This is a genomic window from Salegentibacter sp. BDJ18 (genome assembly GCF_017579965.1).
Lineage (GTDB): Bacteria > Bacteroidota > Bacteroidia > Flavobacteriales > Flavobacteriaceae > Salegentibacter.
The window spans coordinates 57672-173014 of record NZ_JAFLQX010000013.1 but is presented as its reverse complement, the minus strand read 5'-3'; the positions used below and the strand labels follow the sequence as shown (position 1 = coordinate 173014).

107 protein-coding genes, 6 tRNA genes and 1 pseudogene (2 of these 114 cut by a window edge) are annotated in these 115343 nt (G+C 36.1%); 42 read left to right on the top strand and 72 right to left on the bottom strand.

Annotated elements, in window-relative coordinates; all coding sequences use genetic code 11:
* Both J0871_RS07980 and mqo read left to right on the top strand, forming a co-directional pair.
* On the top strand, positions 1-384 hold the final stretch of the coding sequence (locus J0871_RS07980) for an OFA family MFS transporter (RefSeq protein ID WP_208224723.1). Its footprint begins 891 nt before the window's first position; only the last 384 of its 1275 coding nucleotides appear in the window; the start codon falls outside the window, past its left edge; its stop codon occupies positions 382-384.
* Between the two features lie 94 nt (positions 385-478).
* Complete coding sequence (gene mqo, locus J0871_RS07975; protein ID WP_208224721.1) at positions 479-1981, top strand: malate dehydrogenase (quinone); 1503 nt, start codon at positions 479-481, stop codon at positions 1979-1981.
* A 194-nt stretch (positions 1982-2175) separates the two neighbouring features.
* Here mqo and J0871_RS07970 read toward each other — a convergent pair.
* The 6 genes from J0871_RS07970 to J0871_RS07945 form a co-directional block, all read right to left on the bottom strand.
* Positions 2176-2249, bottom strand: a tRNA-Thr gene (locus J0871_RS07970).
* Positions 2250-2260: 11 nt separating this feature from the next.
* A complete protein-coding gene (locus J0871_RS07965) occupies positions 2261-2524 on the bottom strand; it encodes a hypothetical protein (RefSeq protein ID WP_075326012.1) in 264 nt (87 codons plus the stop codon).
* Between the two features lie 63 nt (positions 2525-2587).
* Positions 2588-3046, bottom strand: a complete 459-nt coding sequence (locus J0871_RS07960; RefSeq protein ID WP_208224719.1) for a peroxiredoxin — start codon at positions 3044-3046, stop codon at positions 2588-2590.
* The gene (locus J0871_RS07955; RefSeq protein ID WP_208224717.1) at positions 3047-3457 is read right to left on the bottom strand and encodes a 6-carboxytetrahydropterin synthase; all 411 of its coding nucleotides are present in this window, start codon (positions 3455-3457) and stop codon (positions 3047-3049) included.
* Complete coding sequence (gene idi, locus J0871_RS07950) at positions 3454-3972, bottom strand: isopentenyl-diphosphate Delta-isomerase (RefSeq protein WP_075326009.1); 519 nt, start codon at positions 3970-3972, stop codon at positions 3454-3456. Before idi ends, J0871_RS07955 begins: the two co-directional genes overlap by 4 nt.
* Before the next feature lie 95 nt (positions 3973-4067).
* On the bottom strand, positions 4068-5666 hold the full coding sequence (locus tag J0871_RS07945; RefSeq protein WP_208224715.1) for an OmpA family protein: 1599 nt from the start codon (positions 5664-5666) through the stop codon (positions 4068-4070).
* A 146-nt stretch (positions 5667-5812) separates the two neighbouring features.
* Between J0871_RS07945 and J0871_RS07940 the strand changes: the two genes are divergently transcribed.
* Together J0871_RS07940 and J0871_RS07935 are read left to right on the top strand one after the other, a co-directional pair.
* On the top strand, positions 5813-7402 hold the full coding sequence (locus tag J0871_RS07940) for a peptide chain release factor 3 (RefSeq protein WP_075326007.1): 1590 nt from the start codon (positions 5813-5815) through the stop codon (positions 7400-7402).
* Positions 7403-7504: 102 nt separating this feature from the next.
* The gene (locus tag J0871_RS07935; protein ID WP_208224713.1) at positions 7505-8875 is read left to right on the top strand and encodes an alanine/glycine:cation symporter family protein; all 1371 of its coding nucleotides are present in this window, start codon (positions 7505-7507) and stop codon (positions 8873-8875) included.
* A gap of 6 nt (positions 8876-8881) precedes the next feature.
* Here J0871_RS07935 and J0871_RS07930 read toward each other — a convergent pair whose 3' ends face one another.
* From J0871_RS07930 to J0871_RS07810, 25 genes are all read right to left on the bottom strand, one after another.
* Positions 8882-10477, bottom strand: a complete 1596-nt coding sequence (locus tag J0871_RS07930) for a Ppx/GppA phosphatase family protein (RefSeq protein ID WP_208224711.1) — start codon at positions 10475-10477, stop codon at positions 8882-8884.
* 152 nt (positions 10478-10629) lie between these two features.
* Positions 10630-10947, bottom strand: a complete 318-nt coding sequence (locus J0871_RS07925) for a DUF3467 domain-containing protein (protein ID WP_057482047.1) — start codon at positions 10945-10947, stop codon at positions 10630-10632.
* A gap of 154 nt (positions 10948-11101) precedes the next feature.
* Positions 11102-15403, bottom strand: a complete 4302-nt coding sequence (gene rpoC, locus J0871_RS07920) for a DNA-directed RNA polymerase subunit beta' (RefSeq protein ID WP_093303793.1) — start codon at positions 15401-15403, stop codon at positions 11102-11104.
* Between the two features lie 73 nt (positions 15404-15476).
* Positions 15477-19289, bottom strand: a complete 3813-nt coding sequence (gene rpoB / locus J0871_RS07915) for a DNA-directed RNA polymerase subunit beta (RefSeq protein ID WP_075326002.1) — start codon at positions 19287-19289, stop codon at positions 15477-15479.
* Between the two features lie 130 nt (positions 19290-19419).
* Positions 19420-19797 carry a 50S ribosomal protein L7/L12 gene (gene rplL, locus J0871_RS07910; RefSeq protein WP_075326001.1) on the bottom strand — a complete coding sequence of 126 codons (378 nt, stop codon included), beginning with the start codon at positions 19795-19797 and terminating at the stop codon, positions 19420-19422.
* Positions 19798-19854: 57 nt separating this feature from the next.
* Complete coding sequence (gene rplJ / locus J0871_RS07905) at positions 19855-20376, bottom strand: 50S ribosomal protein L10 (RefSeq protein WP_075326000.1); 522 nt, start codon at positions 20374-20376, stop codon at positions 19855-19857.
* Positions 20377-20387: 11 nt separating this feature from the next.
* Positions 20388-21086 carry a 50S ribosomal protein L1 gene (gene rplA / locus J0871_RS07900; RefSeq protein WP_075325999.1) on the bottom strand — a complete coding sequence of 233 codons (699 nt, stop codon included), beginning with the start codon at positions 21084-21086 and terminating at the stop codon, positions 20388-20390.
* 18 nt (positions 21087-21104) lie between these two features.
* Entirely contained in the window at positions 21105-21542 is a 438-nt protein-coding gene (gene rplK, locus J0871_RS07895) for a 50S ribosomal protein L11 (protein ID WP_057482053.1), read from the bottom strand.
* Between the two features lie 76 nt (positions 21543-21618).
* Positions 21619-22170, bottom strand: coding sequence for a transcription termination/antitermination protein NusG (nusG, locus tag J0871_RS07890; RefSeq protein ID WP_075325998.1), 552 nt, complete (start codon positions 22168-22170; stop codon positions 21619-21621).
* Between the two features lie 10 nt (positions 22171-22180).
* The gene (secE, locus tag J0871_RS07885; RefSeq protein WP_075325997.1) at positions 22181-22378 is read right to left on the bottom strand and encodes a preprotein translocase subunit SecE; all 198 of its coding nucleotides are present in this window, start codon (positions 22376-22378) and stop codon (positions 22181-22183) included.
* 19 nt (positions 22379-22397) lie between these two features.
* Positions 22398-22470, bottom strand: a tRNA-Trp gene (locus J0871_RS07880).
* A gap of 62 nt (positions 22471-22532) precedes the next feature.
* Positions 22533-23720: an elongation factor Tu gene (tuf, locus tag J0871_RS07875; protein WP_075325996.1), complete on the bottom strand. Its 1188-nt coding sequence runs from the start codon at positions 23718-23720 to the stop codon at positions 22533-22535.
* A 56-nt stretch (positions 23721-23776) separates the two neighbouring features.
* Positions 23777-23848 (bottom strand) — tRNA-Thr (locus J0871_RS07870).
* A 145-nt stretch (positions 23849-23993) separates the two neighbouring features.
* Positions 23994-24066 (bottom strand) — tRNA-Gly (locus J0871_RS07865).
* Between the two features lie 77 nt (positions 24067-24143).
* A tRNA-Tyr gene (locus J0871_RS07860) sits at positions 24144-24226 on the bottom strand.
* A gap of 199 nt (positions 24227-24425) precedes the next feature.
* Positions 24426-24499 (bottom strand) — tRNA-Thr (locus tag J0871_RS07855).
* Between the two features lie 101 nt (positions 24500-24600).
* On the bottom strand, positions 24601-24903 hold the full coding sequence (gene raiA, locus J0871_RS07850; RefSeq protein ID WP_075325995.1) for a ribosome-associated translation inhibitor RaiA: 303 nt from the start codon (positions 24901-24903) through the stop codon (positions 24601-24603).
* Between the two features lie 28 nt (positions 24904-24931).
* A complete protein-coding gene (locus tag J0871_RS07845; RefSeq protein ID WP_208224709.1) occupies positions 24932-25825 on the bottom strand; it encodes a tyrosine-type recombinase/integrase in 894 nt (297 codons plus the stop codon).
* 98 nt (positions 25826-25923) lie between these two features.
* Positions 25924-26118, bottom strand: coding sequence for a 30S ribosomal protein S21 (gene rpsU, locus J0871_RS07840; RefSeq protein WP_037316435.1), 195 nt, complete (start codon positions 26116-26118; stop codon positions 25924-25926).
* Positions 26119-26294: 176 nt separating this feature from the next.
* On the bottom strand, positions 26295-27464 hold the full coding sequence (locus J0871_RS07835; protein WP_208224707.1) for an acyl-CoA dehydrogenase family protein: 1170 nt from the start codon (positions 27462-27464) through the stop codon (positions 26295-26297).
* Between the two features lie 131 nt (positions 27465-27595).
* The gene (locus J0871_RS07830) at positions 27596-28462 is read right to left on the bottom strand and encodes a helix-hairpin-helix domain-containing protein (RefSeq protein WP_208224705.1); all 867 of its coding nucleotides are present in this window, start codon (positions 28460-28462) and stop codon (positions 27596-27598) included.
* Positions 28463-28474: 12 nt separating this feature from the next.
* Entirely contained in the window at positions 28475-30553 is a 2079-nt protein-coding gene (locus J0871_RS07825) for an amino acid carrier protein (RefSeq protein ID WP_208224703.1), read from the bottom strand.
* Between the two features lie 170 nt (positions 30554-30723).
* Positions 30724-30954 carry a PspC family transcriptional regulator gene (locus tag J0871_RS07820; protein ID WP_075325989.1) on the bottom strand — a complete coding sequence of 77 codons (231 nt, stop codon included), beginning with the start codon at positions 30952-30954 and terminating at the stop codon, positions 30724-30726.
* An 18-nt stretch (positions 30955-30972) separates the two neighbouring features.
* Positions 30973-32253, bottom strand: a complete 1281-nt coding sequence (locus J0871_RS07815; protein WP_208224701.1) for a DUF2851 family protein — start codon at positions 32251-32253, stop codon at positions 30973-30975.
* 43 nt (positions 32254-32296) lie between these two features.
* Positions 32297-33001 carry an SGNH/GDSL hydrolase family protein gene (locus J0871_RS07810; protein ID WP_208224699.1) on the bottom strand — a complete coding sequence of 235 codons (705 nt, stop codon included), beginning with the start codon at positions 32999-33001 and terminating at the stop codon, positions 32297-32299.
* A 68-nt stretch (positions 33002-33069) separates the two neighbouring features.
* Here J0871_RS07810 and J0871_RS07805 point away from each other — a divergent pair, with 68 nt between their 5' ends.
* The 3 genes from J0871_RS07805 (at position 33070) to J0871_RS07795 (ending at position 34262) form a co-directional block, all read left to right on the top strand.
* On the top strand, positions 33070-33624 hold the full coding sequence (locus J0871_RS07805; protein ID WP_208224697.1) for a hypothetical protein: 555 nt from the start codon (positions 33070-33072) through the stop codon (positions 33622-33624).
* 114 nt (positions 33625-33738) lie between these two features.
* Complete coding sequence (locus J0871_RS07800; protein WP_208224695.1) at positions 33739-33918, top strand: hypothetical protein; 180 nt, start codon at positions 33739-33741, stop codon at positions 33916-33918.
* 119 nt (positions 33919-34037) lie between these two features.
* Positions 34038-34262: a hypothetical protein gene (locus tag J0871_RS07795; protein ID WP_208224693.1), complete on the top strand. Its 225-nt coding sequence runs from the start codon at positions 34038-34040 to the stop codon at positions 34260-34262.
* Between the two features lie 107 nt (positions 34263-34369).
* Here the strand turns inward: J0871_RS07795 and J0871_RS07790 are convergent.
* The 3 genes and pseudogenes from J0871_RS07790 to J0871_RS07780 all read right to left on the bottom strand — a co-directional run bounded on the left by J0871_RS07790 (position 34370) and on the right by J0871_RS07780 (position 38909).
* A pseudogene (locus J0871_RS07790) lies at positions 34370-36436 on the bottom strand (alanine/glycine:cation symporter family protein).
* 179 nt (positions 36437-36615) lie between these two features.
* Positions 36616-37596 (bottom strand): cysteine synthase family protein, encoded by a 981-nt coding sequence (locus J0871_RS07785; protein WP_093303811.1) that lies wholly within the window; start codon positions 37594-37596, stop codon positions 36616-36618.
* A gap of 80 nt (positions 37597-37676) precedes the next feature.
* Complete coding sequence (locus J0871_RS07780; protein WP_208224691.1) at positions 37677-38909, bottom strand: FtsX-like permease family protein; 1233 nt, start codon at positions 38907-38909, stop codon at positions 37677-37679.
* Positions 38910-38918: 9 nt separating this feature from the next.
* Here J0871_RS07780 and J0871_RS07775 point away from each other — a divergent pair, with 9 nt between their 5' ends.
* Positions 38919-40151: a DUF1343 domain-containing protein gene (locus J0871_RS07775; protein ID WP_208224689.1), complete on the top strand. Its 1233-nt coding sequence runs from the start codon at positions 38919-38921 to the stop codon at positions 40149-40151.
* On the opposite strand, the gene J0871_RS07770 is transcribed toward J0871_RS07775, so the two are convergent.
* Together J0871_RS07770 and J0871_RS07765 are read right to left on the bottom strand one after the other, a co-directional pair.
* On the bottom strand, positions 40140-40994 hold the full coding sequence (locus J0871_RS07770; RefSeq protein ID WP_208224687.1) for a thioredoxin family protein: 855 nt from the start codon (positions 40992-40994) through the stop codon (positions 40140-40142). The two genes, J0871_RS07775 and J0871_RS07770, sit on opposite strands and share 12 nt — an antisense overlap.
* An 86-nt stretch (positions 40995-41080) precedes the next feature.
* The gene (locus J0871_RS07765) at positions 41081-41575 is read right to left on the bottom strand and encodes a YkgJ family cysteine cluster protein (RefSeq protein ID WP_208224685.1); all 495 of its coding nucleotides are present in this window, start codon (positions 41573-41575) and stop codon (positions 41081-41083) included.
* On the opposite strand from J0871_RS07765, the gene J0871_RS07760 reads away from it, so the two are divergent.
* Positions 41575-42345 (top strand): class I SAM-dependent methyltransferase, encoded by a 771-nt coding sequence (locus J0871_RS07760; RefSeq protein WP_346014337.1) that lies wholly within the window; start codon positions 41575-41577, stop codon positions 42343-42345. The genes J0871_RS07765 and J0871_RS07760 overlap by 1 nt on opposite strands.
* 30 nt (positions 42346-42375) lie before the next feature.
* Positions 42376-43158, top strand: coding sequence for a hypothetical protein (locus J0871_RS07755; protein ID WP_208224683.1), 783 nt, complete (start codon positions 42376-42378; stop codon positions 43156-43158).
* A gap of 178 nt (positions 43159-43336) precedes the next feature.
* On the opposite strand, the gene recQ is transcribed toward J0871_RS07755, so the two are convergent.
* Positions 43337-45535, bottom strand: a complete 2199-nt coding sequence (gene recQ / locus J0871_RS07750; RefSeq protein WP_208224681.1) for a DNA helicase RecQ — start codon at positions 45533-45535, stop codon at positions 43337-43339.
* An 84-nt stretch (positions 45536-45619) separates the two neighbouring features.
* Between recQ and J0871_RS07745 the strand changes: the two genes are divergently transcribed.
* From J0871_RS07745 to lptB, 4 genes are read left to right on the top strand one after another with little or no spacing between them, the layout of a single operon-like run.
* Positions 45620-46585 carry a KpsF/GutQ family sugar-phosphate isomerase gene (locus J0871_RS07745; RefSeq protein ID WP_208224679.1) on the top strand — a complete coding sequence of 322 codons (966 nt, stop codon included), beginning with the start codon at positions 45620-45622 and terminating at the stop codon, positions 46583-46585.
* Entirely contained in the window at positions 46585-47412 is an 828-nt protein-coding gene (tatC, locus tag J0871_RS07740) for a twin-arginine translocase subunit TatC (RefSeq protein ID WP_075325975.1), read from the top strand. Before J0871_RS07745 ends, tatC begins: the two co-directional genes overlap by 1 nt.
* Positions 47413-47414: 2 nt before the next feature.
* Positions 47415-47765, top strand: a complete 351-nt coding sequence (locus tag J0871_RS07735; protein WP_208224677.1) for a carboxymuconolactone decarboxylase family protein — start codon at positions 47415-47417, stop codon at positions 47763-47765.
* Positions 47766-47810: 45 nt separating this feature from the next.
* Positions 47811-48551 carry an LPS export ABC transporter ATP-binding protein gene (gene lptB, locus J0871_RS07730; protein ID WP_075325973.1) on the top strand — a complete coding sequence of 247 codons (741 nt, stop codon included), beginning with the start codon at positions 47811-47813 and terminating at the stop codon, positions 48549-48551.
* Positions 48552-48756: 205 nt separating this feature from the next.
* Here the strand turns inward: lptB and J0871_RS07725 are convergent, their stop codons facing one another.
* The gene (locus J0871_RS07725) at positions 48757-49521 is read right to left on the bottom strand and encodes a CDP-alcohol phosphatidyltransferase family protein (RefSeq protein WP_208224675.1); all 765 of its coding nucleotides are present in this window, start codon (positions 49519-49521) and stop codon (positions 48757-48759) included.
* A 160-nt stretch (positions 49522-49681) separates the two neighbouring features.
* Here J0871_RS07725 and lnt point away from each other — a divergent pair, with 160 nt between their 5' ends.
* Positions 49682-51274, top strand: coding sequence for an apolipoprotein N-acyltransferase (gene lnt, locus J0871_RS07720; RefSeq protein ID WP_208224673.1), 1593 nt, complete (start codon positions 49682-49684; stop codon positions 51272-51274).
* Positions 51275-51323: 49 nt separating this feature from the next.
* Here lnt and J0871_RS07715 read toward each other — a convergent pair whose 3' ends face one another.
* The 15 genes from J0871_RS07715 to J0871_RS07645 form a co-directional block, all read right to left on the bottom strand.
* The gene (locus J0871_RS07715; protein ID WP_208224671.1) at positions 51324-52718 is read right to left on the bottom strand and encodes an exopolysaccharide biosynthesis polyprenyl glycosylphosphotransferase; all 1395 of its coding nucleotides are present in this window, start codon (positions 52716-52718) and stop codon (positions 51324-51326) included.
* 359 nt (positions 52719-53077) lie between these two features.
* Positions 53078-54100 carry a glycosyltransferase family 4 protein gene (locus J0871_RS07710; protein ID WP_208224666.1) on the bottom strand — a complete coding sequence of 341 codons (1023 nt, stop codon included), beginning with the start codon at positions 54098-54100 and terminating at the stop codon, positions 53078-53080.
* 96 nt (positions 54101-54196) lie between these two features.
* Entirely contained in the window at positions 54197-55213 is a 1017-nt protein-coding gene (locus J0871_RS07705) for a glycosyltransferase family 4 protein (protein ID WP_208224665.1), read from the bottom strand.
* Positions 55170-56360 carry an O-antigen ligase family protein gene (locus J0871_RS07700; RefSeq protein WP_243870432.1) on the bottom strand — a complete coding sequence of 397 codons (1191 nt, stop codon included), beginning with the start codon at positions 56358-56360 and terminating at the stop codon, positions 55170-55172. Before J0871_RS07700 ends, J0871_RS07705 begins: the two co-directional genes overlap by 44 nt.
* Before the next feature lie 277 nt (positions 56361-56637).
* On the bottom strand, positions 56638-57705 hold the full coding sequence (locus J0871_RS07695; protein WP_208224662.1) for a glycosyltransferase: 1068 nt from the start codon (positions 57703-57705) through the stop codon (positions 56638-56640).
* A gap of 70 nt (positions 57706-57775) precedes the next feature.
* The gene (locus J0871_RS07690) at positions 57776-59050 is read right to left on the bottom strand and encodes a glycosyltransferase (protein WP_243870431.1); all 1275 of its coding nucleotides are present in this window, start codon (positions 59048-59050) and stop codon (positions 57776-57778) included.
* 12 nt (positions 59051-59062) lie between these two features.
* Positions 59063-60058, bottom strand: a complete 996-nt coding sequence (locus tag J0871_RS07685) for a glycosyltransferase (RefSeq protein WP_208224660.1) — start codon at positions 60056-60058, stop codon at positions 59063-59065.
* Between the two features lie 27 nt (positions 60059-60085).
* Positions 60086-60964, bottom strand: coding sequence for a hypothetical protein (locus tag J0871_RS07680; protein ID WP_208224658.1), 879 nt, complete (start codon positions 60962-60964; stop codon positions 60086-60088).
* A 122-nt stretch (positions 60965-61086) separates the two neighbouring features.
* Positions 61087-61854, bottom strand: a complete 768-nt coding sequence (locus J0871_RS07675) for an FkbM family methyltransferase (protein ID WP_208224656.1) — start codon at positions 61852-61854, stop codon at positions 61087-61089.
* Positions 61854-62840 carry a glycosyltransferase gene (locus tag J0871_RS07670; RefSeq protein ID WP_208224654.1) on the bottom strand — a complete coding sequence of 329 codons (987 nt, stop codon included), beginning with the start codon at positions 62838-62840 and terminating at the stop codon, positions 61854-61856. Before J0871_RS07670 ends, J0871_RS07675 begins: the two co-directional genes overlap by 1 nt.
* Positions 62841-62849: 9 nt before the next feature.
* Positions 62850-64382: a glycosyltransferase gene (locus J0871_RS07665; protein ID WP_208224652.1), complete on the bottom strand. Its 1533-nt coding sequence runs from the start codon at positions 64380-64382 to the stop codon at positions 62850-62852.
* A gap of 12 nt (positions 64383-64394) precedes the next feature.
* Positions 64395-65543: a glycosyltransferase family 4 protein gene (locus J0871_RS07660; RefSeq protein ID WP_208224650.1), complete on the bottom strand. Its 1149-nt coding sequence runs from the start codon at positions 65541-65543 to the stop codon at positions 64395-64397.
* 3 nt (positions 65544-65546) lie between these two features.
* A complete protein-coding gene (locus tag J0871_RS07655) occupies positions 65547-66530 on the bottom strand; it encodes a class I SAM-dependent methyltransferase (protein ID WP_208224648.1) in 984 nt (327 codons plus the stop codon).
* Positions 66527-67615 carry a glycosyltransferase family 4 protein gene (locus J0871_RS07650; protein WP_243870429.1) on the bottom strand — a complete coding sequence of 363 codons (1089 nt, stop codon included), beginning with the start codon at positions 67613-67615 and terminating at the stop codon, positions 66527-66529. The genes J0871_RS07655 and J0871_RS07650 overlap by 4 nt, the downstream gene beginning before the upstream one ends.
* Positions 67612-69033 (bottom strand): hypothetical protein, encoded by a 1422-nt coding sequence (locus J0871_RS07645; RefSeq protein ID WP_208224646.1) that lies wholly within the window; start codon positions 69031-69033, stop codon positions 67612-67614. The genes J0871_RS07650 and J0871_RS07645 overlap by 4 nt, the downstream gene beginning before the upstream one ends.
* Before the next feature lie 155 nt (positions 69034-69188).
* Between J0871_RS07645 and J0871_RS07640 the strand changes: the two genes are divergently transcribed.
* From J0871_RS07640 to J0871_RS07565, 16 genes are all read left to right on the top strand, one after another.
* A complete protein-coding gene (locus tag J0871_RS07640) occupies positions 69189-69881 on the top strand; it encodes a class I SAM-dependent methyltransferase (RefSeq protein ID WP_208224644.1) in 693 nt (230 codons plus the stop codon).
* 35 nt (positions 69882-69916) lie between these two features.
* Positions 69917-70774: a class I SAM-dependent methyltransferase gene (locus J0871_RS07635; RefSeq protein WP_208224642.1), complete on the top strand. Its 858-nt coding sequence runs from the start codon at positions 69917-69919 to the stop codon at positions 70772-70774.
* 64 nt (positions 70775-70838) lie between these two features.
* Positions 70839-71525 (top strand): class I SAM-dependent methyltransferase, encoded by a 687-nt coding sequence (locus J0871_RS07630; RefSeq protein ID WP_208224640.1) that lies wholly within the window; start codon positions 70839-70841, stop codon positions 71523-71525.
* Between the two features lie 10 nt (positions 71526-71535).
* Positions 71536-72420 carry a glycosyltransferase family 2 protein gene (locus J0871_RS07625; RefSeq protein WP_208224638.1) on the top strand — a complete coding sequence of 295 codons (885 nt, stop codon included), beginning with the start codon at positions 71536-71538 and terminating at the stop codon, positions 72418-72420.
* Between the two features lie 129 nt (positions 72421-72549).
* Positions 72550-73827, top strand: coding sequence for an ABC transporter ATP-binding protein (locus tag J0871_RS07620; RefSeq protein ID WP_208224636.1), 1278 nt, complete (start codon positions 72550-72552; stop codon positions 73825-73827).
* 109 nt (positions 73828-73936) lie between these two features.
* A complete protein-coding gene (locus J0871_RS07615; protein WP_208224634.1) occupies positions 73937-74728 on the top strand; it encodes an FkbM family methyltransferase in 792 nt (263 codons plus the stop codon).
* A gap of 2 nt (positions 74729-74730) precedes the next feature.
* Positions 74731-75960: a glycosyltransferase gene (locus J0871_RS07610; protein ID WP_208224633.1), complete on the top strand. Its 1230-nt coding sequence runs from the start codon at positions 74731-74733 to the stop codon at positions 75958-75960.
* 106 nt (positions 75961-76066) lie between these two features.
* On the top strand, positions 76067-77062 hold the full coding sequence (locus tag J0871_RS07605; protein ID WP_346014336.1) for a glycosyltransferase family 2 protein: 996 nt from the start codon (positions 76067-76069) through the stop codon (positions 77060-77062).
* A 259-nt stretch (positions 77063-77321) separates the two neighbouring features.
* On the top strand, positions 77322-78215 hold the full coding sequence (locus J0871_RS07600; protein WP_208224628.1) for a glycosyltransferase: 894 nt from the start codon (positions 77322-77324) through the stop codon (positions 78213-78215).
* Positions 78216-78248: 33 nt separating this feature from the next.
* On the top strand, positions 78249-79415 hold the full coding sequence (locus J0871_RS07595) for a glycosyltransferase (RefSeq protein ID WP_208224626.1): 1167 nt from the start codon (positions 78249-78251) through the stop codon (positions 79413-79415).
* Position 79416: 1 nt separating this feature from the next.
* Positions 79417-80367, top strand: a complete 951-nt coding sequence (locus J0871_RS07590; protein ID WP_208224623.1) for a glycosyltransferase family 2 protein — start codon at positions 79417-79419, stop codon at positions 80365-80367.
* Positions 80364-81263 carry a glycosyltransferase family 2 protein gene (locus tag J0871_RS07585; RefSeq protein WP_208224621.1) on the top strand — a complete coding sequence of 300 codons (900 nt, stop codon included), beginning with the start codon at positions 80364-80366 and terminating at the stop codon, positions 81261-81263. The genes J0871_RS07590 and J0871_RS07585 overlap by 4 nt, the downstream gene beginning before the upstream one ends.
* A gap of 24 nt (positions 81264-81287) precedes the next feature.
* The gene (locus tag J0871_RS07580; protein ID WP_208224619.1) at positions 81288-82307 is read left to right on the top strand and encodes a glycosyltransferase; all 1020 of its coding nucleotides are present in this window, start codon (positions 81288-81290) and stop codon (positions 82305-82307) included.
* Between the two features lie 2 nt (positions 82308-82309).
* A complete protein-coding gene (locus tag J0871_RS07575) occupies positions 82310-83230 on the top strand; it encodes a glycosyltransferase family A protein (RefSeq protein WP_208224617.1) in 921 nt (306 codons plus the stop codon).
* A gap of 31 nt (positions 83231-83261) precedes the next feature.
* On the top strand, positions 83262-84128 hold the full coding sequence (locus J0871_RS07570) for an FkbM family methyltransferase (protein WP_208224615.1): 867 nt from the start codon (positions 83262-83264) through the stop codon (positions 84126-84128).
* Entirely contained in the window at positions 84121-84921 is an 801-nt protein-coding gene (locus J0871_RS07565) for a hypothetical protein (protein ID WP_208224613.1), read from the top strand. The genes J0871_RS07570 and J0871_RS07565 overlap by 8 nt, the downstream gene beginning before the upstream one ends.
* A gap of 183 nt (positions 84922-85104) precedes the next feature.
* On the opposite strand, the gene J0871_RS07560 is transcribed toward J0871_RS07565, so the two are convergent.
* Positions 85105-85965, bottom strand: coding sequence for an ABC transporter permease (locus tag J0871_RS07560; RefSeq protein WP_208224611.1), 861 nt, complete (start codon positions 85963-85965; stop codon positions 85105-85107).
* 233 nt (positions 85966-86198) lie between these two features.
* On the opposite strand from J0871_RS07560, the gene J0871_RS07555 reads away from it, so the two are divergent.
* From J0871_RS07555 to asnB, 4 genes are all read left to right on the top strand, one after another.
* Positions 86199-87194: an N-acetylneuraminate synthase family protein gene (locus tag J0871_RS07555; protein WP_208224609.1), complete on the top strand. Its 996-nt coding sequence runs from the start codon at positions 86199-86201 to the stop codon at positions 87192-87194.
* 542 nt (positions 87195-87736) lie between these two features.
* Positions 87737-88894 carry a UDP-N-acetylglucosamine 2-epimerase gene (gene neuC / locus J0871_RS07550; protein WP_208224607.1) on the top strand — a complete coding sequence of 386 codons (1158 nt, stop codon included), beginning with the start codon at positions 87737-87739 and terminating at the stop codon, positions 88892-88894.
* Positions 88895-88908: 14 nt separating this feature from the next.
* Entirely contained in the window at positions 88909-89601 is a 693-nt protein-coding gene (locus J0871_RS07545) for an acylneuraminate cytidylyltransferase family protein (protein WP_208224605.1), read from the top strand.
* Positions 89602-89773: 172 nt separating this feature from the next.
* Positions 89774-91486, top strand: coding sequence for an asparagine synthase (glutamine-hydrolyzing) (gene asnB / locus J0871_RS07540; protein WP_208224603.1), 1713 nt, complete (start codon positions 89774-89776; stop codon positions 91484-91486).
* Between the two features lie 325 nt (positions 91487-91811).
* On the opposite strand, the gene J0871_RS07535 is transcribed toward asnB, so the two are convergent.
* Together J0871_RS07535 and J0871_RS07530 are read right to left on the bottom strand one after the other, a co-directional pair.
* Positions 91812-94283: a tyrosine-protein kinase gene (locus J0871_RS07535; protein WP_208224601.1), complete on the bottom strand. Its 2472-nt coding sequence runs from the start codon at positions 94281-94283 to the stop codon at positions 91812-91814.
* Positions 94284-95081 carry a polysaccharide biosynthesis/export family protein gene (locus tag J0871_RS07530; protein WP_243870428.1) on the bottom strand — a complete coding sequence of 266 codons (798 nt, stop codon included), beginning with the start codon at positions 95079-95081 and terminating at the stop codon, positions 94284-94286.
* A 165-nt stretch (positions 95082-95246) separates the two neighbouring features.
* Here J0871_RS07530 and J0871_RS07525 point away from each other — a divergent pair, with 165 nt between their 5' ends.
* From J0871_RS07525 to J0871_RS07510, 4 genes are all read left to right on the top strand, one after another.
* Entirely contained in the window at positions 95247-97112 is a 1866-nt protein-coding gene (locus J0871_RS07525) for an ABC-F family ATP-binding cassette domain-containing protein (protein WP_208224600.1), read from the top strand.
* Between the two features lie 81 nt (positions 97113-97193).
* Positions 97194-97556, top strand: coding sequence for a four helix bundle protein (locus tag J0871_RS07520; RefSeq protein WP_208224598.1), 363 nt, complete (start codon positions 97194-97196; stop codon positions 97554-97556).
* Positions 97557-97663: 107 nt separating this feature from the next.
* Positions 97664-98461, top strand: a complete 798-nt coding sequence (locus J0871_RS07515) for a class I SAM-dependent methyltransferase (protein ID WP_243870427.1) — start codon at positions 97664-97666, stop codon at positions 98459-98461.
* Between the two features lie 45 nt (positions 98462-98506).
* Positions 98507-99205 carry an ABC transporter ATP-binding protein gene (locus J0871_RS07510; protein WP_093303858.1) on the top strand — a complete coding sequence of 233 codons (699 nt, stop codon included), beginning with the start codon at positions 98507-98509 and terminating at the stop codon, positions 99203-99205.
* Between the two features lie 48 nt (positions 99206-99253).
* Here the strand turns inward: J0871_RS07510 and J0871_RS07505 are convergent, their stop codons facing one another.
* The gene (locus J0871_RS07505; protein ID WP_208224593.1) at positions 99254-99421 is read right to left on the bottom strand and encodes a hypothetical protein; all 168 of its coding nucleotides are present in this window, start codon (positions 99419-99421) and stop codon (positions 99254-99256) included.
* On the opposite strand from J0871_RS07505, the gene J0871_RS07500 reads away from it, so the two are divergent.
* Positions 99413-101461, top strand: a complete 2049-nt coding sequence (locus tag J0871_RS07500) for a dihydrofolate reductase (protein ID WP_208224592.1) — start codon at positions 99413-99415, stop codon at positions 101459-101461. The genes J0871_RS07505 and J0871_RS07500 overlap by 9 nt on opposite strands.
* Positions 101462-101620: 159 nt before the next feature.
* Here the strand turns inward: J0871_RS07500 and J0871_RS07495 are convergent, their stop codons facing one another.
* The 10 genes from J0871_RS07495 to ruvC all read right to left on the bottom strand — a co-directional run bounded on the left by J0871_RS07495 (position 101621) and on the right by ruvC (position 111566).
* Positions 101621-102202 (bottom strand): alkylphosphonate utilization protein, encoded by a 582-nt coding sequence (locus tag J0871_RS07495; protein ID WP_208224590.1) that lies wholly within the window; start codon positions 102200-102202, stop codon positions 101621-101623.
* Positions 102203-102289: 87 nt separating this feature from the next.
* Positions 102290-104005, bottom strand: coding sequence for a DUF885 domain-containing protein (locus tag J0871_RS07490; RefSeq protein ID WP_208224587.1), 1716 nt, complete (start codon positions 104003-104005; stop codon positions 102290-102292).
* A 446-nt stretch (positions 104006-104451) separates the two neighbouring features.
* A complete protein-coding gene (locus J0871_RS07485) occupies positions 104452-105459 on the bottom strand; it encodes a metal-dependent hydrolase (RefSeq protein WP_208224585.1) in 1008 nt (335 codons plus the stop codon).
* 74 nt (positions 105460-105533) lie between these two features.
* Positions 105534-107312, bottom strand: coding sequence for a DNA mismatch repair protein MutS (locus J0871_RS07480; RefSeq protein ID WP_208224583.1), 1779 nt, complete (start codon positions 107310-107312; stop codon positions 105534-105536).
* A complete protein-coding gene (locus J0871_RS07475) occupies positions 107305-107670 on the bottom strand; it encodes an MmcQ/YjbR family DNA-binding protein (RefSeq protein ID WP_208224817.1) in 366 nt (121 codons plus the stop codon). Before J0871_RS07475 ends, J0871_RS07480 begins: the two co-directional genes overlap by 8 nt.
* A gap of 131 nt (positions 107671-107801) precedes the next feature.
* Positions 107802-108416 carry a DUF4230 domain-containing protein gene (locus J0871_RS07470; RefSeq protein WP_208224581.1) on the bottom strand — a complete coding sequence of 205 codons (615 nt, stop codon included), beginning with the start codon at positions 108414-108416 and terminating at the stop codon, positions 107802-107804.
* Position 108417: 1 nt separating this feature from the next.
* Positions 108418-108768 (bottom strand): DUF4260 domain-containing protein, encoded by a 351-nt coding sequence (locus J0871_RS07465; RefSeq protein ID WP_208224580.1) that lies wholly within the window; start codon positions 108766-108768, stop codon positions 108418-108420.
* Positions 108765-109511, bottom strand: coding sequence for a cyclase family protein (locus tag J0871_RS07460; protein WP_208224577.1), 747 nt, complete (start codon positions 109509-109511; stop codon positions 108765-108767). The genes J0871_RS07465 and J0871_RS07460 overlap by 4 nt, the downstream gene beginning before the upstream one ends.
* Before the next feature lie 211 nt (positions 109512-109722).
* Complete coding sequence (gene hemW, locus J0871_RS07455; protein WP_346014338.1) at positions 109723-110889, bottom strand: radical SAM family heme chaperone HemW; 1167 nt, start codon at positions 110887-110889, stop codon at positions 109723-109725.
* 77 nt (positions 110890-110966) lie between these two features.
* Positions 110967-111566 carry a crossover junction endodeoxyribonuclease RuvC gene (gene ruvC / locus J0871_RS07450; protein WP_208224572.1) on the bottom strand — a complete coding sequence of 200 codons (600 nt, stop codon included), beginning with the start codon at positions 111564-111566 and terminating at the stop codon, positions 110967-110969.
* Between the two features lie 187 nt (positions 111567-111753).
* On the opposite strand from ruvC, the gene J0871_RS07445 reads away from it, so the two are divergent.
* Both J0871_RS07445 and J0871_RS07440 read left to right on the top strand, forming a co-directional pair.
* On the top strand, positions 111754-112902 hold the full coding sequence (locus J0871_RS07445) for a glycosyltransferase (RefSeq protein WP_208224571.1): 1149 nt from the start codon (positions 111754-111756) through the stop codon (positions 112900-112902).
* Between the two features lie 2 nt (positions 112903-112904).
* Entirely contained in the window at positions 112905-113180 is a 276-nt protein-coding gene (locus J0871_RS07440) for a YciI-like protein (RefSeq protein WP_208224570.1), read from the top strand.
* On the opposite strand, the gene J0871_RS07435 is transcribed toward J0871_RS07440, so the two are convergent.
* The 5 genes from J0871_RS07435 to J0871_RS07415 form a co-directional block, all read right to left on the bottom strand.
* Positions 113177-113581, bottom strand: a complete 405-nt coding sequence (locus tag J0871_RS07435; RefSeq protein ID WP_208224569.1) for a type II toxin-antitoxin system HicB family antitoxin — start codon at positions 113579-113581, stop codon at positions 113177-113179. The genes J0871_RS07440 and J0871_RS07435 overlap by 4 nt on opposite strands.
* A 6-nt stretch (positions 113582-113587) precedes the next feature.
* A complete protein-coding gene (locus tag J0871_RS17290; protein WP_208224568.1) occupies positions 113588-113770 on the bottom strand; it encodes a type II toxin-antitoxin system HicA family toxin in 183 nt (60 codons plus the stop codon).
* A gap of 53 nt (positions 113771-113823) precedes the next feature.
* On the bottom strand, positions 113824-114393 hold the full coding sequence (locus J0871_RS07425; protein WP_243870425.1) for a hypothetical protein: 570 nt from the start codon (positions 114391-114393) through the stop codon (positions 113824-113826).
* A gap of 69 nt (positions 114394-114462) precedes the next feature.
* On the bottom strand, positions 114463-114861 hold the full coding sequence (locus tag J0871_RS07420; RefSeq protein ID WP_208224567.1) for a hypothetical protein: 399 nt from the start codon (positions 114859-114861) through the stop codon (positions 114463-114465).
* Between the two features lie 47 nt (positions 114862-114908).
* Positions 114909-115343 carry the 3' portion of a tetratricopeptide repeat protein gene (locus J0871_RS07415; RefSeq protein WP_208224565.1) on the bottom strand. 681 nt of this gene lie beyond the right edge of the window, so the window shows 435 of its 1116 coding nt (coding positions 682-1116); the start codon falls outside the window, past its right edge; its stop codon occupies positions 114909-114911.

The following is a 115343-nucleotide window of genomic DNA, read 5'->3' as shown; positions in this document are numbered from 1 at the left end:
TTCTTTATAATTCAGCTCGTGGCTTTTATCACCCTGCCAATTATTACAAGTGCTCTTATTTTTCAAATATTTATTTTTCTTGTAGTAAGTTGTTATGGTGGCGGATTTTCTAATCTCCCGGCCTTTATTGGCGATCTTTTTGGCACGAAAGAACTTGGAGCAATTCACGGTTATTTATTAACTACCTGGTCTTTGGGCGGACTTATTGGTCCCACCCTGGTCTCGCAAATCTATACCCGTACCGGAAGTTACATTCCCGTTTTCTATGTTTTTACTGCTTTAATCATCGTGGCATTAATTATTAGTTTAGTGCTAGACAGAAGTGTAAAAAAAGTTAGAACCGAGCATAAAGAACTCGAGTATAAAACCTCAACATCTGAGTGAAATATTACCATAGATTAATTAAATCTCCCGAGCTTTAATATTTTTTTGGGTAAGATTGGTTTGGTATTTTTCTAAGTTTGAGAAAAACCAGGCTATGAATCAAAAAGTACTCAAAGAGAATAACTACGATCTTATTTGTGTAGGTGGCGGTATAATGAGCGCTACACTCGCTTTAATGTTGAAGTTAATAGATCCTAAAATCAAAATAATTATTTTTGAAAAGCTGGGCGAAGTATCTAAAGAAAGTTCTGGCGCGTGGAATAATGCCGGCACCGGGCATTCGGCACTTTGTGAACTTAATTATACCCCAGAAAATGCTGATGGTAGCATAGATATTAGTAAAGCAATCGAAATTTTTAGTCAGTTTGAAACCAGCAAACAATTTTGGGCTTACCTGGTAGACCAAAAGCTTATAAAAGATCCTGAAAACTTTATTCATTCAGTTCCACATCATAGCTGGGTGCAGGGAGATGATAATATCAATTTTCTTAAAAAACGATTTGAAATTCTTTCCCAAACACCCATGTTTGAGAAAATGAAATTTTCTGAAGATTCAGAGAAATTAAAAGAATGGATTCCCTTAATTACGAAAGGCCGTGAGAATGAGAAAATGGCTGCAACGCGAATGGAAATTGGCACTGAAGTTAATTTTGAAACACTCTCACAACAATATTTTAAAGTTCTGGAAGAACAATTTGATGTACCGGTTTTAAGAAATACCGATGTTTTAGATGTAGATCCCGATGAAACCCTGGAATGGACGGTAGAAGCTCAAAATCTAGATTCAGGTAAAGTTACATATTATGATGCCGAACATGTTTTTATAGGGGCCGGCGGCGGCGCATTGCCACTACTACAAAAAGTAGAAATAGAGGAAAAAGACGGGTATGGTGGATTCCCTGTAGATGGCCAGTGGCTGGTTTGCAAAAACCGGGAAGTTATAGACCAACATTGGGCTAAGGTTTACAGTAAAGCAGGACCAGATGCTCCCCCAATGTCTACTCCTCACCTTGATACGAGATATATTAATGGAAAGAAGGAATTACTTTTTGGGCCCTTTGCCGGTTTCACAACTAAATTCTTAAAAGAAGGTTCTAAATTAGATCTTCCAAAAAGTATAAATAAAGAAAATATTCCTTCTATGTGGGGAGTTTTTTGGCATAATTTACCGCTTACAAAATACCTGATGAAACAAGTCACTATGGATCATTCAGACCGAATGGAAGATCTTAGGGTTTTTATAAAAGACGCCAGGCCGGAAGACTGGGAATTAAAAGTAGCAGGAAAACGGGTTCAAATTATTAAAAAAGATGAAGAACAGGGTGGAATTCTGGAATTTGGAACCGATGTAGTTCACAGCAAAGATGGTTCTATTACCGCTTTACTGGGCGCCTCGCCGGGAGCTTCAGTAGCGGTTTCTATAATGCTGAATGTAATTAATATTGCTTTTCCTGAAAAAATAAAATCTAAAGAATGGGAGGAAAAACTTTCAAAAATGATTCCTTTCTGGAATAAAGAAATTGAAGAAAATATAAAAGAATTTAAAAAAGTACAGGCAAATTCTTCTAAAAAACTGGAGTTGGATGTTTTACATTAGATAGCTACAACAAGTTTAACCAGAATTTTCCAGTATAAACCAAGCTATATTAAAAGCCTGGCCACACGTCAAGCTGAACTTGTTTCAGCTTCTAACTTGTTTTGATAGCTGCAACTTAGATTCTAAAAATAAATTCAGGATGACGTTTAAAGGATTCCATAAAAAAACCTCTCAAAAAATTGAGAGGTTTTTAGAGCCGATGGAGGGACTCGAACCCACGACCTGCTGATTACAAATCAGCTGCTCTAGCCAGCTGAGCTACATCGGCAACTTAAATTTCTATAAAGCGTTTATTTTCGCGATTAAAGCTTCAGCTTTTGCTTCCAGCTCTTTTGATATCGCTTTAAAATGTTGCTTTTTATTCTCTACATCTTTTTGGTTGATCTTAGTGATCAACTCATCAAAATCTGCAATGGCTTCGTCTACAATCGCTTCAGTTTTAGATGCGTCATCAGGGTTAGCCATTTGATGTATGTATGCTGCATCAATAATGTCTCCCATTACGTAATTCACATCTCTTTTTAATAATCTCTTACTTGCCATATCACTTAAATTTCGGCTGCGAATTTAGGCTATTTTTCAATACAAATTACAGCAAGACTAAAATTATTTTTCCTGAATTTTCTTTAATGAATTAAGTGCCTCGGGAATATGCTGTGAAGCTCCCATACTATTAAATCTATGGATCAATCTTTTATTCTTATCAAAAACAAAAGTTTCCCTACCCGGAAGCAAGCCCAATAAACCTGCTTTTACCCCAAACGACTGTCTCGCTCGCTTTTCCTTATCAGAAAGTAACACAAACGGAAGTTGATGTTTAGTAGCAAATTTTTTATGAGAGTTTTCATTATCTGTACTTATCCCAATTACTTCTGCTCCCAAATCCTGAAATTCTTCATAATGATCTCTAAAACTACAGGCTTCTTTGGTACAACCGGGAGTAAAATCTTTTGGATAGAAAAAGATTACCAAAGCTTTATCTTCTACCCTGGAAAAATGGTAGTTTTCCCCGTCCTGATCTTTTAAAGTTAACCTCGGTAATTTATCTCCAATTTTAAGTGCCATCTATTCTCCTTTATAGGTTACGTAATTTCTTGGAGTTTCGTATAAAGTGATCTCCAAATCGAGCTCAGGTTTTAATTTCTCCCTTATTTTATTCCAAATTACTACCGCAATATTTTCAGCCGTAGGATTTAGATTGTTAAAAGGTGGCACCTCCTCGTTTAAGTTCTTATGGTCAAAAGGTACTTCAACTTCTTCATAAATAAGATCCTTAAGTCGTTTTAGATCCATTACAAAACCGGTTTCCGGGTCTATTTCACCGGTAACCTTTACAATTAGATCATAATTGTGCCCGTGATAATGCGGGTTACTGCATTTCCCAAAAACCTGGAGGTTCTTTTCATCACTCCAATCTTTGCGATATAACCTATGCGCCGCATTAAAATGAGCTTTTCTATGTACGCTTAATCTCATTTTTGAATACTTGAATAATATTTGTCAAAAATAATCTTGAACCATTCGGTATAAACACCGGGATTTACTTCCATATCAGATTTTATAGCATCCAGGCTCATCCATTTCCAACTGGCCACTTCATCGGGATTAGGGTTGGGATCATCTTCATAATTCCCAATCAAAATATAATCGAATTCGTGCTCTGTAAGTCCGTTATCAAAAGGCGCTTTATAAATAAAAGACATAATCTCTTTTAAATCTGTGCTAAAGCCCATTTCTTCCTGAAGCCTTCTTTTTCCCGCAGCAACATTACTCTCCCCTTCTCTTTGGTGGCTACAACAAGTGTTAGTCCATAATCCTGGAGAATGATATTTAGCATGTGCGCGTTGCTGGATCATTAACTCACCCTTTTCATTAAAAACAAAGACTGAAAATGCCCGATGAAGTAAAGCTTTTTCGTGAGCTTCTATCTTCTCCATCACACCAATTTGCTCGTCGTTTTCGTTTACTAATATTACTTTATCTGTTCCCATTTTTTTCTTTGAGTGCCAAATGTACGAAATGAAGCGGGGGTTTTACAAGTCTACATTTCCTAAAATTATGTTGAATTATTTACAAGTAAAATCCTTTAAAATTCATTCTTTGCGTAAATATCACAATCTATAGCCAGAATAAATTCTGATCTTCTATTTTCTTCGTGTCCGGTTTCAGTACAATTACTGTTATTTCCACAATTATTTAAAAGCTCTGTTTCACCATATCCTCTCCCCGTAATTCGGTCTTTAGAAATTCCTTTTTCGGTTAAATACTTAAATGTGGCTTCAACCCTTCTTTCCGAAAGTTGCATATTATAGCTATCATTTGCCCGGCTATCGGTATGCGACCTAATATCAAGCAATAATTCTGGGTGAGTTTTCATAAATGTCGCAATACTATCCAGGGCCTGGGTATCACTTTTTCTAATTTCGGCTTTATCCAAATCAAAATGAATAGGTTTTAGGCGCAATATTCCCGCAAGATCATCGCCTACTTTAGCATCCAACACCGGCCTACCTTCCAAATTTCCGAATTCCAGTACATTCTTTCTTCGTTTAATCTCTGTGGCATAAAAACTCCAGTTAAAGAAAGCCCGCAATGCTGCAATATTTGAAGATTCTTTTCCATAAATACTATGCCCTGCCTGGTACATAACCAATCCATTTTCTGGGTTTCCAAAAGCAGGACCATAAGCTGTAACTACCGCGGTATCTTCAGCTATCTCAGGAATATCTGGCGCATCTTCATCTATTACAATTTTCTTTGTTTCTTTTCGCCATCTGTTAATTTTCTTCGGAAGAAAAATTCTTTCAGAACCATTAAGATGTGCAGCATCTGGGCTGCCAATGTATTGCGCAACAGGATCTGCCGGTAGTAAGTTTAGATAAGGGGGCGTGCCGTGTCTATGCTTTTTATAGGGAATTAAACCTGCACTTTGAGCTCCGGGAAACCCGGAACTCAAAAAATTTAACTGAATAAATTCTGTGCTATCACTCTCTTTCAGCTTAATATTTCCGGTAAGATTTTCTAAAATACTTACGGCGTGACAACCGGCCCATATTGCACCTTTATATTTACTATTCCAATTATAAAGATTTTTATGGGTTGAAAAAGCAGGATCGGCATGGGGCATTACAAAAATATCATCACAAACTCCAAGATCTTCCGGAGACTTCCAGTTTTTACTACTATTCCCACCATAAGCTTCTTCAGGAATTGCCGCCGCTTTAAAAAACGGTACAGCTATATAACCATTTTCTCTATCCAGTGTCCATCTTGGAGCGACCGATAGGCTGGTAAAAACTGGCATGCGAATAGCTTCTTCTGAATAAATTCCCACAATTCCTTTCTTTTCCCAGGCTGCAATTAAGTTTCTAATATCTTCTGTGATATAAGAAACCGGAATAATAAAAGCACTCCCTTTAAAATCAGTATCCTTATAAGTAAAATCTACCCCGTCTTTTTCTTTCTGGGGGTTAATGATCCATTTTACTTCAATTTTTTCATTTTTAAGCAAGTTATAGAGCAATCCATAAGCCTGCAAAGAATTCTCTTCGGTTTGGGGTTTTGAGCCCATATTTATCACATATGCACCAGGAGCTATTACCTGTTCAGTTCCCTGCCCAAAGCAATGGTAGCCCAGAAATAGCAAACTCAAAAAAACTATTAATCTTATAAAATACTGCCCCATAATTGTAAAATTACTGAATGTTTTTAAAGTCGTAAGTTTTTAATAGATTTTTACTGAAATGCTGAAGGCGCTTCCCCAAAGGAGTAGATAATTTATCCTTAAATTTCTTCAAAATAATAGTACTTTTGCTGCTCTAAATTTTATAGATGAAAAGTTTTCAAAAAGAACTAAAACGAAGAAGAACTTTTGGGATTATTTCTCACCCCGATGCCGGTAAAACCACGCTTACTGAGAAATTGCTACTTTTTGGTGGTGCTATCCAGGAAGCCGGGGCGGTAAAATCTAACAAGATTAAAAAAGGCGCTACAAGTGACTTTATGGAGATTGAACGCCAAAGGGGAATTTCGGTAGCGACTTCGGTTTTAGCTTTTGAATATAAAGATATTAAAATCAATATCCTGGATACTCCGGGCCACAAGGATTTTGCTGAAGATACTTTTAGAACCTTAACGGCTGTAGATAGCGTTATTGTGGTAATAGATGTTGCAAAAGGTGTAGAGGAACAAACTGAAAAACTGGTTGAAGTTTGTAGGATGCGAAACATCCCGATGATTGTTTTTATCAATAAAATGGACCGGGAAGGGAAAGATGCCTTTGAATTACTGGATGAAATTGAACAAAAATTAAATCTAACTGTAACTCCTTTAAGCTACCCAATTGGAATGGGTTACGACTTTAAAGGAATCTATAATATTTGGGAGAAAAATGTAAACTTGTTTACCGGTGATCCTAAAAAAGATATTGAAGATACTATTGAAATCTCTGATTTATCATCAAAAGAATTAGACGAACTTATAGGAAACAAAGCAGCCGATAATTTAAGAGAAGAACTGGAACTTGCCCAGGGTGTTTACCCTGAATTCGATAAAGAAGCTTATCTGGAAGGCCGATTACAACCCGTGTTTTTTGGTTCTGCTTTAAATAATTTTGGAGTTCGTGAATTGTTAGATTGCTTTATTAACATCGCTCCAACTCCAAGACCAAAAGAAAGTGAAGAACGCCTGGTAAAACCAGACGAAGATAAATTTACCGGTTTTGTGTTTAAGATTCACGCGAATATGGATCCTAAACACCGTGACAGGCTGGCTTTTGTAAAGATCGTTTCCGGAAAGTTTGAAAGAAATAAAGCTTATTTGCACGTAAGGCATAATAAAAATCTTAAGTTTTCCAGCCCAAACGCCTTTTTTGCTGAAAAGAAAGAAATTGTAGATGTTTCTTATCCCGGTGATATTGTAGGCTTACACGATACCGGAAATTTCAAAATTGGTGATACACTTACCGAAGGTGAAAATTTAAATTACCGCGGAATTCCAAGTTTCTCTCCAGAACATTTTAGATATATCAACAACGCCGACCCAATGAAATCCAAACAGCTCGCTAAAGGAGTTGACCAGTTGATGGATGAAGGTGTAGCGCAGCTTTTTACATTAGAACTCAACGGAAGAAAGATTATTGGAACAGTGGGAGCGCTTCAGTTTGAGGTTATTCAATATAGATTGGAACACGAGTATGGCGCCAAATGTACCTACGAAAATCTAAACGTTTACAAAGCAACCTGGGTTGAAGCCGAAGATGAAAAAAGCGAAGAATTTAAAGATTTTAAGCGTTTAAAAGCTAAATTCCTTGCGAAGGATAAAAAGGGACAATTGGTATTCTTAGCAGATTCCCAATTTTCATTACAAATGACGCAGGACAAGTATCGTTCAATTAAATTCCATTTTACTTCAGAATTTTAAGTTTCTGATTCTAAACCAGTAATGCTTAGATTGAAAGAAACCTATTAGTACGCTGTGTTTAATAGGACTTAATTTCATATATTTTCAGCATAATTAAGGTTTATGAATCAATTAGATGAATTTGTCTCCCAATTTGCTTCGGCGGTTTGGGGACTTCCTTTGGTAATTTTATTAATTGGCGGCGGACTTTATCTGCTTATTTTATCTAATTTTCTTCCCTTTCGATATTTAGGACATTCCTTAGACCTTTTACGGGGAAAATATAATAACCCTAATGATCCCGGGGAAATCAATCATTTCCAATCACTTTCAACTGCCCTCTCCTCTACCGTAGGAATGGGAAATATTGCCGGCGTAGCCGTGGCTATCGCTTTAGGTGGCCCAGGAGCTATTTTTTGGCTTTGGGTAAGTGCGGTTGTTGGTATGGCGACTAAATTTTTTACCAACACCCTGGCGGTTATGTACAGAGGTAAAGATACGCAGGGAAATATCCAGGGTGGCGTGATGTATTTTATTGAAGAAGGTCTTGGAAAGAAATGGAAGTTTATGGCCATCTTTTTTAGTGTTGCTGGCCTTATTGGAGCATTACCGGTTTTCAATGTAAACCAGCTTACGCAGGCTATTAATTTTATTCTTTTAGAACCTAATAATATTCCCACCGGTTTTGGTACAAACCTTATTATCGGGATTATTTTAGTCATCCTTACTTCAGTGGTAATTCTTGGTGGATTACAGCGAATTAGCAAAACTGTTTCAAGATTGGTACCTGCAATGGTAGCCCTCTATTTTGTTTCGGTAATTATTATATTAATCGTTAATTACGATGTTGTTCCCTATTATTTCTCTACTATTTTCACTGATGCTTTTGCTGCCGAAAATTATAAAGGGGAACCTATGCTTGGCGGCGTTCTTGGAGGCTTAATAATCCTTGGAGTAAGAAGAGGTGCTTTTTCTAATGAAGCAGGGATAGGAACCGCCACAATGGCTCACGGAGCGAGTAAAACCTCTGAACCTGTGCGAGAAGGATTAGTAGCAATGTTGGGGCCGGCAATTGATACGCTGGTGGTTTGTACACTTACTGCCCTATGTATCCTGGTAACGGGAATTTGGCAGACTACAGATGTAAATGGTGTAAGCCTTACCGCAGCCGCTTTTGAAGATTCTATTCCTTATGTGGGAGATTACCTGCTATTACTTTGTATAGCCGCTTTTAGTATTTCCTCTTTGTTCTCCTTCTCTTACTACGGAACAAAATGTCTTTCTTACCTGGCAGGGGCAGAAAACAAACATTATTACAACTATTTTTATATTATTAGTATCCTCTTAGGTGCAACTACTTCTTTAAGTATGATGATTAATTTAATTGATGGCTTTTTCGCTTTAATGGCAATACCAACGATGATCTCTACTTTAATCCTTGCGCCAAAAGTGATGAAAGCTGCGCGAATTTATTTTAAGAAATATAAAGATTAGGGTATACTACGCTAAATTATTTTTCTCATTTTCAACAACATGAAAAACTTCAAGTTTCTTATCGGTTAACTTTTCTAGTAAGTCGCCTTTTCTTAAAGTTCCCCATATTTCGAGTTCGGGATCACTATGTGTGGTGATAATTAATTGAATTTTGTTCTTCTTATTATTGATTTCCAGCTTTTCTACATTTTGATAATGGCTTCTATCCAAACCATCAGCAACTCTAAGTATTGCTGAAAGTTTCTTTACCCGCTTTCGAGTTTTTTTATTTAATTGTTTATAATGCTCGTGGCGCTTAGCTGGTGTTGATTTTCTATGATACCTGGCAACATTTGCCATAATATTTATCTCATCTTCTTTAAAACCCAGTAAATCTGAATACCGAATAAGATACAAAGCGTGTTTATGATGTTTCCTATAAGAAATATAATATCCAATATCGTGCATTAAACTCGCATACTCCAGCAATTCCCTGTCTGATTCTTTTAATTTTAATTCTTCTTTAAATTCATCAAAAAGCTGCAATGCAAAATTTGAAACATGCCGGGAATGCTTCTCAGGCCAGTTACATTTTCTTAATAGTTCGTAAATACTTCTGCGCCTCGGATCTTTAAAACTAGCTACAAGATCAAGGTTAAGTTGCTCCTTTTGATTGTTGATGTAGTTTAAGATCATACCTTCCCGAAGTGCACCTTCAGAAATTTTAATATTTTCGATCTTAAATTTATCTACCAGAAATTTCAATAAAACCATTCCGGGGTTTATAATATCCACCCTTTTTTCTTCCAGGCCTTTTTCTTTAAGACGATCTTTTTTATTCAGTTTAATAAAATCCTTATATAAATCTTTAAAGTCGGCTGCGCTAAATTCCAGTTCGTTAAGGCTTCTTTTGGCAGTAATAGAATTTCTATTTGCTACCATTTCGCCAATATTCTCCATAGTTCCCGAAGACCCAATAATAGTCTTTACTTTATGTTTTTTGGCCAATTTCAACACTTCAGCAAGTTCTTTGGCAAAATGCTTTTGTAGCTTTTTAACGTCTTTTTCTTCTATAGGATCTGAATCTACAAACGCAGCGGCCATTCTTGCCACACCCAGTTTTAAACTATTATAATAAATAAATTCTTTTTGGTTACCAATAATAAATTCAACGCTACCACCGCCAATATCGGCCATAAGCACCATTTCATCTTCTAAAACAATGCTATGTCTAATGGCCAGCCCAATCATTTCGGCTTCCATTTTTCCGGAAATTGCTCTCACTCTTATCCCTACATTTTCTCCCACTTCTTTAATAAAATCGCCTCCATTTTTTGCCTCCCGAATAGCACTGGTGGCAAAAGCGAGAATATTTTCAACTTTATGGCTATCGCATAAAAATTTTATTCGTTTAAGCGCTTCAAGGCCGCGGTCCATAGCCTCCCGGCTTAATTTATCTTCCAGGCCTTTTTCTGCAAGAATAACCATCTCCTTTAGTTTATTTACCGTACGAAAACTACCATCGGGATAAATATCTACCAATACAGCGTGGAATGAATTGGTACCAAGATCTATTGCCGCAATGCGTTTTTTGGGTTTGGAACTGGAAGCTTTTTTGGCCATTGTACGATATTTTAAACTGAAGAATTATTCTAAGTTGTTATACTTCTAAATTAGGCAATATTTATTAAAATTGTTTTTCCTGGTTTTTGTGTAAAAGAAAACCCACAGAATTTATAACTCTGTGGGTTCAAAAAAATATATTTTAGGCTGAATTATGCCTGACCGGTTGGACCAAAGTTTAATGGCATTGGTGCTTTTTCATAATCCCGAATTTCGCCGTGCGCTTTTTCAAAACGCTGAATATTATCGTTTAAAGCTTTCAATAATCGCTTTGCGTGCTGTGGCGTTAAAATAATTCTTGATTTCACTTTACTCTTAGGCCTTCCCGGCATAATATTCACAAAATCTACCACAAATTCTGAAACCGAATGATTAATAATAGCCAGGTTGGAATACGTTCCTTCAGCTACAGCTTCATCAAGTTCTATGTTTATTTGACCTTTTTTAGGTTTCTTTTTTTCTTCACTCATAATATAATTGAATTTTATTTAAAAGAGTCCGAAGCAATCTTCGGAACGCTCTATTTATCGCGTAATATAAAAGTACAAAAAATCCCGACTATAGGTCGGGATTCCTTATTTTATAAAAAGAAAAGAGTCGCGTTTGCGACTCTTTTTATAGGCATTAGTTATAATTAACTTCTTGCTTGTGTTCCATCATTTCGTCAAATTCTTCTTTAGAACCAACGATAATGCTATCGTACTTACGCATACCTGTACCTGCAGGAATTCTATGTCCTACAATTACATTTTCTTTCAATCCTTCAAGCTTATCGATCTTACCGCTTACGGCAGCCTCGTTTAATACTTTGGTAGTTTCCTGGAAGGAAGCCGCAGAGATAAACGATTTTGTTTGTAGCGATGCTCGAGTAATACCCTGAAGAACCGGTGTAGCGGTTGCCGCTGTTACGTCTCTTGCAGTTGCAAGGTTTTTGTCTTCACGTCTTAACAATGAATTCTCATCTCTAAGCTCTCTTGGTGAAACGATTTGTCCTGGTCTTAAATTTTCTGAATCTCCAGCATCTTCAACCACTTTCATTCCGAAAACTTTATCATTCTCCTCAATGAAATCTGATTTATGAACAAGTTGGTTTTCTAAGAAAATAGTATCTCCCGGATCCTGAATTCTAACCTTACGCATCATTTGTCTTACAACAACCTCAAAGTGCTTATCATTAATTTTCACACCCTGTAGTCGGTAAACTTCCTGAACTTCGTTAACAAGATACTGTTGTACCGCGTTTGGTCCTTTGATATTAAGAATATCTTCTGGAGTAACAGAACCATCAGAAAGTGGCATACCTGCACGAACATAATCGTTTTCCTGAACAAGAATCTGGTTAGATAACTTCACTAAGTATTTCTTAACCTCACCTAATTTAGACTCTACGATAATCTCGCGGTTACCTCTTTTGATTTTTCCGAAGGAAACAACACCATCAATCTCACTAACAACTGCTGGGTTAGATGGGTTACGAGCCTCAAACAACTCGGTTACCCTTGGAAGACCACCGGTAATATCCCCTGCTTTAGATGATTTACGCGGAATCTTAACCAAAATCTTACCAACACTTATCTTTTCTTCATTGTCTACCATAAGGTGGGCACCAACCGGAAGGTTATAAGAACGAATTACTTCGTCCTTTTTACCTAAAATATGTAAAGTTGGAATAAGCTTTTTGTTACGAGATTCAGAAATTACTTTTTCCTGGAATCCTGTTTGCTCATCTATCTCTACCTGGTAAGTTACACCCTGCTCAACGTTTTCATATTTAATTTTACCGGCAAATTCTGAAATAATAACTCCGTTATATGGATCCCACTGGCAAACTACATCGCCTTTAGAAACTTCAGCACCGTTATCTATAAAGATTTGAGAACCATAAGGAATGTTATTATTACTCAATACCACTCCGGTTTTCTTATCTTTTACTTTAAGCTCAGCAGTTCGTGAAATCACAATTTCAGACTGGCTACCATCTGGAGCTTCTCCTTTTACAACTTTAAGGTCTTCAATTTCGGCAATACCGTCAAATTTAACCTCTAGTTTATTATCTTCTGAAATGTTACCTGCAATACCTCCCACGTGGAATGTACGTAGTGTTAACTGTGTACCTGGCTCTCCAATAGATTGCGCAGCAACAACACCTACAGCTTCACCTCTTTGTACCAGTTTATTGGTAGAAAGGTTTCTTCCGTAACATTTTACACAAATTCCTTTTTTAGCTTCACAGGTTAATGGAGATCTTACTTCTACGCTTTCTATTGGAGCGTTTTCAATTTTTGTAACAATTTCTGAAGTAATTTCTTCGCCTGAGGCTACTAAAAGTTCATTATTAGAAGGATTAAGAACATCGTGAAGAGAAATACGTCCTAAAATACGTTCTCCAAGAGATTCTACAATTTCTTCGTTCTTTTTAAGTGGTCTAACTTCTACTCCTCTTAAAGTTCCGCAATCTTCTTCATTTACAATAACATCTTGCGAAACATCTACCAGTCTACGGGTTAAGTAACCAGCATCGGCAGTTTTAAGTGCGGTATCGGCAAGTCCTTTACGTGCACCGTGAGTAGAGATAAAGTATTCAAGAATTGAAAGACCTTCTTTAAAGTTAGAAAGAATTGGGTTTTCAATAATTTCACCTCCACCAGAGTTAGATTTCTTAGGCTTGGCCATAAGACCACGCATACCGGTTAACTGACGAATCTGTTCTTTAGATCCACGAGCACCAGAATCAAGCATCATAAACACAGAGTTGAAACCTTGCTTATCTTCACGAATACGTTTCATAGCCAATTCGGTTAGACCGGCATTGGTAGACGTCCAGATATCAATTACCTGGTTATAACGCTCGTTATTAGTAATAAGACCCATATTATAGTTTCCTACAATACCTTCAACCTGCTCGTTAGCTTCATCAATCATAGTTTGCTTCTCTTCAGGGATAATAATATCACCTAAACTGAAGGAAAGTCCACCACGGAAAGCGTATCCATAACCCATTTCCTTAATAGCATCAAGGAATTCACCTGTAGCAGGAACACTGGTTTTAGCTAATACATCACCAATAATATCCCTAAGGTTTTTCTTGGTTAATACTGTATTCACATATCCAACTTCTTCTGGTACAGCCTGGTTAAATAATACTCTACCAACTGTAGTTTCTATAATTTGGTAAGTTAACTCACCTACTTCATTAAAATCTTTAGCGCGAATCTTGATTTCGGCATTAAGATCTACTCTCTTCTGGTTGTAAGCGATTACCACTTCTTCATCTGAATAGAAAGTAAGTCCTTCTCCCTTAACCTTAACCTCGTCTGTAGATTTTCTAGACTTGGTCATATAATAAAGACCAAGAATCATATCCTGAGACGGTACTGTAATTGGCGAACCATTTGCAGGGTTAAGGATATTATGAGAAGCAAGCATTAATAACTGAGCTTCTAAAATAGCCTCTGGCCCAAGCGGTAAGTGAACCGCCATCTGGTCACCATCAAAGTCGGCGTTGAATGCCGTACAGGCTAATGGGTGTAATTGTATCGCTTTACCTTCAATAAGTTTTGGCTGGAAAGCCTGGATACCTAAACGGTGAAGCGTAGGAGCACGGTTAAGTAATACCGGGTGTCCTTTAAGAACGTTCTCAAGGATATCCCAAACTACCGGCTCTTTCTTATCTATTATTTTCTTGGCAGATTTTACTGTTTTTACAATCCCTCTTTCAATTAGTTTTCTAATTACGAAAGGCTTGTAAAGTTCAGCCGCCATATTCTTTGGAAGACCACACTCGTGCATCTTCAACTCAGGTCCTACAACAATTACCGAACGTGCTGAATAATCTACACGTTTACCAAGTAAGTTTTGACGGAAACGCCCCTGCTTACCTTTAAGGGAATCTGAAAGCGATTTTAACGGACGGTTAGAGTCAGTTTTTACCGCTGAAGATTTTCTTGTGTTGTCAAACAATGAATCTACAGATTCCTGAAGCATACGTTTTTCATTACGTAAAATCACTTCAGGAGCTTTGATCTCCATTAATCTTTTTAGACGGTTGTTACGAATAATAACCCTTCTATAAAGATCATTTAAATCTGAAGTCGCGAAACGTCCACCATCTAATGGCACAAGAGGTCGTAATTCTGGTGGAATTACAGGAACCACTTTCATAATCATCCATTCTGGAAGATTCTCGCGATTGTTATTGGCATCACGGAAGGCTTCTACAACCTGAAGACGCTTAAGCGCTTCAGTTTTACGTTGTTTTGAAGTTTCGTTATTTGCTTTGTGTCTTAACTCGTAAGACAGTTCGTTAAGATCTATCCTTCTAAGTATTTCAATAAGACATTCGGCTCCCATTTTAGCGATAAACTTATTTGGGTCGCTGTCCTCTAAATACATATTTTCCTGCGGAAGGCTATCTAAAACGTTTAGATATTCTTCTTCAGTAAGAAAATCCATTTTCTTTAATGGTTCACCTTCTTCGTTTTTAGCAATACCGGCTTGAATTACTACGTAACGCTCGTAGTAAATGATCATGTCTAATTTCTTAGATGGAAGACCAAGCAAGTATCCAATTTTATTAGGTAAAGAACGGAAATACCAGATATGTGCTACAGGAACTACCAAATTAATGTGCCCAACACGGTCTCTACGTACTTGTTTTTCGGTTACTTCTACCCCACAACGGTCACAAACAATTCCTTTGTAACGTATTCTTTTATATTTACCGCAGGCACATTCGTAATCCTTTACAGGACCAAAAATACGCTCACAAAACAAACCGTCACGTTCGGGTTTGTGCGTACGATAATTGATAGTTTCCGGTTTTAGAACTTCACCACGAGATTCTGCGAGGATAGATTCCGGGGAAGCCAAACCGATAGAGATTTTATCAAATCTCTTTACTGTATTCTTATCATTATTTCTAGCCATAATAACTCTGCTGCTATAATTATTGTGAAAAATCTGTTTTTGGGGCGCCGTAACGCCCCTTTAAAACAGTATTTTATTCTTCTAATTTAATATCCAAACCAAGACCTTTCAATTCGTGCATAAGTACGTTGAAAGATTCCGGCAGGCCGGGTTCTGGCATAGGCTCTCCTTTTACGATAGACTCGTAAGTTTTAGCCCTTCCTATCACATCATCTGACTTCACTGTTAAGATTTCACGCAGGGTGCTTGATGCTCCATAAGCCTCAAGTGCCCAAACCTCCATCTCACCAAAACGCTGTCCACCAAATTGTGCTTTACCACCAAGTGGTTGCTGTGTAATAAGCGAGTATGGTCCAATAGATCTGGCGTGCATCTTATCTTCAATCATATGTCCTAGTTTCAACATATAGATTACCCCTACAGTTGCAGGTTGGTCAAAACGATCTCCTGTTCCACCATCGTAAAGGTAGGTGTGCCCATATCTTGGAATTCCGGCTTCATCAGTAAGCTCATTAATCTGGTCTATGGTAGCTCCATCAAAAATTGGAGTTGCATATTTATTACCAAGCTTTTGTCCTGCCCATCCAAGTACAGTTTCGTAAATCTGACCAATGTTCATACGTGAAGGTACCCCAAGTGGGTTCAACACGATATCAACCGGTGTACCATCATCAAGGAATGGCATATCTTCCTGGCGAACTATTCTTGCAACAATACCTTTGTTACCGTGACGTCCAGCCATTTTATCACCTACCTTTAGTTTACGTTTCTTAGCGATGTAAACTTTAGCAAGTTTAAGGATACCAGAAGGAAGCTCATCTCCTACAGAAATTGTAAACTTCTCTCTTCTCAAGTTACCCTGAAGATCGTTTTCCTTAATCTTATAGTTGTGAATAAGATCTGCTACTAAAGTGTTCAAGTGATCATCTGTAGTCCAGGTACCGTGAGTTAAGTGAGTATAATCGTCTACTGCATTAAGCATTTTCAACGTATACTTCTTACCTTTTGGCATTACCTCTTCTCCAAGATCATTTTGAACTCCCTGTGCAGTTTTTCCGCCTATAATAGCGAATAACTTATCTACAAGTTCAGCTTTTAAATTGGCGAATTTAGCGTCGTACTTTTTCTCAAGCGCTGCAACATCTTCTTTATCCTGAGCTCTTTTACGCTTATCTTTAATAGCACGGGCAAAGAGTTTCTTCTCTATTACCACACCATTTAAAGATGGAGAAGCTTTAAGCGATGCATCTTTTACATCACCGGCTTTATCTCCAAAGATAGCACGAAGTAATTTTTCTTCTGGTGTTGGATCACTTTCTCCTTTTGGAGTAATTTTACCAATAAGAATATCGCCAGGTTTAACCTCTGCACCAATTCTAATCATTCCGTGTTCATCAAGGTCTTTAGTGGCCTCTTCTGAAACGTTAGGAATATCGTTGGTTAATTCTTCGTTACCTAATTTTGTATCACGAACTTCAAGTGAGTATTCATCAATATGGATAGAAGTAAAGATATCTTCTCTAACCACTTTTTCTGAAATTACAATCGCATCCTCAAAGTTGTAACCTTTCCAGGGCATAAAGGCAACCTTCATATTTCTACCTAAAGCAAGTTCCCCAGCTTCTGTAGCGTAACCCTGACATAAAACCTGACCTTTAGTTACTCTATCTCCTACCCTAACAATTGGCTTAAGGTTAATAGAAGAACCCTGGTTGGTTTTACGGAACTTAATAAGATCGTAAGACTTTGAATCGCTATCAAAGCTCACCATACGTTCTTCTTCAGTTCTATCGTATTTTATTATAATTTTCTTAGCGTCTACATATTCTACTTCACCTTCTCCTTCAGCATTAATCAATACACGAGAATCTGTAGCAACCTGGCGTTCCAATCCGGTTCCAACAATTGGAGAATCGGCTTGTAACAATGGTAATGCCTGGCGCATCATGTTAGATCCCATTAACGCACGGTTCGCATCATCATGTTCAAGGAACGGAATTAACGAAGCCGAGATAGAAGAAATCTGGTTTGGTGCAACATCGGTATAATGAACCTCTTTTGGGTCTACTACCGGGAAGTCACCTTCCATACGGGCAATTACTCTTTCAGAATCTATAGTTCCATCTTCTTTAAGTGGAATGTTAGCCTGGGCAATTTTCTTGTCCTCTTCCTCTTCTGCACTTAAATAAATAGGTTCTTCTGAAAAATCTAATTTTCCATTTTCAACTTTACGGTATGGCGTTTCAATGAAGCCCATTCCATTCACCTTAGCATATACTGAAAGTGAAGAAATAAGTCCAATGTTTGGACCTTCAGGAGTTTCAATTGGGCAAAGTCTTCCGTAGTGAGTATAGTGAACATCACGTACCTCAAACCCTGCTCTTTCTCTAGATAAACCACCTGGCCCTAATGCTGAAAGTCTACGCTTGTGCGTAATTTCTGCAAGCGGGTTGGTTTGATCCATAAATTGAGATAACTGGTTGGTACCAAAGAAAGAGTTGATCACAGAAGATAATGTCTTCGCATTAATCAAATCTATCGGGGTAAACACCTCGTTGTCACGAACGTTCATTCTTTCACGAATGGTACGTGCCATACGAGCAAGACCAACTCCAAACTGTTGAGATAATTGCTCACCTACAGTTCTAACACGACGGTTAGATAAGTGGTCAATATCATCAATCTCAGCTTTAGAATTAATAAGCTCGATTAAATATTTAATTATGGTAATAATGTCTTCTTTGGTAAGCACTTGCTTATCCATAGCAACATCAAGACCTAATTTTTTGTTCATTCTATATCGACCAACTTCTCCAAGGCTGTAACGCTGATCTGAGAAGAATAATTTATCGATAATTCCACGTGCAGTTTCCTCATCTGGCGGTTCTGCATTACGTAATTGACGATAAATATGTTCTACCGCTTCCTTTTCAGAGTTGGTAGGGTCTTTTTGTAATGTATTATGAATAATAGCATAATCTCCGGTAGAGTTATCTTCTTTGTGAAGAAGAATAGTTTTACTTCCGGTTTCAAGAATTTCTTCTATATGCTCTTTTTCAAGTTCTGTATCACGATCTAAAACGATCTCATTACGTTCTATTGAAACTACCTCTCCTGTATCTTCATCTACAAAATCTTCATACCAGGTATTCAATACACGGGCCGCAAGTTTACGACCTAATACTTTTTTAAGTCCTGTTTTTGAAACTTTTACCTCTTCTGCAAGGTCAAATATTTCTAAAATATCTTTATCGCGCTCAAAACCTATGGCACGGAAAAGTGTGGTAACAGGTAATTTTTTCTTTCTATCGATATACGCGTACATAACGCTGTTGATATCGGTAGCAAATTCTATCCATGATCCTTTAAAAGGAATTACACGGGCAGAATAAAGTTTTGTTCCATTTGCGTGGAACGATTGTCCAAAGAAAACTCCTGGTGAACGGTGAAGCTGAGAAACTACCACACGTTCTGCCCCGTTGATACAAAAAGTACCACTTGGAGTCATATAAGGTATAGTTCCTAAGTAAACGTCCTGTACGATGGTTTCAAAATCTTCGTGTTCAGGGTCGGTACAATATAGTTTTAATCTTGCTTTAAGAGGCACACTATATGTTAAACCACGCTCTATACACTCCTGAATGGAATATCTTGGCGGGTCCACAAAATAATCTAAAAATTCTAGTACAAATTGGTTACGGGTGTCCGTAATTGGGAAGTTTTCCAGGAAGGTATTATAGAGACCTTCATTTCCCCGCTCTTCTGATTTGGTTTCTAGTTGAAAGAAATCCTGAAAAGACTTGATCTGGATATCCAGGAAGTCCGGGTAATCAGGTCTGTTCTTTACAGAAGAGAAACTCACTCTTTCAGTTTGCTTTGCTAACATCAATGGACGGATTATAATTTATAAAAAAACGGGCGCGCAAGGAGTTAATCCCCTATATACGCAAAAGGGTTTAGACCTTCAGGAACGAATTCCTGAGGTCTAAACCTAAATAATATTGCTGCTGGCAAGCTTATTTAAGCTCAACCTCAGCTCCTGCTTCTTCTAGCTGTGCTTTAAGTGCTTCTGCTTCGTCTTTAGCTACTCCTTCTTTAACTGGAGCTGGTGCGCCATCTACTAATGCTTTAGCATCTTTAAGACCAAGACCTGTAAGTTCTTTTACAAGTTTAACAACTGCTAGTTTAGATCCACCTGGAGCCTTAAGAATTACGTCAAATTCAGACTGTTCTTCAGCTTCTTCACCACCACCAGCAGCACCGCCACCAGCAACAGCTACTGCAGCAGCTGCAGGCTCTATACCATATTCTTCTTTTAAAATATCAGCTAACTCGTTTACTTCTTTTACGGTTAAGTTAACCAATTGTTCTGCGAATTCTTTTAAATCTGCCATTTTCTATCGTTTTTAAAAAGTTCTTTAATTTATATTTGTTAAAAAGTGCGTACTAATTTATCCTTCCTTTTCTGAAAGTGTCTTAAGGATTCCAGAGATTTTACCGCCACCAGACTTCAGTGCTGAAATAACATTCTTAGCAGGTGATTGTAATAGTCCAACGATATCTCCAATAACCTCTTCTTTAGACTTGATATTTACAAGTGCGTCAAGGTATTCATCTCCTACATAAACAGCTTCTTCAACAAAAGCTCCTTTAAGAAGTGGTTTTTCGTTTTTCTTTCTGAATTCTTTAATTACTTTGGCCGGTGCATTACCGGTTTCAGAAAACATTATGGAAGTGTTGCCTTTTAATACTGAAGGAAGGTCTCCAAATTCTTTATCTGAAGCTTCCATAGCTTTAGCAAGCAACGTATTTTTAACTACAGCCAGCTTTACGTTAGCTTTAAAACAAGCTCTACGCAAGTTTGAAGTTGTTCCGGCATCAAGGCCAGATATATCTGCTAAATAAACCACAGAATTATCTGTTAACTGGGCAGTTAAATCTTCAATTACTATTGATTTTTCTTCTCTTGTCATAATCTATACTATTATTGCTCAGTGAACCTTTTAGTATCAACCTGAACGCTCGGGCTCATTGTAGAAGACATATGTATACTCTTAATATACACACCCTTAGATGCCTGAGGTTTCAACTTCACTAAAGTAGTTAATAATTCTCTCGCGTTTCCAGCAATTTTTTCAGCTTCAAAAGATGCTTTTCCAATCCCAGCGTGAACAATACCGGTTTTATCAACTTTAAAGTCAATTTTACCAGCTTTAACATCAGATACTGCTTTTGCAACATCCATAGTTACTGTTCCTGTTTTTGGGTTAGGCATTAATCCTCTTGGTCCAAGTACTCGTCCCAAAGGCCCTAATTTACCCATTACGCTAGGCATAGTGATAATTACATCAACATCTGTCCATCCACCTTTTATTTTGTCAAGATATTCATCAAGACCAACATAATCGGCTCCGGCTTCTTTAGCCTCTTCTTCCTTATCTGGAGTAACTAACGCAAGTACTTTTACATCTTTACCTGTACCGTGTGGAAGGGTAACAACACCTCTTACCATTTGGTTGGCTTTTCTTGGATCTACATTCAAACGAACCGCTAAATCCACAGATGCATCGAAGTTTTCGTTAGCAACTTCTTTAATTAAAGCTGAAGCTTCTGCAACCGAGTAAGCTTTATTGCTCTCGATCTTAGATTGGGCTTCCTTTTGCTTTTTAGTTAATTTTGCCATTTTTAATTTCTTTTTGGATTAAAACGGTGCATCACCTTTTACAGTTATTCCCATTGAACGAGCTGTTCCAGCAACCATTTTCATTGCAGATTCTACGGTGAAGGCATTTAAATCCTGCATCTTATCTTCTGCAATAGTTCTAACCTGATCCCAAGAAACACTTGCTATTTTCTTTCTGTTTGGTTCTCCTGAACCTTTTTTGTTCTTAGATGCTTCCAACAATTGTACTGCAGCTGGAGGAGTTTTAATCACAAAGTCAAAAGACTTATCTGAATAAACCGTAATCGCAACCGGCAATACTTTACCTTGTTTATCCTGGGTTCTACCATTGAATTGCTTACAGAATTCCATGATGTTTACCCCGGCAGCACCCAAAGCAGGTCCAACTGGTGGTGATGGGTTAGCAGCACCTCCGCGAACTTGTAGTTTTACAACTTTACTTACTTCTTTTGCCATTTTCTTAATTTTTAAGGTGATAGTTTGTTAGAGTGGAAGCTTTAAAAAACCATCAAAAAATATGTAACTAAAATCTTTATACTTTTTCTACTTGCATATAGCTTAATTCCAATGGTGTTTTTCTTCCGAAAATCTTAACCATTACCTCAAGCTTACGCTTTTCTTCATTTATCTTTTCTACTGTACCATTAAAGCCATTAAACGGACCGTCTATAACTTTTATGGTTTCTCCAATAGTAAAAGGTATTGCTACGTTATCGGTTTTTACTGAAAGTTCATCTACTTTACCAAGCATTCTGTTAACTTCAGATTTTCTAAGCGGAACAGGATCTCCTCCTTTTGTTTCGCCTAAAAACCCAATAACGCCATTAATATTTTTAATCACGTGTGGCATTTCACCTTCAAGACTAGCCTGAATCATTACATACCCAGGAAAATAAACACGTTCTTTGTTTACTTTCTTACCATTTCTAATTTGGATAACTTTTTCGGTAGGAACTAAAACCTGATCAAGATAATCTTCCATCCCAAGATGGTTAACCTCTTTCTCAATATAGTCTTTAACCTTGTTTTCCTGACCGCTAACGGCACGAACTACATACCACTTTTTTTCCTTTCCTTCTGCCATCCTACTATCTTTAAGATTTAATCCATTTGAAATATTCTTCGATAGCCGAACTAAATACGGTATCTACACCCCAAATAGCCAGTGAAAAAATAATAGAAAAAACGGCTACAAGGATGGTTAGCCTCTGTGCTTCGGGCCAGCTTGTCCAGGTAACGTGGTTTTTTAATTCGTTATAAGATTCTGATATATAATTGCCAATTCCTGCCATGTGATTCTTAAGGTATTTGCACGGGTTGAGAGGCTCGAACTCCCGACACCTGGTTTTGGAGACCAGTGCTCTACCAACTGAGCTAAACCCGTAAATATAATATAAATGAAGGTTTCCCGCCCGAGCGGGAAACCTTTTTATATTTAAACTGTAATTAGTCTAAAATTTCAGTAACCTGTCCAGCACCTACAGTTCTACCACCCTCACGGATAGCGAAACGTAGACCAACATTCATTGCAATAGTCTGGATAAGCTCTACAGTAATTGTAAGGTTATCACCAGGCATTACCATTTCAACTCCATCAGGAAGGTTAATTGTTCCTGTAACATCAGTTGTACGTACGTAGAACTGAGGACGGTAGTTGTTGTGGAATGGAGTGTGACGTCCACCTTCTTCTTTTTTAAGGATATAAACCTCTGCTTTAAACTTAGCGTGAGGAGTTACAGATCCAGGCTTGGTAATTACCATACCTCTTGAGATCTGAGACTTTTCAATACCTCTTAATAAGATACCAACGTTATCTCCAGCTTCACCTCTATCAAGAATCTTACGGAACATCTCAACACCAGTAATAGTAGAAGTAAGTTTTTCAGCTCCCATACCAATAATCTCTACAGGATCTCCAGTGTTTGCAACACCAGTCTCAATACGACCAGTTGCAACAGTACCACGACCTGTAATAGAGAATACATCTTCAATAGGCATCAAGAAAGGTTTATCTACATCACGCTCTGGCAATTCAATCCAGCTATCTACAGCTTCCATTAAATCAAGAACGGTTTTAGACCACTTCTCATCACCTTCAAGAGCTCCAAGTGCAGAACCTGAAATTACAGGACCGTTATCACCATCATACTCATAGAAAGAAAGAAGATCTCTAACTTCCATTTCTACTAATTCTAAAAGCTCCTCATCATCAACAAGGTCAACTTTATTTAAGAATACAACGATTCTTGGAATACCAACCTGGCGTCCAAGAAGGATGTGCTCACGAGTTTGTGGCATAGGCCCATCAGTTGCAGCAACTACAAGAATTGCACCGTCCATTTGAGCAGCACCAGTAACCATGTTCTTTACATAATCGGCGTGACCAGGACAGTCAACGTGTGCGTAGTGACGGTTAGCAGTTTGATACTCTACGTGAGAAGAGTTAATTGTAATACCTCTTTCTTTTTCTTCAGGAGCATTATCAATTTGATCAAAAGCACTAGCTTCTGAATATCCAGCATCAGCCATTACTTTAGTAATCGCTGCTGTTAAAGTCGTTTTTCCGTGATCTACGTGTCCAATTGTACCTATGTTAAGGTGCGGTTTGGAACGATCATAAGTTTCCTTTGCCATAATTAATACTTATTTAATCTTAGTTATATATTAGTGTTCAATTTAATACAATCTAGAGCCAACGACGAGAATTGAACTCGTGACCTCTTCCTTACCAAGGAAACGCTCTACCCCTGAGCTACGTCGGCAAGCCGAAAGTCTCCACTTTCAAGGTTCACCGGTTCAAACAAGAATAACCATAAACCAATACTGGTTTACGGATGTTTAACTTTACTTAAACCGGAAAAATAAATCTAGAAAACAAGAATATACTTTTCCTGTTTTCTAATTAAGAGCGGGAGACCGGGTTCGAACCGGCGACATTCAGCTTGGAAGGCTGACGCTCTACCAACTGAGCTACTCCCGCATTATCGATTCAGGGCTTATAAATTTAAAGTTCCCGGATTTTCACATCCCTGAATCTGGAACTTTAAACAATTGTTGTGGGGAGAGCAGGATTCGAACCTGCGAAGTCGAAAGACAGCAGATTTACAGTCTGCCCTCGTTGGCCGCTTGAGTATCTCCCCAAATTTATTTTTCCACTATTTCATAGAACCGTAGCCGGCTTGCCAGCTAAGCTTTATGACGGTTTGTTTTTTTAACGGCTGCAAATAAACATAATTTTACAGCACCGTCCAAAGCATTTTTTAAAATTTTTCGATATTTTTCTTACTCATTTAATCTCCAGGAGATTAAACTAAAAATACTTTATTTCAAAATTTCAAGAGCCGATGGAGGGACTCGAACCCACGACCTGCTGATTACAAATCAGCTGCTCTAGCCAGCTGAGCTACATCGGCCTTTACGCTACTTTTTCAGCATAAAAAAGTCCGCTATTTCTAACGGACTGCAAATGTATACAAATTATTCCTTTCACAAAACAATTCTGCAAAAAAAATATTTAAACGTGAGCACTTAATTTTTCCTTGCGTTTAATTAACTGTCTTTGTAGTGATGAAGCACATTCATCTACGCATTCTTCAAATTTCTTACAGGTTTTTTTTACCATAATATCTCCGCCGGGGATACTTAACAAAACCTCGGTAATCTTATTATCCTTTCCACTTGTATTCTGAACTTTTAAAAAGACATCAGCATAGATAATTTTATCGTAATAATTTTCAAGCCTATCCAATTTGCGCTGGATGAAATCAATTAATTTTTGATCGGCGTTGAAGTTAACAGACTGCACATTTACTTTCATCTTCGGTAGAATTTAATTAAACATTATTTTAATTGGTCTTTTTGTTCCTGGGATGCGCCATTTGATGAACTTTACTAAGTTCTGAAATACTATTATGGGTATATACCTGCGTGGCAGCAAGACTGGAATGCCCAAGTAATTCTTTTACCGCGTTTAGGTTGGCGCCCTGGTTCAATAAATGTGTAGCAAATGAGTGCCGCAATATATGCGGACTCCTTTTTATTTTGCCAGACACCTTACTAAAATAATTATTAATAATTCTATAAACAAGGCTTTCGTATAATTTTATACCTTTTTGAGTTACAAATAAATAGGATGTCTCCTGCCCTTTCACCAAATCTGCTCGTTTACTTATATAATTTTCTAAATTAGAAATCACGCCGGACAATAATGGTATAATTCTTTCCTTTTGTCTTTTACCAAGCACTTTAACGTACTTCCCTCTCAAATCTACATCCTGAAGTTTAATTTCAATGAGCTCAATACGCCTCATTCCCGTAGTATAAAAAAGCTCTACAATTAACCGGTCTCGCAAACCTTCAAAATCTGAAATATCAATTTGTTCCAAAACCTGGCTTATTTCGGCTTCAGAAAATGGAACCTGAATTTTAGAAGCAGTTTTTAAAGCTTTATGTTTTGCGAGGGGAGAAAATTCTATATCGCCGGTTTTTTGAAGAAAGCGGTAGTAAGCTTTTAAAGAAGAAATCTTTCGGTTTATACTTCTATTAGACACACCCTGATCTACCAATGAAACAATCCAGTTTCTAATTTGAGAATAATGAACATTTCTAAGATCTTTTTCTTCAAACTCGAATAAAATAAATTCTGAAAAAGATTCTAAATCGGTTTTATAGGCGGTTAGCGTATTGGGAGAATATTTTTTCTCCAACTGCAGGTAATCTAAAAACTGGGAAAAGGGCATAAAAAAACTGTTGATAGACAAAGTTAGCAAACTTTAATCTATCAACAGTTATATTTGTTTTTCCGAATAGCTTCGGAAAAATTCGATTATATCTTTTACTAGATATCTTCCTGATCTCTCAAATGCTGAATGTACTCGGCTTTTTGAACCTGAGCTCTCTTCGCAACAGAAGGTTTCGTGAAATGCTGGCGGCTTCTCAGCTGGCGCATTGTTCCGGTTTTATCGAATTTTCTCTTAAAACGCTTCAGCGCTCTATCAATATTTTCTCCGTCTTTTACTGGTATTATTAACATAGTGTCATCACCCCCTTTCTTTAGAAATAGGCTGCAAAGATAATTTAAATCTAAGAACCCACAACCAATATTTTAATTATTTTCAATGCTATTTCGCAGCTGGTTTGTATTCTTTTTTATCGATTACCATCTTTGCAATAAAAGTAGAATTTTCGCAAAAATGTCAATCTAAAAGATTACTTCGCCGCTGGCTTGTATTCTTTTTTATCGATCACCATTTTAGCGATAATCTCTCTAAGAATTTCTGAAGTTCCACCACCAATTGGGCCTAGACGGCTATCTCTAAACATTCTTGCCAATGGATAATCTTCCATATAACCATAACCTCCCAGCATCTGCAAACAGTCGTAAATAACCTTATCGGCCATTTTTGTTGAAAGTAATTTAGACATACTGGCTTCTTTCACCACATATTGCCCATCATTCAGGCGTTTGGCAATAGAATAATTGAATTCCTTATTCATTTCTACTTCGCTGGCCATATCTGCTACCGAATGTCTTAAAGCCTGGAATTTATCTATGGTTCTGCCAAATGCTTCTCTTTCCCCCATGTAGCCTAATGTATAATCCAGGGCATATTCAGCACGAGCGTGGGCGTTAATTCCCATAATTAAACGCTCTAAAGCAAAATGCTGCATGATATAGGAGAAACCTTTCCCTTCTTCACCCATTAGATTTTCAGCAGGAATCTCAACATCGTCAAAAGCAATTTCTGCAGTATCTGAAGCTCTCCAACCCAGTTTATCTAATTTTGAAGCAGAAATTCCGGGAGTTTCCCTATCTACAATAAAAATACTCATCCCCTTATTTCCCTTATCAGGATCGGTCTTGACAGCTACTACTAAATAATCTGAATAAACTCCGTTGGTAATAAAAGTCTTGGACCCGTTTAAAATATATTTATCGCCTTTTTTAATTGCGGTACTTCGCATTCCGGCAACATCAGAGCCGCCAAAAGGTTCAGTAATACATAGACAACCTATTTTATCTCCTTCAATACTTGGAGTAAGATATTTTTTCTTAATTGCATCGTCACCTTCTTTATTTACGTGCGTCATTGCCAAATAAGCGTGGGCCCACATTGCAGCAGCAAAACCACCGCTATTAATCTTTTGAAGTTCTTCCAGAAAGATTACGGTATAGAATATATCAAGATTCATTCCGCCATATTCTTCAGGTTGGTTAAGGCCAAAATAGCCCATCTCACCAAATTTCTTCCAGATAAAGCGCTCTATGGTGCCAGATTTCTCCCATTTATCAATATGCGGCACCACTTCTTTTTGCAAAAAGTCCTGAAAACTCTTTCTAAAAAGCTCGTGTTCCTCGGTAAAATACAATGCATTCATGCTATTTTCTTTTTTTCTTTTTTCTTTTATTTAGAAAGGAAGCAAACTTCCGGGCCACTAAAATAAAATCAATTTTTATTATAGTAATTAATCCACGGATAAATATTTAAGTAAGCTAAAATTCCGAATATTCAATTTAAGCTCAAATATAATTGAATTCTATCGATTTTATCTGAAGGAAAACTTTCTATTTTTGATAATTCTTCAAAAGAACTAATTTTTTCGTGTAGCTGGCGGTAATCTATAATCTCACGGGCAAGCTCATATTTGATGTAAGGAACATCTACCAGGTCCAGAACTTTCGCCTTATTAATATTTATTAAGCCGAATTCTTCATCTTTGAAAACCTTAAATTGCTGCTGCAACTTTTCTCGCGTTTCATAATTTAAACCATAAATATCTTTTAACTGAATCTCGCTCCTAAAACCACCAATTTTATTTCTATAATTTACAATCCTATTGGCCAGCACCTCACCTATTCCATTTATCTTTTGTAAATCTTCAGATTTTGCTGTATTTAAATTTGAAACTTTTATAGTAGGGATATTTCTATTATTCTCTTTTTTCTTTTCGGCCTCAGCAACCCACTCCGGGAATTTAAAATACGGAGAAATTGTAGCAAGTAAAGAATCTGAAACACCCGTAACTTTTTGAAAATCTTTTGCAGAATTAATCCATTTATTTTCTTCTCTAAATTGCTGAAGTTTATCGATTTCTTCTACACTCATTCCTAAAGTATAACCCTTAAAATCGGTTATATAATTTGGATTAAAAGGATAGATCTTAACCGAATCTGCTTCAGCCCGGGCTAGTTTTATAGAATCTATTTGTGTTTGAAAAGTTTCTATTTCTTGCTGGGATAAAGCTTCAGAATTACTTTCCGAAGAAAAATCAGCAAAAAAATAAATTGCCTGAAAAAGAATTATAATTATTACCAAAAGAAAAATCCCATTTTGTTGGCTCCTGTTGAACACAAAATGGGATTTTATCAATTTCATAATTTCACAAGGTTAGCTGGCTTTTGCCTCTCGTTGTTTCTTGAATAATTCTCCTGCTTTTAGCTTTCGGGAATATTCATTTAGATCTTTTCTTACTTCACTAGACATAATATAAAGTCCTATAATATTCGGGAAGGACATCGCAAGGATCATCATATCAGAGAAGTCTAATACGGCTCCTAAACTAATGGAAGCTCCTACCACAACAAATACAAGGAATAATATTTTATATGCCAATTCTGTTTTTTTGCTTTTTCCAAAGAGGTAAGTCCAGGAACGCATCCCATAATAAGACCAGGAAATCATTGTTGAAAATGCAAATAAGAAAACTGCCATTGCCAACACATAAGGGAACCAGGAAACTACACTTGCAAAAGCATCTGAGGTTAATTGAACCCCACCTACTCCTTCTACTTCGTGCATTCCGGTAAAGATTAATACTAAAGCAGTTAAAGTACAAACTACTACGGTATCAATAAAAGGCTCTAATAAAGCGACAAAACCTTCAGATGGTGGGTGATTTGTTTTTGCTGCCGAGTGAGCAATCGCTGCAGACCCAACACCAGCTTCGTTAGAGAAAGCTGCACGTTGAAAACCAACAATTAGCACCCCTATAATACCACCTTTCATCGCTGTAGCGTTAAAAGCTCCATCGTAAATTGCTCCAAATGCCGGAACAATATTTTCTATATTTATAAATATTACGGTTAAAGCACCAAGAACGTAAACTGCAGCCATAAATGGCACCACCTTACCGGTTACTTTAGCAATACTTTGAATACCTCCAATAATAACAATACCTACAAGCACTGCTACTCCAATTCCAAACCAAAATCCATTACCAATTAAGAAAGTAAACTGCCCGGAAAGGATTTCAAAAGATTGATTGGCCTGGAACATATTTCCACCACCAAATGAAGCACCAATACCTAAAATAGCGAAAAAGGCAGCAAGGAATTTACCTAAACCACGCATATTTCTTTTTTCAAGTCCGTAGCGCAAATAGTTCATTGGTCCTCCAAAGATTCTCCCTTCAGAGTTTATAAAACGATATTTTACACCAAGCGTACATTCTACGAATTTTGATGCCATACCCAGTAAACCGGCAATAATCATCCAGAAAGTTGCTCCTGCACCACCAAGGGAAATTGCAACGGCAACACCGGCAATATTACCCAGACCTACTGTAGCAGAAACTGCGGTTGCCAGCGCCTGAAAGTGAGTAATACTACCCGGCGCGTTAGGCTCGTCATATTTTCCTCTTGCAAGGTCTATAGAGTGTTTAAATCCTTTAAAGTTGATGAAGCCCATTTTTACGGTAAAGAATGCTGCACCAAAGATTAACCAAACCACAATAAAAGGAATATTATGCTTTTGTGGAGATCCGTTAGGATTGGTTAGAATTTGTGGTTCATCATATTGAATTTGAGCCAACATATGGGCGTTTGTTTCAATAAGGTCTGAACTATTTTGATAATCCCATATTGTTTCGCCTTCTCCTACCAGATATTCTACTGTTCCAGTAGCATTGGCCATAACCTCTAGATCACCGCTATTTTGAGATCCTACAATGGCAATAAGGTCACCTTCTTCTACGTGAGCTCCCTCTTCTACCTGCCATTCTTTTAAGATGAATTTATCTTCTGTATCAGCGCTCCAATCTGGAGTAGGAACAAAACTTCTTTCTGCATATACCTTTGGATCGTAGATTCCTACAGCGGTAAATGGATCCCAGAAAAGAATAGCCGTCATTCCTTCTACAATGGGAACAAAAGTACCGTTAAAATGTTCGGTAATAGCATCAGCCTTTATTTCAAAACTTTTTGTTACAGAATTACCTTCACTGTCGGTAACTGTTACTTCATAAGGAACTCCTTCGGTAAGACCTTCTGCTCTGGATGACTCTAAAGAAGTTTCGGGATCAGACCATTGGTATTTATAAGGAGGTACTCCTCCTTCAACCTCCAGATCAATAAACCCGTTATTAATAATATTGGAAGGATTGCCAACTTTGGCCTGGACATCCAGTTCTTGTGCATTAATCGCTAAAATTGAAAACAAAAAGAACATTGAAAGCAGATACTTTCTCATATAGTAAAAAGGTTGTTTAATTTAGATTGATAATTTCCGCGAAGCAAGATGCTAAAAAAATGGGCCTTTTCAAATTTTTGGGAGTTAAAATGTAAAGGTATTGTTAAATTTAGTTTGATTAAATTCTGAAGAAACCTAAAATTATTGATAAAAATGCAGTTAAATCCCGGTTATAGATCAAAAACTGAAGTTCTTTTAGTGTACACCAAATCTTTAAGTTTTAACCAAAATGCCAGGACCAAATACACCACAAACCAGGAGCCCAGTGTTACAAACGAGGCATAAATAAAAAACAAGCGTACACTTTTGGCGCGCATTCCCATTTTATCGGCCACTCGGGAAGACACATAAAAACCATGTCTTTCAAAAAAATAACGAATATTGTGCACCATTTTTGTCATCGTTACAAATATAAGATTTTAAGTCTTCCGTTGCAGTAATTTTACACCAATAGCACAATCAAGACATTTATTGGCGTCACAATAATTCTTTTTTAAGTGTACCATAGCCTGGGAATGTAAAGCGTTTTGCGTACTGCCATTTTTAATTTTATTAAAATTTTGAACAATCTTATTATTCTCGGCAGGTATTTTTTCTATTAGTTCTAGTAAAATTTCTATTTCATCATTCCCACGCGATTGGGAATAACAAAAACGAAGCGGAATAATAGTATTTATAAGCACCAGCTCTTTAAAAGCTGAACTTAGCCTTTTTTCCCTCTCTCTATGTTTCTTCGGAAATGAATAATGCTCCCGCCAAAATTCAGAAGTTTCTACATCTAAAATTTTATAAATAGGCTCTAAAGATTTTGAAGCAATTAATTCTGAAAATAAATTCTTCTGCTTAAAATAAAGCGAAGCTAACTGAGACAGCCTAATATTCGGAAAATTATCTGGCCGTAACCTGAAAAATTTTGGAGGAATCACGCCAGAATTTGAGAGTTTGTATTTATGTTTTAGATAGGCATATTCCTGTTGCAATTTTTTATAATAAGGGATATTTAATTGCTTACTAAGCAAGCCGGCCTGGCCAAAAAACAAAGCTTCAAGTTGTAAATTATTTTGAGAGGATTTCTGCACAACGGAAAAATCCAGACTTTGCGCCATACTTAGAAACGCATCTCCATTAAGATTAAGCCCAAAGTTTTTAGCTAACATCTGAAATAAAACCGCTTCCCAGTTATTCCCAGATTTCTCTAATAAATCTAAAATAAGTATAGATTTTTCTTCTAAACGTTCTAAATAAAGACGCTCCTGCCAGTGACGCAGAGTGAAATCATCTACTTCTTTAAAATTTTTCTCACAATTAATCCAGTTTTCAGGAGAAGCAAAAAGTTGGCGATACCCCATAAGTAAATCCTGATCTACAAGACTTTTTAAGCTTAAAGCGGGTATAGAGGTTTTATTATGCCTTTGTACCTCAACATCGTCTTCCCAAACTACGTGTAAAATAACATTATCGTAATTTGTGTCTTTTTCGTGTTGGTGAAAATACCAGTCTGATGCTTTGATATGCAACTCTACATTCCCGGCCCATAGCTGGTCTCCAATTTTTAAGCGCGCATTGAAGAAATCGGGGCCCGAATTAAAATTATGAGTTCCACTATCTATTAGAAGTATTTTTTCTCCCTGCGTGGTCTTTGCATTGGTGAAATCGAATTTCTTGTATTTCCAGAGATAATGTAAAAAATCTTCGCGCATCTTTTAAAATTAGAAAAATGCGCTTTAAGGCCAGTCTTTCAAGCTATTGGGGTAACATTTGGGGGATTTCATCTATAATTTCCTCCACCCAATAACGATACATCAATCCGCTGGGGTGTAAATTATCTTCGGCAATAAGAGCGGCATCTCTTTCAGCTTCACGTGAAATTGGCGTAATGTTATAAAAATCAACCTCAAATTCGGATGCAATTCTTCTAAAAACTGCATTAAACTCATCTATTTCCTCGCCAATAGTTTCTGCATTTTCTGCTCCAAAAGGCGTCACTCCATAATCTGGAATACTCAAAGCAAAAACGCCTTTTTCCCTACGTTTAGAATGATTAAGTGCCAACTTAAAAATCTCCCGAAGTTCTTCTTCATAATCTTCAATACTTTGCCCCTGGTACTGATTATTAACCCCAATTAAAATAGAAACTAAATCAAATTCTCGGGTATAATTCAATTCAGATCGCATTGCGGCCAATAAATTTCCAGAAGTCCAACCGGTTTTGGCAATAATTTTAGGTGGTGCTACTTTATACCCTCTTTCGTTAAGCTGAGCCACCAACTGTACCGGCCAGCGCTCTTTTTCGGGTACACTTTCACCAATGGTATAAGAATCACCCAGGGCAAGGTAACTATAATCCATAACTGAAGGATTATCGGTTTCTGTATTCTGGGTGACAGAATTAGTGGTGTTGCAACCAATTACTAAAAATGCTAAAATTATGAAGTAGAAATTTTTCATTCAGAATCTGTTTAAGGCTTTAAATAGTGTATTTTGCAGCAATTTAAAACATTTAGCCCATTTGTAATATGAAATTATACTTCATTTTATTCTTTTTAAGCAGCGCAGTCTTTGCCCAGGAAACACCGGCAAAAAGCTTTTGGAACCAACTTCAGCAACACTGCGGTAAATCTTATGAAGGCATTATAACCCAGGGAATGGGCAACGATGATTTTGATGGTAAGAAATTAATTATGCACGTGAGATCTTGTGAGGAAAATGAAATTAAAATCCCATTTTTTGTAGGAGAAAATAAATCCCGAACCTGGATTCTGCGATTAAATGATAATAAAATTGAACTGAAACATGATCACCGAAAACCCGATGGCAGCGAAGATGAAATAACGCAATACGGTGGCACGGCTTCTAACACCGGTTTAGCAAATATCCAGGTTTTTCCTGCTGATGACGAAACGGCCGAATTACTTCCCGCTGCGGCAACCAATGTTTGGTGGATAAGCTTAGATGATGAAATTTTTAGTTACAATCTTAAAAGAATTGGTGCTAAAACTAATTTTAGCGTAGAATTTGATCTTTCCAATCCAATAAAAACTCCTGATGCTCCCTGGGGATGGGAAGAATAATATTTTAAGATTATATTATAAGCAATACCTAAATTGTGGTTAAACCCTGCGGAAATAATTCCATTTTGAAATTTTTGTTTATCTTTTTTAGCAAAGTGAACCAGCAACTCAATTATGGAACCCAACCAAGAAAATAAAACCACTTCTAATATTACTTCAAAACCAACCCAGGAAAAAGAAGAACCCCAAACCGGAATTGGTCGTTTTTTTTCTAAAGTGGGGTATTCAATTTGGATAGCGGTAATGGTAGTTGGTGGTATAATTGCTTTCCTGGTTTCCCTCCTGGTATTATGAAAAGTCTAAAAACGTTCTTTTTTATATGCTGTTTTCTTTTTGCTCTTCTCCAAACTCTTTATTTTTTTGAGATCCCACTCCCCGATTTCATCAATTTTTATCTCGCAAATTTTCTTTGTATGCCTATTGTATTAAGCATTTGTCTCTATACGGTGCAATTCCTTAAGAAGGACAAAACTTTACGTTTAAACCTTTTTACCATACTTTCAGTATTTGTGATGTATGCCATTTATTTTGAAGTTATTCTACCACCACTCCACTGGAGATACACGGCCGATATTATTGATGTGCTTCTATATTTAATTGGAAGTTTTCTCTTTTATTTTCTTCAGAAATTACCTTAACCAAACAACCTCGAAGTAAGCTCACTCATTCAAAAAGAATAATATTTCTATTCCGAGCAAAGCATCGCGTAGCAATTCAATCTCGATTATAGAGCCAATTTACCTCCTTAAGCTGCTTTCCTGAATTTTTCACTGATGTAAATTTCTCCCGCTTTAAGTCGTTTCAGGTAAATTTTCATATCCTCCCGTACTTCAGAAGACATTATATATAAACCTATGATATTAGGAAAAGACATGGCTAAAATCATCATATCAGAGAAACTAAGTACGGCCCCCAGGCTTGTAGAAGCGCCAAGAACCACAAATAGAAGGAACATAATTTTATAAACGGTTTCAGATTTCACACTTTTCCCAAAAAGATAAGTCCAGGATCTCATTCCGTAATAAGACCAGGAGACCATAGTTGAAAATGCAAATAAGAAAACGGCAAAAGCCAGAACTGCGGGGAACCAAGAGATTACACTACCAAATGCATCTGAGGTTAACTCTACTCCTCCAAGCCCATTCACTTCGTGCATACCGGTAAAAATAAGTACAAGAGCCGTCATAGTACAAACCACCATAGTATCTATAAATGGTTCTACCAAAGAAGTAAAACCATCGGCTATAGGATTATTGGTTTTTGAAGCACTATGCGCAATTGCAGCCGAACCAACCCCGGCTTCACTGGAAAACGCTGCCCGCTGTAGACCAATAATTAACACTCCAATAAATCCACCTTTAAGTGCATCTGCAGAGAGAGCTCCATTAAAAATTGCAGAAAACGCCCCACCTATATTTTCTATATGGGTGCCAATTACAATAGCACATCCAAGAATATATACCATGGCCATAAAAGGAACCACTTTTCCGGTAACTTTAGCAATACTATTAATACCGCCAATTATTACCACCCCAACTAATATAGAGAAGCCTACACCAAACCAAAAACCGTGACCCTGTAGAAATGGTAATTGCTCAGAAACAATTTTAAATGCCTGGTTAGATTGTAGCATATTGCCCCCGCCAAATGAGGCCCCAACGCCAAGAACGGCAAAAAGGCCGGCAAGAAATTTACCAAGACCTCTCATATTTCTTTTTTCCAGGCCATATCTCAAGTAATTCATTGGTCCGCCAAAAATTCGGCCTTCACTATTTATAAATCGGTATTTTACCCCTAAAGTACACTCTACAAATTTTAAAGACATAGCAAAAAATCCTGCTAAAAACATCCAAAAGGTAGCACCGGCACCACCAAGGGAAATAGCTACTGCCACGCCCGCGATATTTCCTAAACCAACTGTTGCAGAAACAGCAGTTGCCATAGCCTGGAAGTGAGTAATAGTACCCGGTGCATTTGGGTCGTCATACTTCCCCCTGGCCAGGTCTATGGAATGCCTGAACCCACGGATATTTATAAACCCAAGCCTAATCGTAAAAAAGATACTTCCTATAATTAACCACATTACGATAAACGGAATCGCATTCATCTTCACATCTCCATTAGGATGCAACAAGGGTTGCGGCTCAGCGTAAACTACTTCTGCAAAAACGTGTGCATCCTGTTCTACAACATCACTGGTACTATTTGGATCAAAAATCACATGACCTTCTTTAACAAGGTAATTGAGTCTTCCTTTTACCGGCGAAAAAACTTCAATTTCTTCTCCTGTATTGGTTTGAATTATGGCAATTTTATCGCCTTCATTAACCTCGGCATTTTTTGTGATTAACCATTCTTTTAAAGTATAAGAATTGTTGCTTAAAGCATCCCATTCGGGAATAGGAATTTATTTGGTGGGAGTATACACCACGGGATCAAAAACGCCTAAAGAAGCAAATGGATCCCAAAATAAAATCCCGCCAAGAAAATCTACGGCGGGCTGTACATTACTATTAAAAATTTCGGTGATAGATTCGGCAGGAATTGTAAAGGATTTGGAAACAGATTTATTATTCGCATCTGTAACTTTAATAGTATGTTCCATTCCCTCAATTAAACCAGTAGATTTCCTGGCATCTAAGGCAGTAGATTGATTGGTCCATTTATACTGGTATGGCTTTTCTCCCCCGGTTACAATAACTTCGGCTATCCCGTCGTTAATTTCCCGTGAAGGGTTTGAAAGAGTTACTTCTACCTGTAAATCAGCATTATTTTGTGTGTTTTCCTGTGCCCCGGTAATGGCTGTTAACATTAAAAATATACTGGTAAAAAGCCATAAATTCCTCATAAACTAAATTTCTTTACTATTTATCTGATAAATATTAATTGCATAAAAAAAATGAAAGTATTAAAAATTTATAATAATATATATTTTTAATACTCTCAGCTAAATATAATTTCTGAACTTTTAATTCAGAATTCATATAAAAATTAATCGATGAACCCTTGTTTTTTCATCCACTCATCGTTAAATATTTTTCCTACATAACGGCTGCCATGGTCATGAAATAAAACAACCACAACATCATCTTTAGTAAAATGTTCTTTAAGTTGAAGCAATCCTTTCGCTGCAGCGCCGGCTGAATTTCCTAAAAAGAAACCTTCTTCTTCGGCCAATTTACGAGTGTAAACAGCGGCGTCTTTATCGGTTACTTTGGTAAATCCATCAATCACACTAAAATCTACATTTTTTGGTAGAATGTCTTCTCCAATTCCTTCGGTGATATATGGGTAAATCTCTTTTTCGTCAAATTCCCCGGTTTCATGGTATTTTTTAAAAACCGAACCATAGGTATCAATTCCCCAAACTTTAATATTCGGATTTTTTTCTTTTAAATATTTACCAACTCCCGAAATAGTTCCGCCGGTACCTACGCCTACTACAAAATGAGTCACTTTCCCATCGGTTTGTTCCCAAATTTCAGGACCGGTACTTTCGTAATGTGCTTTGGTATTTGCCAGGTTATCATATTGATTCACATACCAGGAATTTGGAGTTTCTTCAGCCATTCTTTTTGAGGTTGAATAATAAGATTGTGGATCTTCTGGGGCAACATCGGTGGGACAAACTACCACTTCGCAACCTACGGCTTTTAAAATATCTATTTTTTCTTTGCTCTGTTTATCAGAAAGTACACAAACCATTTTATAACCTTTCACAATGGCTGCAAGGGCAAGGCCCATTCCTGTATTTCCCGATGTTCCTTCAATAATAGTTCCGCCGGGTTTTAAAAGTCCGTTGGCTTCAGCTTCTTCTACCATTTTCACCGCCATACGATCTTTAACCGAATTTCCCGGGTTAAAAGTTTCATACTTTGCTAAAACCAAAGCGTCTATATCTTTAGTGATCTTATTCATTTTCACCATTGGCGTATTCCCAATAGTTCCCAATATATTTTCTACGTAATCCATTTCTTTATTTTTGAAGTTGCAAAGGTAAAAAATTGAATTTACTTCAATAGAATACCCAAAAGCACTCGATTTGTTATAATTTATTCAAATTTAATTGCTCTGGAAGGAGAAATCTTTGAAATTATTACTGAAGGAATTATCAACATTAGCATACATAAAATTAAGGTTCCCAGGTTTACCGCTAAAATATAGTCCCAACTTAGATAAACGGGAACTTCAGTTACATAATAGGTTTCAGGATTTAATGGTATAAGTTTAAAATATTTCTGCAGCAATAATATTCCGATTCCGATTAAATTTCCCCAGAAAAGTCCTTTAATAATAAGGTAACCGGCATTATAAAGAAAAATCTTTCTAATACTCCAGTCGTTACCGCCCAGGGCTTTTAAAATCCCTATCATTTGGGTGCGCTCAAGAATTAAAACCAGCAAAGCAGTAATCATATTAATGCCAGCCACCAGGATCATAATTCCAATTATAAGTGCAATATTAAAATCAAAAAGCGCCAGCCATTCAAAAATCGAATAATACTTTTGGTTTATGGTTTGCGTATCTAAAAACGATCCCGTGTTCTCATAAACTTCCTGGCCTTTTTTATCAATTTTATTAAAATCGTTTAGAAAAACTTCAAAATTGCCTACCTCATTTTCTTCCCAGCGATTAAGGCGTTGAATATGCCGAATATCGGCCAGCACATAGAGTTTATCAAAGTCCATAAACCCAGAATCATAAATACCGGTAACCACAAAACCACGGGTTAGCGGTCTATCGCTACCATCGCGCAGAAAATAAGTTGGAATTTTATCTCCTATATTTAATTGAAGCCTGTTCGCTAAATAAGCTGAAACTAAAACCTCATCATTCAGTTTATTATCAACATCTGGCAGTTTACCTTTAACCAGGAAATCTTCAAAATAACTCCAGTCATAATCGGTGCCCACACCTTTTACCACAACTCCTTCAAAATCTGTTTCAGTACGAATTATCCCAAATTTTGTTGCCACCGCCTGTACGTGGGCAATACCATCAACAGTATTAAATTCAGGATAAAAATCCTGGTCTTTATCAACCGGGGTAAGCGTAACCTGCGAGCTGTTATTATCGTAATTAGAAATATTAATATGCCCGTTAAAAGCAGCAATCTTATCCCTTATTTTTTCCTGCAAACCAAGCCCGGTAGCAAAAGAAACCAACATCATCACCACACCAATAGCAATTGCCGCAATCGCTATTTTTATAATAGGCGCAGAAATACTACTTTTATGGCTTTTACCGCCGATAAGGCGTTTAACAACAAAAAATTCGAAATTCAAACTATCACGATGCTTAAAAGGTTATTCAAAAGTACATTTTTATTCGCTTTTATAGGTATTCTTTCCTGCGGAAACCAAAATAAGAAAGAGCAATCTTCAGAAGAAATTGCAATAAATAATCAAGATAAAACGGCTGTTAAAGACATTATTCTCGCAGCCAATCGTACCGAAGCTTACCTTCCAATGCTGAAGGGAAAAAGAGTGGGGATTGTAGGAAACCAGACTTCAATTATGAAAAATGAAGCGGGAGAATTTAGCCACGTAGTAGATTCTTTGTTGGCCTTAGAAGTGAATCTGGTAAAGGGTTTTGCCCCAGAACACGGGTTTCGTGGCACGGCTGATGCCGGCGAAGCAGTAGATGATGGTAAAGATGCTCAAACCGGCTTACCGGTAATTTCGCTTTATGGCGATAACAAAAAGCCGAAAGCAGCACAGCTGAAAGATCTTGATGTTTTAATTTTTGACCTACAGGATGTAGGAACCCGTTTTTACACATATATTTCTTCCTTACATTATGTGATGGAAGCCTGCGCCGAAAATGATGTACAACTTATTGTTTTTGATCGCCCAAATCCTAACGGACATTATATAGACGGCCCCATCCTGGAAACCGAGTTTAAAAGTTTTGTAGGAATGCATCCAATCCCAACCGTTCACGGATTAACTATGGGAGAATATGCAAAAATGATTAATGGCGAAAAATGGTTAAAAGACGGGATTCAATGTGATCTTGAAGTAATAGAAATGGAAAATTACGACCACTCTAAAGCTTACGATCTTCCGGTGAAACCTTCACCAAATTTACCAAATGCACAGGCTATAAATTTATACCCAAGTCTATGCTTCTTTGAAGGCACCAATGTAAATGCCGGGCGTGGTACCGATAAACAATTCCAGGTATTCGGGTCGCCGTTTTTAGATAAAAATTATTTTGATTTCACCTATACCCCAGAATCTAAGCCTGGCGCAAAAAGCCCAAAACATCTCGGGAAAGAATGCTATGGTCGGGATCTTAGTGAAATAGCAAGAGTAGATCAAATAAATTTAGAATGGCTAATTGAAGCCTATCAAAACACCGCGAATAAAGATGAATTCTTCAATGCTTTTTTCACAAAACTGGCGGGAACCAAAGAATTACAAACTCAAATTGAAGCCGGTTTATCTGCTGAAGAAATAAGGGATAGTTGGCAGCAAGGTTTGGAAAATTTTGAAGTTAAAAGAAAACAATACTTAATTTACTAAACCGAAAAGCTCGTCTTTTCTTTTCATATAATCATTGGAAGCTGAGGAAGCCAAAATCTCAGCTTCCCATTTTTCCGTTAATTCTTCCTCTCCTTTTTGATAGGCCAAACAATAATTTAAAAAATTATAAAGATCTCGGTTTAATTCTTCAACTTCATTTTCTTCAATTTTCCCCAAACCTCTTTCTAATTTGCGGTATTGTTCGTTATACAAATCTGAAGTTAATTGCATCAATTCAATTTTCTGCGATATCATTTGATAATTAGATTGATTTTTATCCAGCAGATCTTCAGAATTATCTATATAAGCTTCAGCAACATTTAAAAAATCAGATCTAATCTCTTTACTCAAAAATAAACTAAAATCAAGATATTTTTGGGCAAGCCTCAAACCCGTGGCATAATTTTGATTTTGAAAATATTGAACATTTTCTCGCTGAAAAAAAGATGTATTTACACTATAAGCTTCCAATAAATCCTGTACGCTGTTTTTCCCGCTATATCCTCGCTCTTTATTTATTACATTCCCGTGACTATCTACCACAAATAAAAATGGAATTGCCCTAACCCCATATCTATTTCTTAAGTTTACCTCCCTATCAAAATCTAACCTTACCAGAACAAAATTATTCAGAACCTTTTTAATTTCAGGATCTGAAAAAGCTTCTCGCTCCATCTTTTTACACGGTCCACACCAATCTGCATAGAAATCAATAAAAATAAGTTTATTAGTCGCAATAGAGAGTTTCTGAGCATCTTCTAAAGAAGTAAGCCAGGGATTATTTTGGGCAAATCCTGAAGAAAGGCAGAAAATAAGTAATAGAAGCGTAGTAATTTTTCTCATAGATAAAGATTAGTAAGGCAATTTAATAAAATATTAAGAAAACCTAAATTTATTTTAAAAAGCTCTGTAAAAAAATTGAAGATTATCTATCCTTTTATCCTCTTCTTCATCTCTTCTACAATATTATATGCAGCGGGGCAAATAGCCGTATTTTTAATGGTAAGATTTGAAATTTTATGAAAATCTTTCCTGTCGGTATGCGGGAATTCCCGGCAGGCTTTTGGTCGCACATCATAAATTAGGCAGTAATTATCTGCAGCCAAAAAAGTACAGGGCACTTGTTGCAGCACATAATCATTGTCTTCATCTATTCGCAAATACTGCTCAATAAACTGTTGCGGCTTTAATTTTAAATGCTTGCTAATGCGCTCTATATCTTTATTGGTAAATAAAGGGCCGGTAGTTTTACAACAATTTGCACAATCCAGGCAGTTGGTGCGGGAAAATTCTTCCTCGTGCATTTCCTGCATCTGTCTATCCAAATCTTTTGGCGGCTTTTTTCTAAGCTTTGCAAAAAACTTTTTATTTTCCTTATGCTTATCTTTGGCCTTTTCAGGGAGATTTTTTAGAATTTCTTCCATTGGGCAAAGATATAAAACCAAGCTACACCTTATCAATGAATCAGCAAACTTCAGTAAAAGACATTTTTGGAAAAGCGATTTCAGCTTACTATCACGAAAAGGATACTACCGATATCCAGGTACATTCCCCAGACTTTGATGATGATGTAATTCCTGTTCCCTATTTGTTCCGAAATTATGCTGAAATGCCGCCCTTAGAGCAAAAAGCGTTGCAACTTGCAAAGGGAAAAGTTTTAGATGTTGGCTGCGGCGCAGGAAGCCATTCGCTTTATCTTCAGCAAGAAAAAAAACTTCAGGTGACTTCCATTGATACCTCTAAAGGCGCTATAGAAATTTCCCGTCTACGCGGAATTAAAGATGCTCGAAACATTGATTTTTTCGACTTGAAAGATGCAAAATTTGATACCATTTTAATGCTTATGAATGGTAGCGGAATAATTGGCAAGCTTAACCAGCTTGACAAATTCTTTAAAAAAACCAGGGAATTGCTAAATCCCAATGGTAAAGTTCTTTTAGATTCTTCAGATTTAAGTTATTTATTTGATCGCGACGAAGATGGTGGGATTTGGGTAGACTCTGAAGCTGCATATTACGGTGAACTGGAATTTAAAGTGAGTTATAAAGGGGAAAATTCTGCTTATTTTAATTGGCTCTATATAGATTTTCAAACTTTAAAATTTGCCGCTGAAACCAATAACTTTAGCTGTAAACGAATAAAAGAGGGAAAACACTACGATTATTTAGCTGAATTACAAGCTTTAAAACAATAAATTTATATTTTTACCAAAATTGCTTTTTCAATGTCTAAATACAAATACAGCCTTCTTCTTTTAATTATATTGTTTAGCTTTTCCTGTACTTCAGATTCAGGTGAAAATGATGATGATGGAGTGGTTGGAATAGATAAAACAGCAAATTTGCAAGGTTTGGGAGATTCAGCTTCCCACCTTTTAAGCGATGCTGAATTCACTTCTATGAATATAGAAATTGTTTATGTAAACGGCTATGCTCCTAACCAGGCAGCTCTTTCAAATTTTAAAAGTTTCCTTGAAGAACGAACTTTTAAACCCGATGGTATAAATATTAGTTTAAGAGCAGTTTCCTCATCTGGCAAAGCTCCTTTTTCTATAGAGGAAATTGTAGAAATAGAAAAAGAAACCCGTACTGTATACAATGCGGGAGATGAAATTGCGGTGTATATTTATTTTGCTGACGGAAAAAGTGAAAAAGACGAGGAAAATAAATTCACCCTGGGTTCAGCATTTAGAAATACATCTATGGTGATTTTCGGAAAAACTATTGAAGATTTTGCGGCAAGACCTAACGCTCCAATAGAAAGTGATATAGAAGCAGCAGTTTTAAACCACGAATTTGGGCATTTATTTGGCCTGGTAGATATTGGTACCGAACCGCAATCTGACCATAAAGATGATGATAACGAAGGTCATTGTAATGTGCCCGACTGCCTGATGCGCGCTTCTATAGAATTTGGAAGCGGAATTATAGATGAAATTGAAGGAGGGCGTATTCCTACACTAGGCTATCATTGTATTAGAGATCTTCAAGCTGCCGGGGGACGATAATTTTTTGAAGTAAGAGGTTTAAAGTACGAAGTCGCAATAATTGAAATCAGATCGGAAAAATCTATTGTTTCTATACTTCATCCTGAACTTGTTTCAGGATCTAATATATTACAAATTAGAAGCTGAAACCAGTTCAGCTTGACGAAAACCATAATTCTTCACCTCAAACTTCTAAAACTTAATTCGCTACTTCACTTATAAATTTAATTCGGTATAACCTAAGTTCTTCATCGTCATAATCACCGTCAAATTCCTGGATGGCTTCATCTATTTTATCGGTTTCAGCTTCCAGAAAATATTCGTGAATTTCTTCCTGCTGGTCTTCATCTAAAATATCGTCTATCCAGTAATTTATATTCAACTTGGTTCCGCTGTACACAATTGCTTCCATTTCTTTGATGAATTCCTTCATCTCCATACCCTTGGCCGAAGCAATATCATCTAAAGGTAATTTGCGGTCTACATTCTGAATTATATATAATTTTAAAGCTGAATTTGCTCCGGTAGATTTTACCACCAAATCGTCTGGACGAACAATCTCATTTTCATCTACATACCGCTGAATAAGTTCTACAAACTCTTTCCCAAACTTTTTGGCTTTGTTTTCGCCTACTCCAAAAATATTGGTAAGCTCTTCAATATTTACCGGATATTTTATAGCCATATCTTCCAGCGAAGGATCCTGAAAAACTACAAAAGGAGGCACCTCGTTTTTTACTGCTACTTTTTTCCGAAGATCTTTCAGCATTTTTACCAGGGTTTTATCTACCCCAGAACCTCCTGACTGACTTGCAGTGGGAACAGCCTCAGTAGTACTATCAAAAATATGATCATCGGTCATCATAAATGACGTTGGATTCTTTAAGAATTCTTCACCTTTAGATGTAAGTTTTATTACACCGTAGGTTTCAATATCTTTCTTTAATAAACCGGCAACAAGAGCCTGCCTAATTAAAGCCATCCAGTATTTTCCATCCCTGTCTTTTCCTTTTCCGAAAAGTGGGTGAGTGTCGGTTTTATGTGATAAAATAACCGCATTAGATTTTCCTATAAGTGTTTTTACAACTTCTTTAGATTTATATAATTGCTTTGTTTCTTTTATTGTTTTTAAAAGTAATTCTACCTCTTTGCCCGCTTCATGCTGCTTTTTTGGATACCTAACGTTATCGTCCATAGAGGCGCCTTCGCCGGTTTCGCTGTCAAACTCTTCCCCAAAATAATGCAAAATAAACTTTCGGCGGGAAATGGAAGTTTCTGCATAGGCAACTACCTCCTGAAGTAAAGCGTGACCAATTTCCTGTTCGGCCACTGGTTTTCCGCTCATAAATTTTTCGAGCTTTTCAATATCTTTATAAGAATAGAAAGCCAAACAATGGCCTTCGCCACCATCTCTTCCTGCCCGACCGGTTTCCTGGTAATAACTTTCTATACTTTTTGGAATATCGTGGTGAATCACAAACCGAACATCGGGTTTATCTATTCCCATCCCAAAGGCAATGGTAGCCACCACAACGTCAATTTCTTCCATAAGAAACTGGTCCTGGTGTTTACTTCGGGTTTTGGCGTCCAGCCCGGCGTGGTATGGCACGGCATTAATACCATTAACCTGAAGTGTTTGCGCAAGCTCTTCAACCTTTTTTCTACTTAAACAATAGATAATCCCAGATTTCCCGCGGTTTTGTTTTATAAAACGGATAATATCTGCATTTACATTTTTGGTTTTTGGCCGTACTTCATAATATAAATTAGGACGGTTAAAACTCGCTTTAAAAGTATTTGCATCTGGAATTCCCAGGTTCTTTAGAATATCTTCCTGTACTTTGGGAGTCGCGGTAGCTGTAAGGGCAATAATTGGAATATTATCTCCTATACGTTTAATAATGCTGCGCAAGTTTCGGTATTCCGGTCTAAAATCGTGACCCCATTCACTTATACAATGCGCCTCATCTATAGCCAGAAAAGAAATCTTTTGTTGTTTTAAAAACTCAACATGATCTTCTTTGGTAAGTGATTCAGGCGCTACATAAAGTAGCTTGGTAACACCGTTAGCGATGTCTTCTTTTACCTGTTTTACTTCGGTTTTATTCAAAGAGGAATTTAGCACATGCGCAACGCCGTGCTCTGCAGAAATACTACGTATAGCATCTACCTGGTTCTTCATTAAAGCGATAAGGGGCGAAACCACAATTGCCGTTCCTTCTTCAATCAACGCAGGGAGTTGGTAACATAGGGATTTCCCTCCTCCGGTAGGCATTACCACAAACGAATTATTTTTATTCACTATACTGGTAATCACCTCTTCCTGAAGGCCTTTGAATTGACTAAACCCAAAGTACTTCTTTAGCTGTTGGTGTAAATCAATTTCCGTCAAACTCATTCAATTGTGTTACAATTTTACATACATTTGCATAACTAAAGATACATATTTCTTTAAACTCACAATCCTTAATTTTATCTAAATTTGAAACTGAAGGAAAAAATCCTTATTGCTGCAAAAGAAACCATTTCCATTGAGGCCAAAGCAATTGCAAACCTGGAAAATTTTATTGATAGTGAGTTTGCCGAAGCCGTAGAAAAAATATATAAAGCTAAAGGAAGGGTAATTGTAACCGGCATAGGAAAAAGTGCCGTAATTGCCACAAAAATAGTAGCTACACTCAATTCTACCGGCACACCTGCAATTTTTATGCACGCTGCAGACGCTATTCACGGAGACCTGGGAACCATACAAAAAGACGATGTAGTAATTTGTATTTCTAAAAGCGGAAATAGCCCTGAAATAAAAGTACTGGTGCCTTATATTAAGGATTTCAACAATCTACTTATAGGGATTACTGCCGATAAAGAATCTTTTCTTGGAAGGGAATCTGACTATGTATTGAATTCTTATGTAGAAAAAGAAGCCTGCCCTAACAACCTTGCACCTACAACAAGTACAACGGCACAAATGGTTATGGGAGATGCTTTGGCAATCTGTCTTTTAAAATTGAAAGGATTTTCACGAAAAGATTTTGCAAAATACCATCCCGGTGGTTCGCTTGGTAAAAAGCTTTACCTGAGAGTAAGCGATATTACGGCGCAAAATATGAAACCCCAGGTTACACCAGAAACTTCAGTTACAGATGCAATTATAGAGATTTCAGAAAAAATGCTTGGAGTAACTGCGGTAATTGAAAACAATAAAATTATTGGTATAATCACCGATGGAGATATTAGGCGAATGCTTAAAAACAATACCGAATTCAAAAATCTTACAGCAAGAGATATTATGAGTCCCGCGCCAAAAACCATAGACCAGGATTCACTGGCGGTAGACGCTTTAGAAATGCTGGAAGAAAATAAAATATCCCAGTTACTTGCCCTGGATAACCTAACCTACGCGGGTGTAGTACATATACATAACCTAATTCGAGAAGGAATTTTATAATGAAGCAAATTGGCACCCCTGAACCAGAGATGTCCTTTTTGGACCATTTAGAAGATTTAAGATGGCATCTAATAAGATCTGTTGTAGCAATTGTTGTTGCAGGCTCTATAGCTTTTCTTTTAAAGGGATTTATCTTTGACGTATTACTTTTTGGCCCCAGTAGAGGCGATTTTTTCTCTTATGATATTCTTTGCCGAATTTCTACTTCTCTTGGATTAGATGCCGGTTTCTGTTTTGACGAGATGCCGTTTAGAATTCAAAGTAGAACCATGGGCGGGCAATTTTCAGCCCACGTCTGGACCTCTATAACCGCAGGGTTTATTATTGCTTTTCCCTATGTAATATACCAGTTTTGGTTATTTGTGGCCCCGGCAATGCACGATAATGAACGCAAACACGCCAAAGGATTTATATTTATTACTTCCCTGCTATTTTTTATAGGAGTAATTTTTGGTTACTATGTGGTTACGCCATTATCTATAAATTTCCTTGGAAAATATCAGGTAAGTGAAACAGTTTTCAACGATTTTGATTTGGGTAGTTATATAGGTTTGGTTAGAGCTTCAGTGTTAGCCAGCGGACTTATTTTTGAACTCCCTATTGTTATTTATTTCCTTACCAGGGTTGGAGTGGTAACGCCACAATTCCTAAAAAAATACCGAAAATATGCTTTGGTAATTGTACTGATTCTTTCAGCAATAATCACCCCTCCAGATATTGTTAGCCAGATAATTGTGGCTATTCCGGTATTGATACTTTATGAAGTAAGTATTATTATTTCAAAGGTAATCTACAAACAAGAACAAAGAAAATTTAATAAAAAATAGCTATGATTAATAAAGTTGACGAATTCAATGCTTACCGTCAGCAGATGAATGATAAAATCCTTGGTGAGAACAATAAAGTACTCAAAAGGATTTTTAATTTAGATACCAATGCTTTTACAGAAGGCGCGGTAGATAAAAAAACAAAAGAATTATTAGGCCTTGTGGCCTCCCTGGTTTTACGTTGCGACGATTGTGTAAAATACCATTTAGAATCCAGTTACAAAGAAGGTTTAACCCGAGAGCAGGTTATGGAAACCCTGAGTATTGGAACTTTAATTGGAGGTACAATTGTAATTCCTCATCTGCGTCGTGCCCACGAATACTGGGAAGCCTTAGAGGAATCTAAAGAATAACAGGCTGGCATAAAAAATGTAACTTAGCTCTAAAATGCTATTTGAATGAAATTACGAGCCGAGAATTTAGTTAAAGCCTACAAAGGAAAAGAAGTTGTAAAAGGAATCTCGCTGGAAGTGAACCAGGGAGAAATTGTAGGATTACTGGGGCCAAACGGTGCCGGTAAAACCACTTCTTTTTATATGATTGTGGGTCTTATTAAGCCAAATTCCGGAAAAATTGTTTTAGACCAGGTTAATATCACTAAATATCCAATGTACAAGAGAGCACAGCACGGGATTGGATATTTAGCCCAGGAAGCTTCGGTTTTCAGAAAACTTAGTATTGAAGACAATATTATGAGTGTATTGGAACTCACCGATCTTTCTAAAGAAGAGCGTCACCATAAAATGGAAACCCTAATTGAAGAATTCGGTTTAGGCCATATTCGAAAAAACCGCGGTGACCTTTTAAGTGGTGGAGAGCGCCGCCGTACAGAAATTGCCCGTGCCCTCGCAACCGATCCTAATTTTATTCTTCTTGACGAACCATTTGCGGGAGTAGATCCCGTTGCTGTAGAAGATATTCAAAGAATTGTAGCACAGTTAAAGGATAAAAATATCGGGATTCTTATTACCGATCATAACGTGCAGGAAACCCTGGCGATTACCGATAGAACTTACCTGATGTTTGAAGGAAGCATCTTAAAACACGGCCAACCCGAAGAACTCGCCGAAGACGAAATGGTGAGAAAAGTTTATCTGGGACAAAACTTCGAACTTAGAAAGAAGAAGTTATTTAAATAAAAATCGCACTACTCAAATTCTGTAATATATCAATTATAGCTTTCCAAAGGGACGCATCAAATTACGTCATGCTGAACTGGTTTCAGCATCTAATACTCAACAATTTAGACCCTGAAACCAGTTCAGGGTGACGATATATCCTGAAGAATAATTTCAGCTACACCATAAATCCTAAACCTCACAGGTTTAAAAACCTGTGAGATTTTTAATGTACTTTCTCTTCTTTCTTCGGAAAAACCACGGATAAAATCACATAACTCAAAATAATTAAGGGTACAGCTACAAACTGAAATACCAGGATTAACACCAAACATAATAAAAGAAAGAAGTATCGTACTTTATTATCAGCAAAACCCCAGTTTTTAAATTTAAGGGCAAAAAGTTTTATTTCGGCATTTAGGAGATAACAACTAAGAAGAGTAATAGCAATTAAAAACCATTCATTTAAAATTAAACCGGTTAAAAAACTATCGGGTTGATAAGTCAAAATAAGCGGAAAACTTAAAACCAGTAGTGCATTTGCCGGAGTGGGAACGCCTATAAATGAATCGGTTTGCCTATCATCAACATTAAATTTTGCTAACCTGTAAGCCGAAGCTAAAGAAATAAGCAATCCGGTTAAAGCAAGCGTATTAAAATTCCAATCCCACCAACCGGGATTCACTTCCCAACCCGTGTTTTCTACTCCAGAATTTCCCGGCAACGCGTTATCCAGCAATTGATACATCACAATTCCCGGTACTACTCCACTGGTAACAACATCGGCTAAAGAATCAAGTTGCAACCCAATATCACTGGAAACTTTTAAGCTTCTGGCTGCAAGCCCATCAAAAAAATCGAAGAAAATTCCGCCAGCTACAAAAATAGCGGCCATAATGAGACTTCCCTGTACAGCAAAAATAACCGCGATGGTCCCGCAAAGAAGATTTAAAAGCGTAATTAAATTCGGGATATGTCTTTTTATACTCATAGATTGGTTTTCTAAAATACTAAACTAAGCAATTGCCGCCTGTTTGTACAAGTTTTTTTAATTTCAGAAAGAACAATTACAAAAGCTTTAACTTCAAAGAAGCTACCGAATTCTCTTTAAAAAAGAATAGTTTGTTATTTTTGAAAAGAATTTCCTAAGTATGAAAAACCTTCTTTATGCAATTTCAAGCGGACTTTTATTAGCATTTGCGTGGCCAACTTATGGCTTTCCTTTGCTTTTATTTGTCGCGTTTGTACCGCTACTATATGCAGAATTTAAAGTAAGAAATTCTAAAAAGAAATATATTAAATGGAGGGTGCTTGGCCTGGCTTATTTAAGCTTTTTCCTCTGGAACCTCATTACAACATACTGGCTCTATTTTTCTACCGCATTTGGCGGCGCCTTTGCAGTTTTGGTCAATTCTCTATTAATGGCACTGGTATTTTTGCTCTATCATATTGTAGCAAAACGTACCGGATTTAGCGCTGCATCAGCCTTTTTGGTTAGCATTTGGATGGTTTTTGAAAAACTGCATCTCGTCTGGGAATTTTCCTGGCCCTGGTTAAACCTGGGAAATGCTTTTTCTGAATTTCAAAACTGGGTGCAGTGGTATGAATATACAGGAACCTTTGGCGGCACACTTTGGGTTTGGCTGGCCAATATCGCTTGCTTTAAAGCGGTATTACTCTACCAAGAATTCAAGGATAAAGATTTTATTTACCGCGGAATCTTCAAAATGGGATTACTGATTTTAATCCCCATTGGGATTTCCTATTTATTATTAAGCCAGGTTGAAGAAAAAGGAGAAACGATGGAAGTGGTTATCCTGCAGCCAAATATTAATCCGTATACCGAAAAATACAATACCACCGATACCCGGATTGGCGAGTTACTACTGAAGCTCAGTGAAGAAAAAGTGAGTGAGAACACTAAACTTATTTTAGCTCCAGAAACCGTTTTTGCCGATGGAACCGTGCTTCCTAATTTTGAACAATCTGAAGCAGCTTTTTTCTCCAGACAACTTATAAATAAATATCCTCAAACTAATTTTCTTAGTGGGATTTCTTTTTATGAAAGGTTCAGCGATCCGGCAAAAGTTAGGGAACAAAGCAATCAATTAGGACCAAACGACTGGTACGACGATTATAATTCGGCTTTTTTAATGAATTCGGAAGATGTTCCGCAGCTTTATCATAAATCTAAACTCGTAGTTGGCGTAGAGAACTTTCCTTATCAGGAAATTCTGAAACCTATTTTAGGTGATGTTATGATAGATCTGGGCGGCACCGTAGCGATGAAGACCACACAGGAAGACCGGGAAGTTTTCGCTTTAAATAATAATTCGGCTACAGGCCCCATTATTTGCTACGAATCTGTTTATGGAGAATATGTAACGGGATATGTAGAAAATGGCGCAGATTTTCTTAGCATTATTACGAACGATGCCTGGTGGGGCAATTCCCAGGGCCATAAGCAGCATCTTAGTTATGCTAAATTACGTGCTATAGAAACCCGTCGCGATGTAGTGCGCAGTGCAAATACTGGGATTTCAGCATTTATCAATCAAAAAGGAGAAATCACAAAAAGCCTGGGTTATGAGGAACAAGGAAGTATCAAAGCTGATATTCATCTTAATTCAGAAAAAACTTTCTACGTAGAATATGGAGATTATTTAGCGAGAGTAGCGCAATTCCTGGCTCTGTTTATTTTCTTATTTGCTGTGGTAAAGTATAAAAGAAACCGTCCCACCTAGATACTGTTTCCTGCAACTGCCTACTGAATACTGAAGACTGCCAGCTAAACTATTGTCCCCGGAAGAAAATTACCGTACTTAAGGTTTTCAGGATAATATTCAGGTCAAGAAAAATCCCACGGTGTTTAATATAGTAAAGATCGTATTGCAGTTTTACAAGACTATCGGCCTGGCCATTTCCATAATCGGCTTTTACTTGCGCCCAACCCGTTAGGCCGGGTTTTATGACATGGCGAGTTTCATAAAAAGGAATCACTTGAGATAATTCCTCAACAAAAACAGGTCTTTCGGGTCTTGGGCCTATCAAACTCATCTCCCCTTTTAAAACATTATAAAACTGCGGGATTTCATCTAGACGAGACCTTCTTAAAAACTTTCCAAAGCGAGTAGTGCGTAAATCGTTCTTTTGGGCATATTGAGGTCCATTGGGCTCCGCATCTTTTACCATAGTTCTTAATTTCAAAATCCTGAAAACTTCTCCGTATTTACCAATTCTTTCCTGCCGGTAAAAAAGGGACCCACGGTTGCCCAGAAAGTTGGCTATTAGAATAATTGGCAGCATCAGTATCAAAAAGGTTAGCCCTATTATCGCGATAATAATATCGAATATTCTAAAGAAAAATTGATAAAATTTATTCTGATTACTTCGGCTAAAAGGAAAATATCGGTAAAAATCTTTATCTACGTGCTGCACGGGAATGCGCTGGGTAATTTCTTCGTAAACCTGTGTATAATCTTTAATAGGAAAACCCGCCTTCAGCAAAACACTTAACTGGTTATACAATGGCAGCATCAAACCTTCTTTGTAGCCACTGGCCACCACAATTTCGTTTATATGATGCTCTTTAATAGCTTCTGTAAGGTCTTTTATTCCGAACCTAATTAATCTATCTTCATCTATTTCTGAAGAAATGCGATCTTCGGTTTTAATATAACCCACCACCACGTAATTGGGATCAGATTTCTGAAGATCGGAACTAATAAGGTTTATATCAAAAGAATTGCCAACCACCAGTACCCGCTTATAAAACCTTGGGGAAGAAATTAACCTAATGTAAACCAGTCGCCACAGTAACAGCGGAATCAAAATTGCGAGAAAGAAAAATAGAATTTGCAATCGATTTTCAGGCAAACTTGGCGTTAAAAAAGGCGTAAGCATATAGAATAAAACCGTTGCTCCAGAGCTTAACAATGAGTTCTGCAATACGCTATCAAAATTTGACGCTTTTTGGAGATCGTAGAGTTCAAAAATGCTGGCAAAAAGGTTAAAATAAAGGAGTAAAACGAGGGTCCAATACCAGTTTTGTGAATCTATTCTAAAATAATCGAATTCAAAGATAATTCCTATCAGGCTGAGACAGGTTAAAATACAAAGCGAGTCTAACAAACGCAGTAATACCTTGCGCTCAGAGATTTCAAAATGTACAAGTGGCCGTTGGGACATAGCTTACCTACTTACGGGCTAAAGATAGAATTTTTTTAATTTCTTCAACTTTTAATGAGGAAAATCGAGCATCAAAAATTTTAATATAAAACCATAAATGCAAGTACACCTAAATTAAAAGTATACTGACAAATAGTACTTAAATAGCAAGTAGACAGCAAGTAAGTAGGGAGTAGATAGGGAGAAGCCCCCAATGACCCCTTGTAAATAAAGGGCTGCAGTAGAAAACCGGGGTTTCAAAAGGTATATTAAGCACCTAAATGTAGCATTATAGGCCAAAAAGCACGCAAAAAGTATAAATAGGTATAAAAAAGTACCAAAAGGGTGAAATTAGGTTATTTTTAAGCTGAAAACCCAAACTAATACAATCTGCCAAGAAAAACATCTTTCCAATCCTTTTTTACAATTTCCCAATCGAATTTTTCTGCCTGCCGTCGAGCATTTCTGCAAAGTTTTTTGGATAAATCCTGGTTTATAAGTAATTCTTTAATGGCACTTAGCATAGCGGATTCACCATCGGACGGAACCAAAATTCCCGTTTCTTCGTTCCGAAGCAAATAAGGAATTCCGCCAACAGTGGTAGAAACAATTGGTAATCCGAGAGCCATCGCCTCTATTAAACTTACCGGGGTGTTATCTACATTAGTTGTATTAAGAAAAATATCATATCCTTCTGAAAGTGCGATCCATTCAGACTTGCTTAATTTTCCAGTGAATTTTACCGGTAATTTATTTTTTTTAGCATAATTCACGCATTCCTTATAAGAATCGTCTTTTTCTGGCCCCACCATACAAAGTTCGGCTGCAGGGAATTCTTTTAAAAGTTTTTCCAAAACCTGGAGTGCAAGTATCGGATTATAGATCTCAGCAAAAGCACGAACCCAAAGGAGTTTTGGTTTTAAGACTTTCCTCGGTTTAAATGGATAATCTTTTAAAAAAATAGAATTCGGAATGTATTTCAGATTTGCATATCCTGCTTTTTGAAATATGTCAAAAAGATAGCGTGAAGGCGCAATATTCATTTTTGCATTTTTAAATAAGGAAGCAGATAGTTGAGGATCCTTTTTTAATCTCAACGGAAGCTCACCACCGTGGAGAAGCAAAATATAATCAATCTGCAAATTCCTACAGAGTTGAGCTGTGAGCACGGCAAACCAGAAATTTCGTGTACTGTAGGTATCAATTAGCACATAATCTACCCAAGCTTTATTTTTAATAATAGAAGTTAACATGTCAGATAACCTCAGCACCTGATTTTTATGGGAAGATGAAGTCTTTACTTCAAAACCTTCATTTCTTAATAATGGAGATAATTTATCTATAGAAGTTGGCGCCCCGCCCCGGTTTTCTAGTTCATTGCCTATATAAAGCAGTTTTTTCATCTGTTTATATTTTTAACCCAAAGGTTGGAATTAGGAACAAATTTATAATTATACTTCGGCTTGTGGCCAATCTTTGGGTCCAGCATAGTGCTGGTTTCATGAGTTGAGCACCCTGTTCCAATCGGTTTTTACTTTTTCCCAGGCAAAATTTTCAACTTTCTTGCGGGCATTTTCGGTAAGAGATTGTGCTTTTTTCGGATTTTTTATAAGCCTATCAATTTCTGCAGCCATATCCTGGGCATTATTAACCGGCACCAGTAGGCCATCATCATTATTCTTAATGAGAACGGGCATTCCTCCAACATTTGTGGAAACCACTGCCAGCCCCAGGCTCATTGCTTCTATAACACTAATGGGAGTATTATCTATATTTGTGGTGTTGATAAAGAAATCGTAGTTTTTTGAAAGTTTTGCCCAGGCTTTTTTCTTCAATTTCCCTGTAAACTCAATGTCAAGTTGATTTTTGGCGGCAAACTTTTTACAGGTTTTCATCGTTCCGTCCTTATCTGGCCCTACCATACAAAGTTTGGCGTTCGGATAATCTTTTTTCAACAATAAAAGCACTTCTAAAGCCATTACCGGATTATAGCGTTTCTGAAATCGTCTTACCCATAATAATTTAGGAGCAAAATTTTCTCGCTTTTTAAACGGATAATTCTCCATTTGAATCGCATTGGGAATAATTTTGATATTATAAAAACCTTCAGCTTTAAAAATATCATATAAAAATTTAGAAGGAGCTATATTGATTTTGGCTTTTCCAAAGAGACTCTTACTGTATTTTTTGGAAGCGTGTAAGCGTTCCGGAAGGTTACCACCGTGTAAAATAGGTATATATTCTAAATTGTACGCCTGGCAGGTTTTAGCCACCAGATAGGCGTAGTAAAAGTTCATCGCCCCATAAGTATCGATCAGCACAACATCGGTAGTTTTATGATAGCGCACAATGAGTTCAAGCATTTCGATTAACCTCAGGCCTTTATTACTTCGGGTAGAAGCTGTCTTCACCTTATAACCTTCCTTCCGCAGCATTTTGCTAAAAAAAGAGATATAGGTTGCCGTAAAGCTGTTAATCTGTAAGTCGTTTCCTATGTACAGGATGCTTTTTGTCATCTACTATATATAATAAGGCCAATCCATACACAAAGCCCGGTAAGGCAATTCGCATTGCCGAATGATTAATGGTTAAAAACCAAAATGCTAAGAACGCCAAAAAATAATAATTGTTCTTAAACTTTGTCCAGAAAATTATAGGAACTAAGATAAGAATTAGAATAGCAACCAGTCCCAAAAGGCCATGTTCTGATAATAATCTGCTAATTTCATTATGGGAAGCAGTGGCAGTTCCGGTCATTTCGCTACGCATTCCTTTCCCTTTTCCAACGCCGATACCAATTACGGGATTATAATAAAATCCTTGAAGCTCGGTAATGATAAGTTCTGTTCTTCCTGTAGTGATATCATCTTCCAGTCTTCCAGCTGCATCTCTGTTAGTATATCTATTAACTATAAGACCTTCAGTCTTTATAGCTGTAAATATCCATAAAATGACGGCTATAACGCCAAATACTCCCATTTTAAAAACAATCTTGCTTTGCTCCTTACTATCCTGTTTATAAAAATACACAGCAATAAAGGCTATAATACAAATGAATGCAGTTAATACACCACCCCTGGAAAAAGTTATAATCGCCCGATAGCTCATCATGGACAGCAACCCAATATCTATAAAATTTATTGTTTTATTTTTGATAAGGAAAAAACGAGTAAAGAGTATTATGGCGCCCATTCCCATTACTGTAGAAATTTGATTAGGACCAAAACCGCCCGACGTAGCATAATTTGAATTAGTTCCGCTCATAAGAGCCTCACCAATACTGGGGGTATACAAAAACAGGTAAAACATATGGGCAACAAGCGGCAGCAAAAGCATCAGCATTACATAATCAAACTGGGTTTTAGTTATTTTTTTATAATAACAATATAATGCCGAAACTCCTAAAGTCACCGGGCCGCTGAGATTAAAAGCTATGGCTTTTCTAAAAACAACATCATAATCTAATGTAAACGAAGCGACGACCACACCAGGGAAAAGAATAAGTAGGTAAAACCAATACGAAACAGTTTTTACAGAAGTCCCTTTGTAAAACATTCCAATGAGCAGAAACAAAATAACGGAATATTTACCGGTTTCATAAAAAACCATAGAACCGGTCATTCGATAAAAAACCTCCGCCCCGGAAATATAGGCCGCAGCCATTAGGGCTTCATTATTTTTATTTTCTTTTAGAATGACATAAAATATCCAAAAGCCTAACGTACCGAATAATAAAAACTGGCCCGCCGGTCTATACATATATACCAACACTGCTATCAAAAGATGAAGCAATAGTAATTTTAGATAGTTTATGTATTCTAGCTTTTTAATAGGGTTTCCTTTTATATATAATCTCAGGATGAAATCATCGAATAAGTTTTAATATTCTAGAACCTGTTTATTTACTCACTTGTTTCAATAAGATTTCGCTTGTATAAACTTAAATTCTTTTGTAGAAATTAAGTAAATCTAATCTATAGGAATTTTCTCCAAATCGAGAACTTATTCTACTTTTTAGTTCTGCTCCTTTAAGTAAGCAAAGTTCATTATTTTCAGCAAGACTTAAAATTGCCTGAGCAAGTTCTTCGGAGTTGTTCCGATCCACCAAAATCCCGGCGTTTCCGACTACTTCTGGAATCTGCCCCACATTTGTGCATACAACCGGCAGAGCGGCCATTCCATATTCCAATAATGCCAAAGGCATACCTTCTGAACGAGAGGATAAAATTCCCAGGTTTGCCTGCTTTAATATTTTAGAGATATTCTTTTGGGTTCCGTAGAAAAAGATTCTATCAGCGGCTGCCGATGAAGAAATCTCTTCAAGCACAGCTTTAGAGTATGCAGTGTCAGGATCTTCCCCTATTAAATGTAAACTGATTATTCGGCTAGAAGCCGCCGCTAATTCGAAAGCCCTCAAGAGATTAAGATGATCTTTTTGTGGTCTTATATTCCCAACACATATAATCTTAAAACTGTCAATTTCTCCTTTTAATTTCGGAAATGGACTTCTTATTCCATTTTCAACAATAAAGTTATTTAAATGAATTACCCGTTCAGCCTTCAGTGTTTTTTCAGCCCATCTTTTCAAAACTATATTTACAGATATAATTCCATCGAAATACCCTGAAAGTGGCTTAAGCACTTTTATGTTTCTTGCTTCCAAATTTTCACTTTCCCCATAATGATCATGCCATACGAGTTTTACTTCATTCGATAACTTCATCAACACTCCCAAAAACCAAGAAGTGCCGTGGGCATGGATAATGTCAATTTTGTTATCAATTATATAATTTCTCAGTCTCAAAATCGCTTTAGGATCAAGACTGGATTTTTTATTTAAAAAAAGATATCCCACCTTCGTTTTTAACTCGGCTTTCAAAAAACCTTCCATCCTCGTACAACATAAAAAAGATCCATCCAAATGTGGTTCTAGAGCATTGGCTACATTTACCGCCATCCTTTCTGCACCACCCGGCCTTAAACTATCTATTAATTGCAGTACTCTCACTTTTTGATATTATATTCTATAAACGTCACCCTGATTATTTCAGAGACTGCTCCGTAATTTATTCGAAGGTCTAAGCTTTTTTCGGAACCAACAGTTTCTTAATTTCTGTTTCAAACCTCTCCAAAGTATATTGCTGACTCCATTCCTGGGCGGCAATGGACATTTGCTTCAGTTTTTCAGGATGTTTTAAAAGCTTAGTTAAACTTGCTAAGTCGTCTTTAAAAAACTCAGTTCTCGATACATCCCGACTCCCGTCGGAACACTCGAATTGACGATTTTTCTCAGATTCATCATTCAACAAAACACTTCTCTTCTCTTTTCTTTTATCTAAACTCTCTCCTCTCTTCTCTTTTTTCTCTTCTCTTTTTTCTACATCACAGATTAATATCCCACGGCTTCCATTCCCTAACATCCACGGCACACAGCTTACAGGAGTAGCGATGGGAACACAACCATACCACATTCCCTCTGCTATTGCCTTGGGCCAGCCCTCGCTTTTTGAGAGCAGAATAACAAAATGGGCGTCTTTATATGCTTCTTTTAATTCTTCCAGACTTTTTCGACCTTTTAGTTTAACGAACTCCTGCAACTCATTCCTTTGTATATAATCACTGAGCGAATTTTTTAAAATTCCATCTCCAAATATTTCAATTTCTGAAAACACTCCGTGATCATTAAGAGTTTCGATGAGTTTAATAGCCTCAAAAACTCCTTTTCCCTCCACCAGGTTTCCGGTATAGATAAACTTATAGCGTGGAGTAAAATCTTTTTCAATCACTTCTTTATCTTTTTTTGAAAAACTTGCGGTAAAGAAAGGAACTATATTCTTACCATTTCCTTGCCAGTCACCATAAACCAGCACCTGAATATTCTTACTTAAAAAAGTATTGCTTAGTATTTTCTGCTGGAGTTTATATGTCCAGGGCTGCTTAGCTTTAGGATCCCAATTCCCGGCATATTTTACTGTTTTCGGCTTATCTGGAAAAAAAATTTGAATTACCGAGGCTATTAATCCAATATTACCCGGACAACGTAGATGGATATGGCCAGTTTTAGCCATAGAATTATAGATCATATAAGTTATTAGCGGTAACTTTGAAAAAGAAGAAATAATATTTTTTGGAGATAAAAATTTTACTGACGGAATTGAAATGAATTTTAATTTTTCGTGTTCATATGGAATTTCAGCGAAACGATTTTTTTTTTTATTTAATGGAGCCACAACCTCTACCTCATCCACATGTTGCAGCCAAAGATTCATTTCCCTTATATAAGGGGCATAGGAAAAATACCTATCTTTTATAACTCTGTGATCGACATATGTATATATTGAAAAACGTCGCATAATTTGATTCTATTAACACCCTTCATCAAATTTTAAAAGATAACGTAAAACAGCTTCAGGATGAATGTGATCTTCAAAATATTTTCGGGCATTTCTTTCTAACAAAAGTCGGTATTCTTCATCTTCTATAAGAATTTGTATTGCTTTTTTTACATCATCTTTTTCCCCAGATGTATAATGAATATGCTCTCCATGAATTAAAGGTGCCTGCAACTCATTTATATGTTTTGTAGAAATTATAGCTTTTCCCAATGCCAAAAATTCCGCCAGTTTCCAGCCATGGCAATGTTCAACAGCTGGAGTATTAAAAACAACAATTGAATATTCTATTTTCTCAACGTAGTTTTCAAAACCTATTCTTTTATCTATAAGCTCTTCAAAGCCTGTTTTCTTTCTATCGGAACGAGGAGCAAAACCGCCCTCAAATTCTAACCCATTCAATTCTTTACAAGCTACGATAAAATTTGATCTACTTTGGTTTGTTGCTCTTTCCTTTTCCCATAAGGAACTAATAAAATAAACAAAGTTCCTGTTTGAATGCGTGCTTTGTTTGAAAGCTGAAAGAGGTAATCTTTTGTACTGCCTCCAATAATTTGCAAAGAATTTTTTTTTAGAAATTATCCTTTCCTTTGATTTCCAGTAATTTAGGATGGATAAATTTATAGTCCCTAATAAATCCCAGGTCCTAACTCCGAAATTAGGACTTATAGGAATTATTTTGTGTTGGCCTTGTGCCAATATATATTCTTTATGAAAGTTAACCTTGCCATAAATATCACACCATTTTAGAAGTTCAGGAGTTATCTTAGGAGTATCATTCGCATCAATAATTAAATTTATTTTATTCCCTCCAGATTCAATGATAGCCACCAATGATCTATCTGCAAATTGGGGAAATTCACCGTATGAAAATCTTACATTTTTCTTACCGTAAAGTGTATAAAAACCCTCTATATAAAAAGAGTAGTAGAAAACATCTAAAAAGGAATAAATAACTACCTGAGCCATAAAAAGATATATCGATTTGCATTCTGATCAGTCATCACGAAAGAAATTATAAATATCTAACAAATTAAATTTTAAAGTCCGTTTATATTGAAAAGCCTTTTCTCCATCTGTATTCCTATCGCCATCATATACCATATAATACCCTTTTTCATTTGACTGTACATCCAGGTGGTGCATCCCCCGATTAAACCAGGGAATTTCTGATTGAGGACCGAAATACATTTTGTGAGCTAAAGTTAACTCTAATTGTCCAGAATTGTTCCCCAGTTTATGTATTGAAATACCGGTCCCATATCCCAGTGTTCTGTTTTGAACAGGCAAATACCATTCTTCATCTACCTTAAAAAAGCGTCCTCCAGGTCTACTCTCATTCCCCCATCTCGATTTATAATTTGGATATTCTTCCCATTTTCCATTTAAAGAATCTGCGGTGAAGAAAAATTGTTCAAGATTATCATTTACCCCCACAATAAGGTTCAATTCTTCACTTAATAAAATAGAAGGATCTTTAATTCCAGTATTATGCAGTAAAGTATCTTCTACCTCCCATTCCAATGGAAACTTTCTTGCTTTATATAATAAAACACTCCCACTTCCCTTTGTTTCCGGAAGCATATAATATTCATGCTTATATTTAAAGACTTGCGGATAAGAAAGATGAAAATCTTCATCTAAAACTATTCCCTGATATTTGTAATCCAATCCATCTTCAGAAGTAAATAAGCTGATATCCGCATTACCTTTACTTTTCAATTCGGTAAACAAATAATAACCAGAACTATCAATAATAAAAAAAGGATCTGCTATATAATCAATACCTTCAGGAATTAAAGCATCGATTTCTTTGTAACTAAAAATGTTATTTTCGTCCAATTTTGGTGCGGGAAACAGGTTTTGGGATTGCATATAACCAACTGACCAATTTCCTACGGCCGGAGTTATAAAAGGATATCTATAATTAAAGATTAAAAGGATTATCAGAGTGAACAAAAAAAAACTAATAAACCATATTAAAATTTTTCTCATTTTCAATTTTCTATTCGAGGACCTGCATAGGTTATGATTTCCCCATCGTCAAAAAATACAGTTTTATACGGATAATTTATCTCCTTAAAAAACTCTTCAACTGATTTATAAGTTAATTCCCCCTCAACTAGATGATAGGTTGCAATACTTAAATTGGGTTTGAAATTCGAAAGCATTTTTTTTGCTCCCTTTAGGATATTTAGCTCTGCGCCTTCAACATCCATTTTAATAAAATCTATTTTTTTAATTTTATTTTCCGCAACAAAATCATCAAGACTTGTAACTTTAATTATATTCTCCTGAGAATCTTCAGCCTTATAAAATGATGACGAGGCGACACTGCCCGCTTCATAAAATTTAACTTCTCCCCTATAAGACCAAAGCCCTTCTTTAATAAGGTGAATATTTTTTGGGTTTCCATTTAAATTTAAGTTTTCTTCCAATCCTTGTAAATTCTTTTTATCGGGCTCAAATGAAAATACTTTACCAGATTTCGCTTTTTCAGCATATACCAAACTGAGGATTCCATTAAAAGCTCCAGCATCAATTACAGTGTCATCTCTACCAATCTTATAATATTTTTCATAACGCTCAATTTCCTTTGTAATAAAATATAAGGGAGTGGAAGAAAAAATAGACCAAGAAGCTGTTTCTGTCTTATAAGAATTGTTTTTAAGGCTAAACTTATATCCGGGTTGTTTTGTATTATAGTAAAGAACTTTAATTTGTTCCGTAATAAATTTGGGCAAAAATTTTATAACTTCTCTCATTAAACTGGTTTATTTATTAGCAAACTCCACCATCCTACTATTCGCCCCAGACTCTCAGTAAAAGCCTTTTTTCTTTCGGAAGTTGTAAGTACATTACTGAATCTAACTAAAGTTAATAAAAAAGCTGTAGCGTGCCATTTTATCCTCGAATTTAAACCTGGTGAAGTATATTTTACCCGCCAAACATACCAACCATTTCTAATCACCATTTTACCATATTTAAACTGATTGGGACGACCAGATTCATTGTGATGATGATAAAGTAGTGCTGCAGTATTAACATATAGCTGACCTAATTGTGAGGCTCTCAAGCAAAAATCCATATCTTCATAAAGGCCATAGCCTTCAAAGTAAGATGAAAACTTAATTTTATTAAAAAGATCTTTTCGATAGGAAGCCACACCTCCCATAAAACTTTCTACTTTATAGCTTTTTCCGGTAGGCGGTAAAAATCCGATGGCATAACCATTAGAAAAATCGGGCATGTAACCCGGTGGAACATCTGGCTGTAAGCCCAGTTTCTGTCTAAGAAGATGCCTGCTTCCCAACTTTCTTGAGAATCCATCATATTCAAAATCATCAAATTTTATAACCTCTTTATCCTTTTTCCATTCTACTTCATCTTTAATATATCCCCCAACTCCCACGGCATCCGGAAATTTGTGATAAGTATCTAAAAGGTTTTGGAAATATGTTGAAGTAAGCACAATATCATCGTCAAGAAAACAAACAATTTCAGAAGAAGTGGCTACTCTTTCTATACCAAAATTCCGCTGCTTTGTGAGTCCCCTATTATTTTCCCTCACCTTGAAGTATTCCAGGTTTTTAAAAGAATTCACTTCTAGTTCCTTTCGGGTTTCATCATTCTTAGAACCATCTATGATAAGAATTTGATTAGGAAAAAGTGATTGTTTTACTACTGATTTAAGTAATGTTAACAAAGGTCCGGGCCGCTGGTAGGTACAAACAATTAAGGTAAATTTCATTAAATTCTTTTAAAAGCGCTCCCCTCTTTTCAGAAGGTTTTGAGCATAAAACATCGCTTTATTGAACTGTAGGATTTTAAAAGGTAGATTAAGAAAACGCAACGGTGTTTTTTTAAAATCCTTCGAAAGGTACAAAAAGAGATAACGTTTTTTATATTCCTTCACTTGCTCAGGCTTAAAATGCTTTAAAATTCCATAAAGAATGGTAGGGCTTGGTACCGGTCTAATTTTACCTACTGGTTTATCTAACTCCCATGGCTGTCTTTTTCGTTTTTTCCCTAAAACTGAAGATTGAATTCCCCAAAATCTATATCCTCCTGAGGGTGGTTTAAGATGTAAGTTAACCGAATAAGGGTTAAACATTAATAGCATACCATTTTTTATAAGCCTGAAACCAAAGTCAGCATCTTCTCCGTAACCGCCATCAAAATTAATATCATTTCCTTTAATTTCTTCTACCCACTCCCTCTTCACGCAAGAATTCGCATTATTAAAGGTTTGAGCAGCCCCTGCCTTAAAGCGTTCTCTCCCTTTTCCTTTCAAAATTCTACGCAAATCATCTAAATCCTGACGATAATCTGAGGCTTGAATATCCAATCCGGTACAGCCATCAACCTTATAAGTTTGGAGAAACCTAAGATGATTTTCAGCAAAATCCGGGAGAATTCGTGTATCATCATCTGCAAAAATTATATAATCTGATCTACACAGTTCAATCGCCTCATTCCTGGCTTTACAACTTCCTTTAGATTTTTGCCACTTGATTATCAATTCAAAAGGATAATCTGATTTTTTATACAGATTTACATCCCTTTCTTCTTTTGGTGTAGCATCAACAACAATAACTCGTTGGGGTAAATAAGTTTGATTTTTATAATCCTCCAGCAATTGCAACGTATAATCCTGGCGAAACATAGTGGGAATAATTACATCTACAGTTGGCTTCCCAATCAATTTAGTGAGCGGCCTTGAAGGAAAACTAACAAGATTATGCTTTTTAAATTCTTTTCTTCTTGATTTATTAAAAGATCTAAATTCTCCTATTGGAGCAATTAGAGATTCTCTCAGATACATATACCAACTATGCCTCTTTTTAAAATTTTTTAGAAAAAATAAATAACGATCTTCTGCAGAAATAATAGGGTTATTTTTTTCGCTTGAAAAAAGTCCATCAACAAAGAGCGGAACGGCACCGCCAAATCTTAACATCCTATAACCAAGATCAAGGGCAGCAGTAGACGTTGAAAAATAATCCTTGCTAAAACCATTAAAAAATTCCCAGCATTTTTTTCTAATTACAAAACTATTGGGATTAATCCTCCAATTCACAGAACGATTCAGGTTAGGCAAATCGTTTAAATAAAACCAAAATACAGCTGTTTGATAAACCAGTTCAGGAAAAATATCGTGATAACCTTGTGTCAGCGAACTGTGCCATAGATCACCAGGCCCGGAAACCAGCTCTTCCAGAAGATTAAAATCAGGTTCTCCAGTATAGAGTAAATACTCTCCATCTTTCGTTTGATATTGTTTTAGTTCCATTTTATCAAACATTTATATTTTTTCATTTTCAACGACCTTCTTGTAAAATGCTAAATTTCTTTTAACCACTACTTGAGTTGAAAATTTCTTTTTCACTCTATCTCTAGCTGCCTTACCCATTTCAGCCGCCTCACAAGGATTATCTAACAAGTAAAGGATTTTTTCGGCGTAAGCTTTATGATCTTTAGGATCTTCAGTAAATCCAGTTACCCCGTTAAGCATTACTTCTTTTGCCCAACCAATGTTTGAGGTAACCAGTGGCTTTTCCATTGCCATGGCTTCCAGCCAGGTCATTGGCAGTGCTTCAGCAAGACTTGGTAACACCACCACCTCAGCAAGGGCTAGTTTTTGCTGCACTTGTTCATAGCGTAATTTAGATATCCATATCACCTGTGCGTTAGCTTTCTTAGTAAAAGTTGATTCTAATAACGTCTTAGTGGATGTTCCTGTAAAAATATCTATTACATCAGGGCCTACAAAAATTAACTTCGCATCTGGATGATGCTCCACAACAAGATTGAAGATTTCTGCTAATTCAAGTACTCCTTTCTTCCTGATAATTGATCCGAAATACAAAATAACATTGCGATCCGGCTTTTTTCCTGTTGGTTTAAATATATCAGTATCAATACCATTCGGAATTACTGCAATACTAGTCTTTAAATTGAAGATTTTAGAGGTTTGTTCCGCGTTAAATTTACTAACAGAAACAAAAGCATTTGCTCCTTTCAAGGCCAATTTTTCATACAAGTAGTTCTTTCTTTTTTGCTTGCGCCCCTCTAGTTTACAAAAATAGGCGTCGCTGCCATGAAACCTCAGTACAATTGGTGCTTTTAAATTCATAAAAGCTGTCAATCCAGTCCAATCTGGTGCTTCAACCAAATCAATATTGAATAAACTGATGAGATTATTCAGATATTTTTCGATTGATTTACGATATAGGAAGAAGCCAAGAGCAGGATATTTTTTTTGCTTGAGCGAGTGTATAGAAATGCCATTATCAGAAAAGACCTGAGACTTTTTCTGACCAACTACAACTACAATTACATGAACACCCTTAGCTATCAGTTCATAACTGAGATTCTTAATACTGGTACCCAAACCTCCCGACGTCCCAGTGTTTTCGTGTGGGTATTCTGGAGTAAGAAAAGCTATTGTCATTGTTCAATTTTTAATCCAAATCCCTGAAATATTCCTTCCGTTGAGCTGCCTTTCAGTGATATACATTTCTTCCATTTTTCTCAGCTCATCATCCAGATCATACTTCAATTTTCCATAAAACCCATATGATCTATGACTAATCAGGGAAAAATCATCCAGGTTCTCCTGTAAAAACCGGAGAGAAATTCCTTTATCCACAGTGTTATTCTTTGTTTCCACATGAATATCTGTTACACTCCAAATTTCGTCTGCAGACATTCTTTTCTTAATCACTTTTTCCTCTAGTAGTTGATCGTTAATTAGATCAATATAATTTTTTCTTCCAAGGAGACGATTTATTCTTGATTTAATTGATTTGGGTATATAAGCGGTAAAATCCTTATCTAATGATTTTAATTTCTGTTGCTCCTGCAATTCTTTGACTCTTTCCTTATATAACCTGTCATTAAGATAATCTCCGTTAGGATCCTGCAAATGGATAAAAATTCCTCCTGTTCTTAATTTCTCGGAAATCATTTTTAAAAATTTTTTAAGCTCGGGAATATGATGCAGAACTGAACAAATCAAGACTAAATCAAACTTACTTGAAATTTGATGTAACTCGGCATTAATAACTGAATATTTCACATCCCAATTCTTAGCCTTTTTTCCTGCCAACTCCAACATCTTTTTAGATGTATCCAGTAATGTTACATTTTCAATATAAGGCTCAATCCGAGAATTCAGAAGAAATTCTGTACTCATCCCGGTCCCACATCCAACATCTATTACTTTTAACTTTTTTTCTGAAAAGGAACAGTGATCAAACAGATCAGATATCAGTAAATTAATTTGCTCCTGAAGACTATTCTTCATATCAGCGTGCATCTGGTCATACTGCGCTGCCTCATGATCATGAAAAATAACGTTTACTCTCTCCTGAAATTTTTCGGCGGATAGCGTGCAACCTTTTTTTTTCATCAAAGGTATTAATGAATTATAGCTCATGTCTTTTGATCGTTATATTTCGGCAATAAATTTATATGATTTTTCACCATTTCATCGAGATTATAATTCTCTCTAACCAATCGACTCACATTTACATCTATTGCAATAGAACCACATAAAATATTCTGTAAAATAGCTGCTAAGGAATTAATGTGTTTAGGATAAAATAGAAATCCGTTTATTTTATCCTGTATAATTTCTGTATTCCCTCCAACAGTTGTTGTAACAACCGGTACATTGGCTGCCAAACTTTCCAGTATGGAAAGACTAAAACATTCCATATAGGTTGGCTGTAGCATATAAGAATAATTCTGGAACAAGTTTGAAAGATGTGGTGTACTACCTTTAAACCTTATTTGCTGCTGTAATTTATATTTTTCAACCTGTTTTTTCAAGATATTTTCATAAGGTCCTTCTCCAAAAACATCTATTTCTATCAATTCTTTATGATGCTTACTCAAAAGATAGACTGCTTCTATGAGATCCTGTAATCCTTTGGATTCCCGTAAATGAGACGCCACGACCATCTTGCCGAAATTCTCCTCTTTTCTTTGCTTATAACTTGATGTATCTATTCCGTTATAAACAAGTTTTGTCTTATTTTTTAAATGCCTCCCATAATCATTTAGAATAGCGTCTACAGTGTATTTTGACACTCCTACAAAACAGTTAATATACTTTGAATATAATTTTCCTTCAATTTTTTTTCTGATCCTCTTTTCAAAAGAAAAGCCATTTAATGGACGAGGATTATGGTCGACTGCTATTACATGTCCAACGCCTTTTTTCTTTATTTTTTTATAGAAAGGAGTACATAAGGATACAAAATGAGTAATTGCAACATCGAATTGTTCTTTATCAATTACCTCCAGAAAGAGCGCTTCCACTGTCTCTTCCTTTGCCAGAAACAAATTAAAATCTTCATAAAAATCAAAAGCAATACCTCCTGAAAAAAACCAGTTAACATCTTCTCCTTTCTTGAGTAGAGCTTCGTTATAAGCTTTAAAAAAACGATCCATTCCCCCAACTCTATTGGGATTAAGTTCATAATTACATATAACAGCTATGTTTTGATTTTTGATCAACTATTAACTAATTTTTTCAAAGTCTTTGCAATTCGCTCACTGGTTCTCTTTAGTGGTTTTCCTATTTGAAGTTCAAGTAACTTCTCTCTTTCTTGAGAGTCTGCCTTTGGATTATCAAGATAAAAATTAATTGCCTTAACCAACTCTTTTTTATTTTTGGCTATTCTCACAGCTCCACTTTCCACTACTTCTTTATAGTGAGCATAATTTAAAAATCTTTGATCATTGTAAAGGCCATTATGCTCATTGCCAAAAACAGGATTGATTACAGGTTTTTCAAAAAGCATAAAATCCAGGCTCATTGTTGAGCACATATTAATGTTTAAATCAGTGTATTCCAAAATAGCTCTCAGATCTGTAAGATCTTGCCTGGACGGCACTCTTTGGCTCCAGGCCTCGGGATGATTTTTTCTTGAGACTTTCCATTCAGGATAATTCCATTTAATAAATGGAAATTTATCTTTCAAAAACCTGAACCTATCCGGGTCTTCGGCTGGCGATGTCCGAACCAATAAATTGACAGGGTAAAAAATTTCTTTCTGCTCTATGGCTGTAGCTATTGATTCAATGTATAACTCATCATTTCTACTGGTTGAAATATCTCCACAGCTATAGTAGATAGTTTTTCTTCCATTCTCCAATTCGAACTTTGAGTAAAATTCCGTTCTGTTCATTGTATACTCTTCCATGACATACGGTTCAAATTGAGGGGTGCCCACTACTTCAACTTTATTTTTATTTACCTTTGGATAAAAATAAAGTAGATCTTTTTTCATTAAGCCACTCCATACCAGGTAAAAATCAAAAGTTGCCGCCATTCTCCCCTTAGAAGCCAGATTGTCCCAACTAAAAATAAAAGCTCCTGTTTTAATTCCTTTACTTTTCGCAGCTAAAAAAATTGGAAGAAGGTTTGGTGGACGCTGATGAGTAAAAAGCAGCAAATCTGGTGAAAATTTATCTAGGGAATCAAAACACCACTTGGTGACCCGGTTGCTCTCAATACTTCTATGCTGCATAGCTTCCAGGAATAGGATAAAATCTTCTTTGTGAAATTTATTCGTAATACCGTATATAAATCGTGTGGCTATTCCATGGGAAGAATTGCTTTTTATTTTATTAGCCTTTAAATTATCATTAATTCCAAAATTTTCTTTATGCGCCTGTAAATGAGCTACCTCTTTGGCTTTTCGCCAGAACCAGGATTTAAAAGGTTCAATGAAGATAGGAAGTTCTACCACCTCTATTCTGGAGTCCCTCTCCTGTTGATAAACATTTCGGGGCAAACCAGAAAAGATAACAATTCTATCAAATTGTTGTTTTGCCTGAGGAAGAAAATCACTTAAAACAAAATTCCGATAGCCAACTCCATCTGTAATTACAAGGCCCAGGGTTTTTTCATGTTTATGGCAATTTTGCATTCTGTTTAGGTTTGACAACAAAAATAGCAGAATAAACAAGCTTATATCCATAAAAATTCTTATTTCTAGAACATAAGAAATATTGAAATAATCTCTCGTCTTAATCTAATAATTCATATTTTCGGTTTTACAAATTTTCTCTCAAAATTGCAGTGATGAATAGAATTTCTTTGATCCAAAACCTTATCAACGAGAGAGAATATTCAGTTTATCTGGAAATTGGAACGTATAAAGGCGTTTCCTTCCTGCCTATAAAATGTGCAACTAAAATAGCTGTGGATCCCAAAATAAAAATCTCCTTGCTTAAAAAATTAAAGCTGCATTTCAGTAAAGAAAAGAATACAAAAAATTTCTATTTTGAAATGACTAGTGATAGTTTTTTCCAGAAGAGAAAAAAGTTCCTGGAGAAAATTGGGAAGCTGGATATCGTTCTGGTGGATGGTCTGCACACTTTTGAGGCAAGTTTAAAAGATGTTCTAAATTCATTAAAGCATCTTGACGACAATGGTGTGATAATCATGCACGATTGTTTCCCCCCTCACCAGGCTGCTGCTACTCCAGCATCATCCGGGGCTGAAGCAAAAAAAATGGGAGTAGAAGGATGGACCGGAACCTGGTGTGGAGACGTATGGAAAACAATTGTCTATCTACGAAAAAAATATCCTGATTCCCTTGAAGCCCAGGTTTTGAATACCGACTTTGGATTAGGAGTAATTAATCCTTTAAGAAAATGCAAAGACCTTAAGCTTGACATTAACCAGGATCTATTCCAAGAGGTAAATGCATTGGAATACGAGTATCTTATTTCAAATAATGGAAAAGCTATAGGACTCAAAGAAGTTTCCTAAATTATATCATCTATCACCGCACCTCATATATAGAAATGGATAAAAACCAGGCAAAAAATATCGTTCATTATAACAAGAAGTATAAAGACATTGCTATTGAAGAGACTTTGGAAAAGCTTAAGAACCTTGATAAATTTTTAAGCGATGCTACCCAAACGGATACAAGTTGGGTCGGCCTATATAAACAAGGTTTTAAGGATGCAATTAAAGGCAAAAAAGTACTGGAATTGGGATGTGGAGATTGTGTGAACGCGGCTATAATGGCTGGTCTTGGAGCAAAAGTGTATGCTAATGATATTGCCAGCGCCAGTGGAGAAATAGTTAAAAAACTGAATCAATCGTGCAATTTTAAAAATCCTATTGTATTTATTGAAGGAGATTTTTTAAAAGTACCCTTTGAAGAGAAAAATTTCGATTTTGTAGTTGGAAAAGCCTTTATCCATCATTTAAGCTTAGCCATTGAACAAGAATTTATTAAAAAAATAGTTCGACTTCTTAAAAGGGAGGGAGAAGCTCGTTTTTTTGAACCTGCAGTAAATAATAAGTTTCTTGATGAAATACGCTGGCACTTACCCGTACCTGGAAGGCCTTCAAAATTTAATAGAAAAGCTTTCACTAAATGGAAAGAAAATGACCCTCATCCTGAAAGGGATAATAGTTCAAAACATTTTAAAAACATAGGTTTAAAGTATTTTGAAGAGGCGGAGATAATTCCTTTAGGAAGCCTGGAAAGATTTCATAGGATCTTACCTAAAACAGCAAATCACCGGAAGTTTAGGAGAGAGGCTTTTGTTTACGAGGATATGTTACCGAAGAAAATAAATAGTCTATTTGCGAGGAGTCAGGTAATTATATATAAAAAGCCTAAGGCTCATTCTACGGCAATGGGATAAATTTGATATTCATTTTTTAGGTCTTAAATATCTCTCAAAAACTATAATCAACAAAATTTTCAAAATGACCAGAACGGAATTGCTTCAACAACTTATCGATAAAAATCGATATAAAAGTTATTTGGAAATAGGAACTTTTCAAGGTAAGTCTTTTCTGCCATTGAAAATCAATAAAAAAGTGGCAATCGATCCATCCTTTAAGATCAAAAAAAAAGAAAAGATTAAATGGCTACTGAAATATCCATTTAATTTACAGAACCGTTATTATGAAATGACAAGCAATGATTTTTTTGAGATTGAAATATTAAAGAAAAAAAAGAGTTATCAGTTCGATTTGATTTTTATTGATGGGTTACACACTTTCGAAGCTAGTTTGACAGACACTCTAAATTCTCTTAAACTATTAAACAAGCAAGGAACTATTGTGCTTCACGATTGTTTTCCACCTCATAAAGCTGCTTCCGTGCCGGCTAATTCCTATGAAGAGGCAAAAAAAATGAAATTAAATGGATGGACGAATGAATGGTGCGGAGATGTTTGGAAAACCATAGTATATTTAAAATCTTATCATTCAAATGCTCTCAGTATAAAAGTTTTAAATGACGATTATGGGTTGGGCATAATAGAGATTAAAAATCAAATTTTTGTTCCCCATAGCATCGATCCGGATAACTTTAAGGCTATTAATTCTCTTAATTATGAGGATTTGACTAATAACCCCGAAAAACTTATTTCTTTAGTAGATAATTAAAGTTTAAAAAATGAACTGTCTCAACATTTTAATTTTGAATTATAATTCCAGTTGGGAAACGGTTGAGCTTTTCAAAACTTTAGAAGCGTTTAATTTAAGAGATACCGAAATAACTGTTATCGACAACGCTTCTATACCAAAGGACAGAGCTTATTTAAAAGGTCAAATACCACAAGAAAATTTAATTTTGAACGAAGTCAATATAGGTTATGCAGGGGGAAATAATATAGGCATCCAATTAGCTATAGAAAGAAATTTTGAATTTGTCTTACTAATTAATCCAGATATCCGCTTAGATAAAGAATGTATTAGCAGTTTATTAAAGACTATCGAAAAAGACGAGAAAGTTGGGGTTATTGGGCCAAGAATTTGTTATAGAAAAGACCCTGATTTAATTTTTTCAGATGGAGGATTTGTACTGGAGAAAAAAGGGTATGCTGCGCCACATATAAATTATAATAAAAGGATAAACGAAACTACTAACCCTGGAGTTCATGAAGTTGATTATGTTAGTGGTAGTTGTTTCATGTTAAGCACTAAAGTTGTTGAAGCGGTGGGGAAACTTAGGGAAGATTTTTTCTTATATTATGAAGAAACAGAATGGTGTCTCAGAATTCGGAAGTATAATAAAAAATGTGTTGTAGATTCAAATGTTGTTGCTTTTCTATCACCGAGTATAAAAAATAATAACTATCATTTTTACATGACTCGAAACAGGCTCCTACTCTCAAGAATTGAAAGAAAAAATATTTTTTCTACACACAAAATATTATTAAATACCGTGTTGCAAGAAATTTTAAGAAAATTAGTAAAGGGTAAAAGGCCCTCTTCACCTACAATAGCCAAAGCAAAAGGAATTTTGTTCAGTTTTGTTATAAATATTAAAACAAGTTAATAAGATTAATGAGAACTACTGTTTCTAAATTGTATAACTAGCCTATTAGTTGAAATTTTTAGACTCTATCTTTCATGCTTATATTCACTGTAATATAAGTTTCAGAAAGCTTATTATAATACTAAATAAATGAGTATAATATTAAAAGCAGAAAATATTTCAAAACAATACCGTTTAGGTACTGTTGGAACCGGAACTATCAGCCACGATCTTAATCGTTGGTGGCATTTGGTACGGGGAAAAGAAGATCCTTATTTAAAAATAGGGGGAATAAATGACCGAAGGGCAAAAGCAACTGAGGATTATGTTTGGGCTTTACAGGATATAAATTTCGAAGTTAAACAAGGTGAGGTATTAGGTATTATTGGCAAAAACGGAGCAGGAAAATCTACATTATTAAAAATTCTTTCCAGAGTTACTGGCCCTACTACCGGCAGTATTAAAACCAAAGGGAGAATAGCCTCTCTGCTAGAAGTAGGAACAGGATTTCACGGGGAATTAACGGGGCGGGAAAATATTTATCTAAACGGCGCAATTCTGGGAATGACTAAACCCGAGATAAATTCAAAGCTGGAAGAAATTATAGATTTCTCAGGCTGTGAAATGTACATCGACACCCCGGTTAAACGTTATAGCAGTGGGATGACCGTAAGACTGGGTTTTGCCGTGGCTGCACATCTTGAACCAGAAATTTTAGTTGTAGATGAAGTATTAGCGGTAGGCGATGCAGAGTTTCAAAAAAAAGCTATAGGAAAAATGCAAGATTTATCCACTGGTGAAGGAAGAACAGTATTATTTGTAAGTCATAATATGGCGAGTGTGAAAGGGCTTTGCACTAGAGGAATTGTTCTGGAAAATGGTTTTAATGTTTATGAAGACACTGCAGATAAGGCAGTTTCTTATTACCTTAAAGAAGGTAAAAATGAATCAAACCAAGAATTAAGACTCAGAACAGATAGGATAGGAAATACCTCCATTTTTAAATTTGAAGAAATTACCATAGAAGATAGCCTAGGAAATAATGTATCATCTTTAATTTCCGGGCAATCATATAAATTTAGAATAAAATTCTCCAGAGCAGAAACTATTGATCTAAGAAAAGTTATGGTTACAATCGGAATAAAGGATAATCAGGATAATCTCATCTGTTTTTGGTCCTTTGATGAAATGGGTTTCACCTTTAATGAAAATAGTTGCTCAATCATTTTAAATATAACTAAATTTATGCTACGTGGAGGCAATTATAGAATTTGGCTATTTTCTTCTTACAGTAACACTGCTCCCGAAAACTTTTGTGATGTGATAGATTATGTTAAATCTATAAACGTAACACCTTCAGATTATTTTGGTTCTGGAAAACAGAATCGCTCGAATGCAATAGTTTTAATGGATGGTGAATTTGAATAGATTATATTATATAAGAAAGCTCGAGAATTTTTTTTTAAAAAAACATTTCTCCGGAAATAGGATTATTTTAAAAACTTTAAAATATTTGAAACCCCCACCTAAAAATGGTATGATAGTTAAAACCCTACATGGTTTTAACCTATTTATTAATCCCATTTTTGATAGAGGTATAGAACGAAGGATTTATAATTTTGGCACTTATGAAACAGGGACATTATGGTGTTTTGATTTTTTTATTCAGCCAGGGGATATAATAATTGATGCGGGAGCTAATATTGGTTTAACCTCAATTTATGTTAGTAAGCTCACTGGCTCAAAAGGTACTGTATACGCTTTTGAACCATTAAATTCAACTTTTGAAATATTATGTAAAAACATTCGTATTAATCGAATAAGAAATATAGTGCCATTGCAGAACGCTTTAAGTGACTATAACGGAAAAGGATATATATATCCTAATATCCATATTAATAGAGGTGCAGCTTCCCTAAATTCAAATAAAGTAAAACAAAGGCCAATTGAAATTGAAGTAAAAACTGTTAATTCGTGGATAAAAGAAAAGAATATTTTTAAAATAGATTTTATAAAAATTGATGTTGAAGGTTCAGAATTTAATTTATTAAAGGGAGCGAGCGAATTATTCCAACATAGTTTAAAACCAACTATTTGTTTGGAATTCAGTGAAGAAGTCTCAAGAGATAATAATATTATTGATTTGTTTTATTTTTTAAGAAATGAATTAGGATATAAGTTGTTTAAGAGTAAATTGGGAAAAGAGGAAATTTCTAAACTAATTGAAATAAAGACTAAAGAGCATTTACCTAAACACGATAACATTTATTGTATTGATCCTAAAAAACTAAAAAGCTTATCTAACATTTTATTTGAATCAACTAAATAATCATGAAAATCGCCCTAGTTTTAGGTGCTTTTCCTACCATTTCAGAAACTTTTATTGTCAATCAAATTACTGATTTAATTGACAAAGGTCACGAAGTTTCCATTTTTGCATTTCAAAAAAATAATTGTGAAGTGATTCATCAGGGAGTTCTGGAATATAACTTGTTGGAGAAAACAGTCTATTTTCAAGAAATTCAAATTTCAAAATTTGGCAGATATTTTGATTTTTTAAAATTTATAGTTTTAAACCGTAAACACATAAATTTCTTTAAAATCATCCAAATCTTCAACTTCCAAAGGCATGGAAAAAAAGCCATTAACCTAAGAAATTATACAAAATTTAAATGGATTTTAAATCATGCGTCCTTTGATATAATTCATGTTCATTTTGGGACAAATGCCACTTACATTGCTCAAATGAAAGCTCTAGGCTATTTTGCAAATACCCGATTTATAACATCATTTCATGGATATGATATTAGTCCACATTTAATGAATACTTACCCAAAAAAATATGAGCTCCTGCTTCAGGAAGTTGATCTAATTACGGCAAATACAAAGTACACAAAATCCTTAATTCAGAATTTAACCAATTCTCATAAAATAGAAATTTTACCGGTTGGCCTCGACACAGGCAAATTCAAAAAAAATAGGTTCAACAAAAATCAAGATTTCACAATGTTATTTATTGGAAGGTTAATTGAGTTAAAAGGACCTCATTTAACTGTCGAAATTTTAAATTCACTTGTAAAAAGAGGACATAAAAATATAAAACTTATAATAGTTGGCGAAGGAGAATTGAAAGATCTACTCGTAGAACTTATTGGAAATTATAATCTTCAGGAGAAAGTTAAATTAACCGGAGCTTTATCACAAGAGAGCATTATTGAGCTGATGGAAACCGCAGATGTATTTCTTTTGCCCGGTATTTACGATAAAAATGGACGTGCAGAAACTCAGGGTCTGGTAATTCAGGAAGCACAATCTATGGAATTACCTGTAATTATTTCAGATGTAGGTGGAATGAAATTTGGACTTATAGATCGAAAAACTGGGTTTGTGGTTAAGGAAAAGGATATTGAAGATTTTTCCAATAAAATTGAGCTCTTGATTGAAAATGAATCCTTAAGAACTGAAATGGGTCGGAAAGCCAGAAAATTTGTAGTTGCAAATTATGATTCAAAAATGCTTGGTGAAAGACTTGAAAAACTTTATTATCAAAAACATTTGTAGCTTTAAAGTGTGATTTTTTAATGAAAATCACCGGAATAGAAGCTAATTATTTCGCCACTTGTTTGTACTATGTTTCTTATCTTGCAATCCTAATGCAACCGACTACGTGCAACCACTCGTATCCATTATAATTCCTACTTATAACCGTTCTTCTCTTTTGGGTGAAACTTTAGATTCAGTATTAGCTCAGACTTATACCTATTGGGAATGTATAATAGTGGATGATGGTTCTACAGACTATACCGCAGAATTATTAAAATTTTACTTAAGAAATGACTCCAGAATAAGAGTTCTAAAACGCGAAGATGATCGCTTAAAAGGAGCGAATGCCTGCCGCAATATTGGCTTTGAAAACAGTCTCGGTAAGTTTTTAATTTTTCTTGATTCTGATGATGTTCTTGCTAAAAATTGTCTGGCAGAGAGGGTGAAGGTGGCAGAAAAAATCCCCCAATATTCCTTTTATGTTTTTAAAATGCAATCTTTCCTGTACCATATTGGTGATTTGGATAGAATAATTAATATAAATCGAGAAAATGATGAATCCTATATAGAAATGCTTCTTAAACATAAAATCCCCTGGCCGTTAACTGCCCTATTTATAAAAAGACCATCATTTATTTCTTTCGATGAGGATTTAAAAAGATTTCAGGATGTATTATTTTCATTAAAATTAACAATTTTTAATGATCAGTTTAAAATACTCGATATCCCTCCTGATTGTTTTTATAGAAACGATGCAAATAATAAATTAAAATATAAAAATCCTCAATTTCAAAAAATCATTTTTGAATCGTTTTTAAAATTTTTAAAAATATGTGAAAGGGATATTTTTAATGATTTAAAAGATCCTGTAATTATAAAGAAATACAAAAGTTGTTTAGTAAAAGCTTTTAAAGAATATTTAGTTAGTTATGCTTTTCTTCATAAAAGAGAACACAAAAATTTAATAAATGAAATATTTAAATTTCTGAATAAGAATAACTATTTAACTAATTCCGAAAGATTAAAGCTTTTTGTAGTTAATTTTATTTTTCTGAAAGAGCAGTATATAATAAAAGGAGTTGGCCTTTATCGGCTTTCTCAAATGCTTGCCAAGAAATAATTAAACAATGGTAATACTTATAACAACGCCTTTTTTTAATAACCTTGGAGGAAGTGAACTGGAAATTATTAACACGGCAAACCTGGTTTCTAAACAAAGAAGAGTAAAAAAAGTAATTATTTTTTCTCCTACGTCTGTTAATCTTAGTTTTACTCAAGATATTCATTTAAATAAAAAAATTATTTTTAAGTCTTATCCTAATTGGCTTCAGAAAATAAGATACCATAAAGCTTATAAAAAAGTGTTACGCGATTTTGGTTTGAAAACGGATATCTTAGCAATTCTTTTTTGGAAATGTTTTTTTTGCAAGACCATCCAAGGAATTTATATCCTATCAAAAAGTTCTTCAGATTATTTTCATCCTATTATTGAAACATATAAAAAAAAGAATAGGATAATAATAAAATATACAACAATTCTCTATGGACCCATTTCTGAGTATAGGAGGAATCTTCTAAAAAGCGTAAAGGTCAATGTTGTAACTTCACCAAAGCAGGCAAAACATTTTAAAGATATTCTAGATATTGAAAATGTGGAAACCCAGGAAATAATTATTCGTAAAGAGAATTATGCATTAGAAAACGTTCTAGTTTCGGAAAACTTTGATTTTGATTTTGGCATCATCTCCCGGTTGTCGAGGGAGAAGCAGATAGAACATGCACTTGATCTTATTATTCTATTAAACAGAAAAGGATTTAGAAAAAATTTATTTATTAAGGGAGAAGGGGACCTGGAGTATATTAATGAGTTAAATTCTAAAATCCTAACCAATAACCTGACTGAGCAGGTAGTAATAGAGCATATTCCTGTACACCCCGACAAGGTAATTCAAGAGTTTCCGAGGTTCCGTTGCTTTCTAATTACTTCAAAATTTGAAGGAGGGCCAAACATCGGCCTGGAATTAATGGCGGCTGGTAAGCCAATGATTTCTTATAAGGTAGGAGCCATGGAAGACAGATTAAAAAATTTTCCGCAATTATTAGCTTCTAACCTGGAGGAAATGGTCGAGAAATCTTTAAAAGTTTTAAATGCCCCACATAAGGAGTATATCACGATTTGCAAATCCCTCCAAGAAGAGTATAGTAATAATTACAGGAATATCTACAAAGAAAAAAATATTATCAAAAATTTAGGATTAGAGGATTTAAATTAAATAATGATTTACAAACTTGTCTAATTTTATGAAATGAATATTATTCAGAAAAAGGTAACAATCATTGGTCCTATTGCATATACAGGAGGAAGAGCTGTTGAGGCTCGAGAAATCTTTGAGGCTTTATGTCAATACTATAGAGTTTCAATTCTTTCCACCGAGTCCTATAATTCAGTTATCACCCCAAATTCTCCATTAATTGGAACTGATTATCAATTTCTCGATAAGATAATTCTTGATTCCAATAACAATATTAAATTTCTATCCTATTTATCCTGGATTAAAAATTTTTTTAAGGGTAGACCTGAGCAGTACCTTAATTCTAAAGTAAATAAAAAGTTAGCGGGTTTAATTAATAAGAGAAAATCTGTTATATCTCAAACCGTCGAGAATGCTGACATGATCTTTCTTTTAATGCAAATCAATTCGGAATATTTAAAGGAAATAATTAATTATAGTAAGGCAAACAACACCCCTATAATTTTTCGTCCTACTGGAAAAATCGCAGTAATTCCCGAAAAAATTAAATCTTCCCTACCTCACATAAATAAATTTATTTGTCACTCTCCAAAAAACACTATTCAACTTAAACCATTTAAAAAGAATTTTTCCATTATTGATCAAAATGCATTTCAAGAAGATAAATTGGTCCATTTACCTATAACAATAAACAAACCACTCACTTTTGGCTTCCTGGGAAGATTCTCTTCAGAAAAAGGTGGAATAGAATTAGCGGATTTCTTTTCTTCCCGAACAGAGAAATTTATTATGGCCGGAGATGGTCCGGATAAAGAAAAGATATTGAAAACGATTGAGAGTTCCAATAGCTGCGAATACTATGGAGCAATACTGGTTGATCAAATAGATGAATTTATGGAAAGGATTGATATATTAGTCATTCCGTCAAATGATAGGGAAACAGGACCTTATACTGGAATAGAAGCTATGGCTGCAGGGAAGATCATATTTTCAACCAAAGTAGGGGCTATGGAAGATCGACTTAAAGACACCGCTAATGATTTTTGGTTTGATGTGAATAATCTAAATTCCTTATCAAAATTAATTGAAAGAGTTAATCAATTTAGCAATGAAGAACTTTTAAATATAAGTAGAATAAATAGGGATAAATATTCCAAAAATTATAGAAGAGCAATAATAAGTAATTCTTATTTAGAAGAATGTAAAAAACTTTTAAAGTAAGATGAAAAGTAATCTTGATTTTTGTATTTCAGTTATCATCCCCGTTTATAATGCGGAACTGTATATTGAAAAAGCTATTGATTCGGCAGTAGCCCAGCCGGAAGTCAACGAAGTTATAATTGTGGAGGACGGAAGTAAGGATAATTCTTTAGAAATATGTAAGAAGATAGAATTATATAATAAAAAAGTGCAGGTCTGGCAGCATGAAGATAAAAAAAACCATGGTCGTTCAGCATCAAAAAATTTGGGAATTTCTAAAGCAAATTCACCTTTTATTGCTTTCCTAGATGCCGATGATTACTTCTTACCAAATAGATTTAAATGGGACATTATTAGATTTTTGGAAGATAGTAATACCGATGGGGTGTACAATGCAATAGGGGCTAAATTTTACCGGAAAGCAAATGTTGGAGAAGAAGAAAAGTTTAAACTTACAACCATAACAGCACCAATCCAACCCGAGCTTCTATTTAGGTTAATGTACCCCATTGGGCATTTGGGATACTTTTCAGGAATTGGATTAACAGTAAAAAAATCTTTGCTTCATAAGACAGGATATTTTAATGAGAGTTTAGTAGTAGCAGAAGATACCGAGTTATGGGTAAAAATGGCGTTAATGGGTAAGTTAGTTGCCGGACAAATTTTAGAGCCGGTTGCAATAAGAGGAATACATGATGATAATGTATCTTTTAAAAAAGAATCACTTTATAAGATATATAATCAAAAAATGTTTGAAAATCTGTTGACTTGGTCTTTCCTGAATCAAATTCCGGCTATTAAAAGAAAAATTTTGTGGGAAAGGTCCTGTAGAACCAAGAAAGCTATTTCTTCATCATCTGAGTTAACAGCCTTTATTCTAAAGAAGTTAATCAAATACCCGGAGTTGCTTTTATCAAAAGACACTTATCGCTATCTTCCGGTGCTAAGAAGGCTAAAAGAGTATATATCTTGAAAAAGAATTCACCCATAGTTAGTATAATAATCCCAGTATTTAACCAGGCAATACTCATAAAAAAAACTTTACAATCTATTGCTTCTCAATCGTATTTAGATTGGGAATGTATAATTGTTGATGACGGCTCAAATGACAAATCGGTGTTATTTATTCGGGAATTCTGCAAGAAGAATCCTCAGTTTAATTTTTTTCAACCACTTTTCAAAAATAAAAAAGGTGCTAATGCCTGCCGCAATTATGGATTCCAAAAATCAACAGGTAAATATATTCAATGGTTTGATGCCGATGATTTAATGCATCCCGATTTCTTAAAATTGAAACAGGAAAAGTTAGAGAATTCTAACATTGATTTTGTAGTTTGCGAAGGAGAATACTTTAAGGGCAGTATTAAAAATATTGTTGGAAAATGGGATAATCTTCAATCGACAAATCCCATTGTGGACCATGCCTTAGGAAAAATTAACTTTCAGACCAATGCTCCAATGTTTAAGCGAACCTTTTTAGAAGGCAAAAAGCTCTGGAATGAAAAATTGCTACGAAAACAAGATTATGAATTCTTTTCCAGATTACTCGCCAAAAAACCTACATATGAAGTAATAAATAAATCCTTGTTTTATTATAGAGTCCACGAAAAAAGTATTAACGGAAGAGCTGAAAACAAATCTCTTTCCTCATTAATAAAAGCAGATCTTTTAGTATTCAATAATGTGAAAGAAGAAGCGGAAAGATTACAAATCATTCAGCAAGTGAGACAACATTTTTTACGGAAGACGATTGCCAGGATAAAAAATGCAATGAAAAATTCAAATCCTAAAGCCGTGTTGCTCGGTATACTATCTTTAACTCAATTTATAGATCTTCCTTATTTAAAAAATTACTTCCGAGTAAATTAATAAAAGGATATTTAAAAATGCTATATGCGAAAAGGTTATAATCCTTATAAGGACACCCCTCTGGAGGAAACAAAATTTTCTCATCAGGTGGTGATTCCTGTATATATTCCACATCACCATGGATATTTTGAAGATGTTTTCAAATTATTAAAACTCTGTTTAAAATCCCTTTTCAAAACCTCTCACTCAAAAACTTTTATTTGTGTTGTTGATAACGGCAGTTGTAGAGAGGTAAACGATTACCTTCGGAACCTACTTCTCACCCAGCAAGTACAGGAATTAATTACAACAGAAAACATTGGTAAGTTAAACGCAATAATTAAAGGAGTTGGAGGTCATGATATTCCATTAGTTACAATAACAGATGCTGATATTCTATTTTTAAGTGGTTGGCAATCTGAGACAGTAAAAGTATTTAATTCTATTCCAAAAGCAGGGATTGTAGGACTTATTCCCCAATTTTTGACTTATCAGGATAAAAGTGAAAATGTACTTTATGAATTATTATGGGATGAGAATCTTCAATTCGTTGAAGTAAAAAATGCTAAAGCGCTGGCAGCTTTTTATAAAAGTATTGGCTGGAAGCCCAATTATCCGAAGGCCAGGTTAAAATATACCTTGGGGCTTAAAGCTCAAAATGGGCATACTACCAATGTAGGATCAGGACACGCAGTAGCTACTTACAGAAGAGAATTGTTTAACCTGAATTTCCCTTTATATAATGATTTTCAAATGGGTGGTGGAAGTGAGCAGATACTGGATAGCCTTGCAATAAAAAATGGCTGTTACCGTCTTACCACTTATGACAATTACGCATATCATTTGGGCAATGTTTACGAAGACTGGATGGAGAAAATCTTAATTTCTCAGGAACGAACGGAAGAAAACCCAACTTTAAATCTAGGAAATATCCAGGTAAGGCAGCCGGGTTTGTTTGCTCAATTCAAAGAAAAATTAATGAAGAAAGCTCTCAAGAGCCATAAAATAAGGATGCTATTTTTAAAACATAAAGGATTACCCAAAGAGGTGAGAAAATCTTTCTAGAAATGGTGTATTACGGAGACTTTTCAATTTTCATTACAACAAAAGATCGTTTGCCAGAGCTTAAATACACTCTTAATTTGCTGGAACCATATTTAAAAAAGGGGGTGCATTTAAGTGTCTGCGATGATGGTTCGGTAGATGGAACTTATGAATATCTTCAAAAATTTTATCCCTCGGCATCAATTTTCAGGAACGAAGTGAGTAAAGGCCTCATATTTTCTAGAAATGAACTACTAAAACAGGTTAATACTAAATATGCAATCTCTTTAGATGATGACCTAAATTTTTTAACCCAAGATCCTTTTCGTATTATTCAATCTCATTTTGAAAAAGAAAAAGCTTGTGCAGTAGCAAGTTTCAGGATTTTTTGGAGTGAGAACCAGCCCTCCACCACTATCTCTAAAGATAGACCTCATCGTGTTAGAAACTACGCAGGGGGTGCTCACGCAATACGAATGCAAGCGTGGAAGAAGATCCCGAATTATCCTGCTTGGTTTATCTTTTATGGGGAAGAAGAATTTGCTTCCTATCATTTTTTTAAGAAAGGCTGGGAAATTCATTACCTGCCTCAGGTACTTACTCATCATCGTGTAAACAATAAAGAGAGAAAGAAAAACAGGGATTATACCCTAAGACTAAGGCGTTCTCTACGTTCTGGGTGGTATTTATATTTCCTATTCTTACCCTGGAAAGAAATTCCAAAAAAACTTTCTTATTCAATTTGGATGCAACTTAAACTTAAAATAGCTGGTGGCGATTTACATTCTCTTGCAGCTATGTCTTTGGCACTAAAAGATGTTGTACAAAATTTTATTAAATTGCTTAAGAATAGAAGCGCTTTAACCCAGAAACAATTCAACCAATATCAACAATTACCTCCGGTAAAGCTCTATTGGAAACCTACAGATGAAATATCTAATTAAAAGAATATATAATTTGGTAATCCCTGTAGAGATGAAGAAAAAATTGTCATCAGCTATTGCCAGAAGAAAAAATAAAGCAAATCTAATAAAACTGAGAAAAAATATTCTCTCTTTTTATGATTCTCAACCAAATGTTACTGCAGAGCAATTAGAAATTGTGCAGTTTCTTAAAGTTAATCCGCTAAAAGTTTTCCCTTATCAATTTACAGAAAATTATGACAAGCAAAAAGTTCAGATTTATTACGACGAAGACCAGGATTTGAAATATGTAATTCACGAAAAGAAAAGACTTTATTTCAAAAGAAGAATGAGTGAAAACGGGATTAAATCGCTTTACAACGGTTTATTAATTGACCAGGATGATGCATCCCCCCATAAATATCTTAATTCAATATTTAGTGTAAATAAAAATGATGTAGTTGTTGATGCAGGAGCTGCTGAAGGGAATTTTTCCTTAAGTGTAATAGATAAAGTAGACAAAATCTATCTCTTCGAGTCAGATCCGGAATGGATTGAACCCTTAAAAGCCACTTTTGAACCCTGGAAGAACAAAGTGGAAATTATACAAAAACTCGTTTCTAATGAAAGCAAAGAAACAAGCATAGCATTGGACGACTTTTACTTGAATAACCCCTTCACTTTTGTGAAAGCAGACATTGAGGGAGACGAAAATAAACTTCTGGAAGGTCTTCAGAAAACTCTACAAAGCCCGTTTCATCTCAAGATTGCTGTCTGTACATATCATAAACAGGATGATTTTCAAGTGTTTTCAGAATTACTGAGAAACCATCAATATAAAATTAATACGCCGAACGGTTATATGATCTTTTATTATGATAAAAACATAAAAGCTCCGTTTTTAAGAAGAGGACTAATAAGAGCCTGGAAAGATGCCTGAAAAAAAGAATATTGCAATTTTAACAACCGTAGCTAATTTTGACCTTTACAAAAAGACATCTGTTTTATTTCCTAAAGACATTTCCCGCTTTGTAATTGATGGCACAAATGGAATGCATAGCCTTCATAGCATATTTTATATGTTTAAAAAGTTAAAAGGGAAAGAAATTGACTGGCTAATAATGGCAGATGAAGATGTTATTTTTGCAGATAATTCAAAAGTATTTGAACTAATTAATTATATGGCTCTGAATAAGTACTCTGTTTGTGGAGTGAGGGATGGAGGAATGATTTCTCATCGAAATCAAAATCCTCATTCAATTAACACATTTTTCTCAATCCTACATTTTTCTGAAATAGAAAAGGTTTTTAATCTCAAAGAAATTAAAACCAACCATTATATATCTGCAAAAGAATTTAAAGACGATCTAAAACACTTGAATTTTGGTCATGCAGTAGATAGCTTATATGAACCTTACTACGGCTTCTATTTTTGGTTAAGACGTAAAAATTTTAAGTTTCTTTTTTTAAAGGCTGAAATGCCATTTCAAGAAGATAACATTACAAATTCTGTGTTTATGCCTAACGGGGATTTACTGCTTTACCACACTTGGTATGCAAGGACCTACGGGAGTAACAAGAAACACACAGCCCGCATTGATAAGGTTTTGGAAAAGACAACTCAACAACAGAAAAATACTGTAGATCCCGTAATTTTTAAGGACAGGTTTTTTGCTTTAAAAGAGTACTGTAAAAAAACCATCAGAAAAATAAAAATAAAGCTAAAAAACTAATTGCACCAATACTTTAATTACACACTGGAAAGGAAGCTACAGTATAGCGCTTATTATAATGATGCAATAAAAGTGATAGATATGGTGATATTTTAAATTCCAAAGTGAACTCAAAAAAAGAAATTGAACTAATTCATCAACTTATTTGCTCAATTTTAAAGAATACAAACTTCATAAAAAGGATTAAACGGTATCAATAAAATTCTTTTCTGTACGGTTAAAAACTATTAGTCCAATCAAAAACAATATAACAGCTATAAACAAGGTATAGGAAAATCCAAACCAGGTAAAAGTACCGGTATTTAGGATCATATATCTAAAGCCTTCAATTATGTGAGTAAGAGGGTTATATTGCACTATCCAGGCAAAATCGGGCATTTTTTCTGAAACTTCGCTTAATGGATAGGGAACTGCTGAAATATACATTAACAAACTGGTGGCAAAACCAATTAGTACGGTTAAATCCCTATATTTTGTTGTAAAAGCAGAGATCGTCATTCCTGCACCCAAACCCAGTAAGGCCATCATTAATACATAAACCGGAAATAAAAAGATATTAGAATTAGGACTTAACTCAGCACCTTTAAATAAAAAATAGAAATAGAAAACAATTAATATTATCAGCTGAATTCCAAATTTAAACAAATTAGAAATTACAGTCTTTAAAGGCATAATTACTCTGGGAAAATAGACCTTTCCGAAAATTCCCGCATTTGAGGTAAAGGTGTTTGAAGTTCCTGTGAGACATTGGTTAAAATAGTTCCAGGCGGTGATCCCGGTAAGATTAAAAAGAAAGGCAGGTACATTTCCGGTGGGAATACTGGCTATATTATTAAACACCAGGGTAAAGATCACAGAAGTAAAGAGGGGTTGGATAAAATACCACAGTGGACCTAAAATGGTTTGCTTATATACGGTCACAATATCCCGCTTAACAAAGAGGATCAGCAAATCTCGATACCGCCATATCTCTTTAAAATTAAGATCAATAAGCTTACGCTTTGGGGTTATTTCGTAAAGCCAGTCCTCGTTTCCTTCTGTCACGATATAGTTTGCAATTTATAGTGGTTGCTAAAATACGAAGTTTGAAGAATTGTAGAATAAATGAAGGAAAAAGTTTTCGATTTCATTTTTTAGCTCTCAGTTTTGGTTGTTGAATGAAAGTGAAACGAATATTATTTCACTAAAATTGCTATTTTAGCTCGACTTATGGTTTTTCAGTTTTGAATTCTCAGATATAGCAACACAACAAACGGCAAACAACAAACAATGTAGATATGTTTATAATTGCAGAAATAGGTCAGGCCCATGAAGGTAGTTTGGGAATTGCTCATTCTTACATAGATGCTCTTGCAAAAACGGGTGTAGATGCTGTTAAATTCCAGATTCATATTGCAGAGGCTGAAAGCAGTGAATACGAACCTTTCAGGATTAAATTCTCTACTCAGGACAAAATCAGGTTTGAGTACTGGAAAAGGATGGAGTTTACTCCTGAACAATGGCAGGAACTTAAATTACACTGCGATGAAACTGGGATTGAATTTCTTGCTTCCCCTTTCAGTAATGCAGCGGTGGATCTTATGGAGAAACTGGAGGTTAAACGATATAAGATAGGATCGGGAGAAGTAAACAATTTCCTGATGCTGGAAAAAATCACCAGGACAGGTAAACCAGTGATTGTTTCTTCCGGAATGAGCTCTTTTGAAGAGCTGGACTGTACTGTAGAATTTCTAAAGAAGAAAGTAGTTGATTATTCTATTCTACAATGCACAACGGCTTACCCTACTCAGCCGCAAAATTATGGCCTGAATGTTATCGGCGAATTGAAAGAAAGATATAATGTTCCGGTTGGCTATTCAGATCATTCAGGAAAAATTGAAACCTGCATTGCTGCTACCGCTTTAGGAGCAGAAATTTTGGAGTTTCATGCTGTATTTAGTAGAGATATGTTTGGTCCCGACACTAGTTCCTCTCTGGAATTGAATGAAATAAAACAACTTGTTTCCGCAGTAAAAAAAATTCAGTTTGCACAAGTAAATCCAATTAACAAAAATGACAATTCCGCATTTAGTGAATTAAAAAGTATTTTTGAAAAATCACTTGCAACAAATAAAGCGCTGCCTGCAGGCCATGTTCTCACTTTCAATGACCTGGAAACAAAAAAACCAAAAGGGTATGGTATTGCAGCTTCGGAATTTGAGAAGGTATTGGGTAAAAAGTTAAAGAGGGATCTTGAAAAATGGGAGTTTTTAAAAGAGGAGGATATTAGATAAAAACTCGGTTTGCCAATTTTTGAGTTATGGGTTTTAGATTTTTCTGTTATCAGTTTATGTTTGTAGTTTTTTATGGTTCTAGCGTCTACCAACTATATACTATCAACTGATTTAAGAAAAAATCATCATTGCGAAGGATGACCGACTGAAGCAATCTTTCCAAATTATACAAAAAAACTTCATTCAAAAAATTACCGCGCTCCTTCGTCGCTCGTAATGACGAAGAGAAACAAGGCCAAGAATAAAGGCAAAATCCCCATCATTGCACTGGAGGAACGACTGAAGCAATTTGTTCAACCGAAAAACTTATAAAATAAGATTACCACGCTCCTGCGTCGCTCGTAATGACGAAAAGAAACAAGAATAAAGAGAAAATGTTGTTCATTCTTGGCTATTCAGTTTCCAGTGTGGCAACCCAGTGGTAAAAACAAAAACAATAAAACGGCATTTCACAACAGATTTGCTATTTTAGCGATACCAGCCTTCCAACCAAATGAAGGAGTTCTAGAAATTAACTGATAACCCACAACTGACAACCGAAAATGCCCAAAAGAAAAATATGTGTTGTTGTTACCGCCAGGCCTTCTTACAGCAGGGTAAAAACTGCACTCACGGCAATAAAGGAGCATCCAGAGCTGGAGCTTCAATTGGTAATTGCAGGATCAGCTTTATTAGATCGCTATGGAAACGCGGTAGATTTTATTGAAAGAGATGGTTTTGAAATCGCTGCAAAAGTATTTATGGTACTGGAAGGAGAAAACCCTACTACCATGGCTAAAACAACAGGGCTGGGAGTTATGGAACTTACCAATGTATTTTACAACCTAAAACCCGACGCCGTACTTACCATTGGTGATAGGTTTGAGACAATCGCAACTTCTATCGCCGCAGCCTATCAAAATATTCCCTTGGTGCATATCCAGGGAGGAGAGGTTACAGGAAGCATTGATGAAAAAGTAAGACATGCTAACACCAAATTAGCTGACCTCCATCTAGTAGCTTCAGAAGACGCCCGGGAACGTGTAATAAAACTGGGAGAAATCCCTGAAAAGGTAATCAACACCGGCTGCCCTTCAATAGATTTGGCTAAAGAAATATTGGAAAATCCCGAACTGGATTTTGATCCTATTGAAAAATACGGGGGTGTGGGTACTAAACTCAACTGGAAAACAGGTTATATTGTAGTTATGCAGCATCCGGTTACTACCGAATATCAACAGGCAAAATCACATATAACCGAAACTTTAAAGGCCATAAAAAAATTAGACCTACCAACTTTCTGGTTTTGGCCAAATGTAGATGCAGGATCTGATGGGACATCTAATGCAATACGATCTTTCCGGGAACTTGAAAAGCCGGAAAACATTCATTTTTTTAAAAATATGGAGCCAACAGATTTCTTAAGGCTCTTAAAGAATTCTAAAGTTTTAGTGGGCAATTCAAGTGCAGGGTTAAGGGAGTGTGCATATTTGGGAGTACCGGTGGTTAATATTGGAAACCGACAATTTCGCCGAAATCGAGCCAACAATGTCACCGATGTATACTATAATTTAGATGAAATTTTAGAAGCTACTGAAAGCGCAATCCAAACCGAACATTTTGTATCTTCTGGAATCTACGGAAATGGAGATTCAGGAAAAAAGATTGCTAATATTTTAGCCACTTCAGAATTAACATATAGTAAAACTATTACCTATTAAAAACCTGCTTCAGTATGAAAATTTTAGGTCTAATCCCAGCGCGCGGTGGCAGCAAAGGTATTCCGGGTAAAAACATTAAACTTTTGGGCGGAAAGCCATTATTGCAGTACACTGTGGGATCGGCAAAAAACTCAAAACTCTTAAATAAAGTTATTCTAAGCTCAGACGACGAAGACATTTTTCAAATTGCCAGGCACCTTAAACTTGAAGTTCCTTTTAAGCGCCCAGAGCATTTAGCTGAAGATTCCAGTTCTAGCCTGGAAGTTGTTCAGCATGCCTTAAATTACTACCTGAAGAAAGGAATTAATTTTGATGCCGTCTGTTTATTACAATCCACTACTCCATTTAGGAAAGCCGGATTGATAGACGAATGTATACTAAATTTTAAAGATGGTAATTTCGATTCGTTGGTTTCGGTAAGGGAAGTGCCTGAACATTTTAATCCACATTGGATTTTTGAAGAGGATCATGGAAGCTTAAAAATCGCTACAGGGGAAGAAGAAATTATAAGTCGAAGACAGGATTTACCAAAAGCTTATCACAGGGACGGCGCGATTTATATCACTAAAACAGAAGTGCTTTTAAATGAAAACTCCCTTTTTGGTGAGAAGATAGGATTTGTGAATACTTCTGCTTCCCCTTATGTAAATATTGACACCCCTGAAGATTGGAGAAAAGCGGAAGAACTGTTGGATAATAAAAGTTGAAGGAGAGGTCTGTGAACTCAAAAATAAACTCGTCATCCTGAATTTATTTCAGGATCTAACTCAATTAGATTTACTATTATATTAGAAGCTGAAACAAGTTCAGCTTGACGAAATTAGACTTCAAAAAATAGCGAGCGAAGAGTGTTTAGAAAATAACAAAATACACAAAACAATGTGCGGAATCGCAGGAATTATTTCAGCAAAGCCTAATAATGAAAAGCTTCAGCAAATGCTGATACTTCAGCAGCATCGTGGCCCCGATCATACCGGAGAATATGTAGATCCCGGATATTGCGCCCTGGGACATAATCGCCTGTCCATCATTGACCTTTCTGCAAAAGCTAATCAGCCATTTACGGATAATTCCAGGCGTTATCATCTCACTTTTAATGGTGAAATCTATAATTATATAGAATTAAAACAGAAGTTAAAGGCCAACTATAGTTTCAAAACAGAATCTGATACCGAAGTTTTACTGGCCGCTTTTATTGTTTGGGGGAAATCCTGCCTAAATCAGCTCAATGGTATGTTTTCATTTGCTATTTGGGATAACAATGAGAAAAAACTATTTGCTGCACGCGATAGATTTGGCGTAAAACCATTCTTTTTCTCTGAAGAAGATGAAGCCTTCTATTTCAGCAGTGAGATTAAAGCGATAAAAAGTCTCATAAGGGCAAAATCTCCTAACGAAAAGGTATGGGCAAATTATTTCGTCTATGGTTCTTACGGAATGCCCGGGGAGACTTTTTACGAAAATATACAGCAGCTTCCCGGAGGGCATTTCTTAGAATATCACGAAGGAAATTTAAAGCTTAACAAGTGGTATAATTTTGAAAAAGGCCTGAAATCCTATTCTCATATTTTGCCTTTTGAGGAAGCAAAGAAATCATATTTCGAAATTTTATCTGATAGTATTTCCTTAAGGTTTAGAGCTGATGTGCCTATTGGTTTTAATATAAGTGGCGGCGTGGATAGCTCACTTTTATTAGCTTTGGTAAATCGTCTTCATGGTAACAAAAATATCCAGGCTTATACTTTTTTTACCGGCGACGAAAATTATGACGAACTACCTTGGGTAGAGAAAATGATTGATACTACCCAGAATCCACTAAAAAAGGTAAAGATTCAACCGACTGATGTTATTGAAAATGCACAATTTTTAAGCGACATTCAGGATGAGCCTTATGCCGGCTTACCCACTTTAGCTTACGCTACTTTATTCGAAGCAGCAAAAATAGACGGAATAAAAGTACTATTGGATGGCCAGGGAATGGACGAGCAATGGGCTGGTTATGATTACTACCAAACTTCCGGGCACTCTGCTACAATACAAGGAACCGGAAAAATAAATCCATTTCGAAGAAATGTGTTAAAAAAAGATTTTAGTGAGCTGGCGGAAAAACCAGTTTATCCTACCCCTTTTGACCAGGATTTACAAAATCTTCAATATCGAGATCTTTTTTATACAAAAATACCACGAGCACTAAGATTCAACGACCGGATTTCTATGGCTTATAGTACAGAATTGCGAGAACCTTTTTTGGATTACAGAATGGTAGAATTTGCTTTTTCGCAGCCTAAAGAGTACAAAATTTCGAATGGAGTTCAAAAATTTTTAATCAGGGAAATACTTAAAGAGATAGCTCCGAAAGATCTAAGCTATGCACCCAAACGACCTTTGCAGACACCACAAAGGGAATGGCTGGGCAACGAGCTAAAAGACTTTACAGAAGAAAATTTAGAAAAAATCAGATATTCCAAAGCCTCAGATTGGTTAAATTTTGAGGAAATGCAAAAGGAATGGAGGAATTATCAAGCCGGAGACAACCAGAGCAGTTTTCATATCTGGCAGTGGATTAATACAGGATTGTTGATCGGAGATTAGTAAGTAAATCTTAGTTCCCAATATGTAGAAAGAAGTACCTTCCGTAAAGATAAATGTCATTGTGAAAGATATATGAATGAAGCAATCTGTTCACTGAAAGAATTCAACATTCAAAGATTACTGCACTCCTACTTACTTTAAGACGTACCAAAATTTAGCGTCCTTGCGATGGAGGAACGACTGAAGCAATCTCTTCAAGCTTAAAACTCCTATCAAAAGATGATTACCACGCTCCTTCGTCTCTCGTAATGACGAGAAACAAGAACCAGGAATAAAGAGCAAAGACTAAATATTCGTGGATTCGTGGCAAAACTCAAAACCAACCCTATTCAAAATTCCGCATCGCTTTTTTCCACCAGCGTTTAAATTTTCGGGTGGGATCAGATTTTTCTACGTAGCCTTTGGAATAACGGTTATACCCGTAGCCGTAGCCATAGCCGTATCCATAACCGTAGCCGTAGCCATAACCGTATTTAGCACGATGTACAAAGTGGTTTAATACAAAACTGATGTTCTTGATTTCCCCTTTACCGTATTTCTCGTTAATAGACTCTAGCATTCCGCGCTTCGTATAATCCTGTCGCACCAGGTAGATTGTGGCATCGGCATGCTTCACCAGATTTAAAGCATCGGCAACCATCCCAATTGGTGGGGTATCCAGGATAATATAGTCGTATTTCTGTTTTAATTCCTCCATCAGCTTATCCATTTGCTCGTTGATAAGCAACTCTGATGGATTTGGAGGTACCGGCCCCGCGGTGATCACATCTAGATACGGAATTTTACTTTGCTGAATAATCTCATCACTACTTGCCTGGTCTATCAAATAATTCACTACTCCCAAATCATTATTTAGCTGAAAATCATCGAAAATCTTCGGCTTTCTTAAATCGACCCCAACCAGCACCGTTTTTCGTTCACTAAGGGCAAAAACCGTTGCGAGGTTCATCGCGCAGAAAGTTTTTCCTTCCCCCGAAACGGAAGAAGTAATTAGCAGTGTTTTAGAACCGGTGACGCCTTGTTTTTTATACATAAACTGCAAACTGGAACGCAGGCCCCTAAATCCTTCCGAAATTGATGATTTTGGATTATTAAAAACAACCAGGTTCGAATCGGTCTTACTTTTTCCAATCATTCCCAAAATAGGAATTGGCGATAATCTTGTTACTTCCTGCGCATTGTGAATATTTGTATTTAGAAAAACTAATAGAAAAACAAAGGTTAGCGGAATCACGCCTCCAACCAACACAGCCATCACATAATTAAGCTGGGTATTTGGCCCAATTTGCCCGCCACCGGTATCTTTAGCTGAATCGATTACCATCACATCGCTTACATTCGCAGCTTTAATTAGTCCGGCTTCGCTCCTTTTCTCAAGGAACATATTATAAGATTTTTCATTAAGGCTGTAACGACGTTGAATTTTAAGTAGATCCTGCTCTTCCTGCGGAAGTTTACTGATCTCAGATTCCAGTTGCGCGATTTGCCGGTTAATATCCTGTTGCTCCTCTCGCAATAGACCTCTTGAAGAACTGATATTCTCCAGCAAAATAGATTTAACCGAATTTATCTGTCGGTCTATATCGTCAAAAACCGGGGAGTTTTCTTTAAGGGAATACTGGTAATTACTTCTTTCTTCTGCCAGGGCAATAATTCGGGATACGCCGCTGGCAATACTTCCTTCTGATATTCCGGCTACAGAAGGCGCGGGAACATTAGAATAATCGTTTCGGGTTTCCAGGTAATTTCTTAAGGTTTCGTAATACGAAAGTTGGCGCCTGATGTCTTCTTTTCTAAGATCTAAAGTTGAAAGTCTATTAGAAAGCTGAGAACTTTCCGCAGAAATATCCATAATTGCATTTTCATTCCGGAATTGATTCAGCTCTGCTTCAACTAATTTTAATGCTTCAGATTGCACCGCGAGACTGGAATCAATAAAACGAATGGTTTTAGTTGCAAAAAGATTTTTCCGCGCCAGCATATTTTCACTAAGCACACGAACAGTTCCATTGAGATAATCTACAATTCTAGCTTTATTTCCACCGGTTTGATTCATTCTTAAAACCGAAGAACCCTGGGATTCGGGACTTACATTAACATTTCGGTACCTGCCAACAGCAGAATCAAAATTCATAAAACTCACGTAGAAAGGAGTTCCTGCCTGTAAAGGTTGCTCTACCCTAATAATGGATCCGCTAAAAAATGGAAGCCGAACCAGCTCCCCAGATTTATAATTTTTACTGAATTCTTTAGGTTCTACCTTCCTATAAGTTTTCTCTTTGGTTTTATAATTCTGAAGGCTCAAACTCGATGGCACATTCGCTTTTAAATTGTAAGTAGACGAGTCTAAAAATGTAATGGTCATCGTTACATTTAAGGCCTGTGACATCGTGGTATCGGCCACTACTTTAAAAGGGGCACTGCCATAAGCATCTATACGTTGATATTCACCTTCCTTTAAATATTGAGTATAAAATTGAAGTTCTTCTACCACCTCTTCGTTATGCGAGCGCGATCGCAAGATGGTCATTGCCGTATTCACCTTATCTGAAGTCCCGCCCCAGTTAAAAGTTAAACTGGTATTGCTGGTAAAAAATGGATTCTGATCGTCTTTTATAGAAATAGAATTTCCCAGGTTATACACCGGTAATTTCCTAACGTTATTATAGTAGGCTACTGCCAAACTAATCCCTACCGAAAGTAAAATAAGCTTCCAGTAACTTATAACTTTTAGTACAAAACCTTTAAAATCGAAGGTTGAGCCAGCATCTGATATGTGATCGTCTTCGTGCGCCATTTAAATCCTGCTAAATAATAAGATGGTTGTGGTTACAAAAGATAATATGGTAACTCCTGTTCTAAATATTTCCAAACCGGTGGTGCCCAATCCCAGCGCCTTTTGTGGTAATGCATTTACCAAAATAAGATCGTTGGGTTGTATATAATAATATTCACTTTGGGTTGCGTCAATATCGGTTAGATCTATTTTATGAACTTCTTCCCCGTATGGATATTGTCTTATAATCTTTACATTTTCCATATCGCCATATTCAGAAATTCCCCCGGCGTTAGCCACCGCCTCCATAATGGTCACTTTTTCTTTATAAATTACCTGGCTACCGGTTCCTATTTCTCCAAGGGTGGTATATCGTATTCCTGCCAGCTTTACCGTAACAAAAAGATTGGCTTCCTCTCTAAAATAATTTTCCAGCAATAAATTTTCTATTTTCTCTCTTATTTCCCTTTCGGTGTAGCCTAAAACGTTTACTTCTCCTAAAGTGGGCACACGAATATTGCCGTGCTCGTCTACCGTAAACCCATCAAAATAAACAGCTTCTTCCGTAGTGGCATTGGGATTTGCCTCTCCTACGGGATTAAACATTCCCACCAGTTCCTGGTCCAGGGCTTTCACCCGAATACTTAAAAGATCGCCGGTTTGGATGCGATATGGTTTTTTTAACTGCTGAATCTGAATAATACTATCCATTTCCCTGTCCTTACCCTGCAGGTAAGTTGTTTTTTTAGTAGAAATACAAGACGAGAAACTTAAAACTCCCGCCATTAAGATTAAAATGAGATAGTATCTTTTCAGCATATTTTGCTATTGATTCGGGATATCAAGATGATTTAAATCGACCAACGCCTATTTTCACAGCGAGCCAGCATCTTAATTTAGATAGTTTTAACAAATATAGTTTTTGTAGGCTAATAATAAAATTAAGTCGCAATTTTCCTTTTATTTTGCACAAAACTCAAGTCTGTGAATTATTTAAGTGTAGAGAATATTGCTAAAGCCTACGGGGAACGCGTGTTATTTGAAGATATTTCCTTTGGAATCAATGAAGGACAAAAAGTAGGATTTATAGCTAAAAACGGAACCGGAAAAACTTCGCTCCTGGATATCCTGGCCGGTTTCGATGCGCCAGATGCCGGTAAAGTGGTGTACAGGAAGGATATTACTACTGCCTTTCTTCCGCAGGAACCCAATTTAGATCCGAATTTAACGGTAGAGGAAACTATATTTTCTTCAGATAATGAAATTCTGAATATTATAAACCGCTACGAAAAAGCGCTTAAAAATCCTGATGATGCTGAAGCTTATCAAAAGGCTTTTGAAGAAATGGACGCTGCGCAAGCCTGGGATTTTGAAACCCAGTACAAACAAATTTTGTTCAAACTGAAACTGGACGATCTTTCTAAAGAAGTGAAATATCTATCAGGCGGACAAAAAAAGCGACTTGCCCTGACAGTAATGCTCCTGCAAAAACCAAACTTCATCATTATGGATGAGCCTACCAACCACCTAGATCTGGATATGATCGAGTGGCTGGAAGAATATTTTAAGAAGGAGAACTTTACCATTTTTATGGTTACTCACGACAGGTATTTCCTGGAACGGGTTTGCAACGAGATCGTTGAGCTTGATCACGGCAATCTTTACACCTATAAAGGGAACTACGGCTATTACCTTGATAAGAAAGATGCAAGGATGGCTCAGGAGGCCACTAATACTGAAAAAGCCAAACAGCTTTACAAAAAAGAACTGGAATGGATGCGTCGCCAACCTAAAGCGCGTACCACAAAATCTAAATCCAGGATAGACGATTTTCAGGATATTAAAGACCGCGCTCACAAACGCCGCCAGGATCACGAAGTGCAGCTGGAGTTGAATATGGAACGCCTGGGAAGCAAAATTGTGGAACTTCATAATATCGGCAAGTCTTTCCACGATAAACAACTGTTGGAGAATTTCAGCTATAATTTCAAGCGTGGAGAACGCATTGGTATTATTGGAAAAAACGGTACCGGAAAATCAACTTTCCTAAATATTCTAACCGGAGGAATTAAACCCGATACCGGCAAAGTTGTTATTGGGGAAACCATAAAATTCGGTTATTACACGCAGTCGGGAATTAATATTAAGCCCGGCCAGAAAGTTATTGAAGTGATTCGGGAGTTTGGCGATTATATTCCTTTGAAAAAGGGTCGGCAAATCTCGGCACAGCAACTTTTAGAACGCTTTTTATTCGACCGAAAAAAACAATACGATTTTGTTGAAAAACTTAGTGGTGGTGAGCGAAAACGACTTTACCTCTGTACAGTACTTATTCAAAATCCCAACTTCCTGATTCTCGATGAACCCACCAACGATCTTGATATCGTTACGCTAAACGTACTGGAAAGCTTTCTACTGGATTTCCCGGGTTGTTTGCTAGTGGTTTCCCACGACAGGTATTTTATGGATAAGATCGTTGACCATCTATTCGTGTTTCAGGGTAACGCCGAAGTTCAGGATTTTCCAGGAAACTATACCGATTATCGTGCATATGAAGATAGTGCTACTATAGAAGCCAGAGAAGAAACTTCAGAAAATGATAATAATAAGAAAGACTGGAAGAAGACAAGTTCGGGTACTAAACTGAATTATAACGAACAAAAAGAGTTTGGAAAACTGGAAAAAGAAATCGCAAAACTAGAGCAGAAAAAAGAGAAACTTCAGCAAAAATTCTTAGAAGATCTGGAGCCTGATGAAATTAAAGAAAACTCAATAAAACTGCAGGAAATAGATGACGCCATAGAAACCAAAACCGAACGCTGGTTTGAGCTTGGGGCGAAGGCGGAGTGATTCAGTTGTGAGTTGTGAGTTGTGAGTTGTGAGTTGTGAGTTGTGAGTTGTGAGTTAAAACTAATTTTTAAAATTCAAAATATGAAAAGTTATAGGGATTTAGACATCTACAATCTTTCTTTTGAATACGCACTGGAAGTTCACAAAGTTTCACTCAAACTTCCGAAATTTGAATTGTATGAGCAGGGTAGTCAGGTAAGAAGGTCCTCAAAAAGTATCAAAGACAATATTGTTGAAGGATATGGAAGAAGAGCTTATAAACAAGATTTTATAAAATTCCTGGTATACTCACACGCTTCACTTTTAGAATGTTTATCACAATTGGAGATGATCGATGAGTTATATAAAATTGAGGAAATAAAAGAATTAAGAAAAAAATATGACCTTTTGGGAGGAAAAATCTATTCGTTTATTCAATATGTAGAAAAGAATTGGAAAACTTAAAAAATGAAAACTGAGAACCCACAACCGAGAACTCATAACCGACAACAACAAGCTTGCCTTTAAAATCCTACATAAAATTCCTTCTAAAATCCCAAAATCAACACGGATTGCATTCGCCGTTTGTGTACGATTTGGTGACGAATTGTTTTTATGATAAAAGGAAATACAAAGAATATAAGCTGTTAAAGCAATACCGAAAGGATCTTCTAAAAAATAATACCACTATTCAGGTGACCGATTTCGGTGCCGGGAGCAGGGTGTTTACCTCTAATAAACGTACCGTTTCAGCGATTGCTAAAAATGTAGGGATTCCGAAGAAAAGAGCCAGGTTTTTATTTCGTTTGGTTAATTATTTAAGCTGTATAAATAATCTTGAATTAGGTACTTCCCTGGGAATAGGTGCTGCTGCTCTGGCTGCAAATAAAAAAAGTAACTTATTAAGTATTGAAGGTTGCCCCCAAACCGCCGAAGTAGCACGGAAACAACTGAAAAAATTCAATATTAAAAATGTAAAACTAACTGTTGGGGAGTTTGAAGAAATTCTTTCTAAAATCGTGACCCAACCTGAGGAAAAAAGTAAAACTTCCAAAGATTCTCAAGGACATCATCCAAAACACAATAAACACCAAACAAACCTCGCACCACAAACTTCTTTCGATCTTATCTATTTCGATGGCCATCACACCAAAGAAGCGACTTTAAAATATTTTAAGCAGTTACTTCCAACAGCTCATAACGATACCGTTTTTGTTTTTGATGATATTCACTGGTCTGCAGAGATGGAAGAAGCCTGGGGAGAAATTAAATGGCACCCTGAAGTAAGAGTAACTATTGACACATTTTTCCTCGGACTTGTATTTTTTAGAAAAGAGCAGGCAAAACAGCATTTTACAATAAGGTTGTAACAAAAAGGGCAAAGCAGCGTCCTATAAACACAAAATTATTTTGGCATGAGTAAAGTCATTGAAATTAGGCAAATTACCCGGGATTTCCCGCTTGGAAATGAAGTGGTAAAAGTTTTAAAAGGTATAGACCTGGATATTGATAGAGGTGAATATGTAGCCATTATGGGCCCCTCAGGGTCGGGAAAATCTACCTTAATGAACTTATTGGGTTGCCTGGATACGCCAACTTCCGGAACCTATATCCTTAATGGAAAAGATGCGAGCCAAATGGGTGACGATGAACTTGCCGAAATTAGAAACAAAGAGATCGGTTTTGTTTTTCAAACCTTCAACCTGCTTCCCAGGACTACCGCTCTAGAGAATGTTGCTTTACCAATGATCTATGCCGGCTACAATAAAGCCGACCGAAAAAAACGTGCAGAAGAGGTTTTAACCAACGTAGGACTTGGAGATAGAATGGACCATAAACCCAATCAACTTTCGGGTGGACAACGTCAAAGGGTAGCCGTAGGAAGGGCTTTGGTGAACAAACCATCTATAATTCTTGCCGATGAACCTACCGGAAACCTGGATTCAAAAACTTCATTAGAAATCATGAATCTTTTTGATGAAATTCACGCTGCGGGGAATACCGTAATTTTGGTTACTCACGAAGAGGAGGTTGCAGACCACGCCCACCGGGTAATTCGTCTTCGTGACGGGATAGTAGAAAGTGATGAGCGAAAAGAGGTTTTAAGCCAATAAGTGATCAACAAGATAATTTTCTCCCCAGAAATTCCTTAAATCAGGTTTTTATTCTGACTCAAAAAAGGTTTCATAAAAGCCAGACTTCTGCATTTTTTGGAAATCACCAAGGTGTTTTTTGAAATTACAATGGCGGCTGATTTCCACATCTGGAAGCTTCCAAGAAAGAGGATTATTCTTAACTTTGGAATCTAAATAATCATCAAAATGAAGCATAAATTTGGAATTTTATTGCTTGCACTTGCAAGCATTTTTATTTCCTGTAATGATCAGGAAAAAGAAGCGAATACTAACCAGGAACAAACTGAAACCACAAAGAATAGTTCTGTTAAGGTAGATGAATTCGCAGATATTAAGATTCTTAGGTACGAAATACCGGGATGGGAAAATCTGGACCTCAAGGAGCAAAAATTAGTTTATTATTTAACCCAGGCAGGCCTTGCCGGGCGAGATATTATTTGGGCTCAAAACTACAAACACAATCTAAAGATTAGAAAAGCTTTAGAGAATGTGTACGCCAATTACGAAGGCGACAAAGATTCTGAAGATTGGAAAGCTTTTGAAACTTACCTGAAACGAATTTGGTTTTCCAACGGTATTCATCATCATTATTCTAATAATAAGATCAAGCCTGATTTTGATAAAGAATACCTTGAAACATTATTATCAGAAACCAATACCGAACTTAGTGGAGAGCCTTTAGAAGTTATATTTAACGATAAGGACGCTAAAAAAGTAAACTTAGATGAAGCCGAAGGTTTACTTTCGGGATCTGCCACCAATTTTTACGGAGCGGATGTTACCGCTGCTGAAGTTGAAGAATTTTATGCAAATAAAAAATCACCTAATCCTGAGAAACCGCTTTCTTTCGGCCTCAATTCTAAACTTGTCAAAGAAAACGGCCAATTAAAGGAACAGGTTTACAAAGTTGATGGTCTATATGGCGATGCAATTTCCGAAATTATCAAATGGTTAGAAAAAGCTGAAGCGGTTGCCGAAAACGAAAAACAAGCTAATGCTTTAGGACTTCTCATAGAATATTATAAAACCGGTGATCTTGAAGTTTGGGACGATTATAATGTTGCCTGGGTGGAAGCCACAGAGGGAAATATTGATTATATCAACGGATTTATCGAAGTTTATAATGATCCATTAGGCTACCGCGGTTCTTATGAGAATATTGTGCAGATAAAAGATTTCGATATGTCTGAAAAAATGAAAGTTTTGGAAGATAATGTGCAATGGTTTGAAGACAACGCGCCTATCATGGATGATCACAAAAAAGAAGAAGTAGTTGGCGTAACCTACAAAACCGTGATTGTTGCAGGGGAAGCCGGAGATGCTTCACCGAGCACGCCCATTGGTGTAAATCTTCCTAATGCAAACTGGATAAGACAGGAACACGGAAGTAAATCGGTTTCTCTGGGTAATATTATTAACGCCTATAGCAAAGCTGGCGGAAGCGAAAAACTTAAAGAGTTCTCTCACGATGAGGAAGAGATTGAGTTAAGTGAGCAATACGGCGAACAGGCCGATAAATTACATACTGCACTTCACGAAGTAGTGGGCCACGCATCAGGTAAAATCAACCAGGGAGTTGGCCAGACCAAAGAAACCTTAAAAAGTTATGCCTCTACTATGGAAGAAGGTCGTGCTGATTTGGTGGGACTTTATTATCTAATGGATCCAAAATTAGAAGAATTAGGATTAACTGATGATCATACGAAGCTGGGAAAAGCGGCTTATAACGATTATATCAGGAATGGAATGCTGGGTCAATTAACCAGGATCGAGATGGGCGAAGACATTGAAGAATCTCATATGAGAAACAGGATGTGGGTAAGTTCCTGGGTTATTGAAAAAGGGAAAGAAGATGGAGTGATCGAAAAAGTTCAAAAAGACGGAAAAACTTATTACGACATTCAGGATTACGAGAAACTTCGAGAACTTTTTGGAGAGTTATTACGTGAAACTCAAAGAATTAAATCTGAAGGTGATTACGAAGCTGCCAAAAACCTTGTAGAAAATTATGGGGTAAAAGTAGATCAGGAAATTCACAAAGAAGTTTTAGAACGAAATGCAGTCTTTAAGTCAGCGCCTTACAGCGGTTTTGTAAATCCTGAGCTAGTAACCGAAACGGACGAAAATGGTGAAATTACGACTATTAAGGTAACTCAGCCGGAAAGCTTTGAAGGGCAAATGCTGGAGTATTCAAAAAAATATAACTTTTTAAAAGAAGACGCCGGAGCTGAGTAATTGAATTATCATAGAAATTATTAAGAAGCGAAAATTTCAATTTCCTTCTTCAATTTTTCTGTAAAATCTAAAGCCACGAAAACACATTGTATTCGTGGCTTTTTTATTAAAAAAATATTGAACAGCGTTTATTGGAAATAGCTGTTCTAAAAATTCCACTTATACTTTCTTTACAAACTTGGTTAAAATAACAATTTGCTGTCCTTCTACCTTTCCCTCAATTTGTTCTGCATTATCGTGAACTAGAGAAACCCGGCGCACAGCAGTTCCGCGTTTAGCGGTCAAACTACTGCCTTTTACATTTAAATCTTTAGTAAGCACCACGGTGTCACCGGCCTCGATTACTGCACCGTTGCTATCTTTATGAATAACATCAGCCGTAGTGTTTTCTTCGAAAACCAACTGGGATTGAGCAAAAGCTTTCAACTCATCTTCCATATACATCATATCCAGTAAATCCTGGGGCCAGCCTTCGGCTTTTAGTTTTGTCAGCATTTGAAAAGCCGTTACCTGAACAGCAGGAACCGTGCTCCACATAGAATCGTTTAAACAACGCCAGTGGTTTACCTCAACTTTATCAAAATCTTCCAGTTGCTCCGTGCAAACCTGGCAAGCCATAAAACTTCCATCGGTAGCTTCTCCCGGGAAATTCTCAAGGCTATAAACCTGTAAATTATCTGTAGCTCTGCAAAGTTCGCAGGTACTATCGCTACGCTCCCTTAATTCTTTTTCTAAATTCATACTTGATTTTTGAAGTCGCGAAGATAGGATATTATAAACCCGAGCTTATTTTTTTACCACGAAAATCCAGACAAACCTTTAAAAATCTCACTCTTTATTACTTTGTTCTTCAATATATTTCTCAACCCGTTCTTCCAAAATAGGCAATGTAACTACTCCCTGTTCTAAAATCACTTCGTGGAAATCACGAATATCAAAATCGGCGCCAAGGGTCTCTTCTGCTTTTTTTCGCAATTCTCTGATTTTAATCTCGCCAATTTTATAGGAAACAGCCTGGCCAGGCCAGGAAATATAGCGATCTACTTCAGTGTTGATATTATGCATAGAAAGTGCGGTATTCTTCTCGAAGTATGCTACCGCTTCTTCTCTGCTCCAACCCATCGCGTGAATTCCGGTATCGATTACCAATCGGCAGGCACGCCATTGCTCATAGGTAAGTTTTCCAAAAAGCTCATAAGGTGTAGTATAAATTCCCATATCTTCAGCTAGGAACTCAGAATACAAGCCCCAACCTTCTCCATAAGCCGATAAATACATATTTCTACGGAATTTTGGAATACTGTCGCCCAATTCGGCATTTAACGCATTTTGTAAATGATGTCCCGGCACCGCTTCATGGGCGGTTAAAGAAGGTAAAACATACAAGGGACGATTAGATAAATTATAAGTATTCACCCAATAATAGCCCGGCTGAGTTTCATTTGAGGCGCCAATATAACGCCCGGTGGTATATTTTGGAGCAATAGCATCAGGAACTTTCGCCACGCCGTAAGGTTTTCTAGGTAAGGTTTTAAAATAAGCGGGAAGTTTAGCATCAATACGCTTAGCAATATCCCGTGCTTCCATTAATAATTCTTCACCGGTTTTAGCATAAAATTGCTCATCGGTTCTTAAGAAATGAATGAATTCCTCGAAACTGCCCTCAAATTCGACTTCGGCAATTATTTTTTTCATTTCTGAATTAATCCGAGCTACTTCCTCTAGACCAATTTGATGAATTTCTTCTGCCGTTAAATCTAAAGTGGTATAGTAATCCAGCCTGTTTTGATAATATTCCCTTCCATTTGGAATTTCTGAAACTCCCAAACTTGTTCGGGTATTTGGTAGATATTCGGTTTCAAAAAATGTTTTAATTCTTTTAAACTGCGGAATTACATTATTCCCAATTGCCTCTTCTGCGGCTTTTAAAACAGAATCTTTTTGCACTTCAGAAAGCGTTTTTGGAAGATTTTCAAAAGGTTCATAGAAGTAGCTTTCTTTTGGATCTTCTAAAATCTGGTCGTTATACGTAGATTCGTATCCTTCAAAAATTATTCTGGGCTGAGTATTTCCTTTTTGCAATCCTTCGCGTAATAAAACTAAATGCTGATCTACATAAGTGGGAATCGCATTTAACTTATTCAAATATTCTTTTACCTGATTATAATTATTTAAATCTCTAACCTGATATGCAAGGCTTAAATGAAACCCCGAATCTGATAGCAACGGATTTAAATAAGCTTCGTATTTATAGCGATCTACAGTTTCCTGAAGCTTGAATTTCAGCATTTCCAGCGAAATCTGTTCGGTTTCGCTTAAAGAATCGGTCTTTATATCCTGGAGTTGCTCCAACTGTTTTTCAGCAAATTCTGACTCTTCTTTGTAATATTTCTCGGTATATAATCCCAAGGGAAATTCTTCGCGATCGTAGGCTTTATGATCATCAATTTCCTGAATAATGGTTTTTAAATTTTCTGAAGCTTCCTGCGCAGTTAGGACAGAAATACATAAAAAAGCGAGGGTGAGAGTAAATATTTGTTTCATAGAAAAATTGAAGTTTTGATAAAGATAAGGTTTCTTAAGAAGTTTGTATGGAATTTGGTATGCAACGAATACACGAATATTTTAGTCAATAGTCTGTAGTTGTTAGGCCTTTGATATAATGAAACTAGCGTCTAAATACTAAAGTCTACCGATTAAGTCGAGAGATTGCTTCAGTCATTCTTCCTTCGCAATGACACCAATTTTGATAGAATAGGTATTTTCTTCCACGCATTATGAATCTCCTATATTATCTTATAATATTCGATCATCATTCCTACTAGTCATTACGAGCGATGAAATAGCGTGGTAATCTCTTATTTAGAAGTTTTCCCAAGATTTGAAAAGATTGCCTCAGTCATTCCTCCTTCGCAATGACGTGTGTGCCTCATTTTGTAATAACGCGAATATTTTACTGAAACAATTGTGAAGTATTGATCTTGCATAATTTAATTTCCCAAAATCCTATTCCCCAGCTGCGATAATAATTCCTTAGCATCTCTGCGTGTCTTTTCGGTTTCTATGGCTTTGATTTCGCCATTTTCTTCGATCAGTTTATAGCTAAAAGCAAAGTCGGCATCTGCCCTGGCTATCGGACTTAAAGTTCCAAAACGAAGATCATTAAAATAAATTTCTCCGTCTCTTTCTGAAATCGTATACCAACCTTCTGAAATATCGATTAGCCGCTTTACATTTCGCTTTTCGATCCAGTCGCCAAGCAATTGATGATTTTTAGGATGTTCCACAAACTCTATTGGTTTGGTATCAAAAATTGAATAGTTTCCAATTAAATATGCATCATCAACCTCCACATTTGCCGACCATAAAACAGCATTTAGCGGGGCCGGCTTCGTTTCAATTTTATAATAGGCAATATCCTGGTTTTCCAAAGCTTCAGTAAACTTATCAAACGTGTAAAGTTTTAAGGCCGGGGTAATAACCAACAAATAAATACTACTTATTAAGAGCCCAAGGTTATTTAATTTTCTCCTTTTTTTAGTTCCTTTTGCTTGTCGCATCGCCAGAATTAAGAACACCAAAAATGGCAGCGTGTATAAAGGATCTATCACAAAAATATTCTTATACGCCAAACGGACTTCTAAAGGCCAAAATAACTGTGTTCCCCAGGTTGTATGAGAATCCAACAGCGGATGCGTGAAAAAGCCCCAAAACATCAACCAGGACCAGTTTTGCCAGGTTGCAATAGATTTCTTTTCAATCTTTGAAATGAGCCAACCAAAAATGGGCGCAAAAAGTATGGAAAATACGATGGAGTGTGTAAAGCCACGATGAATTTCAATAGCGGTAATAGTATCGGTAAAAGCGCTGGCAAAAGTATCCAGGTCGGGAATTGTGCCCGCAATGGCCCCATAAAGCATCGCTTTATTCCCCACTTTTTTACCGAGAACTGCTTCGCCAACCGCTGCGCCTAAGACTATTTGTGTTAGTGAATCCATTTATATTTTTATTTCCTGTAGCTTCTTATTTTAAACAAATTAGACCCTGAAATAAATTCAGGGTGACGATGCTGTTAATCATCAACAATCTCCATTTTTCTTAGAAGGAATGAGGCATTCATATTCTGGCAAATTCCATCTTTGAATTTATAATCAAAATGTAACTCATCGTTGATAATTTCAGCATCAAAATAATGGTTTTTCACCTGGTCTAATTCTGAAGTAATTTCGCATAAACTCAAATCGTGGGTAGCAATGATTCCTGTTGAATTAGAGTTTACCAGCTTCCTAATAAACTTTTTAGAACCTATAGCTTTATCGCTACTATTGGTTCCTTTTAAAATTTCATCAAGAATAATAAAATACCGGTCGTTTTTAATTTCGTCTACTATAAATTTTAAGCGCTTTAACTCTGAAAAGAAATAAGATTCATCATCACTTAGAGAATCGCTAGTGCGCATACTGGTAATGAGTTTAATCGGCGAATACTTACAAGCTTCAGCACAAACCGGAAGCCCAATATTGCTCATTAAGATTTGAAGTGAAACCGTTCGTAAAAACGTACTTTTCCCCGCCATATTCGCTCCTGTAATAATAAAGAATTCTTCATCTCCTATCGCAAAATCATTAGCAACCCTCTTTTTAGGATCTAAAAGCGGATGCGCCAATTTGCTTGCTAAAATTCCTCTTTTTTCGTTTATAATTTCAGGAAAAACATAGTCTGGATGATTAAACACAAAATTCCCCAGGGAATTATAAGCATCGGTAAATTCAATGACCTCAAACCATTTTTCAACATTTTGGCGGTATGCTGAAATCCATTTTTCTAGTTTATAACTCTGGCGAAGATCCCAAAGCAAAAAACCGTTGCCAAAAATGCCAAAAAGCATATTATTTCGCTGATCCAGGTCATCAATTGCTTTAGAAAATTCTTTAAAAATGGCAGAAGCCTTTTTCTTTTCTGAATGAATTAGTGCCTGGTTCTTTTTTAATATTTCTGATGAAAAATTTTCCTGCTCCAGGAGCCCAAGCAGAAAATGATATTGATGAAAAGTATCCTGAACTTTACTTACGCTACCCGAAAGTAAATTGATTTTCTTCAGGTAAATTCCTGTAAAAAGTAAGCCGGCTAGAAACCACAGAAAAAGATGAATTCCCTTTAAATAATCAAAAGAATAACCCGCGATCACTAGAATGGAAATCACCGAAAAAACAGTGGGCAACCATTTCATATAATTCGGAACAAAATTCTTATAATTTTTAAACCATTTAATGACGGTTTTTGATGGGGTCTCAGTTTTTACCAATCTGGCTAAGGCCGAAAATTCCTGTCTCCATTCAGCTTTCGTTGCCAGTTCTTTAACGGCTTCCTGTTTCTGCGAAATATCTTCTATGCTATTTTCAGTAAAAATACCGGCCAGTTTTTTAGTACCTTCATAAAGCGCGGTTCGGTTGGAATACTGGAAAAACGAGCCTCTCCCAAATAAGTCGATATCCTGGCTGTAAGGATGTACGGGATTTTCAAATTCACTGCCTTCGGGTAAATCCTGAAAATTCCGGGTTTTTAAAATATCAATTTCCAGCTCGTTTAGCTTGATGATTTCCTTTTGCTTATCACTCCTATCTTTAAGATTGCTGTGCCTGGAAACCAGGAATAAAAAAAGTGCAATTCCACCAATAATTACCGGAACGATCACATTCATATTTCCGAAGAAATAATAGATCGTAAAACATATTGCTAGAAAAATGAAAAGCCTGATTAAACTGGATACCAGCAATTTTTTGGAGATCTTGCTTAATTCCTGCTGGTGTATTTCTTTTTGCTTTGAATAAAATTCTAATGGGTTATTCATCTAAATCTTTAAGTTCTTGTTGTTGCTTTTTGGTTAATCCCGCTTCTACCAAATTGTAAGAATCGTCTACTAATTGAAAAATAAAATCGGGTTTTAAATGACCATCCAGGATCACTGTGTTCCAATGTTGTTTGTTCATATGGTAACCGGGTAAAATATTATTCTCGTATTCTTCCCGTAATCTTATCGCTTCTTCTGGATCACATTTCAAATTTACACTAAGCGGAATTGTATCAAGCCCAGCCAAAGCAAACATCTTGCCCATAACTTTAAAAACCAGGGTATCTGGACCAAAAGGTAAGCCTTCTGTCACGCCTTTTTTGCTGATGCAATAATTTCTAAGGGTTTCGATGTCCATATGCAATATTGTCATTTCCGTCCCTCTTAAAATCGGGATAAATTCCGGTGGAAATCTATTTAATAATAAATATGCTAGATCCTGACTTCTCGACTACGCTCGAAGTCACGAGTTCAGGATGACGTTATATTCTATTTCTCAATTTTCTTCTGATTTCTATCTTCTAAAGTCAGGGCAGTATAATCTAGTTTCCAGCCTATGGTTTCTACAATTTTTTCCATCAACAAAATAGTATCCAGTGCTTCTTTTCGCGCCTGATCTAAAAGTCCGCTTTGCGGAATTTTATCAACTATATAATTTTTTGCGTCACGGTTAATATCGGTAAGATCTGAAGTTGTAAAAGGATTTGCCCAACCTTCGCGCTTATCGTAATATTTAAAATCTGTCTCTACAGTAAGCAATTCGGGCTGCGGAAAATTGGTAAGCACAATAGTTTTCTTTTCATTTTCGCTATTCATTCTCACTTTACTAAGATCAAAACCCACATGAGCTTTGGCATTAACCAACACTATGGCCTTTTTCTTTCCCAGAAGTAAACTCAGATATTTTTCCTTTAAATTCTCATAATGATAGACTTCAGAAAAATCACCTTCAACAGTTATAAATTTACAAACACTTCTTATTTTATCCATAATCACCAGCGATTGCTCGTTGGTTTTAAGCTTTGATTTCTCCTTATTAAACCTGGTAAAAATAAAATAAGCCACGACCGCTCCCACGGCCAATCCGATAAATAAAAATTCCATATTAATTTCCTATTTCTCCCAAATGAGTGAACTTGAAGCCTTTTTCATACTTGAGCCCGTAGCCTAAAATACGATCAAAAGCCGCGTGTGAAAACAAAATTACACCTATTAATTGAAAAACTTCATTTTGCAGATAAAATCCCAGAAACCAGATTGAAATCGCAAGTCCTTTATGATGAAAAACATTATAAATTAAAGCGCCAATTTTATAATTGAAGAGATATCCAAGCATTCCAAAATCTGGCGTGAAAAATAAAACTAAAAACCACCACCAGGCAAAGTCTAATCGGCTAAAAACGAAGATTCCCAACAGTAACATTGCGAATTCTTCAAGTGCGAGAGTTATTTTCATAAGAATTTATATAAAACAGGTTTTGAAGGGCTGGCATCGTTTTCAAAAGAAGCTATTTGAAGATTGAGCAAATAATCTCCATCCTCAATAAAATTAGGAACATAAACCAATTCAGTAATGGTAGCATCAAAACGAGTGTTTTTCGGATAATTCCAAAAAGCTTTATGCGCCAGTAATTTCCCACCATCCTTCTCCTTATCTACCGAAGGCAAATCTATAAGCAAATGTTTTACACCAGAATTTCTAAGATAAACCGCGGCCTCTTCACTAAGATAAGGCCAATTAGTATGTGAATATTTTTTCGTTTGTTTTTCCCTGAAATTGGGCAGCGTGCGTATAATTAAAGCTTCAGTTTCATTAGGCTGAATTTTCTCCCTCAAAATTGCCTCGGAAATCACTCTATCCTCTCCCCTAATTTCCGGTTCAACTGAAATCAATTTTGAAAAAAAGAAGAAAGTTTTCAGCGTTTGATTGATGCTGTAAAATTCCCTGGAAATATGTCCCACACATTCAGTATGCGTACCGTGAGCGTGCGGATTAAACTGAATATTATTGAAATTAACCGAAGCTCCTTCTGAAACTTTCCCAATAAAATCGCCGTCTTTCACCGGTGTTATTTTAGGAGCATCTAAATACCACGCCACCGGGTTTTTAGCATCGCCCCGCAAACCAATAGAAATATCCAGGGGTTTGGAAAGATCGGTTTGGTATGTTTTCCTGTTGAGTTCTATACTTGTTTTCACAAGCTAAATGTATTAAAAACTTTTTGCTCTAAAATAAGATGAACATAGAATGAGATGAGTCTTTCTATAATCTTATGAAATGGTCATCCTGAACTTGTTTTAGGATCTAAGTTGTTCGTAACTAAAACATGTTAGAAGCTGAAATAAATTCAGCTTGACGAAACTAGGGTTATAAAATAGTTCCTGGATTTCAATTCAGTATAAGCTTTTCTTATTCCAGGAAAAATAAATCTGCAGCAATCCCATCGCTTAAAAATTTCCCTTTGGATGTAATATGAAAGATTCCATTCTTTTCCTGGAGTAAATCTTCCTTTTGTAACGGTTTAGCAAGTTCCAAAAAGTGAGTTTTGTAATCTTCTCCAAACTTCCCTAAAACCTCAGCAAGCTCTACTCCAAATTTCGTGCGCAGCCGTGTCATCACATATTCGTTGTACTTATCTGAAAGCGATAAGGTCTCAGTTTCCTGGGGAATTTTATCATTTTCCAGGGCTTTTATATATAAAGGATTATTGGAGATATTCCATTTCCTGGAATTCCCATCGTAAGAATGTGCGGCAGGGCCAATTCCTAAATAAGGTTTTCCCAGCCAATATGCAGTGTTATTTTCTGAAAAATAACCGGGCTTGCCAAAGTTGGAAAACTCGTAATGTTCAAAACCATTTTTAGTGAGGGTTTCCACCAGAATTTCAAAATGAAGTTTTGCAGCTTCATCATTTACCGGTTTTATTTTCCCTCTTTCAATAAATTTCTGAAGCGCGGTATTAGGCTCTACGGTAAGTGTATAACTGGAAATATGCGGTACGCCAAGTTCTAATGAAATTTCTATATTTTTTTGCCATCGTTCCACACTCATTCCCGGAATTCCGTAGATAAGATCTATAGAAATATTATCGAAAGATTGTTTGGCGAGTTTTATGCTTTTTAAAGCTTCTTCGGCGTTATGGGCGCGGTTCATCAGCTTCAAATCTTCTTCAAAAAAAGATTGAACCCCAATACTCAACCGGTTAATTTTAGAAGCCTTGAGCATTTCCACCTTTTCTTCCGTCAAATCATCGGGATTTGCCTCCAGGGTTATTTCAGAATTTTCAGCAATCTTATAATTCGCATAAATTGTTTCAAAAATTTGCTGAAGTTCATCCGCTTCCAACAAACTAGGTGTTCCGCCTCCAAAGTAGATCGTCTGGATTTCAGGAGAATTGAGCTCATTTTTCCGAAGCACTAATTCCTTGCATAACATTTCCACAAGCTTTCCCTTCTTTTTTAAAGAGGTAGAGAAATGAAAATCACAATAGTGACAAGCCTGCTTACAGAAAGGAATATGGATGTATAAGCCTGCAGCCCCTCCCGGCCTCCCCGAAGGGGAGGAGTTATCAGCAATTCCGTATAAAAACTTTTCTCTCAAAATTTTAATCTCTTTCATTAACTCATAAACACCCTACTTCTGGACTGGGAATTTCATTTTTTCTTTGGGGGGCCAGAGGTTTTCCCCCTGTGGGGGTTAGGGGGCTGAACTCGCGGCTCATTTTGCTTTACGAATGCAGCCCACCCGGAATAGCTTTTTCCAACTTCGGTTCTACCCGAATTGTAAAAATGACAAACCGCAGCTGCGAGCCCATCGGTTGAGTCGAGATTTTTTGGTAATGATTTCAAACCGAGTAAACTTTGTAGCATTTTTGCCACCTGCTCTTTACTGGCATTTCCGTTACCGGTAATTGCCATTTTAATTTTCTTGGGTAAATATTCAGTAATTGGTATTTCTCTTGAAAGTCCGGCGGCCATCGCCACGCCCTGTGCCCTTCCCAGCTTAAGCATAGATTGTACATTTTTTCCAAAAAACGGGGCTTCAATTGCAATTTCATCTGGATGATAAGTATCTATCAATTCTATGGTACGTTCAAAAATCAATTTAAGTTTTACGTAATGATCGCTGTATTTACTCAGCTGTAACTCGTTCAGCTGCATAAATTTCATCTGTTTGTTTTCCACTTTTATAAGTCCGAAACCCATAATCGTGGTACCGGGATCAATTCCTAAAATGATTCTTTCGCTTTTCAAAATACTTTTTTCAGTTTAAAACTCACTAAATTATAGGTAGCTTCGCAAAGCTAAGCAATTTCATTTCCTTACTCGCTAAGCGAGATTTCAAATACACCACCGCTTAGATATTTTCTCTTTCTACTGTTCTTTAATTTGCAGTGATTTGGTTTACTTTACAGGGAAATTAAGAATTAAAAAACCGAATATGTTCATCTTTATTATAATCTGTATTTGTTATTCGGTTTTAATGCTAATGCTGCTTTACGGCTGGAAAAAAATTCCTGAATTCTCTTCGAAAAATTTACCCGTGGAAATTCGGTTTTCTATTATTATCCCTTTTAGAAATGAAGCCGAAAATTTACCGATTTTACTAAAATCTTTAACTGAAATAAATTACCCAAATTCTAAGTTTGAAATTATCCTGGTGGATGATGAGTCAGAAGATAATTCGGTGGAAATCATCAAAGAATTTCAGCAAACGCATCTAGATTCTAATTTAAAAGTTTTAGAAAACCAACGTACTTCAAGTTCCCCAAAAAAAGACGCAATTAACACTGCGATTGATTCAGCTAATTTTGAATATATAATTACTACCGATGCAGACTGCCAGGTTCCTGAGAACTGGTTAAAAATTTATAATTATTTTATAGTTAAAACCGGGAATAAACTCATTGCGGGGCCGGTCGCTTTAAATTCTCTTCCAGCAGCAAACACAAATAATAGGCGCAAAAATATCTTAAGGAATTTTGAAGAGCTAGATGTTTTGAGTCTTCAGGCATCCACTGCCGGAGCTTTTGGAATTGAGAGAGCTTTTATGTGCAATGGCGCCAATTTATGTTATAATAGGCAGGCCTTTTTAAAGGTTTTAGGGTTTACCGGAAATGATAACATTGCAAGCGGTGATGATGTTTTTTTACTTCAAAAATTTCAACAGGGGAATTATAAAATCGGGTTTTTAAAAAGCCGGGAATCAATTGTATATACCACAGCTCAACAAAATTTGGGCGATTTGGTTTCGCAACGAATTCGTTGGGCTTCTAAAGCACCGGCTTACAAAAGCTTATTTGCAAAATTCACCGGAATAAGCGTGCTTTTGATGAACTTAAGTCTTGTGATCGCTGCTTTTTTAGTCTTTTTTCAACTCTTGCCCTACCAGCCTATTTTGATTATTTTTCTAGTAAAATTTAATCTTGATTTTATACTGATCTACAGCTCAGCTAAATTTTTTCAGCGAGAAACAGTATTGCGAAGTTATTTTTGGAGCAGTATCTTTTATTCTTTCTTTAGCACTTACGTCGCGGTTAAATCCCTATTTTCGGACTTTTCCTGGAAGGGAAGACAATTTAAAAACTAAAGATGGATTATTATATTTTAGATTATACTACCTCTGAAAATTACCTGGAGGAAAGAGTAAAATACAGAAAAGAACACTTAAACCACGCGACCGAATATTTTAATGAAGGCTATCTAATACTTGGTGGAGCAATAGATGCGGCAAACGAAGCTGTATTGGTTTTTAAGGCAGACAGTGAGAAAATCCCCGAAGCTTTTGCCCAAAACGATCCATACGTGAAAAACGGCCTTATTCAAAGCTGGTCAGTGAAAAAATGGAATGTGGTAATTGGCAATTAAATTGATACTGAAAGAAGATCTTCACCTAATTCGTGAATCGCTTTTTCTATTCTTCTTGCTCTTTCTTCTGAAGCATTTGCTTTTCCACTGGCATATTGCCTCATGAGAGAAGGGTTTATACCGGATTTTTCGGCGATAGCAGAAATTTTTATTGGAAGAAGCTTAAAAAATGAAGCTATATCCAGCCTATATTCAAATTCAGTTAAACCTTTAATTTCATCTAACCATTCTTCATTAAGATCTTCTGCTACTTCTATATAATCCTCAAACGCAACTTTGAGATTTTGCTTTAATTCATCTAATGAATTTCCAAAAGCACTTACTCCGCCTGGGATATTTTGAGTACTTCCCCAGTAAGTCCCATCCTCGGCCTTTTCAACATATACATTAATCTTTTTCATTGTAATTTATTTAATTCCGGCTTGTTTTAAAATTGAATTCACCGTTCCCTTAGGAAGATCTTTTTTAGGATGCGGAATGGTGACAATCCCTCTCTTTTCAGGATGTTTAAAATGATGGTGACTTCCTTTTGTTCTTACGAGGTACCAACCATCTTTTTTAATTGCTTTAATTAAGGAAACCGAATTCACTCTTTAAATATATAACGAAAATGTTATATAACAAAACTGTTATATGTGAATTATTACTCAGCTTTAATAACAATAGGCATTTTAAAAACGGTAGAAACCGGCACGCCGCGCTTACTTGCAGGATAAATTTTTGGAAGAGAATCTATGCTCTGGTCTAACCACATTCGCAATTCTGGAAGTTGATTATTTAAGGTAGAATCTATTTTAACCGAATCTATCTCGGGACGGCCCGCACTATTTATTTCCAGGTAAAGATAAAGCGTATCGTCTATAGATTCAGTAACTACCGGCTGTTGTTTAGAAAGATAAGCATAAATATTTTCGGCTACTTCTCGCTCAAAACATTCCCGGGCCGCAAGTAGTTCGGTTTCGTCCTGGCAGTTTTCAAAAGCCGGATATTCGTCTACTTCTTTCCAATTCAGCGTTCGGGATTCCAGTTCCAGCACTTCTTCTGAAGAAATTTTCTTGGTCTCAAAATTACAGGAGGAAATTAGTAAAAGTGCAATTACAAATAATCCACGCCGAAACAAGACTAATAAACAATTATTGAAGAAATAAGACTTAAATCTTGAGACAGGTTTCAGAGCATTTAAATCTCGATTATCGAGTAAAGCTTTTTTCATTGGCAAACGCACTTGGACTTTAAGCAAAAGTAAGGAAAATTAGGAGAAAGGCTGGGGAAAAATAAAAAGCTAATCTTCTATTGCATCCAGTTTTAAAGACTTTATTTCTAACTGCCAGGCAGCCTCATCAAGATCCAGGTTGTTATACTCCAAAAGATATTTATTCGTCTTTGATTTTAAACCTTCCACGGCTCGTAAAAGTTGATGATTTATATCCATAATAAAACCATGTTTCAGGTTCTTGTCTGCATAGATATTGTAAACAAGTCGGTTATATTTCACTGCCGGCTGCTTATAAACCAAAGCTTTTGTTTCTTCTAAAAGTTGGCTCATACTTAGTTTTTGCTCTTCCAAATAGATATTTTTATCGGCGTCTACAAAAACATTGATTTCAAAAGCTTCCTGGGAAAGCCCTGTATTAGCAATGAGAAAAAGACTGAAAAAAAGTAAAGTAATTTTAAATTTCATAGGTGTTAATTCAAAGTTTTTTCAAATGCTCGATGTGGAAAAGTAAATTAATTTTCAGCTAAATGCATCTTTTTCTTCAGATCGCTTGCCCGTGTTTTTGCCCTGTATAACATTCCATCGTTACCAATAGTTTCATATTTATTAAAATAAGCCAGGTAATATTTTATCACGGTTGAATCGTCTGCCATATAATTATCGGCAGCTACGGCACGTTCGTATAAAGCTCTTTCATTATCTGGGTTTTCTTCCAGGGCTTTATTAAAATAATCTAACGCGTCTTTATATTTTTCCTGCATCTTATAGGTTAGTCCCAAACTCAAATATTCGGCATCTACCGGTTGCTTTTTTATAAGAATAGACATTAATAAATGGGTTTCAGATTTATCTAAATCCCCGGTTAGGGCATATAATTTCCCGAGAGTATAATGTGTATCTGAATTTCTGTCTTCCATCTCCAAAGCTTTATTATAGTTTTTAATTGC

Bases quoted from the DNA above. Each gene is read 5' to 3' on its own strand.
- mqo (WP_208224721.1), top strand. From the start codon at position 479: ATGAATCAAAAAGTACTCAAAGAGAATAACTACGATCTTATTTGTGTA.
- J0871_RS07965 (WP_075326012.1), bottom strand. From the start codon at position 2,524: ATGGCAAGTAAGAGATTATTAAAAAGAGATGTGAATTACGTAATGGGA.
- J0871_RS07960 (WP_208224719.1), bottom strand. From the start codon at position 3,046: ATGGCACTTAAAATTGGAGATAAATTACCGAGGTTAACTTTAAAAGAT.
- J0871_RS07955 (WP_208224717.1), bottom strand. From the start codon at position 3,457: ATGAGATTAAGCGTACATAGAAAAGCTCATTTTAATGCGGCGCATAGG.
- idi (WP_075326009.1), bottom strand. From the start codon at position 3,972: ATGGGAACAGATAAAGTAATATTAGTAAACGAAAACGACGAGCAAATT.
- J0871_RS07945 (WP_208224715.1), bottom strand. From the start codon at position 5,666: ATGGGGCAGTATTTTATAAGATTAATAGTTTTTTTGAGTTTGCTATTT.
- J0871_RS07940 (WP_075326007.1), top strand. From the start codon at position 5,813: ATGAAAAGTTTTCAAAAAGAACTAAAACGAAGAAGAACTTTTGGGATT.
- J0871_RS07935 (WP_208224713.1), top strand. From the start codon at position 7,505: ATGAATCAATTAGATGAATTTGTCTCCCAATTTGCTTCGGCGGTTTGG.
- J0871_RS07930 (WP_208224711.1), bottom strand. From the start codon at position 10,477: ATGGCCAAAAAAGCTTCCAGTTCCAAACCCAAAAAACGCATTGCGGCA.
- J0871_RS07925 (WP_057482047.1), bottom strand. From the start codon at position 10,947: ATGAGTGAAGAAAAAAAGAAACCTAAAAAAGGTCAAATAAACATAGAA.
- rpoC (WP_093303793.1), bottom strand. From the start codon at position 15,403: ATGGCTAGAAATAATGATAAGAATACAGTAAAGAGATTTGATAAAATC.
- rpoB (WP_075326002.1), bottom strand. From the start codon at position 19,289: ATGTTAGCAAAGCAAACTGAAAGAGTGAGTTTCTCTTCTGTAAAGAAC.
- rplL (WP_075326001.1), bottom strand. From the start codon at position 19,797: ATGGCAGATTTAAAAGAATTCGCAGAACAATTGGTTAACTTAACCGTA.
- rplJ (WP_075326000.1), bottom strand. From the start codon at position 20,376: ATGACAAGAGAAGAAAAATCAATAGTAATTGAAGATTTAACTGCCCAG.
- rplA (WP_075325999.1), bottom strand. From the start codon at position 21,086: ATGGCAAAATTAACTAAAAAGCAAAAGGAAGCCCAATCTAAGATCGAG.
- rplK (WP_057482053.1), bottom strand. From the start codon at position 21,542: ATGGCAAAAGAAGTAAGTAAAGTTGTAAAACTACAAGTTCGCGGAGGT.
- nusG (WP_075325998.1), bottom strand. From the start codon at position 22,170: ATGGCAGAAGGAAAGGAAAAAAAGTGGTATGTAGTTCGTGCCGTTAGC.
- secE (WP_075325997.1), bottom strand. From the start codon at position 22,378: ATGGCAGGAATTGGCAATTATATATCAGAATCTTATAACGAATTAAAA.
- tuf (WP_075325996.1), bottom strand. From the start codon at position 23,720: ATGGCAAAGGAAACTTATGATCGTTCCAAACCGCACCTTAACATAGGT.
- raiA (WP_075325995.1), bottom strand. From the start codon at position 24,903: ATGAAAGTAAATGTGCAGTCTGTTAACTTCAACGCCGATCAAAAATTA.
- J0871_RS07845 (WP_208224709.1), bottom strand. From the start codon at position 25,825: ATGCCCTTTTCCCAGTTTTTAGATTACCTGCAGTTGGAGAAAAAATAT.
- rpsU (WP_037316435.1), bottom strand. From the start codon at position 26,118: ATGTTAATAATACCAGTAAAAGACGGAGAAAATATTGATAGAGCGCTG.
- J0871_RS07835 (WP_208224707.1), bottom strand. From the start codon at position 27,464: ATGAATGCATTGTATTTTACCGAGGAACACGAGCTTTTTAGAAAGAGT.
- J0871_RS07830 (WP_208224705.1), bottom strand. From the start codon at position 28,462: ATGAAATTGATAAAATCCCATTTTGTGTTCAACAGGAGCCAACAAAAT.
- J0871_RS07825 (WP_208224703.1), bottom strand. From the start codon at position 30,553: ATGAGAAAGTATCTGCTTTCAATGTTCTTTTTGTTTTCAATTTTAGCG.
- J0871_RS07820 (WP_075325989.1), bottom strand. From the start codon at position 30,954: ATGACAAAAATGGTGCACAATATTCGTTATTTTTTTGAAAGACATGGT.
- J0871_RS07815 (WP_208224701.1), bottom strand. From the start codon at position 32,253: ATGCGCGAAGATTTTTTACATTATCTCTGGAAATACAAGAAATTCGAT.
- J0871_RS07810 (WP_208224699.1), bottom strand. From the start codon at position 33,001: ATGAAAAATTTCTACTTCATAATTTTAGCATTTTTAGTAATTGGTTGC.
- J0871_RS07805 (WP_208224697.1), top strand. From the start codon at position 33,070: ATGAAATTATACTTCATTTTATTCTTTTTAAGCAGCGCAGTCTTTGCC.
- J0871_RS07800 (WP_208224695.1), top strand. From the start codon at position 33,739: ATGGAACCCAACCAAGAAAATAAAACCACTTCTAATATTACTTCAAAA.
- J0871_RS07795 (WP_208224693.1), top strand. From the start codon at position 34,038: ATGCCTATTGTATTAAGCATTTGTCTCTATACGGTGCAATTCCTTAAG.
- J0871_RS07785 (WP_093303811.1), bottom strand. From the start codon at position 37,596: ATGGATTACGTAGAAAATATATTGGGAACTATTGGGAATACGCCAATG.
- J0871_RS07775 (WP_208224689.1), top strand. From the start codon at position 38,919: ATGCTTAAAAGGTTATTCAAAAGTACATTTTTATTCGCTTTTATAGGT.
- J0871_RS07770 (WP_208224687.1), bottom strand. From the start codon at position 40,994: ATGAGAAAAATTACTACGCTTCTATTACTTATTTTCTGCCTTTCTTCA.
- J0871_RS07765 (WP_208224685.1), bottom strand. From the start codon at position 41,575: ATGGAAGAAATTCTAAAAAATCTCCCTGAAAAGGCCAAAGATAAGCAT.
- J0871_RS07755 (WP_208224683.1), top strand. From the start codon at position 42,376: ATGTCTAAATACAAATACAGCCTTCTTCTTTTAATTATATTGTTTAGC.
- recQ (WP_208224681.1), bottom strand. From the start codon at position 45,535: ATGAGTTTGACGGAAATTGATTTACACCAACAGCTAAAGAAGTACTTT.
- tatC (WP_075325975.1), top strand. From the start codon at position 46,585: ATGAAGCAAATTGGCACCCCTGAACCAGAGATGTCCTTTTTGGACCAT.
- J0871_RS07735 (WP_208224677.1), top strand. From the start codon at position 47,415: ATGATTAATAAAGTTGACGAATTCAATGCTTACCGTCAGCAGATGAAT.
- lptB (WP_075325973.1), top strand. From the start codon at position 47,811: ATGAAATTACGAGCCGAGAATTTAGTTAAAGCCTACAAAGGAAAAGAA.
- J0871_RS07725 (WP_208224675.1), bottom strand. From the start codon at position 49,521: ATGAGTATAAAAAGACATATCCCGAATTTAATTACGCTTTTAAATCTT.
- lnt (WP_208224673.1), top strand. From the start codon at position 49,682: ATGAAAAACCTTCTTTATGCAATTTCAAGCGGACTTTTATTAGCATTT.
- J0871_RS07715 (WP_208224671.1), bottom strand. From the start codon at position 52,718: ATGTCCCAACGGCCACTTGTACATTTTGAAATCTCTGAGCGCAAGGTA.
- J0871_RS07710 (WP_208224666.1), bottom strand. From the start codon at position 54,100: ATGAAAAAACTGCTTTATATAGGCAATGAACTAGAAAACCGGGGCGGG.
- J0871_RS07705 (WP_208224665.1), bottom strand. From the start codon at position 55,213: ATGACAAAAAGCATCCTGTACATAGGAAACGACTTACAGATTAACAGC.
- J0871_RS07700 (WP_243870432.1), bottom strand. From the start codon at position 56,360: ATGGCTGCGGCCTATATTTCCGGGGCGGAGGTTTTTTATCGAATGACC.
- J0871_RS07690 (WP_243870431.1), bottom strand. From the start codon at position 59,050: ATGCGACGTTTTTCAATATATACATATGTCGATCACAGAGTTATAAAA.
- J0871_RS07685 (WP_208224660.1), bottom strand. From the start codon at position 60,058: ATGGCTCAGGTAGTTATTTATTCCTTTTTAGATGTTTTCTACTACTCT.
- J0871_RS07680 (WP_208224658.1), bottom strand. From the start codon at position 60,964: ATGCAATCCCAAAACCTGTTTCCCGCACCAAAATTGGACGAAAATAAC.
- J0871_RS07675 (WP_208224656.1), bottom strand. From the start codon at position 61,854: ATGAGAGAAGTTATAAAATTTTTGCCCAAATTTATTACGGAACAAATT.
- J0871_RS07670 (WP_208224654.1), bottom strand. From the start codon at position 62,840: ATGAAATTTACCTTAATTGTTTGTACCTACCAGCGGCCCGGACCTTTG.
- J0871_RS07665 (WP_208224652.1), bottom strand. From the start codon at position 64,382: ATGGAACTAAAACAATATCAAACGAAAGATGGAGAGTATTTACTCTAT.
- J0871_RS07660 (WP_208224650.1), bottom strand. From the start codon at position 65,543: ATGACAATAGCTTTTCTTACTCCAGAATACCCACACGAAAACACTGGG.
- J0871_RS07655 (WP_208224648.1), bottom strand. From the start codon at position 66,530: ATGAGCTATAATTCATTAATACCTTTGATGAAAAAAAAAGGTTGCACG.
- J0871_RS07645 (WP_208224646.1), bottom strand. From the start codon at position 69,033: ATGCAAAATTGCCATAAACATGAAAAAACCCTGGGCCTTGTAATTACA.
- J0871_RS07640 (WP_208224644.1), top strand. From the start codon at position 69,189: ATGAATAGAATTTCTTTGATCCAAAACCTTATCAACGAGAGAGAATAT.
- J0871_RS07635 (WP_208224642.1), top strand. From the start codon at position 69,917: ATGGATAAAAACCAGGCAAAAAATATCGTTCATTATAACAAGAAGTAT.
- J0871_RS07630 (WP_208224640.1), top strand. From the start codon at position 70,839: ATGACCAGAACGGAATTGCTTCAACAACTTATCGATAAAAATCGATAT.
- J0871_RS07625 (WP_208224638.1), top strand. From the start codon at position 71,536: ATGAACTGTCTCAACATTTTAATTTTGAATTATAATTCCAGTTGGGAA.
- J0871_RS07620 (WP_208224636.1), top strand. From the start codon at position 72,550: ATGAGTATAATATTAAAAGCAGAAAATATTTCAAAACAATACCGTTTA.
- J0871_RS07615 (WP_208224634.1), top strand. From the start codon at position 73,937: ATGATAGTTAAAACCCTACATGGTTTTAACCTATTTATTAATCCCATT.
- J0871_RS07610 (WP_208224633.1), top strand. From the start codon at position 74,731: ATGAAAATCGCCCTAGTTTTAGGTGCTTTTCCTACCATTTCAGAAACT.
- J0871_RS07595 (WP_208224626.1), top strand. From the start codon at position 78,249: ATGAATATTATTCAGAAAAAGGTAACAATCATTGGTCCTATTGCATAT.
- J0871_RS07590 (WP_208224623.1), top strand. From the start codon at position 79,417: ATGAAAAGTAATCTTGATTTTTGTATTTCAGTTATCATCCCCGTTTAT.
- J0871_RS07580 (WP_208224619.1), top strand. From the start codon at position 81,288: ATGCGAAAAGGTTATAATCCTTATAAGGACACCCCTCTGGAGGAAACA.
- J0871_RS07575 (WP_208224617.1), top strand. From the start codon at position 82,310: ATGGTGTATTACGGAGACTTTTCAATTTTCATTACAACAAAAGATCGT.
- J0871_RS07570 (WP_208224615.1), top strand. From the start codon at position 83,262: ATGAAGAAAAAATTGTCATCAGCTATTGCCAGAAGAAAAAATAAAGCA.
- J0871_RS07565 (WP_208224613.1), top strand. From the start codon at position 84,121: ATGCCTGAAAAAAAGAATATTGCAATTTTAACAACCGTAGCTAATTTT.
- J0871_RS07555 (WP_208224609.1), top strand. From the start codon at position 86,199: ATGTTTATAATTGCAGAAATAGGTCAGGCCCATGAAGGTAGTTTGGGA.
- neuC (WP_208224607.1), top strand. From the start codon at position 87,737: ATGCCCAAAAGAAAAATATGTGTTGTTGTTACCGCCAGGCCTTCTTAC.
- J0871_RS07545 (WP_208224605.1), top strand. From the start codon at position 88,909: ATGAAAATTTTAGGTCTAATCCCAGCGCGCGGTGGCAGCAAAGGTATT.
- asnB (WP_208224603.1), top strand. From the start codon at position 89,774: ATGTGCGGAATCGCAGGAATTATTTCAGCAAAGCCTAATAATGAAAAG.
- J0871_RS07535 (WP_208224601.1), bottom strand. From the start codon at position 94,283: ATGGCGCACGAAGACGATCACATATCAGATGCTGGCTCAACCTTCGAT.
- J0871_RS07530 (WP_243870428.1), bottom strand. From the start codon at position 95,081: ATGCTGAAAAGATACTATCTCATTTTAATCTTAATGGCGGGAGTTTTA.
- J0871_RS07520 (WP_208224598.1), top strand. From the start codon at position 97,194: ATGAAAAGTTATAGGGATTTAGACATCTACAATCTTTCTTTTGAATAC.
- J0871_RS07510 (WP_093303858.1), top strand. From the start codon at position 98,507: ATGAGTAAAGTCATTGAAATTAGGCAAATTACCCGGGATTTCCCGCTT.
- J0871_RS07500 (WP_208224592.1), top strand. From the start codon at position 99,413: ATGAAGCATAAATTTGGAATTTTATTGCTTGCACTTGCAAGCATTTTT.
- J0871_RS07505 (WP_208224593.1), bottom strand. From the start codon at position 99,421: ATGCTTCATTTTGATGATTATTTAGATTCCAAAGTTAAGAATAATCCT.
- J0871_RS07495 (WP_208224590.1), bottom strand. From the start codon at position 102,202: ATGAATTTAGAAAAAGAATTAAGGGAGCGTAGCGATAGTACCTGCGAA.
- J0871_RS07490 (WP_208224587.1), bottom strand. From the start codon at position 104,005: ATGAAACAAATATTTACTCTCACCCTCGCTTTTTTATGTATTTCTGTC.
- J0871_RS07485 (WP_208224585.1), bottom strand. From the start codon at position 105,459: ATGGATTCACTAACACAAATAGTCTTAGGCGCAGCGGTTGGCGAAGCA.
- J0871_RS07480 (WP_208224583.1), bottom strand. From the start codon at position 107,312: ATGAATAACCCATTAGAATTTTATTCAAAGCAAAAAGAAATACACCAG.
- J0871_RS07475 (WP_208224817.1), bottom strand. From the start codon at position 107,670: ATGGACATCGAAACCCTTAGAAATTATTGCATCAGCAAAAAAGGCGTG.
- J0871_RS07470 (WP_208224581.1), bottom strand. From the start codon at position 108,416: ATGGAATTTTTATTTATCGGATTGGCCGTGGGAGCGGTCGTGGCTTAT.
- J0871_RS07465 (WP_208224580.1), bottom strand. From the start codon at position 108,768: ATGAAAATAACTCTCGCACTTGAAGAATTCGCAATGTTACTGTTGGGA.
- J0871_RS07445 (WP_208224571.1), top strand. From the start codon at position 111,754: ATGTTCATCTTTATTATAATCTGTATTTGTTATTCGGTTTTAATGCTA.
- J0871_RS07440 (WP_208224570.1), top strand. From the start codon at position 112,905: ATGGATTATTATATTTTAGATTATACTACCTCTGAAAATTACCTGGAG.
- J0871_RS07435 (WP_208224569.1), bottom strand. From the start codon at position 113,581: ATGAAAAAGATTAATGTATATGTTGAAAAGGCCGAGGATGGGACTTAC.
- J0871_RS07425 (WP_243870425.1), bottom strand. From the start codon at position 114,393: ATGAAAAAAGCTTTACTCGATAATCGAGATTTAAATGCTCTGAAACCT.
- J0871_RS07420 (WP_208224567.1), bottom strand. From the start codon at position 114,861: ATGAAATTTAAAATTACTTTACTTTTTTTCAGTCTTTTTCTCATTGCT.